We start from the raw sequence: 115,343 nt of genomic DNA, 5'->3' as shown, positions 1-115,343 counted from the left end.
GTCTTTATCTACATAGGTGCCGCAGACAGGGTCCTTGACCATCTCTCCTGCCGCGACCTTCTGCTTGATGGATTCCTTGTTTTCCATCTCCTGCTTCTTCTTGTCGCCAGTGAAGAGCTTGTAGATAAGAAACAGGGCAACGCCTATAATGATAAATTTCCACATGCTGACGCTCCGCGGCTTACTCAGGGGTCTGCCATATTTTGAACCCTTCCTGCCGATAGCTGATGGCGGAAAGGGCTTCATCCACGGTGGTCCCGTCCGGGAAGACGTAGTCTGGCGCAATTTCTTTGAGGGGGACGAGTACAAATGCCCTCTTCCGGGCCTTTGGATGCGGCAGGGTCAGAAAATCCGTGCTCATGACCGTATCGCCCCAGGCGATGATGTCCATGTCAAGGGACCTCGGGCCGCCGGGAATCTGCCGGGTTCGGCCAAGCTGCGCTTCGATGGCCGTACAGGTGGACAGGAAGCCTGCCGCAGCCCATATTTCCGCGTCGATCTCAAGTTTGATCACCTGGTTGGCAAACCAAGGTTGATCCTTGACCGGGCCTTGCGGCTCGGTCAGGTAGACGCCAGACATGGCCTTGAGCGAAATCTCGTCGCCATAAGTCTCAAGCCGCGCCAGAGCCTCGTTAAGATTTTCCTCGGGGTTGCCCTCGTTGGAACCAAGGCTGACGTAGCAGATTACAGTTTCGATATTCTGGATACCGCCTCCTCGAGTTTTTCGTTGGTTACGGTCAATGAGATGCGGAAATATCCTTCGCCCGGGGTGCCGAAACCATTGCCCGGAGTCAGGACCACGCCAGTCTGCATGAGAACATTGGTTACGAATTCCGAAGACTTGAAGCCGTCAGGAGTGTTGCACCACATGTAGAAGGAGGCATCGGGAAGACGGTGTTTGATGCCTGCCTTGGTCAATGCAGCGCTGACCACGTCACGCCGTTCCTTGTAGATGGCTCGAAACTGCTCGGCAAAAGGCTCCCCGTCCCTGAGGGCGGCGATACCAGCCTCTTGAACGGCCTGGAAGATACCGGAATCGCAGTTCTCCTTGATCTTGCCAAGGCCCGCCACGAGGCTGGGGTTGCCCACGGCCATGCCGATGCGCCACCCGGTCATGTTATACGTTTTAGAGAGGGAGTGGAACTCGATGCACACGTCCTTGGCATCCTTGCACTCAAGGATGGACAGGGGCTTGTCTTCAGGATTGTAATAAATTTCGGTGTATGCCGCATCGGAGACGACAATCACGTCGAACTCTTTGGCCTTCTGTATGAGCCGCTCGTAGAATGTCCGGGTGGCAGTGGCCGCGGTCGGGTTGTTGGGGTAGCAAACGAATATCATCTTGGCCTTGGCCCAGGTCGCATCGCTCACGGCGTCGAGATCGACGAGGAAGTCGTTTTCCTCAAGCAGGGGCAGATACTCCACCTCTCCGCCGGCAAAGTTGGTGGCGATGCCGTAGACCGGATAGTTGGGCGTGGCCACCAGGGCCAGATCCCCGGGATTGATGAAGGCCAGCGGGAAGTGGGCTATGCCCTCTTTGGAGCCGATGAGGCTGACCACCTCGGTGTCCGGGTCCAGATCCACGTCAAAGCGCTGTTTGTACCAGTCGGCAACGGCCTGGCGGTAGGTATTCATGCCCACATAGGATGGATATTGGTGATTTCTGGGATTTCTGGCGCTCCGACATAGCGCCTCAATGATGAAATCAGGGGTTGGCAGGTCGGGGTCGCCGATGCCCAGGCTGATGATATCCATGCCCTTGGCGGCCACCTGGGCCTTGGCCTTGTCGATGGCAGCGAAAAGATACGGGGGCAGGGTCGAAAGCCGATCGGCGAGGGGGAAATCTGACATGTGGTGCATTCTCCTTGCGGTCTGAACTAAGAAGTGTCTTTCATAATTGGGTGGTGACACCCTGTCAATGTGAACCATTGCTCTTTGTGCCGCCCCTTGATAGCTATCGGGTGTAGGCATGGCTCCCGCAATTGCCCCGAGGTGATCTTCCGGGATGTTCGGTGTTGATTAGATTCTGTATTGCAGCAACTTGCAATGATTGTGTCGTGATCATGGTCAGCGAAACGAAATCCGGGGGCAACGCCCTCACCGTACATCCGTGGGTGGACAGGTATCTCGAACATGTCCTCATAGAAAAGGGCTTGTCCGAAAACAGCCTGTCCGGCTATTCGGCCGACCTCGCTTCCCTGCTCGGCTTCCTGAAAGACAAGTCGTTCCGCCTCGAAGACCTGACCGAACGCACCTTGTTTCTTTACCTGACTCATCTTCGCGCTCGGGGATTGCAGAGCCGGTCTCTGGCCCGGCATCTGTCGTCGTTGCGCGGCTTTTTTGCTTTCGCCTTGGATCAACGATGGTACAGAGAGGACCCCGGGCACCTGCTTGAGAATCCTAAGCTTCCGAAAAAGCTTCCTGAATTTCTAAGTCGTGAGGAAGTGTCGCGTATCATCGCCCTGCCTGACACCCTCACGCCGCTTGGCATGCGTGACCGGGCCATGCTGGAATTGCTCTATGCCGCTGGCTTGCGTGTCTCTGAGCTGATCGGCATGCGGGTTCTCGATTACGACGCCCAGACAGGTTTGCTCCGTGTCTTCGGCAAAGGGGCAAAGGAGCGGCTGGTTCCTATCCATTACACGGCCCAGGAGGTGCTAGGGCGGTATCTGTCCGCCACACGCCCCTCCTTTCGCCCGACATCGGATTTCATGTTTCTCAATCGCTCGGGCAAAGGGCTGACGCGCCAGGGGGTGTGGAAGCTGATCAAGGCTTACTCGGCCAAGGCGGGTATCCGGCGAAGCATCTCGCCCCACACCTTCCGTCATTCCTTTGCTACCCATCTGCTTGAAGGCGGGGCCGATCTGCGCACCGTGCAACTGCTCCTCGGCCACTCGGACATTACTGCCACGGAAATCTATACCCATATCCAAGCTGGTCGGCTCAAATCCATCCATCAGCAGTTCCATCCGCGATCTTCCATGTGATCGAAAAAACGAGCAAGGCCATGAATGCAAAAGACAAAATACGCGCCAAGACCGTGATCACGGCCCATGCCAACGCGGACTTCGACGCTCTGGCCGCCATGGTCGCGGCCAGCAAGCTCTACCCTGGCGCGGTGCTCATCTTTCCCGGCAGCCAGGAGAAAAGCCTGCGTAACTTCTTTATCCAAAGCACCACCTATCTTTTTAATTTCAAGGCGTTCAAGGACATCGACCCTGATGCCGTGGAGCTTCTGGTGGTGGTGGACACGCGCCAACGCTCGCGCATCCCCCAGGTGCGCCCCCTCCTTGACAGGCCGGGGTTGCGCATCCACCTCTACGACCATCACCCGGACACTGACGACGACCTTGCGGCCGAACTGAGCGTGGTTCGGGACTGGGGTTCGACCACGGCCATCATCGTGGACGAGATGCGCAGACGCAGCGTCGTCCTGACCGGAGAGGAGGCCACCCTCCTCGGCCTTGGTATCTACGAGGACACCGGCTCCTTCGGTTTCAACACCACCACCCCGCACGATTTCGAGGCCGCTGGCTGGCTCAAGGGTCAGGGCATGGACATCGAGGTCATCACTGACCTGCTTTCGAGCGAACTGTCAGCCGAGCAGGTGACGCATCTTGGCGAGCTGCTCCAGAACGCGACCACCCACGACATCCACGGTGTGGACGTGGTCATCACCGAATTGTCCACAGACAGGTTCGTGCCCGATTTCGCCTTGTTGGTTCACAAGCTCATTGACATGGAAAATCTCAAAGTGGTCTTTGCCCTCGGCCGCATGGGCGATCGCATCCATGTCGTGGCTCGCTCAAAGCACCCGGATGTCAGCGTCGGTCAGATATGCACCTCCTTTGGCGGCGGGGGGCATGCCGCCGCCGCCTCGGCCACGGTTAAGGATAAGACTCTCGCCGAGGTGCGCGACGACCTCTTCGCCCTCCTCTACTCCCAGATCAATCCTCAGATCGTGGTGGAAAGTCTCATGTCGCGCCCTCCCGTGGTTATCGAGGACGACAAGGCCATCGCCGACGCCGTGGAACTGATGACCCGTTACGGCCTCAAGGATGTGCCTGTGGTGGACGCCGCCATGCGATGTGTCGGCATCGTATCTCACCATACGGTGGATAAAGCCCTCTCCCATGGTTTGGGTCGGCTCGGCCTAAGCGAATACATGAGCCGCAAGTTCGAAACCGTGCCTGCGGGCGCCGACCTGTACCGTGTCATGGAGATCATCCTCGGCAGACGCCAGCGAATGCTGCCTGTGCTCGAGGGCGAGACATTGATCGGGGTGATCACCAGGACAGACCTCATGAACATGCTCATCGACGAACCGGCCCGGATTCCGGATTCACTGCTGCCCGAGCGTCGCAGAGAGCGCAATATCGGTCCTATGGTCGGCAATCGGTTGCCCAAGAAGATGTTGGCCCTGCTCAAGACGGCGGGCGAACTGGGACGGGATATGGGGTGGGAGATATATGCCGTGGGCGGATTCGTGCGCGATATTCTCCTGGGGCGTCCCAACTCTGATCTCGACCTCGTGGTGGAGGGCGATGCCATCGCCTATGCCCGGCGGATGGCCGATCTGTTAGGCGGCAGGATCAAGGCCCACGTCAAGTTCAAGACCGCGGTCGTCATCCTGGCCGACGGCCAGCGTGTGGATGTGGCAACTGCCCGGCTCGAATACTATGAATACCCGGCGGCCATGCCCACGGTGGAGCTCTCGTCCATAAAAATGGACCTGTACAGGCGCGATTTCACCATCAATGCCCTGGCCCTGCGCATCAATCCGGGCCGTTTCGGACAGCTGGTGGACTTTTTCGGCGCGGAACAGGACATGAAGAACAAGGTCATCCGTGTCCTCCATTCCCTGAGCTTTGTGGAAGACCCGACCCGCATCCTGCGTGCCATCCGCTTTGAGCGACGGTTCGATTTCCAGATCGGTGGCCAGACCCTGCGCCTGATCAAGAATGCCTTAAGCCTTGATCTCTTCAGCAAGCTCTCGGGCACACGCATCCTGCACGAATTGCAGCTGATCATGGTCGAGGAGAATCCCCTGGCCTGCTTGAACCGCATGCAGGAGCTGGGCATTCTTGAGGCCATCCACCCTTTGCTCAAGCTTTCTGGCGAGCGTATGCAGGTGCTCATGGAACTGGTCAAGGTCAACAATTGGTACAAGCTCCTCTACCAGAAGCCCGAGGCCGAGCCCTGGAAGCTCCATCTGTTGGGTCTGACCATGGGCATCAAGCGCGATCAGATAGGCCAGATCACCTCAAGGTTGCGCCTCACCGCCAGAGAGGAACGCGATTTCATTCTTCTGCGCGACCAGATAGGAGAAGCCCTCATGAAACTCATGAGTTGGCGCGAGGACCGCTCCAGGTTGAGCCGGTTGTGCGCCATTCTCAGGCCAATTCCGCTGGAGGGAGTGCTCTTCCTCATGGCCCGCAGTAAAAAGGAACACATTCGTCGTAATATCTCTCAATACCTGAATAGGTTGCGCGACATAACCAGTGATGTCACCGGGGATGATCTCAAAACGCTGGGTATCCGGCCCGGCCCTGCCTACACCACGATTCTCGCCCGTGTGCTGGACGCCAAAATCGATGGCCGGGCCACCTCGCGGGAAGACCAGCTGCGTCTGGTCGAAAGGCTGTGGCGGACCATGCAGCGTCGTGGCGGAGCCCAGTGCGAGGGGACGTGACCGGAATGTCCGGGTCTGCTATGAAGAGGGAATGGAGCCTCCATGGCGACTCCGGTTTCCTGCTTGCCCAAAAGGCGCGAGGCGTGTAGAAAAATCAAGCCATTGGTGACGGTTCGGAGGTACTCCGGCATGAGCATGAGGCAAGTATCCGTAGTTGGCTCGGGCCGATGCGGACAGGACCGTGAATGCCGCGAGTTGTATGCGGCCGCCGTGGAACTGGGCGGGCTGCTGGCAGGAGCCGGCTATGTCGTGGTCTGCGGCGGGCTGGCCGGAGTGATGGAGGGTGTGTGCCGGGGCGCTCGCGAGGCGGGTGGCCGGACCATCGGCATCCTCCCCTCGGACGACCGTTCCACGGCCAACCCCTGGGTCGAGATTCCCATTGTCACGGGTATCGGCCAGATGCGCAACATGCTCGTGATTGCCAACGGCGATGTTGTCGTAGCGCTTGGCGGCGGGTTCGGTACTCTTTCGGAAGTGGCTCTGGCCCGCAAAGCGGGCAAACCCGTCGTGGCCATCGGTGCCATGGCCGAAGTGGAAGGTGTGCTGAGGGCTGGCGACCCTGCACACGCCGTGGCTGTCGTCAGATCATTATTTGAAGGAAAGTAGAAAGAATATGGAAGTGTTGTGGGCGCCGTGGAGGCTTGACTACATACTCGGTCCCAAGCCTGAGGAATGCGTTTTCTGCATTCCTGAGGACACCGGCCAAGACGAGGAGCGGTGCATCCTGGCCCGTGGCGAGCACTGTTTTGTGATCATGAACAAGTTCCCATACAATAACGGGCACCTCATGGTCACCCCCTACCGTCATGTCAGCAACCTGCTCGACCTGAGCAGTGAAGAGTCCAACGACTGCATGCTCTGGCTGCGCCACTGCACCTCGGTGCTTCAGCAGGCCTTTCGCCCCCAGGGGATCAATATAGGGCTTAATCTGGGCGAGGCGGCCGGTGCGGGCATCGCCCAACACCTGCATTTCCAAATCGTTCCGCGCTGGAACGGCGATGCTTCGTTCATGGCCGTGTTCGGGGAAACGACGGTCATCCCCGAACACCTCTCTTCAACCTATGCCCGGCTTCGGCCTTTGTTTGACGCAATCTTATTGTAAGGAGTTGTCGCATGCGCTTTGTCAAGGTTTTGTTTTTGCTTGCTCTTTTCGTTTTTTCCATCCTTTTCTTCAGCCAGAACAACGATGTGCTCCTTCAGGCCCTGACCCTGAAGCTGGATATTCCCTACGCCATGACCCTGCATTCCATTCCTCTCCCCTTTGGTGTGCTCATCCTGGCCGCCTTCGTGGCCGGGGCCTTGTTGACCATGGTCTATTTCGCCATCGACAAGTTCCGGTCAGGGGCCAAGCTGCGTGAGTGCAAGACGCGTATGGCCAGCCTGGAGCAGGAGCTCAACTCCCTGCGCAACATGCCCATCAACGAGGTGCGCCCCTATTCCGCCGAGGAAAAGGTCGAAGGGGTCAACTAACTGGACGGTTATTCACATGGCCTGGCACTGGTTTAATCGCAAGAAGTCTTCGGATTTCCACAAGAAAATCGCGGCGGCGCGAGATGTTTCCGGCGGCGAGGCTTTCCTCGTTCAGGACACCCGCGCAGCCATTGAAGAGTTGAGTCAGGTCGTCAAGAACGACCCCGAAGCCGTGGAGATCTATCTCGCACTGGGCAGCCTTTATCGCTCTCAAGGAGAAATCGAACGCGCCATTCAGATCAGGAACAGCCTTATCGTCAGGCCGGGGCTGGCTCGCGAATTCAAAGCCCGTGCCCTGTTTGAACTGGGCCGTGATTTTCGACGCGGCGGTTTTTTGGATCGCGCTGAGAGGGCCTTTGAGGAGGCCCGCTCCCTGGGCCACGATGCGGTCTCGATTCAGCACGAGATGGCCCGGCTGGCGGCCGAACGCGGCACCTTTGAACTGGCTGCCGACAGCTTTGGGCAATTGGGACTGCCGCTGCCCCAGGCCCACTATTTGGTGCGATTGGCCTCGGATCACTTCAAGGAAGGCAGGGAGTCCCAGGCGCAAAGGTCTCTCCGTCATGCCATCCGCGCCTATCCCGGCGCGGTGGAGGCGTGGCTTGAGCAGATGGTGCATGCCTATAGGGCTGGCAGTGAGCGTCGCGTGGCAGACACCTTGCGCGACGGACTGGACAACGTGGCCCCGGACCTGCGTTTCGTCCTGCTTGAGGGGCTGCTCCAGGCCCTGGACAAGGCGGCCAGGGCAAAGGAAAAGCCCCTTGTCGAGGATTCGCAGTGGGCCGGGGTTTGCCCGGACAGAGCACTGGTCACGGCCGTGATCCCGGTGATCGAGTCTCAGGAGCCGGATGTGCTGCTGCTCTATTATGGAGGCGTGTTTTTGCTGCGCGTCGGCGAGACCGAGAGCGCCAGAAGCTGGTTCGAAAAAACCCTGGTTATGCAACCCGATTTCTGGTTGGCCCGACTTGAACTCTTTGAACTGTCCCGGCCTGATCAGACCTTGACGCCCTTTTTCAGGGAACAGTTGAATTTTTTTATTGACCGGGCCCATCAGGTGCGTCGATTCTTTTGCCGCCGTTGCGGGCTGAAGCGCGACCATCTCTTTTTCAACTGCCCCCGCTGCCGCAGCTGGCACTCCATCGGCTTTCGTAAAGACTTTTCGCAATAAAACCAAACAGATCATCTCGTGGATACACAGAAGCTGACCCCCATGCTGGAACAGTATCTCCGCTTCAAGGAGGAGAATCCTGGTTGCCTGCTGTTTTTCCGCATGGGAGATTTTTACGAGCTTTTTTTCGAGGATGCAGAGACCGTGGCCCGGGCTGTGCAGATCACCCTCACCAGCCGTAATCCCAAGGACACCAATCCCATCCCCATGTGCGGCGTGCCGCATCATTCGGTGGAGCCTTATCTGACCCAGTTGCTGGACAAAGGGTTTCGTATCGCCATCTGCGATCAGATCGAAGACCCCAGAGAGGCCAAGGGATTGGTCAAACGCGCCGTCACCCGTGTGCTTACGCCCGGCACCGTGGTTGATGACTCCAACCTCAGGGCCAAGGGCAACAATTTCCTCGGCGCCTTGTTCTGGGACTCGGCCAGGAACGCGGGCGGCTTCGCCTGGATTGATTTCTCCACCGGCCAGTGGTCGGGGCTGCACGGCCGTCGCGAACCCGAACTGTGGCAATGGGTGGTCAAGATCAATCCACGCGAATTGCTCCTGCCCCAAGGACGCAAGGTGCCTCCCCAGTTCAGCGAGTTGGCGTCGCAGGTCACGGGCGTGGCCCCGACTACCTATTTTGATCCGGGGGTATCGGCACGGCGTCTCTTGGAAATCCAGGGTGTTGCCGGGCTCGACAGCCTCGACCTGGGCGACAAGCCGGAGCTGGTCTGCGCCTGCGGGGCGTTGCTCGCCTATCTTGAACATACCCAGAAATGCCCGTTGACCCATCTTGGCGAATTCAGGCCGGTGAACCTTGGCAGACATTTGCTTCTGGACGAAGTAACCGAGCGCAATCTGGAAATATTCCGGCGCCTTGATGGCCGTCCGGGCAAAGGAACCCTCTGGCGCGTCCTGGACAGGACAATGACACCCATGGGCGGCCGCCTGCTTGAAAGCCGCTTGCGCCAGCCTTGGCGCGAGCTTGGGCCAATCGGGAAGTCTCTGGACTGCGTGGACTTTCTATTTTCCCGAGACCAGATGCGCGGCGAATTGCGCCATGCCCTTGATTCAGTGTACGATCTGGAACGCCTCTCGACCAGGGCCGTTCTCGGTCGGGCCATGCCCAAGGACTTCGTGGCCCTGCGCCGCAGTCTGCCCATGCTGCCGAAAATCCGTGTCCTGCTGGAGCAAGGCGGGCCGGAGACCCCGCCCGATCTGAAGCGGCTCCTGGGCAAGTGGGACGATCTGACGGATTTGGCCGAACTGCTCGAGAGCTCCTTTGTGGACTCCCCGCCCCCGGTCATCACCGATGGCGGCCTCTTCCGCAAGGGGTTCGATCTGGTGCTGGACGAACTCATCGAACTGCACGAGCACGGAGAAGACAGGCTTGCGGCCTTGCATCGCCGCGAGCTTGAGGCCAGCGCCATTCCCAAACTCAAGCTCGGTTTCAACAAGGTCTTCGGCTACTACTTCGAGATATCCAAGGCCTTCAAGGGGCAGGTGCCGGACCATTTTGTCCGCCGCCAGACCCTGGTCAACAGCGAGCGCTACATCACCCCGGATCTCAAGGAGCTGGAGGAGCGCATCATCTCTGCTTCGGAAGAGCGCAAGGCGTTGGAATACAGGCTCTTCCAGGAGCTGCGAGAGCGTGTTGCCCGTTCCAGAAGCCGTTTTTTGTTCATGGCCGACATCGTGGCCAACCTGGATTACTGGCAGGGATTGGCCGAGGCCGCCCGGGTCAACGACTGGAGCCGCCCTGAACTCCATGACGACCTGGACATCGAGATTGAGGCCGGGCGGCATCCTGTGGTGGAGGACGCCATGGGTCACTCCAGCTACATCCCAAACGATCTGCGCATGGACCGCGACAAGCGCATCCTGCTGATCACCGGCCCCAACATGGCGGGCAAATCCACTGTCCTCCGGCAGGTGGCCATTTTGATGATCATGGCCCAGATCGGTTCCTTCGTGCCCGCACGGCGGGCGCGGCTGGGGTTGGCGGACCGCGTGTTCTCCAGGGTGGGCGCATCGGACAATCTGGCCCAGGGGCACTCCACCTTCATGGTCGAGATGACCGAGACGGCCCGCATTTTGCGCCAGGCAACCCAGCGCAGTCTTGTCATCCTTGATGAGATCGGTCGGGGCACAAGTACGTATGACGGCCTCTCCCTGGCCTGGGCCGTGGTCGAGGAGCTGTCCACCCGCGCCCGGGGCGGTATCCGCACCCTGTTTGCCACCCACTATCACGAACTGACGGCTCTGGAGGGGCGGGTCGAGGGCTTGCGCAATCTCAATATTGCGGTCAAGGAGTGGAAAGGCGACATCGTTTTCCTGCGTCGGCTCGTGCCCGGCCCGGCCGATCGCAGCTACGGCATCGAGGTCGCCCGACTGGCCGGTGTCCCGAGGCCCGTGGTGGACCGGGCAAGGGAAATCCTTGCGAATCTCGAGGAAAAGTCGCAGGATGATCACTTGAAGGGAGCCGTCGAGCGCGTTTCGCAGACCGTGTTGCCCGGGCTTGTCCCCGGCGGCGACTCTGTTTGCGACCATGCCCGTAGCGAGGCCCCTGCGGCGGAGCATCCGGTGGTCAGCCAGCTGACGGCCCTGGATCTGGACGGCATGACACCCATCCAGGCCCTGATGCTTCTCAACCGCTGGAAGGAGATGGTCAAGGAATGATCCGTACAGGAGCCATAGCGTACCGCCTTGCCGCCCTGTTTTTCCTGGCCCTGCCTGTTTTGACCGGGTGCGTGCTGGGCATCAAGGAATGGCCGCAGCCGGTCAAGGCCGAGGACGTGTTCACCCTTGAGGTCATGGCCGCCAAACGGACGGACACCTGTTTGTTGCTGACCCTGTCCGTGGGCGGCTCCGTTGAGCGCCTGTACCGGGCCAGCATCCAGTACGAGGCCGTGGGCGACTCGGACGGCCAGGGTTGCGAGGGGTGTCCCTTCGTGCCCCGCAAGGCCGAACACTTCACCCGCGACCAGAACGCCTTCGAGCTCCATGGGGCCACCCTGAAATTGAGTCTGTGCGGTCTTAACCCCCAGACGCGCTACCGTTTTCGAGTGGCTGGCAAGAACGATCTTTCCGTCCTGCCCATGGTCTATACCGAAGTATTTGTCACGACAGAATAATTTTCAGATTTTTCAAGGAGAAATACCGAATGCACCATTTCGAGTACCGCGACGGCGTCCTTCATGCCGAGAATGTCTCGGTCCCGGACCTTGTTCGCCAGCACGGTACGCCGCTCTATATTTATTCGGCGGCCACCCTGACCCGGCATTTCAACGCCTTTGACTCCGCCTTTGACGGACTGGACCATCTGACCTGCTACTCGGTCAAGGCCAACTCCAATATCGCCGTGCTCAAGCTCCTGGCCGGTTTGGGCGCGGGCATGGACATCGTTTCCGGCGGTGAACTGTATCGCGCCCTCAAGGCGGGAGTGCCGCCGGAGAGGATCGTTTACTCCGGTGTGGGCAAGCGTGCCTCGGAGATCGGCGAAGCCCTTGAGGCCGGGATTCTCATGTTCAATGTCGAGTCCGTGGCCGAACTGATCAAGATCGACGAAGTGGCCGGCAGCATGGGCAAGGTGGCTCGGGTCAGCTTCCGCATCAATCCCGATGTGGACCCCAAGACGCATCCGTACATATCCACCGGCATGAAGAAGAACAAATTCGGCCTGGACATCGAAAATTCCCTCGCCGCCTACGCCATGTGCGCGGATCTGGCCAACGTCGAGCCCGTGGGCATGGATTGCCACATCGGCTCCCAGTTGACCAGCATCGCGCCCTTTATGGAGGCGCTGGACAAACTGCTCGACTTCCATGACAGGCTCAAGGGCATGGGGATCGACATTCAGTATCTCGATCTGGGAGGCGGGCTCGGCATCACCTATGACGAGGAGGAGCCGCCCCACCCCACCGAGTTTGGCCAAGCCCTCAAGGACCGGCTGGCCGGGGTGCCCCTCAAGGTCATCCTCGAACCCGGCAGGGTCATTGCGGGTAATGCGGGCATTCTGGTAACCGAAGTGGTCTACACCAAGTCAAGCCCGGCCAGGAATTTCCTGATCGTGGATGCGGCCATGAACGATCTGGTGCGCCCCAGTCTCTATGGCTCCTTCCACCGCATTGAAGAGGTCGTGCCCATGGGTCGCGATTCCCTGACCTTTGACGTGGTTGGCCCCATCTGCGAGTCTGGCGACTTCCTGGCCCGAGAGCGGGTGTTGCCCGCCGTGGAGCAAGGAGAACTGCTGGCCGTCTTTTCCGCCGGGGCCTACGGTTTTACCATGGCCTCCAACTACAACTCCCGGCCCAGGGCCTGCGAGCTGCTGGTGGAGGGCGACAAAGTCACCGTAGCCCGCAAACGCGAAACCTACCAAGACCTCGTGGACAAGGAACTCTAGCCTGACGGCCGGGGGTTGCCCCGGCCTTTTCATTTGGGAAGCAGGGCATGGCGCGTCTCAACACGTTTCACCTTTCGCCGGACGATTGGCCCCTGGACATCGGCAGCATGGTCAGGCTGACCGGGGCCGAGGCGCGGCATATGCTGACCGTGCTGCGCACCGTGGCGCATCAGACGGTCAGGCTCTTCGACGGCCTTGGCCGGGTCGGCCTGTTCACGGTGCTGGATACAGACCGCAATTCCGCCCTGCTTCGGGCTGAAACCCTTGAGCGGCACCCGACACCGGACACGGGCCTGACTCTGGCCATCGGCTGGGGCAAGTCCAAACGACGCGAATATCTCTTTGAGAAACTGGTGGAGCTTGGCGGTCTTGGCGTCGCCTTTTGGGCTGCGGCCCGCAGTCAGGGGCAGATGCCGGAGGCGGTGAAAGAGAGCTGGACCGACAAATGCCTCCAGGCCGCCAAGCAGTGCGGTTGTCCGTTGCTTCCGACACTTTCGGTTCTGCCCGGCGGGGTGGCGGGCCTGATCGACTTTGCTCGCGGCTTCGACGCATGCTATGTCGCCTGGGAGTCTGAGATCGCGGACACGCCGTTGACTCCGAATCATTTGGGCCGGGGCCGCAACCTCGTCATCATCGGCCCCGAGGGCGGGTTTGACGAGGCCGAGGCGCGGGCGCTTCTGGCTGCCGGGTTGATGCCGGTCACGCTGGGCAGAAACATCCTGCGCTGGGAGACCGCCGCAACCTACTGCCTCAGCCTCGGCTGGTGTGCACGACAAGGTATGTTATGAAGCTCGAAATCGAAGAGACCCAACCTCTTGCCGACCGCATCAGGCCTACCACCCTCGACGAGTTCGTGGGCCAAAGCCATATCCGCAACCGCATTGAAGCCTTCACCAAGTCCAAGCGGTTGCCGAGTCTGCTGCTTTTCGGCCCTCCCGGCTGCGGCAAGTCCACCCTCGCCTTGCTCCTGGCCCGGTTGACCGGCAGACAGAGCCTGCGAGTCAGTGCGCCCGAGGCCGGGCTGACCTCCTTGCGCAAGCAACTGCCGGGAAACGATATTCTCATTCTCGACGAGTTGCATCGGTTCTCCAAGGCGCAGCAGGATTTTTTCCTGCCTATCCTGGAGTCCGGCGAGATCACCCTGCTGGCCACCACTACCGAGAATCCGTCCTTTAGCGTCACCCGGCAGCTTTTGTCCCGGCTCCATGTGCTCCGTCTGCGCCCCTTGAGCCGTGACGAATTGCTCGACGTGGCCCGTCGCGGTGCCCGGGCGCTCGATCTTGACCTTGAGGAAGAGAATATCTCCCTGCTTGCGGCCATGGCCGGAGGGGATGCCCGCACCCTGCTCAACCTTGTGGAGTACACGGCCCAGCTTCCGGCGGCCAAACGCAATCCAGATGTCCTGCGCGAGTCCCTGCCCGAGGTCGTGGTCCGTGGGGATCGGGACGGCGATTCGCACTACGAGCTGGCTTCGGCCCTAATCAAGTCCATTCGCGGCAGCGACCCGGATGCCGCTCTCTATTATCTGGCCTGCCTGCTCGAAAGCGGAGAGGACCCCCGCTTTGTCACCCGCCGCCTGATCATTTCGGCATCTGAGGATGTCGGGCTTGGCGATCCCAGAGCGTTGCCTCTGGCCGTGTCCTGCCATCAGGCCGTTGAGGCCATCGGTATGCCCGAGGGATTTATCCCCATGGCGCAAACAGTCGTCTATCTGGCCCTGGCTCCCAAGAGCAACGCCACCTACGCCGCCTATCGCACCGCCCAGAAGGAGGTGCGCGACAACGGCCCCAAACCCGTGCCCCTGCATTTACGCAACGCCACCAGTTCCTTGCAGCGCGAATGGGGCTATGGTCGAGGCTACCTTTATCCCCATAATTTTCCCAAGGCTTGGGCTGATCAGGACTATCTCCCCAATGAGTTGCGCGGTCGTCGCTTCTATCATCCCAAGGATCAGGGCGAGGAACCCAGGTTGCTTGCCTGGCTCAAGCAGTTTAAAAAGAGCTGATAAATATTTGAAATTAAACAATATAAAAGCTTTTCGCAGAACCTGCGGAAAGCTTTTTTTCATGTGTTGCTTGAGGTTTATTAGCCGCGTTTGGCGTAAAGCTTGCGCCATTCGTCGAGAAAGAGAATGGCGGTATCCAATTCGGACAAGGTGCCCTGCTGCTGACGCAGACTCCAGACCAGATCATTGAAGGACACGTCTTCAGGCAGACCGAGACGCGCCAGCAACTGGCGGAGTTCCTCGTGCAGCTCGGGGGGAAAATCAAGATCGGCCGCAGCAGTTTCCCGACTGCGGGGCCAGCCGTCGATGCGGCTTGCCGTGAAGTCGAGCAGAGCCTGCATCCGCGAGTGGTAGGTGTGATCCTTGAGCGCCCGCGCCCTGCCCCGCTCGGCAAAGGCACGGCACTGGTCGGGGTGGGCCAGGAAGTGGTCGAGTTTAGCAAGAAGATCGTCCATCGATGTGAAGGTCGCCAATTCGTCGTCGGCAAAGGCCTCGTCCAGCAGGGTGCGGGCGTCCACAAGCTGGAACGCGCCACAGGCTGCCAACTCATATGTCCGAGGGTTGACAAAGTCGCCCTTGGTTACGAGTTCCTCGGCCTGGATGCTGGAATGGAGGTTGAGGTTGACGCGTGTTGCGTTGAATATTTTCACGCAATCTTCGGGCGAGACCCGGGCGCCGCGCATCTGGACCAGCGGTTCGAGAACGTGGTCGCCCTCCCAGTCGGTGCCCCACAGTTTGAAGTTCAGGTGGACCAACTGGCGAAAGGCCGTCCTGCGGTTGGGATAGCCGGCACCCATGAAGGAAACGTCAGAGCCGAATTTCCGCAGCTCAACTGGGTCGAGGTCAATGGGACGGTGGAAATCCGGCAGTGCGGCCAGAGGGAGGTAGAGTACGTTTGGTTGGCCTATGGCTTCAAGATCGCTCAAGAACGGTTCCTTCTGAATGACTGCGAAAATGTCATAGAACGGGGCAAAGGATTTCCAGTAGGTAAAGAGGCGGTGGTCCTCCACGAACCACATGGCCGTGGTGACGCCGTCGCGACGCAGCCGCTTGAGTGCCTGATGATTGAGCGGGGCCTGGGCCATGGCCAGCACCAGATCGGGCTCAAAGGTTTCGACCTTGGCCAGCACCGACTGGCTGACCACATTGAGAAATGAATTTTGGAGATAGTCGAGACGGTCGGCGGTTACGCGAAGCTTGCGCAACGAATCGTAGGCTGAGTTGAAATCCGGGGCTTCGAAGGTTTCCACGAGGTGGCCCAGGTCTTTCAGGGCCTTGGACACATACCGGCCGATGGGCAGGGACCCCCCGTACAGAGGGAGTATGACGAGGATGCGCAGGGTTTTCATGCTCTCATTCCGTGATTGTTCGCATTGGGACGGTGGTGATCCAGTCCCGTTCGCGGTGGAGGCGCTGGGCCAGAAGCGTGTCCAGGTCCGAAAGTTCCGGCCGGATGGAGTCGCGATCGCCAGTCAGATGGCCGAAAATGAACTGGCGCAATCCAGCCCGTTGTTCGGCATCCTGATCGAGCCCGATGATGGGGGCATAGGTCTGGCCCAGGGCATCGAATTGCGACCGACAAACCATCAGACCGTCAGGCGCATGGGCCGGGTTGCCTGTGGCCAGGAACCGGGGGTAGCCGGGATCGGCAAAAGGGCCGAGGCATTGCAGGCCGTGGTTGCAGGGACGTGTTTCCAGGCACGGCAGGCAGTGAGCCGTGGTCTGATGGACCACATGCCCTTCGCCGTACGGTCCGGTCTCGAAACACCATGCCGAGGAAAGAAAGAAGGCGAGTACCGGGGTGCCCAGGTGGGCGGCCAGATGCATGGTTCCGGTGTCCGGGGTGAGCAACAGATCCAGGGAATCGACAATATCCACCAGCTCGTTCCAGCCGGTCTGCCCGGCCGCATTGCGTGTCATGGCCTGCACGGCGGGCGGAAGCTCCTTGAGAAGAGCCTGTCCGGCCGCCTGCTCGCACGGACCGCCGAGCAGGACGACCCGCCCTGCCCCACGCACCCTGGCCACCGTGCCGACGACACGGGACAATACGTCCACCGGAAGCGAGCGGCGTGATTCGCGTCCGGCCAGGACCACTCCCAATCCGCCGCCACAGGCTGCGGCCGATGGATTGACCAGTTGTGGCGCCATGGCGTCCGGGCAGTAGGCGGCCCAGAAATCGACAAGATTGATCGAGAGCCGGCGTTGATCCGACCAGCGCATGGCCATTGCCGCCCATGGCGAGATCAACTCCTGACCGTCTCTCCAGAGGTAGCCCTCCACTTTGTCAGGGTCGAAAAGTGCCGCCAGTCGAAAGTTGAGACCCGAAAAATTGAGGTTGTAGATCCGTTCGAAATCAAAGGACCCTAGTGTGGCAAAGGAACGGCGGTTGTCCACCAGCATGGCGCGGACGGCCGCGGAGCCGTCAAGGCCGGTGCCGTGAGCGATAACGGGATGCAGCGTCGCGTTGGGATACACCAGCCGGGCCAGCGGCTCAAGGGAGCGGTCAAGGCAGAGGTGGACCCGGCTGTCCGGCCGGGCGGCCAGGGTGACCACCAGCCGTTTGGTCTGGATGAGATCCCCGAATCGGGCCAGTTGTATGACGAGATAATGCTTCATTGCTCCCCGGGCGGTGTCAATCTTCTAGCGCACCCCGTGCGGATATTGCAAGAACCGGGCAATTGGCATTTTACATGTGGCCCGGCACTTGGTATCAAGTGCCCATGCGATACTACCCCATTTTCGTGAATCTTGAAAACAAGGGCTGCCTTGTGGTGGGCGCTGGCGAGGTCGGCAAGCGCAAGATCCAGTCGCTCATTGAGTCCGGCGCCGGTAGCGTGGACATTATTGATACCCGCCCGGCAGACCCGGAGATGGCGTCGATCCTTGCGTTGGACCACGTCACTTTTGAGTGTCGGGAGTTTCGGGATGCGGATTTGGACCACAGGTTCCTGGTCATCGCCTGCACGTCGAGCGAAGAGGTCAACTGGCGCATCAGCAACCTTTGCGCCGAGCGCGGAATCCTGTGCAACATTGTGGATCAGCCCGAAAAATGCAGTTTCATAGTTCCGGCCACGGTCAAGCGCGGCGACCTGACGGTGGCCATCTCCACAGCAGGGCGCAGCCCGGCCATGGCCAAGCGCATCCGCAAGGAATTACAAGAAAGTTTTGGCGAAGAATACGCCAGCCTTTTGGTGCTCATGGGCCGGGTTCGGCCACTGCTTCTCGGCCTTGGCATGGCCACTTCCGAGAACACCGCGGTGCTGCGTTCTCTGGTCAACTCCGATCTTTTGGCCCGGATTCGGGCCGCAGAGCTTGACGCTGTTGCGGAAATCCTTAAAGAATCATTGCCCCGACAGTTGCACGTCAACATACCGGAGCTGCTTGATGGGCTTGTTTGAACTGCTTCGCATCCTCATAATCGGCCTGTACGCGATCGGAACACTGCTGTTTCTCACGGGCGTGTGTTCGGGAAACGACAGGCTCAAGAAGCTGGCCGTGTGGCTGGCCGTGGCCGGGTTTGTCCTCAACACGGTCGATCTGGTTCTGACTCTGACCGGCGACGCTTCGGCCCTCAGTTCCGGTGCCTTCTATTTCGCCATCCTGGCGTGGTGCGTACTGGCCATGTACTTCTTTTTCTGGTGGCGTCTGCGGCTTGAGTTTCTGGCCATCACCGCCCTGCCGCTGGCCCTGCTGCTCTATGTTTCCTCACTGGCTCTGGGCGGCATCACCGTGGTCATGCCCCCCGAGCTGACCGTGCTTTTCTTCGGCCTGCACATCGGCACCCTGATTTTGACGCTGGGAGTGATGATCATGGCCTTTGGCGCTGCCGCGGCTTTTCTCCACTACAATCGTAAGCTCAAGACCAAGGCCGGACTGGCCAGCATGGGGCAGGATGTTCCCTCCCTGGATAAGTTTGACGCGGTCAACAGGCTGGCCGTGACCATCGGTTTCCCGCTTTTCACCCTTGGGTTGTTTTCCACTTATTTCTGGTATCTCATCGAGGCCAAGCGTCCATTTGCCTGGGACGTGATGAAGATCGGATCGTTTGCTGTCTGGTTTTTGTTCGCCTTCCTTTTCCACCAACGTGTGGTGCTCGGCTGGCGCGGGCGCAAGCCTGCGGTCCTTGCCATCTGGGTCTTTGTGGGCATGTGCGTCTCGCTCATCCATCACACCATCACTTTCAGAGCCGTGCCATGAACGGAAAGATCATACTTGTTGGCCTCAACCACAACACCGCCGACATCGGGGTGCGTGAACGCTTCGCCCTGACCGATGTGGACAATTTCGAGGCGGGCCTCATGGCCCACTGTCCCTTGGCCGAATGTATGGCCCTCTCCACCTGTAACCGGGTGGAGATCGTGGCCGTGGTCAAGCGGGCCAACGAACGCCAGGCCATTGAATCTGTCATCGAATACTGGGCAGGCGTTTGTGGCGGACCAGCCGAACTGTTGGTGGAGAATACCTATCAATACACTGATCTGGAAGCTGTTGGGCATCTCTTCACCGTGGCCAGCAGCCTTGATTCCATGGTTATGGGCGAGCCGCAGATATTGGGCCAGCTCAAGGATGCTTACCGCAAGGCAGTGGAAAAAGGCACGGCCAGAACCATCATTAACCGTCTGTTGCACAAATCTTTTTCCGTGGCCAAGCGGGTTCGCACCGAAACAGCCATTGCCTCAAGTGCGGTGTCCATCAGTTACGCGGCCGTCGAGCTTGCCAAGAAAATTTTCGGCGCCTTGAACGGCACCCGGGCCATGCTGGTGGGCGCGGGCGAGATGGCCGAACTTGCAGCCACCCACCTGCTTCAGAACGGTGTGCGCGACATCGTCATCGCCAACCGTACCCTCTCCAGGGCCAAAGAGCTGGCCTTGACCATGGGCGGCACCCCCATCCAGATCGAACAGCTCCCGGACCATCTTCACGAAGTGGACATCGTCATCAGTTCCACAGGGTCTCCCGTGGCTGTGATCAGGGCCAGGGATGTCAAGGAAATACTTAAAAAACGCAAGAACAAGCCGATGTTTTTCATCGACATCGCCGTGCCGCGGGACATTGACCCGGACGTGAACAATCTGGACAATGTTTACCTCTACGACATCGACGACCTCAAGGAAGTCGTCGAGGAAAACATGGCCCAGCGTCAGGGAGAAGCGGTCAAGGCTCGGGCTGTTGTCGAGGCGGAAACCCAGGTCTTCGGCAATTGGCTGCGCTCGCTTGCCCTCCAGCCGACCATTGTTGATCTGGTGGACCGGAGCGAGGATATCGCCCTGCGCGAACTGGCCAAGACGCTCAAGAGAATCGGGCCTGTGGACGAAGCCACAAGGCGATCCCTGGAAACCCTGGTACTCTCTGTTGGTCGCAAGGCGCTGCACGAGCCAATCTGTTTTCTCAAGCGCCGCACCCAGGAAGAGGGGGCGGCCGACCAGTTCATTGATCTGGCCCGGCGCATGTTCAACCTTGATGATGAAGCGGTGCCGCCCGACGCCCACATGAACCGAAAAGGCTCGGCCTGTGCGCCGGAAGACATCGACAGATTCATCGATGCTTCCAAGAGCAAGGAGCAATGATGCGGACTTATGTCATAGAAGACCTGTACGATGCCGACTACGAGAGGATTCTCAAGACGCTCGACGAGCTGAACTTAAGGAGTCAGATCGAGGGCATGTATTACCTTCCCCTGCCCGTTGACCTGCTCCAACCCGAGCAACGTGATCATCTGAATCAGTGCGGTCCGTACTTCATGGCCCTGGAGACCGTGTGTCACCCTGCGGGGAACCAGCTTCGGCTCGAACTGCTTGTGCGGGCCCGGAGCAAGCTCCGCTGCTCTTGCGTCTGCTACGCCACCGCGTCCCAGCGGAAGCATATGATCGAATACCTCGACCAATTCATCGAGGAGCTTGAGATCGCTGTCTGACATGCCTGATGTGCCCTCTTCTCTGCCGCGATCCCTCCAGGATCTGCCACCGCGATGGGCACATTTTTGTCTGGGTATCGAACGCTTTGTTGCTGAAGAACTGGGCGTGGAGCTGGCTGGGAAGAGACTGGCCGTCGGGTTTTCCGGGGGCATAGACTCCACCGCCCTGCTCCTGAGCCTGCGCTGTCTGACAGCCCGCGGCGGCGGAAGGATCGTGGCAGCGCATCTCAATCACCGTCTTCGGCCCGAGGCCGACGAAGATGCCCGGTGGGTCGCCGCCCTGTGCGCGACCCTGGGTGTGCCTTGCGTGATCCGCGAGGCGGATGTGGCGACCCTGGCCGAGGACTCCGGGGCAGGCATCGAAGAGACGGGACGCCAAGCCCGTTATGCCCTGTATGCTGACGTTTTGACCGATCATGGCGCTGATTTCGTGGCCCTGGGACATCATCTGGACGATCTGGCCGAGGACGTTCTCATGCGTTTGGCCCGAGGCACTGCGTGGCCCGGTCTGGCCGGTATGTCTGGCCGCGACGACACCCGCCGTCTGCTGCGTCCCCTGCTTCTGACCCCCAAGGCCGAGTTGGCCGCTTTTCTGGCTGAACTCGGCGTCCCCTGGCGCGAGGATGCCTCCAATGAGGATCAGCGCTGGTCGAGAAACCGTGTCCGGGCCTCCCTTGTACCGCTTTTTCTGAGAGAGAATCCCAGTTTTCTCGACTCGGTGGCCAGACTATGGCGTGTGGGCGAAATGGATCGCGATTACTGGGGAGTGCAGACCGCATCGGTTGGCGAGCGCATCCCCAACGCGGTTCTGTCCAAGGCCCATCGTGCCCTGCGGCTGCGGCTGTACAAGGCTGCCCTTGACCGCCTTGGCTCAGCCCAGGTTCTGTCCGATACCCTTTGGGGGCTGGACAGGGCCTGGCAGGCGCACCGTGTTGGCGCGGTCTTTCAGTTTCCAGGGGAAAAGACAGCTGTTGTCACCAGTCATGGCGTGGTTTTCTCCGCCAAGCATTGACTTCCACTGATGCGCGGTATAAGAGCATGTGATCTTTTGCACAATGTATTGCCGCCTGTGCGGCATTGCGATTCATCATCAGGAGGAGTTTCCATGAACATTCTGATTTTCGGCCCCAACGGTTCCGGTAAAGGCACCCAGGGCACCCTGGCCAGGGACAAGTACGGTCTGGATCACATCGAGTCCGGTGCCATTTTCCGCAAGCACATCGGCGGCGGTACTGAGCTGGGCATGAAGGCCAAGGAATACATCAACAAGGGCGAACTGGTTCCTGATGACATCACCATTCCCATGGTTCTTGATGTCCTGGCAAGTTCCGACAAGAACGGCTGGCTCCTCGATGGCTTTCCCCGCTCCCTTGTCCAGGGCGAAAAGTTGTGGGAATCCCTGCAGAAAAGCGGCGAGAAGCTGGATTACGTCATTGAGATCAAGCTGCCTCGCGACATCGCCAAGGCCCGCATCATGGGTCGGCGTTTGTGTGAAAACAATCCCAATCACCCCAACAATGTCGGCATCCCGGCCATCGCACCTGATGGCGACAAATGCCGTGTCTGCGGCGGCGCCCTCTCTTCCCGTCAGGACGACCAGGATGCGGCCGCCATCGACCAGCGCCACGACATCTATTACGATGACAAGACCGGCACCATGGCCGCCTGCAACTTCTTCAAGAACATGAAGGACGGCGGCTTCAAGTACATTGAGCTTGACGGCGAGGATTCCATCACCGCCATCAAGGAATATCTGATGACCCAGCTCGTCTAGTCTCAACGGACAGGCTAAGTTCCGGCCCCTTCGGCGATAGTCGCCGGAGGGGCTTTTCGCTGTGGCGTCAGGTTGCCCTCTGCGTTTGAAAAAGAAGGGGGAAGGGCCAACTGGCCCTTCCCCCTCGGGTGTTCTATCGGATGCCTGCTTACGCTTGGCCTTCGCCCTCTGCAACAATGGAGGGACCAAAGCCCAGTAGGATGGGGCTGGCCACGAAGATGGAGGAGTAGGTGCCGACTCCGATGCCTATGAGCAGGGCCAGGGCGAAGTCGTGTATAACACTGCCTCCCAGCACGAACAGGCAGGCCACCACCATGAGCGTGGTCAGCGAGGTCATGAGGGTGCGCGAGAGGGTCTGGTTGATGCTTTCGTTGATGATCGAACGGAACCGTCTTGGGTCCTGCTGTGCCCGCGTGTTCTCGCGGATGCGGTCAAAGACGATGATGGTGTCGTTGAGGGAGTAGCCGATGATGGTCAGGAGTGCGGCGATGATGGTCAGGTCGAATTCCTTGCCCAAAATGGAGAACACGCCCACGGTAATGGTCACATCGTGGATGAGGGCCACCACCGCTCCCAAGGCATAGTTGAGCTTGAGATACCAGCATAAAGCCACGGTGATGAGCATGGCCATGACGATGAGCCAGCCCATATCCACACCGAACAGCCCGATGCCGTAAATGCTTCCGCCCAGGGCCGCGGCCATGATGGCGGCTGCGGTCCAGCGCTGCTCAAACCGGCCGGAGATGTACACCGCGATGATCAGCACGGCGTAGAACAGCGCTTCGAGCGCATGAGCGCGTAAATCCGCACCCACCTTGGGGCCGACCATCTCCAGGCGCTGGATTTGGTATCCTCCCTCGCCCAGCGGGCCGGCCAATGCGTCGGCCAGCATCGTACGCACCTGCTGCGAGGGGATGTCGGAGCTTGAAGTCCGAATGAGGTATTCATGGTCGTCGGCCATGCCCAAAGTCTGGACCACCAGTCCGGGCAGTTCGGTTTGTTCCAGGGCTCCCTTGAGCTGGGAGAGCTCAATGTCTTCCTGGACTTTGATTTGCACGATCATGCCGCCCGCAAAGTCGATGCCGTATTGCGGCCCGCCCTTGGCAAGCAGGGAGCCCAAGCCGGCCAGCACGAGCACGGCTGACAGGATAAAGGCGATCTTCCTGAAGCCGATGAAGTCGATGCGCGTATCGGGTTTGATTATCTGAAGTCCCATATCGTCCCCTTAAATGCTCAGCTTGGCGCTTTCGGAGCGGCTTTTGGTGTACAGGTCGAAGAAGATGCGCGACACGAAGATGGCCGTGAACATCGACGAGAGGATGCCCAGCGTCAAGGTGACGGCAAAGCCGCGAACCGGGCCGGTTCCGAACTGGTAGAGGATGATGGCCGCGATGACCGTGGTCACGTTGGCGTCGAGGATGGTCAGGGTGGCGCGTTCGTATCCTTCGGCAATGGCGGCTCGAACCGTGAGTCCGCGCCGCATCTCCTCGCGGATGCGTTCGAAGATGATGACGTTGGCGTCCACGGCCATGCCGATGGTCAGGATGATACCCGCGATGCCGGGCAGCGTCAGGGTTGCGCCGAACAGGGCCAGGCCGCTCATGATCAGCATGATGTTCAGGCATAGCACTATGTCGGCCACCAGTCCGGCAAAGCCGTAGTAGATGATCATGAAGGCGAGGACAAGGGCCATGCCCACCAGCGCTGCGGTGATGCCCTTGTCGATGGACTCCTGGCCCAGGGACGGACCGACCGTGCGCTGCTCCATGATAACTACCGGCGCGGGCAAAGAGCCCGCCCGCAGAACCACGGCCAGATCCCGAGCCTCTTCGTTGGTGAAGTTGCCGGTGATGGATGCCTTGCCGCCGCTGATCCGCTCCTGAATGACCGGGGCCGAATGGACCTTGCCGTCCAGGACTATGGCCATGCGCTTGTTGACATTCTCGCCTGTCAGATTGGCGAAGATGGTGCCGCCTCTGGTATTGAAGGAGATGGCGACATAGGGTTTGTTCCACTGGTCGAGTTGCACACGGGCATCGGTGATGTATTCACCTGTGAGCACGGCATCACGCCTGAGAACTATGGGGGATTCACTCTGGCCGCCGCCCGGATGGGTGGTGATCAGGGTCGAAAGTTCACGGCCTGGCGCCAGTACGCCCACAAGCGCTTTCTCGATGTCCGCCGAATCGTCCACCATCTTGAATTCGAGGTGGGCAGTCTGGCCGACGATATTGATGGCGCGTTCGGGGTCCTGGAGTCCGGGCAGCTGCACCTGGATACGGTTGTCCTGCTGACGACGAATGTCCGGTTCGGCCACACCGAACTGATCGATGCGGTTGCGGATGGTCTTGATGGCCTGATCCATGGTCAGCCGGGTCAATTCGTCCCGATACTGTGGAGAGACGGAAAGCAGATATCTGACTTTGCCGTCACCCATGTTCCGCGCCTCTTCAATGGTGAAGGGGCTGTATTTCTCTATCACCGAATCAAAATCGCTCTTCTGCTCGCTTTTGATCAGGACCACCTCGAGTCTTGAGGACGAGAGCACGTTGGGACGCAGGACGAAGATATCCTCGTCTCTGGCCGTGGCCCTGAGGTCGTCGCCCAGGCGCGAGAGATTGTTGTGCATGGCGGTGTCCATGTCGACGCCCAGCGTCAGGTGGATGCCGCCCTTGAGATCGAGACCGAGGCTGACGGTATCTTCCGGCAGCAACGTACCCAGCGGCGACTGCTTGACGCTGGGGATGGACGGCAGCATGTAGGCCAGTCCGAGAACCAGAACGGCCAGGGTTACGAAGATTCTTAGGCGCAGACTCTGCATGAAAACTCCCTATGATGCGAACATGTTGCAGCCGGACAAGGGGTGTGGACAAACACAAGCGCGGACCGGGCCACGCTGGTCGTGGTCCGGTCCGCACGGAAGTCCGGTTTGCTGGCTGTCAAGCCTACTTCTTGTTGTCTGCTGCGGAAACGCCGTCCTTGTCGGCGACGAAACCGCGCTTGATCACGACATTGACACCGGCGGCGATCTCGATGGTCAGGTTGTCGCCGTCGATATCGACGATGGTACCCAGGATGCCGCCGTTGGTCCACACCTTGTCGCCCTTCTTGAGTGAGTCGAGCATGGCCCTGTGCATCTTTTGCTTTTTCTGCTGCGGCCGGATGAGCAGGAAGTAGAAAATGGCGAACATGAGCACCAGCATCGGCAGCGGTCCGCCGAGGATGCCGCCGAGGCCGCCAGCCTCTCCGCCGCCTTGGGGCGGTGCCATTGCGTAGGCTATGGAATCGAAGAACATGGGTCCTCCCGGGAAGGGATAAGGGTTTTCACTGTCTCGAAGCGACTAGCAGGGAACGTAGAGGTTCCCGTAAGGCCGATGCGAGAACGGTCGAATTTTGACGAAGTTCTCGCTCATAATTTCCTTGCTGTCCAGCTTCAATTCCTTGGCGTAGTCCTCGACCAGGGCACCGATGACCTTCAGGTCTTCAGAGTCCACAGGTTGCGCTTGCAGGCCGGGTCCGAGCTGATGATCGGGCACCTCGCCTCGGACGTAGATCACGCCGCCGTGCATGCCAGTGCCCAGGCTTCGTCCGGCAACAGGCGCATCAGGCTTATCAGAAAACATCCCCAAGAGCAAAATAATTCCGCCAGCCATATATTCTCCGAGGAAGTCCCCTGCCTTGCCGCCGACCACGATCTTGGGCTGATGGTCGAGGTATGCCTTCATGTGGATGCCAACACGGTAGCCGACATCGCCTCTGATGAAGATTTCGCCCCCGCGCATGGCGTAGCCGATAACGTCTCCGGCGATACCTTCTATGACGATGCGTCCTCCGTCCATGGTGTTGCCCACGCCGTCCTGGGCGTTGTTACGCACCCGGATTTTCGGTCCGCGCATGAAGGCCGCCAAATCCTGACCCGGAACGCCATGAATGTCGAAGGTCAGGTCGCCTTCGAGCGCAGTGGCCAGGTAGCGCTGGCCGTTGCATTCCGTGATGACGAAATCCGTGACACCCTCGCGGACCAGGGCGCGGATTTCCTCATTGAATTGTTTGTAATAAGTACGGCCCGCCACCAGTGTTTTCTGCTGTCTTGTGGTCATGCTAGCCCTCCAAGTCCACGATAACGGGTTCGCCCGCCTTGGGCATCCAGACTCTGTCCAACTCGGGGCAGACATCGCGCACCGCCGATTCCTCGCTGGACATGAAGACCATGTCGTCTTTTTCCGCCACCAGCAGCGGCCGCAGCTTGATGCGGTCATTGAGGCCCATGAGCCGCGTATTGTCGGCCACGAGGATGGCAAAGGGGCCGTTGAGCATGGCCGGGCCGTAGGTGGCGCGTAGCGCGGTGTACAGTTCCCTGTCAGCCTCGTCCATGCGTTCTATCTCGTCCCAGAAAGGCGGGGCAAAGCATTTTGCAGCCATTTCCCAGGAGAGGCCGTGCTTGCGGATGAGCATGTCCAATTCGTAGGCCACCACCTCGGTATCGGTCATCATGGTGCACAGGTAGTCGTGCTCGCACAGGTAGCGGCGGTTGATGCCGTAGGAAGAGATCTCGCCGTTATGAACGATGGACCAATTGAGAATGGTAAAGGGGTGCGCCCCGCCCCACCAGCCGGGAGTGTTGGTGGGAAATCGATTATGGCCGGTCCAGATGTAGGCGCTGTATTCCTCCAGGCGGAAGAAGTCGGCGATGTCCTCGGGAAAGCCCACCCCCTTGAATGCACCCATGTTCTTGCCGCTTGAGACCACAAAGGCGCCGGGTACCGAGGTGTTGATCTTCATGACCACGGCCACCACATAGTCCTCCTCGGGCAGTTCGGAGAACTCGTTGACCGGCTTTTCCGGCACGGTGACGAAATAGCGGTTGAACTTGGGCGGCCGGGGGATGGAAAGCACCCGGCGGGTGGGAATGGGTTCGAAATGGTGCAGATCGAAATAGTTTCGCAGCAGTTTTTCGGACCCCTCGATGGCTGATTCGTCATCGCACATCATATGAAAGCAGTAGCTGTCGGCGTGGTCAGGATAGATGCCATAGGCAGCAAACCCACCGCCCAAACCGTTGCCCCGGTCATGCATGCAGGTCATGGCCGCGATGGGCATCTCGCCCGATATCAGGCCGCGCTTTTTGTGGATGACGCCGAATATGCCGCATCCGGATATATCTTTTTGAAAATCATGAAACCGTTCAGGCGCTTTCATTCTATTCTCCATGCGTCCCGGCAGGGACTAGCTGTCTTGATCGTGGTTCCCGGGGTTCCATGTCTCGCGGAAAAAATCATCGGGCCACATGAGCACATCCGGCTCGCCCGCCATGAGTTGTCTGCGCGACTCTTCGGGGATGGGCATCTGGAATTTGACAAAGGCCGTGTACATGCCCGCCATATCGATGTCGCCCACCAGCACGTAGCCCACAAGGTGGTCATCCTGAAACACGAGCTTGCGATAGCTCTTTTTCTTCTCGTCCAACACGGCGGATATCCGGTAGGAACCGTCGTCCTCGGGCGGGTTGACCGTGCCCACCGAGATGGTCGGCAGTCCGTAGAAACTGATGGAGTTCATGGCCAGGCTGCCCAGGAAACGGACAGTGTCACCAGCCATGTTCTTCCCGGCGCAGAATCCCTGGTTGTAGGCATTGGTCCAGATGGGAATGACCCGGTCGTCGCCGTAGAGCAGATCCCTGGCCTGGGCCACATCGCCCGCCGCATAAACGTCCGGGGCGCTGGTTCGCATGTGGTCGTCCACCCTGATGCCCCGGTCCACCTCGATGCCGGACGCCTTTGCCAGTCCATAGTCGGGCACCACGCCGATGGCGATGACCACCACGTCGGTCTGGAGAAAGTCTCCGTCGGTCAGATGGACGCCTTTGATGTTGCCCGCGCTGTCGCGCTGAATCTCCTTGGCCGAAACGCCGCAACGCACGTCCAGGCCCACTTCCGCCAGCCTGTTTCCGGCAAGGGATGCGGCGTTTTCGTCAAAGGCGAGGCTGAGGATGCGCGGCGAGAGTTCAAGGATTGTCACCTCCACGCCGCGGTCAAAGAGCGACTCGCCCGCCTTGAGACCGATGAGCCCGCCGCCGATGACCACGGCCCGCTTGATCTCGCGGGCCTTGGAGATGAGGGTCTGGGCATGGGAAAGATTGGTGAAGTTGTAGACATCCTTTCCATCGGCCCCTGGAATGGGCGGGGTGAACGGGATGCCGCCAGTGGCAACCAGCAGGTTCTCGTAGCCGATGCTCTCGCCCGAGTCGGTGGTCACTGTCCTGGCCTTGGTGTCGATGGCCGTGACCGTGGTGCCGAGTTTGAGGGTGACGTTACTCTTTTTGTAGAATTCCGCAGGTCTCAGCGAGAGCCTGTCAGGACCGATCTTGCCCGCAAGCAGATAAGAAATGAGCGGGCGGCCATAGGCCGGTGAATCCTCGGATCCGATGACCAGTATCTCGTTTTCGGCATCGACCTTGCGGATGCCCTCGATGGCCCCGATGGAGGCGATGCCGTTGCCTATGATGACGTATTTCATTTGTTGACCTCGTGGATTGCTGTCGTCGGGCTATCGTTCCTCGTACTTGAGCGCCGCATTGGGGCAGGCCTGGACGCAGGCCGGGCCTTCGGCCCTGCCCTCGCACAGGTCGCACTTGACGATCTTGTTCTCAATGGGATGTCTGCGGATGGCTCCATAGGGGCAGGCCATGAGACAGGACCAGCAGCCCACGCACTTATCGCGGTCGTACACGGTGCGGCCTGTCTCCGGGTCCTTGTGCAGTCCCCCCGAGATGCAGGCCGCCACGCAGGAGGGCTCGTCGCAATGACGGCAGCTGATGGCCACGCAGGTGTCCCCCTTCTCGAAGACCCGCTTGCAGGGAGACAGGCCGCTCGAGGTCCGCTCGTCGCGATAGGCGATGATCAGGTCCTGGCTGGTCGAGTGGGCGGTGATGCAGGCCAGCTCGCACAGGTGGCAGCCTATACAGTATTCCTTGTCCGGGTAGACTCTTTTCATGGCGTTCTCCGTCTAGCGCCCGGCGTGTTTGATGCCGAGGATGTCGAGTTCGGTGTCGGAGAGGCCCACTCCGCGCAGCTTGTCGCGGTTGCCGCGCAGGCTTTCTATGGAGTTGAGCCCCATGCCGCCGAGCATCTCCTCAATCTCGTGACCCCAGGCGCGAATCAGGTTGGTCAGCTTCTTGGCCGCGATGTCCGGGTTCTGGCGTTTGGAGAGTTTGGGATCGTTGGTGGCGATACCCCAGGGACACTTGCCCGTATAGCAGCGGCCGCAGATGGTGCAGCCCACGGCGATGAGGGTGGCGGTGCCGATGTAGACCGCGTCCGCGCCCAGGGCGATGGCCTTGACCACATCAGCCGAGCAGCGGATGCCGCCCGCAGCCACTATGGATGCCTGATTGCGGATGCCTTCATCGCGCAGCCGCTGGTCCACCTGGGCCAGAGCCAGCTCGATGGGGATGCCGACATTGTCTCGGATCATGGCCGGGGCTGCTCCTGTCCCGCCGCGCATGCCGTCGATGGTCACGATGTCCGCTCCCGCCCTGACGATACCCGAGGCGATGGCGGCCACGTTGTGCACGGCAGCGATCTTGACCGCCACCGGCACTTTGTATTCCGAGGCCTCCTTGAGGGCGAAAATAAGCTGGAGGAGATCCTCGATGGAATAGATGTCGTGGTGCGGGGCCGGAGAAATGGCGTCTGACCCGATGGGGACCATGCGCGTCTCAGACACCTTGTCATTGATCTTTTCGCCGGGCAAATGGCCGCCGATGCCGGGCTTGGCCCCCTGCCCCACCTTGATTTCGATGCCCGCCCCTGCCTTGAGGTAGTCGAGATGGACGCCGAAGCGCCCCGATGCCACCTGGACAATGGTGTTTTTGCCGTACTTGTAGAGGGACTTGTGCAGCCCGCCCTCGCCAGTGTTGTATACCACGCCGGTTTCCGTGGCGGCGCGGGCCATGGCCTGATGCAGATTGAAATTGATGGCCCCGAAGCTCATCGCCGCGAACATGATGGGCACTTCAAGCTTGATTTGCGGCGAGAGCTTCGTCTGCAGAGACACATTGCCGTTTTTGTCGTTTTTGACAGAGAGCTGCCTGGGCTTTGCCCCGAGGAAGGTCTTGAGCTCCATGGGCTCGCGCAACGGGTCGATAGACGGGTTGGTCACCTGGCTGGCGTCCAGAAGCATGCGGTCCCAATACACAGGGATGTCCACCGGGGAGCCCATGCCCGCCAGCAGTACGCCGCCCGTATCCGCCTGTTTGTAGATATTTTGTAAAAAGACCGGCCGCCAGAGTTTATTGGTTCTAAAATCCGAAGGCTTGTTGCGGATATTCAGTGCAGAAGTGGGACAGAGCGCCTCGCATCGATGGCAGCCAATACATTTGGTGTTGTCGTGAGCGACCTTCTGCCGGGCCTCGTCAAAGAAATGTGCCTGGTAGGAACATTGACGGACGCAGACCTTGCAGTTGATGCACAGGTCCGGGTCACGGTCAATGCAAAACTCATGGTAGTTTTTGTTGAGGGGTTGAAACAGCAAGGCGGGTATCCTCTTTGCGTTTGGTTGCCGAAAAAGTCATCGTTTGGACTAAATGACGGGGCCGCCGTTTCTCTGATTTCACAATTAGGGCAAACGCCACAATTGCAGGGGAGCAACAAAAGCACATGTAAGCCAAATCTGTCAAGAAAACTTTTATCCACCTAAAATCATAGGTTTTTATTTTGTCAAACCCGGCATAGACCAACGGCCGAAGTGGTTGCTTCGTTGTTCTCGGACTCGGTGCATACCCCTGACGATCTCAGGTTAACGAGGCATTCCGCCTCGGCTTGGTTGGTTTTTGCTACAAATTTGTCGTTGAAAGGTTTGCTTCACGGCGTCCTTCGTTCTCCCTGCACTCCACATAAAGCCTCGATGAACGACGAAGGCAATGATATTGTGTAAATCATCCGGGAACGACACTTGACTCCTTTTACTGTTTTGCGTAATGAGCATCGCATGAACTCTGACCACAACCGCTTTGGCTGCTTTTTCTTTTTTGGCTTCCGCTTTTTTAGAAGCGCCAGCGGTCTTGGGGTGTGCGAGTAGTCACTGAGTAAGGATTTACAGACACAACGAGGGCCGCGGGCATACAGCCGGCGGCCCTCGTTTTTTTGATTCCGCCGACTGGCCCGGGGCGAACACAACACGAGGAGAGAGCTGACATGATGATGGGACTAGGCAGCGCCGAGATCGCCCTGGCTTTCTGGCTGAGCATCGGTTCGGCGGCATTGTGCGTCGTGTACGGAATTGTGAACTGGAACAACAAGGGAGCGGAGCCGGGACGGGCTGCGTCTGAGGAGGATGCGTAGGTGGAAGGCAAGATATTCGGCATCCTTGTCTACCTTGTGGGCATCTTCTACCTCGGCTACAAGGCTTGGAAAGTCACCAGAAAACCCACTGACTACATGCTTGCCGGGCGGCAGATGAGCCCCTTTGTGCTGGCCATGTCTTACGGCGCAACCTTTGTCTCCACCTCGGCCATCATCGGGTTTGGGGGCGTGTCGGGCATGTTTGGCATGTCCATGCTCTGGCTTACTTTTTTGACTATTTTCGTGGGTGTTTTCGTTGCCATGATCGTTTTTGGCAAGCGCACCCGGCGTATGGGTCTGGCCCTCAATTGTCAGACCTTTCCCGAACTGCTGGGCAGGCGTTATCGCTCCAAGTTCATCCAGCAGTTCTCGGGGGTGCTCATTTTTTTGTTCATGCCCATCTATGCGGCGGCGGTGCTCATCGGCATCTGCCGCATGCTGGAAGTGGCCTTCCCCATGATCAGCTATGGCGCGTGGCTCCTTGTGGTCACCGCGCTGGTGGCCGTGTACGTGGTCACTGGCGGCCTCAAGGCGGTCATGTACACTGACGCTTTTCAAGGCAGCATCATGGCCGTGATGATGCTCTTCCTCGTCGTCACAACCTATGCTTTGCTTGGCGGGGTCGGCAACGCCCACCAGGCCCTGACCGACATGGCCGCCCTGGTGCCCGAAAAGCTCACGGCAGGCGGCATGAACGGTTGGACCCAGGGGCCGGATGTCAAGTCGCCTATCGGACTGACCATCTATACCACGCTGGTCTACGGCGTGGGCCTTGGCGTACTCGCCCAGCCTCAGTTGGCAGTCCGCTACATGACCGTGCCCTCGGACCGCGAACTCAACAGGGCCGTAGCCATCGGCGGCATCTTCATTCTTTTGCTGACCGGCGTGGCCTTTGTGGTCGGCGCCCTGTCCAACGTCGTTTTCCACGACAGGTTCGGCGAGATCGCCATAAACATGGCCGGCGGCAACTTCGACCGGATCATTCCCCTGTATATCGACCGGATCATGCCTGGATGGTTTTCAGGGCTGTTCCTGGTGGCCATGTTCGCGGCGGCCATGTCCACCATGAGCTCCCAGTACCATGTGAGCGGCACCTCCTTGGCCCGCGACTTCCTTGAGCAGCATGTGACCATCGGCAACGGAGGGTCGAGCATGAAGCTCAACCAGCTTGGCGTGACCGTCGCGGTCTTCGCCACCCTGATCTGGGCCTGGGTGTTGCCGGGCAACATCATCGCCAGGGCCACGGCTTTCTTCTTCGGCCTTTGCGCCGCCTCCTTCCTGCCCATATACCTGCTGGGACTCTACTGGAAAGGCATGACCAAGATTGCGGCCAAGGTCTCCATGGTCGGCGGCTTCGCGGTATCCATGTTCTGGCTGCTTTTTGTCCATCTCCAGGAGTCGGCGGCCATCGGCCTGTGCGAGGCGCTGACCGGCAAGCCCTCCCTGGCAGTGGTCGGAGAGCCCGGCACCTGGCTGTGGCTGATGCAATGGGTGGACCCCAACGTTGTCGCCCTGCCCGTGTCCATGGTGCTGGCCGTGGGCGTCAGTCTGGCTACCCGAAGCATGGAGCGAGAGCACCTCGACCTCTGCTGGGACGGCCTGTGTTGATGCGTTGACATTCTTCAGTCAACAGGAGCGCCGGAGCATGACAGCCCGGCGCTCCTGTTCGCTTCCGCAATTGACAGCCGCACGGAATCGGCCCAATAAACACCCCAGCAAATCACAAGGATCGGTTCGACGATATGAAAAAAATTGATGTCAATGTCGAGTTTCTGCACCCCGTGTGGGAGGAACACCGCCTCGCTTACGCCACAGAGCTCTCGGCAGGGCTTGATCTGCGGGCCTGCATTGACGGGGATGAACTGGAATTCGGCCCCGGAGAAAAAAAGACCGTGCCGGCCGGGCTGGCCATCGAAATTCGCGAGCCGGGTGTGGCCGGATACGTCTTTTCGCGGAGCGGACTCGGTACGCGTGAGGGCCTGACCGTCAGTCAGGGGGTCGGCGTTATCGACCCGGATTATCGGGGCGAGATCAAGGTCTCGCTGCTCAACACCTCGGGAGAAGTCCGACGAATCAGGCGCGGACAGCGCATTGCCCAGTTGGTGTTCATGCCCGTGTTTCAGGCCGTCGTCACTGCCGTCAGGGAACTGGGCGCTACGGATCGCGGGGCTGGAGGCTTCGGGTCCACCGGAAAACTCTAAATAGCCAGAACGAGAACCACAATGAACCATAATTTCGACGCTATGGTCAAACGGGAGCAATCCCTTCTTTGCAACACCTACGGCCGGTATCCCCTGGCCGTGTCACGGGCCAAGGGATGCAGGCTATACGATCTGGACGGCCGGGAATATCTCGATTTTCTTTCAGGCATTGCCGTGTGCAGCCTTGGACACAGCCGGGAAGATCTGGCCGATGTCATGGCCGAGCAGGCCCGCAAGCTGGTCCACGTCAGTAATCTTTTTTATCAGGAGCCGCAGCTTGATCTGGCCGAAAGGCTTCTGGCCACCTGCGCGGCGGGCAAGGTCTTCTTCTGCAATTCCGGAGCGGAAGCCAACGAGGGAGCCATCAAGCTCGCCCGCCGCTACATGCACCGGGTCAGAAACGAGGACCGGCACGAGATCATCACCCTCGAAAAGTCCTTTCATGGCCGCACCCTGTCCACCCTGACCGCCACCGGGCAGACCGGCCCCATCAAGGACGGCTACGATCCGTTGCCCCAGGGGTTTGTCACCGTGCCCTTTGGCAATATCAACGCCCTACGCGGGGCCATCGGTGCCAACACTGCGGCCATCATGATCGAAATGATCCAGGGAGAGGGAGGTGTGCGTCCCCTGCCCTCGGATTACGCGGCAGACATCGCGGCGCTGTGCCGCGAAAACGGTCTCCTGCTCATCGTGGACGAGGTCCAGACCGGCATGTGCCGGACGGGCCGCTTCTGGGCGCACCAACACTATGGGCTGATCCCGGACATCTTCACCTCCGCCAAGGCATTGGCCAACGGCCTGCCCATGGGGGCAGTGCTCTGCTCTGACGAAGTGGCCAAGGGGTTCACTCCCGGCTCCCACGCCACGACCTTTGGCGGGGGCGGAGTCGTCTCGGCTGTTGCCGCCCGTGTCGTGGAGATCATGGTCGGTGAGAAAATGGCCGAACGCGCCCTTGAGATGGGCGTCTATGCACGGACCCAGGCTGAGGGGCTCATGGTCAGGCATCCCGGCAAGATCGCCGGAACACGCGGCCTTGGCCTGCTCTTTGGCATCGAATTGTCCTGTGACGGCCCGGCGGTGTGGAAAGGGTTGCTTGAGCGCGGCATGGTCTGCAATCTGGCCCAGGGCAAGGTCCTGCGGCTGGTTCCGCCTCTGACCATCGAAAAGGATGACATCAAGGCATTCATGAACGCCTTGGATGAGGTGCTGGCCACGGTGGACCCGGCGGCCTGACCCATTGCTCCCCGGTCCGCCTTGACCCTGTCGGAACGAGGGGGTAGTGAAGGATGCAGGAGTCCGGCATGAGTAGCATCGACCCCATTGATCCCATGGGCGGATACGCGCCCCTGGCTGACGAGGAGCGTCAGGTCATGCTCTCGCCCGCCCAGCTCAAGCCGGAAACCACGATGCCCGACGAGCAGGCCCTGGCCCCGCTGGCCAGAGCCAGGGAGGAGAGCCGGGACCAGCAGACCACGGTGCAGGATTTTCAATATACGGGAAAAGGCGCGTTCATCGACAAGGTGTTTTAGATGACCGCAACATCGCAACGACAATCCGGCCGGGAACGAGCGTTCCCGGCCGTGTCATGTTTCACAGCCGGAGGCGTTTTCATGTCCACCCTTCTCAAGATCGAATTTACTATTTCCGAAGAGGAGGCCGACGAGGCCGGGGTCTTCATCGCCGCCAGGGTGCCCCACGGTTGGGAGGAAACACCGGATGGGGACGGCCGCCGCATCACCCTGTATCTTGAGGACCATCCTCTGGCCATGGAAATGGTCAAGGCCTTTGAGGCACGATTTCCCGGCTCGGGCGTTCGCTGGTCCGAACAGGAGTCCGAGAACTGGGCCATGGCCTGGAAGGATTTTTTCAATCCGGTCAATTGTGGCGGCACCTTCACCATCCTCCCTCCCTGGCTTGAGAACGGCAGCGAGAATGGCACCACTCACATCGTCATTGAGCCCAAGATGGCTTTTGGCACGGGCCACCACCCCACCACCTCGCTGTGTCTGACCACCATCGGCGAGCTTGCAGGGAGGAAAGCCATCGCACCGGGTGGAGCCTTCCTTGATCTCGGCACCGGCTCCGGCATCCTGGGCATCGGACTTGCCAAGCTCGGGCTCACCGGCATCGGCCTGGACACGGATCCCCAGGCCGTCGTCTGCGCCAGGGAGAACATCGAGGCCAACGGGGTGGGCTCGGCCATGTGCACGGCCGTAGGAAGCATTGATTGCCTGGACCCCGGCCTGCCCTTCGACATTGTGGTGGCCAACATTCTCTCCGGCCCACTCATCGAGATGGCGGGCGACATTCTGGCTCATGTGCGTCCTGGGGGCTGCCTTATCCTCTCGGGCATCCTGGCTGACAGGCAAAAGGATGCCGTGGCTGAAACCTACATGCGCCTTGGCATCGGCAAGCCTGCCATCGTCGTTGAAGGAGAATGGGCCTGCCTTGTCTGGGACCGGGTCGGAGGGCACCGACGGCCATGAACCGGGCCGCGATCATAAACGGCATGTACGAGGCCATGCACGCCGCACTCGGCCCGAGCCGATGGTGGCCGGGCGACACGCCGTTCGAGATCGCGGTGGGAGCCATTCTTACCCAGAATACCAACTGGGGAAACGTCGAAAAGGCCATCGCCAACCTCAAGGCCCGTGAGCTGCTCTCGGCCCGGGCCATGCTCGCCCTTGATCCGGCGGAACTGGCCGGGTTGATCCGACCGGCGGGCTACTACAATATCAAGACGGCCCGTTTGCGCAATTTTCTCTTTTTTCTCAAGGATGAGGCGGCGTTCGAGATTGAATCGCTCAAAGTTCATGTACTGGATGAACTTCGCGACAAGCTCCTCGCCGTCAGCGGTATCGGGCCGGAAACGGCAGATTCGATCCTTCTCTATGCCCTTGAAATGCCAACTTTTGTCGTGGATGCCTACACCCACCGTTTGATGCGTCGTCACGGGCTTGTTCACGATGAGATTGATTACCATGAATTACGCGCCCTTTTCATGGACGCCCTGCCCGAGGATGTGGCACTCTACAACGAATACCACGCCCTTATTGTCCGTACGGGCAAGGAGTGGTGCCGGAAGAAGACCGGACTGTGTGCGGCCTGCCCTCTGCAACCCTTTCTTGATATATGCCCATGACCAAATCCTTCCTGTCCGCCCTGCTCTGCCTCTGCCTCGTCTGGACTCCCGTTCAGGCCGAGGAGACCGGACAATCGCTGCACGAGAGCCTGCAACAGGAGCATCGCCGGGCCGATCAGCGCGAACAGGAGGTGCGCAAGCTCACGGAACAGGCGGGAAAACTGTCTACCAGCATCTCGGGCATTGAGCGCGAGATGGCCGACCTGCTCAAGCGGATTGCGGCCCAGGAGGCGGAGCTCAATTCCCTCCGGCAAGCCGAACGTGCAGCCCGCGAGGAGCATACTGTGCTTGAGAAGGAGAAGCAGCGGATTTCCCAGGAATTGGCCGGACTGGTCCGCTCGCTGTGGCCTGTGCATTTGCAGTCGGCGCGTTCGCGTTTCGAAGGGGTGGACAGTTGGGACGAGTTCGACCGTCGGAAAAACTGGCTGGCAGACATTTATGAAGCCACTCGGGCGCGTTTCGAAGAGGCCAGGATCAATGCGGAGCGTATCGCCGCGAATCTCGAGCGTCAGAGAACCCTTGAACAGGAGGCCGAGGCGCAACTGGCCCGGGTCAACCTGACCAAGGACCGGCTCCTTGACAGGCAGCACGCCCTGCGCCGCAACCTGCGAAGCGTCACCCGGCAACGCGAGGATGCCGAGGCCGAACTCACGGCTATTCTTTCATCCATCGAGAGTCTCAAATACCAGTTGCAATCCCAGAAAACCAAACGGTTCGACCTGTACAAGCGGACGCTCCCCTGGCCTGTGCGCGGCCGCCTCGTGGCCGACTACGCCCCAGGGGCGAACCCTCCGGTGCGCGGACTCGGTCTGGGAGCCCGGGAGGCTGAAACCGTGCGTTCCGTTTTCTGGGGAAAGGTGGTGCACAACGACACTCTGCGCGGATTCGGGCATGTGGTCATCGTCTACCACGGTCACGATTATTACAGTTTGTACGCATACTTGTCCGATACCCATGTGCTCAACGGTCAGGAGGTTGAAAAGGATGAGCCCCTGGGGGTGGTGGGCTACTACCCGGCAGCCGATGGGCCTGGACTGTATTTTGAATTGCGTTTTCATCAAAAACCAATTAACCCGAAAGTTTGGTTAACGTCGCCATAATGAATCATGCCAGACACGCGCTTGCGTTGCGTGTCCAGCGGGAGGCTTCATGCGCATATCGCTTTGGATTGTCACGTTTCTTCTTCTTTTTACCCTCACAGTGGCCCCAGGCCCGACCATGGCCGGCAAGGACGACCACTTCGAGGCGCTCAAGCGTTTTTCCCAGGTTCTCGACATGGTTGAGAGTTATTATGTCAAGCCGATCACCCGCAAGGAACTCATCGACAACTCCATAAAGGGTATGATTGAGCAGCTTGATCCGCATTCCGCCTTTCTCTCTCCCGAGGACTACAAGGAAATGCAGATGGATACCTCGGGCAAGTTCAGCGGCATCGGCATCGAAATCAGCCTGGAACAGGGGCGGCTGACCGTGGTTTCCCCCATTGAGGATACCCCGGCCTACAAGGCCGGTCTGCTCGCCGGAGACCTGATTCTCGAGATCGACGGCGAATCCACCCAGGACATGACCCTGCTGGACGCCGTCAAGCGCATCCGGGGCGACAAAGGCACTACCGTGACCTTGCTCATTTTGCACCGCGATTCCAACAAGCCTCAGGAAGTGGCCATAGTGCGCGGCACCATTCCCATCACCAGCGTCAAGACCCATTCGTTGGAGGATGGATATCTGTATTTGCGCCTGACCAAATTCCATGAATCCACGACCAGGAACATGCGAGACGAAATCGCGCAATTCAGCAAGGCGCACCCTCTCAAGGGCATCGTGCTCGACCTTCGCAACAACCCCGGCGGGCTGCTCGGCCAGGCGGTTTCCGTGGCCGACACCTTCCTTGATGACGGCTCCATCGTCTACATCCAGGGCAAGGATGAGGCCAGCCGCAAGGACTTCTTCGCCTCCAAGACTGCCGACGAGATCAAGGTACCGCTGGTGGTGCTCATCAACGCTGGCTCGGCCTCGGCCTCCGAGATCGTGGCTGGCGCGCTTCAGGATCACAGACGCGCCCTCATTGTTGGCGAGCGCTCCTTTGGAAAGGGGTCGGTCCAGACCATTATTCCCATGGCCGACGGCTCGGGCATCAAGCTGACCACTGCCCTCTACTATACCCCCGGCGGCCGTTCCATCCAGGCCATGGGCATTGAGCCTGATCTGAAGATTGCCTTCCTGGCCCCCCCCAAGGATGAGGAGCGGGCCATGCGCGAGCGTTTTACCGTCAGGGAGCAGGACTTGAGCCGTCACCTCGAGAACGGCGACAAGTCCAAGGACGGCTCGGCCATGGCCGAGAAGGAAGTCAAGGAAATGCTTGAGCGAGACAACCAGCTGCGCATGGCCCTGGAGCTGGTCAAGAGTCTGCCCAAGCTCAAGGAAATTCAGTAAAGGACGACACGTTTCCCGATGGACGAGCAATCCAGGGACGACACCGGAAAGCAAGGGCCCGGTTCGGACAGCCTTCTGAGAAAGCTGTACCGGCCCGGCCCACTTGTGTTGTTCTTTGTCCTTGGCGTTGTCGGTCTGCTGGCGCTGGGCTATTACATCCTGACCGACGACACCCCGCCGGACATCATGTCCACCCGGGTCGGAGCGATCCAGCCTACACCGCAGCCCAAGGTTTTCGAGGAAGACCCCGCTGGCGGCATGGAGGACAAGGTCCGACAGGCCGATCTGGCCATCATCGAGGCCATGCGGGCAAGCGGCATGAACATGTCCGGCCTGGATCTTCTGGATGTGGAGCTTCGCAAACTCGACGGGCGCCCCTACCACTATCAGGTTCTCCAGATTCCTCCATGCAAGGAGCGCCACGCCTTTCTCGATGCCTTGGGGCAACGCCTTCAAATGCGTGTGCCCGAGGCTCTGCTGGCCGAGGCCGGAGAGACCGAGGCGACCATCTCCATCAACGGCTTGGTTTCCCACCGCCTGCTTCTGGAGATTGTCCCGATGGCCCTGCCGCGCCCCAAGGCCAGCGGACCGTGCATGGCCATCGTCATCGACGACATCGGTGAGGACATCCGCGTTCTCAAGGGACTCCTCGGCTTGGATTTCCCCGTGACTCTGGCTGTGTGGCCAAACGCCAGCCAGACCAGGGAAGCGGTCCGGCTCATCAGGAGTTCGGGACATGACCTTATTGTTCATTTTCCCATGGAACCCATGGGTTATCCGGCATACGATCCTGGGAAGGACGCTCTTTTCACCACCATGTCCGAAGAGATGATCCGGCAGCGCATGACTGAGAATCTCGACCGCATTCCAGACGCCATCGGCGTCAACAACCACATGGGGTCCAAATTCACTGCCCACGCCCCGGGGATGCAGGTGGCTCTGGCCGAATTGAAACGGCGCGGACTCTTTTTCCTCGACAGCCTGACAACCCCAAAAAGCGTTGCCCGCGCAACGGCCCGCGAGATCGGGGTTCCCTTTTACGAACGCGACATCTTCCTGGACAATGTCAGGGACGTTTCTGCCATCACCCTGCAACTGCGCAAGGCGGAAAATGTGGCCCTCAAAAAAGGGTCGGCCATTGCCATCGGCCACCCCTATCCGGAAACTCTGGCCGCCCTCAGCCAATGGTCTGCCAGAAAAAATGTCCAGATCAGGCTGCTTCCCCTTTCCGAGCTTGCCGCCGAGTAATCCAATCGTCCAGTCTTCCAATCCTTAGCGATTTGACATCTCCCGGCTTTCGTTCAACTGGCGCTTCGTTTGCAACAGCCTGTAATGCAGTGCATATTGTCGAATGTACGCCTTGTGCGGCGATGTTCTGGAGATTCTGTAGACTTTATCCAGGAAATTCGATGTTGCCCGGCAGTCGCCTCTTGCCATCCAGCGAGGCCGTGTGTAACAGGAATATACAACGTAACCGACGATCTGCAGAAATCAGGCGATGAATCAGGCCCGTTTTTTGCTTGTCGTTTCACGATGTTCAAAATTCCGGCGTGGCCGGGAGCAAGCGGGCCGCCAAGCCGGTCGATGAAAGAGGCTTTTCCCAGATGAGTAAAATCCTCGAACAAGACGAAGTGGATGCCCTGCTCCGGGGCCTTTCCGGGGGGGATGTCGAGACTGAGACGGAGATACCGGAGGACGACTCCGGGGTTGTGTCCTTTGACCTGGCCAATCAGGACAGGATCATTCGGGGCCGCATGCCCGTCCTTGAGATCGTCAACGACCGCTTTGCCCGGCTGTGCACCAACGCATTGGCCAACACCATGCGCAAGCGGGTGGACATCAACCCGATTTCCATCGACATGTCCAAGTTTGGCGATTTCATGCGCTCCCTGCCCGTGCCCACTTCCATCTCCATCTTCAAAATGGACCCCCTGCGCGGCAACGCCCTGCTTGTGGTGGATTCCCGTCTTGTCTTCGCCCTGGTGGAGAACTTTTTCGGCGGCGCAGGCAGCCAGCCCAAGGTGGAGGGACGCGACTTCACGCCCATAGAGCAGGCCATTGTCGAGCGCGTGGTCAAGATCGCCCTGGCCAACATGGAGGAATCCTGGAAGCCTGTGCACGAAGTGCATGTGGAGATGATCCGCACCGAGGTCAATCCCCAGTTTGCTGCCATCGTGCCGCCGTCGGACGTGGTCATCGTGATCACTTTCGAGGTGGAGCTTGAGAACGCCATCGGTTCCCTCGTCGTCTGTCTGCCCTACGCCACCATGGAGCCCATCCGGTCCAAGCTGCACGCCTCCTTCCAGTCCGAGAGGCTTGAGGTGGACCATGTCTGGATCAACCGCTTCAAGGAGCGGCTTATGGAAACCCCGGTGGAGATGGTGGTGCGCATGGGACGCACGACCATCAGCGGCCGCCAGTTGCTCTATCTTCAGGAAGGCGACATCATCCTGCTCGACACCGACGAGGATGAACTGCTTGAGGCCGAAATCGAGGGTGTGCGCAAATTTCAGGGGTTGCCGGGCCGGGTCAAGGGCAACAAATCCTTCCGGGTGGTCAAGGAAGAGGAAATCCGCTTCTGATCAGACCCGCCGATGGCGATCAAGGGGCCGCTCACGCGGCCTTTTGATTCAGCACAGGGTGATACACCTTGACTTGACGTGGTTCCAGGGGCCACTATCCGTCAAAATTCCCTTTTGGAGGCCCCCATGACACGTCTTCTTCTGACCGTGGCCGCACTGTGTCTGCTGGCTGCCAACGCCTTGGCGGCCGGTTCGTACACGGTTTCAGTGACCCAGATCGTCGAGCATCCCGCCCTGGACGCCATGCGCCAGGGGGTTGCCGACCGCCTCAGGGATCGAGGGGCGGAAGTCGTCTTTAATGTCCACATCGCCCAGGGCAACATGGGCACCAACATCCAGATCGTCAATCAGATCAAGGGCGAAAAGCCTGACCTGGTGTTGGCTATCGCGACTCCCGGCGCACAGGCCGCAGCCCAGAAGATTCAGGACATACCCATCCTTTTTACCGGCGTGACCGACCCCGTTTCTGCCGGACTGGTCAAGGATTTGCAGAATTCCGGCGGCGGCAACGTCACCGGCATGTCCGATTTCAGCCCCATGGACCAGCATGTGGCCCTGATCCTCGAGATAGCGCCTTCGGCCAAGACCATCGGCGTCATCTACAACGCAGGCGAGCCCAACTCAGTGGTCCTGGTGGACAAGCTGACCGAAGAGGCCGCCAAGGCGGGCCTCGTCGTTCAGGGCGCGACTATCGCCAACTCCAGCGGCGTGTTTCAGGCGGTCAGGAGTCTTGTGGGCCGGGCCGACGTGATTTACATCCCCACCGACAACACTGCTGTCTCCGCCCTGGAGTCGGCCGTCAAGGTCTGCACCCAGACCCGATTGCCGCTTATCGCCGCGGATGTGGATTCCGTGGATCGCGGAGCCATCGCGGCCGTGGCCGTGGACTACTACAAAATGGGGCTTCAAACCGGCGACATGGCTTACAGGATTCTCGTCGAGGGCGTGGCCCCAGGCGACATGCCCGTGGAGTTTCTCGAAGATCTCAACCTGCACGTCAACACCAAGGCGGCCGCTGCCATGGGAGTGACTCTGCCCGAAGCCACCATCACCCGGGCCGCCAAGGTCGTCGAGTAGTCGCATTTGCGTATTTGACGCCAACAGTATACAAGGCGCGTTGTCCGCAACGCGCCTTGTTCGTTGTTCGGTTCACTTGGTCCGCTGGGGCGGGCCGCAGACCTTGGGATACCACATGACCAGCTATGCACTCCTCGGCGCCATCGAACAGGGATTCGCCTACGGCCTTATGGTGGTCGGCGTCTACCTGACCTTCCGGGTGCTCGATTTCCCGGACCTGACCGTGGACGGCAGTCTGCCGTTGGGGGCCTCGGTTTCGGCAGTGGCCATCACTGCCGGTCATCCCCCGGTCCTGGCCGTGCTCATGGCCTCTGGGGCCGGATTCATGGCAGGAGCCGTCACAGGCGTGCTCAACACCAAGTTCAGGATACTCCATCTGCTGGCATCCATCCTGACCATGATTGCGCTCTACTCCATCAACCTGCGCATCATGGGGCGGCCAAACATGACCCTGCTCGGCCAGGATACGGTGGTGGACTGGTTCGCCGCAGCAAGCGGGCTTATGCCGCATGTTTCCACGCCCCTGCTTTTCGGCCTTGTCTGCGTGGCCGCTCTGGCCGTGCTCGTCTGGTTCCTGCATACCGAGCTGGGTCTCGCCTTCCTGGCCACGGGCGACAACAAGCAGATGATCACCAGTCAGGGCGTGAACACCGACACCATCATCATTTTCGGCGTGGGCCTGTCAAACGCCCTGGTGGCCGCCTCGGGTGCCCTGGTGGCCCAGAATCAAGGCGCGGCTGACGTGAACATGGGGGTTGGGACCATTATCGCCGGGCTGGCCTCGGTCATCATCGGCGAGACCGTGTTCGGCCACAAGACCATCACCCGCGCCCTGATCGCCGCTCTGCTCGGCTCCATTCTCTACCGTGTGGCCATCGCCCTGGCCTTGGGGATGCGGCTTGGCGATTTCGCCATCACTCCGAGCGATCTGAACCTGATCACCGCGCTGCTGGTGGTCATCGCCCTGGTCATGCCCCAGATCAAGGCCAGAACGAAACGCATCATGGCCGGGAGGGTGAAATGATCCGCATTTCCGGCATCACCAAGGCGTTTCATAAAGGCGACGTTAATGAAATCAAGGCATTGAGCAACATCAGTCTGAAGATGGCCGAGGGCGATTTCATCACCGTCATCGGCTCCAACGGCGCGGGAAAATCGACCTTTCTCAACGCCCTGGCCGGATCGTTTCCCCTGGACGGAGGGCGCATCCTGCTGGGCGGAGATGATGTGACGGCTTGGCCCGAGCATCGGAGAGCCTCGCTCATTGGCCGGGTGTTTCAGGACCCACTGCTTGGCACCTGCGCAGGTGCGTCCATCGAGCAAAATCTGGCCATGGCGCTTAAACGCGGCCAGCGTCGGGGACTGGGCCTTGGCGTCAAGGCTGCCGACCGAGCTCTGTTTCGCGAGAAACTCGCCCTATTGGGCCTGGGGCTTGAAGACAGACTCAAGACCACCACCGGCCTGCTCTCCGGCGGGCAGCGCCAAGCCCTGACCATGCTCATGGCCACCCTGGTGCGCCCCCGTCTGCTGCTGCTCGACGAGCATACTGCCGCCCTGGACCCAAAGACAGGGGCCATGGTGCTCGACCTGACCGCAGAGATTGTCGAGTCGCAGAACCTTTCGGCCCTGATGGTCACCCACAACATGGCCCAGGCCATTAGCTTGGGCAACCGGCTGGTCATGTTTCATCGCGGCGAAATCGTGCTCGATATTGCCGGGGCGGAAAAACAAAATCTCAAGGTCGAGGATCTGCTTCGCCGTTTTTCCGAGTTGCGCGGAGGCGAGGGCGTTTCCGACCGCATGCTGCTCTGCTAGGCTGTATCGACAGCCCTTCGGAGCCACTGGCAAAAAACGACCGACACATGTACATTGCAAACCCAAGGGAGGCCCACATGGCTATCGAACAGACCTTTTCCATCATCAAACCCGACGCTGTCGAGCGCAACCTCATTGGCGACATCCTCAAGATGATCACCGACTCCGGCTTGCGCATCAAGGGGATGAAGATGATCCACATGGACCGCGCCAAGGCAGAGGGCTTCTACGCCGTGCACAGGGAGCGCCCCTTCTTCGGCGAGTTGGTGGACTACATGATCTCCGGCCCGGTGGTGGTCTCCTGCCTTGAAGGCGAGAACGCCATCGAGAAGTACCGCGCCCTGATGGGGGCCACCAACCCGGCTGACGCCGCGCCCGGTACCATCCGCGCCGCCTTTGGCCAGAACATCCAAAACAATGCCTGCCACGGTTCCGACGGTCCAGACACCGCCAGGACCGAGGTGGCCTACTTTTTCGACAAGGAAGAATTGGTGGGATAATGCCCAGTAAAATCGGGTTCATCGGTGTTGGCAACATGGGTTCGGCCATCATCCGGGGGCTGGCCTCCCGCGATGTGGTCCTGCACGGCGTGGACCACGACACGGCCCGGCTCAAGGCCATGGTCGAGGAGGTCGGTCTAATCGCTCACGCCTCTCCCCACAATCTGGTGCGCGAGTGCGACATCGTCATACTGGCCGTCAAGCCCCAGCACGCGGAACCCCTGGTCAAGGAGATCGCCACCGAGCTTGACGGCTCCAAGTGCCTCGTCTCCATCTGCGCGGGCATCACTCAGACCATGTTCAAGGACTGGACCGGGGGGCTGTGCCCGGTGGTGCGCGTCATGCCCAACACCCCAGCCTTGGTGGGCGAAGGTGTTTTTGCCGTCTGCCTGGACGACAATGACCTTTCGGATGCGATGCGCTCGGCCATTCCCGGTCTGTTCGAGGGCATCGGCCAAGTCCACGTCCTGCCCGAGAAGCTCTTCGACGCCTTTACCGGCGTTATCGGCTCCGGCCCGGCCTACGTCTTCTACTTCATGGAGGCCTTGGTGGAGTCTGCCGTCGCCCTCGGACTATCACGGCCACAGGCCACTCAGATGGTCAAGGGACTCTTCTCCGGCTCGGCCCGGCTGGCCGCTGAGAGTGACCTGTCCATCACCCAGCTTCGGGAGATGGTCACCTCGCCCGGCGGAACCACCATCCGCGCCCTGACCCACTTTGATCGCCAAGGCGTGCGCGGCTCCATCATCGACGGTGCCTTCGAGTCTTATCTGCGCAGCGTCGAGCTTGGCGAATAGCGCATCCAGCAAAATACAATGAAAGAGGGCTCCGCAAGGAGCCATCTTTCATTGTATTCACATTCCGCCTGCGTTCCGTTTGCTGTCGACCGTAATCAGAACGATCTTTTTTGCCTTCCCATTTCTTTTTGATTTTGAAATGTTATACGGAAAAATTTATTCTACGTCTTCTTCTGGCTGTGCCCTCCTCCCCCCTTTCGGCCTGGCATCGGCAATGAAGCAAATTATTTAATTATAATAGACGAAGTATAAAGTTCGTGTAACCAGAATTGAAAAAGGGGGAACCCGTGCACCTCAAATCAATAAAAACGAAAATAGTGTTAATGGCAGGCATCTGTTTGCTGCTGACCGTGTCAATCCTCGTCGGCATACAAATTCTGTCGCAGAGAAATTCCAATAATCGCATCTCGGAAGAAATCAAGGCACTCGTCAATAAACAAACACATCAGATGTTGCTCGCTGTCGCACAACGTGAGGCTGGATTCATCAAGTCAAAATTCGAAGAGAACATCGCCAGCGCCCGCACCATCGCCGACGCCTTCAAGGCCGTCCGGACAACAACAGACATCAGTCAAAAATTAGATTTAAGAACAACTTTCAGCAATATCCTCCTTACGGTGCTCGAAAACAACAGGGATTTCCTTGGCGCATACAGTGCATGGGAGCCAGACGCGCTTGATGGCGATGACAGGCTCCATGCGGGAAAAAGTGAGACAGGCCACGACGAGACCGGACGTTTTGTAACCTATTGGAACCGAGACGCAAGTGGGATGATAGACCGTCAGGCCCTGGTCGGCTACGAGGACGCATCCCCACACCCCAACGGAGTTCGCAAAGGTGGCTGGTATTTGACTCCACGCGAGAGGCTGCGGGAGAATGTACTTGATCCCTTCCCTTACATCGTTCAGGGCAAGGAGGAATGGCTCACCACGATGTCGGCACCCATCGTGGTGGATGGCAAGTTTCTCGGCGTCGGCGGTACGGATTTGCGTCTTGATTTTGTCCAGATGCTTTGCCAGGAAGTTGCGAGGTCGCTTTACGACGGCAATGCAAAGGCCATGGTCATCAGTAACCTTGGCATAGTTGTCGCCAACAGCGCCGATGCAAATTCCATTGGCCGCCCGCTTAAAGATCTTGGCCTGGGCGACTGGCAGAGCCTGATAGATAATACGCAGGCAGGAAAACCGATTGTTGATATTGATGAAGGCGCCAACCTGATCAAGGTCTTGGCCCCGATCGAGCTGGGGCGAACCGGAATGCCTTGGGCTATTTTGATAGAAACGAGCTGGTCAATAGTTTTCGCTGACGCGATTCAACTGGAAAACGATATGATCCAGACAACGCGTAGTGAAAGCATCATCAACATCATTATCGGCTGCGGACTGGCCCTGCTCGGTTGCGGCGCCATCTGGTTCCTGGCAGGAGGCATCGTCCTGCCAATTCGAAAAGCGGTCGCTTTTTCCGAGAAACTTGCCCAAGGCGACTTTATCGACAACTCAATAGACATAAACAACAAAGATGAAATCGGAGTTCTTGCCCGAACGCTAAAGGATATGGCGGACAGGCTCAAGGGTGTTGTCCTTGAGGTTCAACACGCATCGGAGAGCATCGCAGCAGGCAGCGGGGAGCTTTCGGCTTCGTCACAGACCGTCTCCCAGGGGGCCACAGAACAAGCCGCGTCCATTGAAGAGGTCACGGCTTCCATGGAAGAAATGACCGCCAACATCAGCCAGAATGCTGAAAACGCTCGCGAAACAGACCAGCTAGCACGTACGGCTGCCTCGGATGCTCACGAGAGTGGAAAAGCCGTGTCCCTGACCGTGAACTCCATGAAGAGTATTGCGGACAAGATTTCAATTGTTGAAGAAATAGCCCGGCAAACAAACCTGCTGGCACTCAATGCAGCCATTGAAGCGGCAAGAGCGGGTGAGCACGGTAAAGGGTTCGCCGTAGTGGCGGCCGAAGTTCGCAAACTCGCGGAGCGTAGCGGTCATGCCGCGGCCGAGATCAGTGAATTGTCGAGCAGCAGTGTCGCGGTCGCTGAAAAGGCGGGGGATATGCTTGAAAGGCTTGTGCCAGACATTGAACGGACCGCAACCCTTATCCAAAGCATAGCCGCAGCCAGCAAAGAACAAAATGCTGGTGCGACTCAGATCAATCATGCTATAAATCAGCTTGATTCCGTCATTCAGCAGAACGCATCTGCTTCCGAGGAAATGGCCTCTACCAGCGAAGAACTCTCCGGTCACGGTCAGCACCTTATGCACCTTATGGCCTTCTTCCGCGTGGACGATGGGCATGTCCAAAATAATAGGACAGTGCGTGTCAAATCCCAATCCGCCGCCCTGTCCCGGGGAAACACACCAAAAGTCGGCAAGCGGCCTGAAATACGAAACAGTATCTCCGGGGGCATCGGGCTCGACATGGGGTCTGACGGGGATTTTGAGCGTTTCTGATTCCATATCAACAGGACCATGAGTCCGTCGATTATCGAGAAAAGGGCTCCTGCGGAGCCCTCTTCTCTGTTGTAAATCCAGCATCCATCGCGTCGAGGATAACGGTTTGACTGCGTTGCAGCGCTTTTCCCTCTATGATCGGGCACCGCTTCGCCCGGACAGAAAAGGTGCTTACCAGACCCACCGTAGCGCTCCAAGCAGAGCGATGAAGAGCCACCCTGCCAGATGGCCTGTGGATTTGCACAGTCGGATGAGGGTGCGTACCATCTGCCTGTCCCACACGGCTCCAGCCGGGCCGAGCACGGGCTTGTCCTTAACTGCTCCGAAGTAGACCGCCCTGCCACCCATCTGGCCGCCCAGGAGCCATGCGGCAGCGGCCATGGGCCAGCCTGCGTTGGGGCTCTCCATCCTGCTCGCATCACGGGAAAGGTTGGCTTTGGCAGCGCCATGGGCCAGCCCGCGCCGCCAGCCCACGAAGATCATCAGCCAGGCCGTAATCCGAGCCGGAATCCAAGCCAGTATGTCGTCGGTTTTTGCTGCTGCACGGCCGAGGTCGCGGAAGCGCTCGGTGCGGTAGCCCCACATGGAATCCATGGTGCTGATCGTCTTGTATGCCCACAGACCGCCCGGTCCCAGCAGGACAAGGTAAAACATGGGCGCCACTAGGCCGTCGTTGAGGTTTTCGCTCACTGTTTCGGCCAGGGTGCGCCGCACCTCGTCGGGGCCAAGTTCCGAGGTGTCGCGGCTGACAAGCATGGAGAGGGCGGCTCGCGCTCCGGGCAGGTCGCCGGTATCGAGCAATGCGGCCACGCGGTATGCCTCACGCGCCAGACACCCCAGGGCCAGCCCGGCATAGGCCAGATAGACGGCGACGATTAGGCCCAAATACGGGATGGCCATCATGAATTCGGCCACGCCCCAGGCGGCCACGGGCAGCAGGAGTACTGCAGCCCAGCCCGCCACGGCCAGATCAATGCCCACGCGTCGTGCCGATGCCTCGTACAGGTCGAGTATCCGGCCGATGAGCCGGACCGGGTGCGGCAGACACTTGGGATCGCCAAACAGGGTGTCAAGAATCAGGGCAGCTGCGGGAACGATGAAGATGAAAAGGATTTCCATGGTTCTGGTCCCGTTGGGCTCGGTGTTTCGCGCTGGGCGCAAGGCCGCATGGAGCGGCGTAGACAAGGGGCCGGGAGCGTTGTCCGCACCCGGCCCCGAAGAGGACTAGTTCTCGAAGTAGGAACGAAGCAGAGCGCTGCGCACCGGATGGCGCAACTTTCTGAGGGCCTTGGCCTCAATCTGGCGGATGCGCTCGCGAGTGACGTTGAAGAGTTTGCCCACCTCTTCAAGGGTGTGGTCCGACTTCTCGCCGATGCCGAACCGCTTGCGCAGCACCTGCTCCTCGCGAGGAGTGAGGTCGGAAAGGACCGAGGCGATCTGCTCGCTCAGTTTGGTGGACACCACCTCTTCGGCGGGGGCAGTGGCCTTCTTGTCTTCAATGAAATCGCCCAGGCTCGAATCCTCTTCGTCTCCGATGGGAGTTTCAAGCGAGATGGGTTCCTTGGCGATCTTGAGCACCTTCTTGACCTTCTCCAGCGGATAATCCATGCGCTCGGCAATTTCCTCAGGCGAGGGATCGCGACCGAGTTCCTGCACCAGATAGCGCGAAGTACGGATAAGCTTGTTGATGGTCTCGATCATATGCACCGGAATACGAATGGTCCGGGCCTGATCCGCAATGGCCCTGGTGATGGCCTGACGAATCCACCATGTGGCGTAGGTGGAGAACTTGTAGCCGCGCTGGTACTCGAACTTGTCCACCGCCTTCATCAGCCCGATGTTTCCCTCCTGGATGAGATCCAGGAACTGGAGCCCTCGATTGGTGTATTTCTTGGCGATGGAGACGACAAGTCGCAAGTTGGCGCGAATAAGCTCCTGCTTGGCGCGCATAGCCGAGAGGTTGCCGCGCTTGATGCGCCACAGCACCTCCTCCAGGTCATGGACCGAGTGACAGCACTTGTCCTGCAGCCGGTGCATGATCTCCAGCTTACCCGCCAGCATCTCCTTGAAGGAAAAGAACTCTTCCACGGTAAGGCCCAGAGTGTCGGCCGCCTTCACCGGGTTGATGGCACGGTCATCCACCTGCCTGAAGAGAATCTCGATCTCCGCCTTGGTCTGGCCCACGGACAGGACATAGGCCGAGAGGTCGCGCTGGCAGTTGTGCATCTGGCGGACGTAGTCGTTGACCGTCTCAATGATCCGGTCGATGAGGGTCTTTTCCAGCTTGATGTCGCGCAGTCGATTGACCACCTCGTCCTTGTAGGAGAGAATATCCTTTTGTACGCCATAGACGCGCTTGTCGGTCTGGGCGCAGTAGTCGAGCTTCTCGTAAATCTTGCGTTTTTTCTTGTAGAGCTTCTTGACCTCGTCGAGCAGGAAGATGACGCGCTGGCGCTGATTCATCTCGTCCTCGCTGGGGTCGTCCTCCTCGATGGTCTTGACCACGTCCTTGAGCTTGACGCGGCCATCCTTGAGGTCTTCGCCGACAGAAATGAGCTCCTCGACGGCCACGGGCACCTCGACCAGGGAGTACAGGACTTCCATCTCGCCATTTTCGATCTTCTTGGCGATGACCACCTCGCCCTCGCGGTCGAGCAAGGGCACTGCCCCCATCTCGCGCAGATACATGCGTACCGGGTCGGTACTGCGCGAGGCGTAGTCTCCTGATTCGTCGTCCTTGTCGGTCAGTTCGAGTTCCTTGTCATCGGTTTCGAGCTTCTTGTCGTCTTCGTCGGAATCGACGAGGGCGATGCCCATCTGGTCAAAGATGGCGTGAATTTCCTCCAGCTGTTCCGGGGTGTTGTAGTCGGAAGGCAGGGCCTTGCTCAACTCCTCGTATGTCAGGAATCCCCGCTGTTTGCCTTCGGCAATCAGGGTCTTGATCTGCTGGATTTCCTTAATATTGCTCATCGTCCCTCCTGAGAGATTCTTCCAAGGCCCGAAAACACTCGTCTATCCGCTGCCTGTCGCCGCTGAGTTGCGCCTGATGCAGGGCCTCTTTGAGCTGTCGTCTGTTTTCTTTCTGCTGTGCAAACGCGATCTTATTACAGATATGTTCCCATTCGTCCAGCAGTTCACGTCCTGTGAGCGCGGATTTGCGAACTTCCTCGCGGCACCTGATATAGAAGCTCTTCTCCTGTTCGTTCAGCAGGCTCAGTGTCTGGCCGTGCTGCGTATTGACGAGCTTCTCCCAGAGCGCCCTGGCCCACCGGGTGGCGAGGATGCGTCCGAATCCCTTTTCCTCCAGCGCCGGGACATAGTCCGGGTATTGGATGGGAAATTTCAATAAATATTTGTCATCTTTGTCTTCCTTGCCTACGGCCGGAAGACCTTGTGTCGCCTGTGCCGGGCTTTCCTGCCGACGATGGGCTCCCCCGGCCCGAGGTGGGCCGGAAACACCTGCGTCGCGCCGAAAATCGGCCTCGGACAAGCCCAGCCCGCCCGCAATGCGCGGCAGATAGAATGCCCGCAGGGACGGCTCCTGCAAATCCGTCAAAAACCCCTTGGCCCAGGCCATTATTTCGCGCGGCGCAAAATCGCTTCGCAGGGTGTGCAGACAGAAGTCAAGGCCGTCCGGTGCCTGCGCCAGGCAGGACTCCAAGCCCTCGCCCCCCTTTGTCTGAAGCAGGCTGTCCACATCCTCGCCCTCTGGCATGAGCACCACCCGGCAGGCCACACCCTGCAGCAGGATCATCCGGCTGCTTTTCAGCGCGGCCTTTCGCCCCGCCCCATCGCCGTCGAAGACCAGGTCCACACGCGAGCAGAATCCGGCCAGCCTTTTGACCTGCTCGGGTGTCAGGGCCGTGCCCAGAACACCGCAGGAATCGGTATAGCCGAACTGATGGAGCGAGATGACATCCATGTATCCTTCGGTCAGCAGGGCCCGTTTGGTGCGGGTCATGGTGGACCGGGCAAGATTCAACCCGTACAGATGGTCGCCCTTCTTGTATATCGGTGTATCCGAGCTATTGAGATACTTGGGTTCACCATCTGTAATGATTCTGCCGCCAAAGGCAATGACCCGGCCCGACAAATTTTGAATGGGAAAGATGAGTCTGCCACGGAACCTGTCGTAAATATTTCCTTTATCGTTTTTTGACAAAAGCCCGGCATCAACAGCCTGTTCCGGTGTCCGTCCTTTGCCCTTGAGATGGTTCTCCAGGCCGTGCCAGTCCTCAGGGCTGTAGCCCAGGCCGAACTTGGCGATAATGTCCGGGGTCATGCCCCGATTTTGCAAATAATGTCTGGCCGTTTCGCCCGAGGCCATGGAAAGGTTACGCTGGAACCATGCGTTGGCCTCATCGTGCATGTCGAGAAACAGGTTTACGCGGGCCTTGCGTTCGGCTGCATGGGGGTCATGGGGCACATTGCCCAGATCCACTCCGGCTTCGGCAGCCAATTGTTCCAGGGCCTCGCGGAATTCGAGACCGTTGATGCGCGCATAAAAATCAAAGACATCGCCCGAGGCCTGACAGCCAAAGCAGTAGAAAAACCCTTCCTCGTCGTTGACCGACATGGAAGGCTTGGTCTCCTGGTGGAACGGACACGCGCCCATCCATCGCCCCGAGACGGGCTTGAGGTCCACATAGCGGCGTACGATGTCCGCGATGCTGATGCGGGCCTTGACGGCCTCCACAGCACTCCTGTCCATGTGCGCCTCCGCGCCGGTCGAAACCAGCTACTTGAGAGTTACTTCGGTCATGCCGTCACCGCCCCGCTCCTCGTTGGCCAAGGCGAAATCGGCCACAGCGGGGTAGTGTCGCAAATAGTCATGCACCTCGCGGCGCAGGGCTCCGGTGCCGCGACCATGAACGATCTCCATCCGGCCAGCCCCCTTGCGCAGGGCATCGTCCATTGCCCGTTCAAGCATACTCAGGGCCATGTCCGCCCTATTCCCACGGATGTCCACCTCGACCACCAGCTCGGACGGAGGGGCCGGAGTCGAAAGTCCGCTTCTGGGCGAGGCCGTCTCGGGCGCATCGGCCCTTGTCAGGTGCTCGGCCTTGACCCACATGGCCACTCCGCCGAAGTCCACCTTGGCCTGTTTCTTTCTGGCGTTTACCTCAAGGACGGTTCCGGACTTGTTCCAGGCCGGGTACGACACGGCCATACCCTCGGCAATGTCCGCAAATGCCAGGGTTCCACCAGTCTGCCCGGTCGCAGATCCCATAGAAGAGGTGGAACCATCCGGCCCCAACTCCTCCACCCGTTCGCGCACCTCGGCCAGTTTCTTGCGCGTCTCCTTGCGGCCCAGCTTGTCCGCCTGCCACTGCCTGACAATAGCCTGGGCCTGGGCCTGGATGTCTCTAAGAGCCTTGCCGCGCTCCTTCTCGAAACGCGCCTCGAGCTTGTCGCGCTTGTCTTCGAGTCTGCGCCGTTCCGCCTGCACGGCGTCCAGCTCCTGTTCGCGCCTGACTGCCATCTCGTTGAGCCGATCGAGCACCGCGCTGGTGTCCGAGCCATCAAGGAGAAGATAGCGTTCGGCGCGTTCCAGGATCGTCCGGGGCAGCCCGTGTTCGCGAGCCACGTCCAGGGCGATGGACGCACCCACCTGATCGTAGGCCAACCGGAAGAGCGGCCGCTTGGTGCCGGGATCGAAGAGTACGCTGGCCGCCCTCACTGAATCGGCCGCCATGGCGTAAGCCTTAAGGGCCGGAAAGTGCGTGGCGATGATCGAGGTGGTCCCGCGTTCCACCAGGCTGTCCACCACCCCCTGGGCCAAGGCTGCTCCCTGGGTTGGGTCCGTGCCTGCACCGAACTCGTCGAGGATGAAGAGCGTCCTGTCGCCTACCATATCCCAAACCCGCCGCAGATACTTGATCTGCGCGGTGAAGGTGGAGACATTCTCCTCCAGGCTCTGCTCGTCGCCCATGATGACGAAAATATCCGTCCAAAGGGGCAGTACGCTCCCCTCGGCAGCGGGCACCGGCAGTCCTGCGAAGGTCATCAGGGCAACAAGGCCGAGAGTCTTGAGGCAGACCGTTTTACCGCCCGCGTTACCACCGCTGATGATCAGCGCCTTCTGGCCGTCGAGCAGTTCTATATCCACTGGCTGGACACCGCCCTCGGCGAGAGCCAGCAGCGGATGGCGGGCCCGCAGAAGTTTTGGCCTCCCTTCCGGAATGGCCTCAATGGCCCGGCCGTCAAAGGCGCGTCCCAGGGCCACCTTGGCCATGAGTACGTCAAGAGCGACCAGACCGTCATAGGCGCCGCGCACCCCCTCCTGCTCCTGGCGGACCAGCTCCGTGAGGAATTTGAGTATCTTGTACTCCTCCTCGCGCTCTTCCCGCTTGAGTTCCTGAAGGCGATTGTTGGTTTCCACCAGAAACATAGGCTCAAAGTAGCAGGTCTCTCCGGTCTGGGAATAGTCGTGGATGATGCCCTTGATCTTGTTTTTGAAATTTGCCTTAAGCGGCAGCACATAACGGTCGGACGAGATGGTCATGAACTCGTCCTGAAGCGCCTGCCCCAGGTTCTCGGCCAGGACGAAGTCCTTCACCCGTTTAGTGCAGCGCTGATGGATGGCCCGGATCTCCTGGCGCACGGCAAGCAATTCCGGCGAACTGGCGTCGCGAATATTGCCATCGGCGTCCAGACAGCGGCCGATGCCTGAAACAGTTCGTGCGGGCCAGGGATAGTCGTAAAGAGTCCGGTTCAGGTTGTGCCAGTCCCGATCAGCGAATCGTTCCAGGGATTCGCGGGCCTCACGGGCAACATCAAGCACCTGCTTGAGGGCGAAGAGCGCATCCTGGTCCAAGGCCGAGCCAGCTCCCTCAAGGTAGGCAAACAACCCGTCGAGTTCGGGGAAGGGACGCAAGGCAAAGGAGGATTCCCCGCACCAGGCCGCTGCCTGTTCCATGAGCACGAGGGCTTCCGTTATCCTGTCGATATCCTTGAATGGTTGAATACTCAGGCATGCGGAAGCCCCGGCGCCGGACACGGCAAACCGGGACAACGCCCCGAGAATTTTCGGGAACTCCAATACCTGAAACGATCTGGACTCCATGCGAGCCGTCTGTGTGGTTGGAAATTTAGGCAGAAAGCCTGGAACGGACCAGGGCGCTGGCTTTCTTGCCGTCCACCTGTCCTTTGTGGGTGCCAAGCAGTGTCTGCATGACCCGCCCCATGTCCTGAATGCCGGTGGCGCCGACCTCGACCACAGCCCTGTCAATGGCGGCTGCAAGTTCGTCGTCGCCGAGAGGGGTTGGCAGATAGGTCTCCAACTCGGCTAGCTCCTGAGCCTCGACCCCGGCGAGATCGTCCCGTCCGGCCTTGGTGAACTGATCGAAGGAATCCTTGCGCTGTTTGACCTGTCTGGCGATGAGCTCGAGAATGTCGTCGTCCGTAAGCTCCGCCCCCCTGCCCTCGGCCATGCGCGTTTTTATGGCCGTCTTGAGATGCCTCAAGACGGCCACTTTCACCGTCGCTTTGGCCTTGTAGGCCTCAATATAGTCCTGATCAAGCTTCTTGAGCAGACTCATGACTACATGCCGCGCACTTTGCGCATTTTTTTGGCGAGCCGCTTTTTGGCGGCAGCCTTTTTCTTCTTTTTCTGAACGCTGGGCTTCTCGTAGTGCTGCCGCTTCTTCAGCTCGGAAAGGATTCCGGCCTTCTCGACCTGCTTCTTGAAACGACGCAGAGAGATGTCGAAGTTGTCACTATCGTCTAAATATACGCCGGGCAATGAAAATCACCTCCTCGGTGAACCGCCCGCTTCACGGCGGGCTGGCGAAATCAAAAAAAATACATACACCCATGCGTGGAGGATTGCAACCCGAAAAAACGAGGGTCGCTAGAATCCCCAGCCGGGAAAATTGGCAGCCTGCCGGAATGGACTTCCGACAGGCTGCTTCAAAAACTATCCTGCTTAGTGCTGTGCCTTCTTGGCGTCACACCAGGATTTGACGATCGTGTAGGTCAGCCCGATGCCAATGACGCCCAGAACGATGTAAAGGACGCCAAAGAAGATGAAATGATCGGGCATCCACCAGGGAAGATCTTGTGGAAGCGGACTGTGAACGGTTTCACCGTGGATCATCATGAGGGATTTCCTCCAGGTTACTTAATGGCATCCTTGAGGAGCTTGCCGGGACGGAACTTGACCACCTTGGTGGCGGGAATCTTGATTTCCTTGCCGGTGCGGGGATTGCGACCCACGCGAGCCTTGCGCTCCTCGACCACGAAGGTGCCGAAGCCGGTCAGAGTGAGCTTGCCTTCGCTCACAAGAGTCCCCTCGACGCTCTCAAGGAAAGCGTTCAGGGCGCGTTCGGCATTCGCTTTGGTCAGATTGGCCTTCTCAGCAATTTTGACAACCAACTCAGCCTTTGTCATCAGTCCTTCCTCCTCACTAAAAATTACCAGACTATGGGTGTGAGTGCGGCGGGCCTAGCAAGCCTCCCGCACTTTGAATCCGTAGCAACTCATTAGATGGCCTTTAAATGAACTTTCCAGCCGTGTCCAGCCCGTTGGCTCCAAATTCAGAAAAAAACGAAGCCAGTTGGTGCTTCCGGGGGATTTTGACCACCCAGGGCCAGCAAGAGCTTTTTTCCCCGCCCAGTGCTTTGGTCCAAGAACCACAAGGGTTGACGCTATTTTTGCCTGACAAGGATCGAAAGTTCACGAAATTGTCCGGGAGTCAGGGTTTCCGGCCGAGCTGCAGGAGAGAGGGTTCGCTCCTTGAACCATGCGTCGATCTCCTGATTCCACAGTGGCTTGAGAATTGTCGAGAGTTGTTTGCGCCGCATCTGGAAAAGCATTTTGATGAGCCGGGCCAAGGCCTCTGGGTCCGCCGGTCGCGACTCTGTCGGCATTGGCGTGAAGCTCACCACGGCAGAGTCCACCTTGGGCCTTGGGCGAAACACCGTGGGCGGAACCTTGAAGAGATAGCGGGTATCAGCGAAATTGCGCACCCAGGCCGTCAGGCCTCCGTATGCCTTGCCGCCGGGCTCGGCGGTAAGACGCAGCGCCACCTCGTGCTGAACCATGAACACGCCGCGCTGCATGGTCCGTGTCCTGGAAACGATGTCCCAAATGAGCTTTGAGGCGACATTATACGGAAGATTGCCAACGATCTTGCACGGGCCGCCGGCGTCAAGGGATTCCCAGGGAAAGTCCAGGGCGTCGGCCCTAATCATCTCTATGCGCGGGTGCAGTGCCGCAAGCCTGTCAGCCAGGGCGTTGTCAAGCTCAATGGTCATAAGTCTGGCCGCACCGGAATCGGCCAACAAGCCGGTCAACGCCCCCTGGCCCGGACCTATTTCAATGATGGTGTCTCCTGGACCGGGGGCAATGGCCTCCACAATACGCCGACAGACGTTGCCGTCCATGAGGAAATTCTGGCCAAGGCTCTTCTTGGCCCTGTGGCGGTAGGTGTCTTCACTCATATCCCCCCCCTCCCTCAGGGTCACAGACACCTAGCCCATGCCGGGAAGCATGGCAATCACATTGACACGAAGCGCGTATCGAACGTATGAATCGGCGGTATTTACTCATGGAGGAAGCATGAATCTACGCGAATTTGTCCGAGATATTCCTGACTATCCCAAGAAAGGCATCGTTTTTTTTGACATCACCCCAATCCTGAGCGATCCCCATGCGTTCCGTCATGCCGTGGACTGTCTCGCCGAAAAGTTCAAGGACAGCGGGGCCACCAAGATCGTGGCCGCCGAGGCGCGTGGCTTCATCTTCGGGGCTCCTCTTGCCTACAAGATGGGCATTGGCTTCGTGCCGGTGCGCAAGCCGGGCAAATTGCCCCACAAGAGCCGCTGCGTCACCTATGATCTCGAATATGGCACCGACACCCTGTGCATGCACGAGGATGCCATCGCCCCGGACGAAAAGATCCTGATCATCGACGACCTGCTGGCCACGGGCGGCACGGCCGAAGGTATGCTCAGGCTGGTTCGCGAGGCGGGGGGCGACATTGTGGGCTGTGGTTTCGTCATCCAGCTCGGGTTTCTGGACGGCCCCCGCAAAATGAAGGACTCCGGGCAGGAGCACTGCTTTCTGCTGGAACTGGACTAGGTGATTGACATGATAGGAATCATAGGCGGCAGCGGCCTCGACAACCCTGACATCCTCCATCACGCCTGTGACGTGGAGGTGACGACCCGTTTTGGCAAACCCTCTGCCCCGCTGCGCCGGGGCACCATCGCCGGGCGCGATGTGGTTCTGTTGGCCCGTCATGGCCGCGAACACACCATCCCCCCCACCCACGTCAACTACCGGGCCAACATCAGCGCCCTCAAGGACGCCGGGTGCAAGGCCATCATCGCCACCACGGCCTGCGGCTCCCTACGCCAGGAGATCGGCCGGGGGCATTTGGTCATCCTTGACCAATTCATCGACTTCACCCGGCTGCGCCACGTCTCGTTTCATGAGACATTCGACCCGCACGACCCGGCGCATACAGGCATGGCAGACCCATTTGACGCCACGTTGCGTGCAAGGCTTATCGAGACCTGTCGGCGGCTTGGCATCGTCCACCACGAGGCCGGTACCGTAATCACCATTGAGGGGTCGCGGTTTTCCACCCGTGCGGAGTCGAACATGTTTCGCATGTGGGGGGCGGATGTCGTCAACATGAGTGTCGCGCCCGAGTGTATCCTGGCCAACGAGGCAGGCCTCCCCTATGCCTCGGTGGCCATGAGTACCGACTATGATTGCTGGAAGACCGACGAGCCCCCGGTCACCTGGGATAACATCATTGAAGTCTTCCGCGGCAACGTGGAAACCGTCACCTCGGTCCTGGTGGAAACCATCGCGGCCATGGACTGATCGTTTGGTCCCGTCAGGACTCGAAAACGAAAAAGAATGGCAAAAAACTTGACAACACCCACTTCGGGTGCATATCGAATGCTGCTCTTGCACCAACACAACATTTGTATGCCACCGGCATATTCCAAGCCGCATCACAAATAGGAGGAAGCCACATCATGGCCAAGAAGAACCCGATTTCCCTGGAAGGCGCCGTCATGACCGACGCCGGTTTGAACTACAAGGGCGTCATCATGGAGCCCGTCGTCGAGAAATGCGAGGGCTGTGAGCGCGTTGTTTCCTATGAAAACAGCACCTACTGCCCCACCTACGCCAAGCCCTCCGCCAAGTGGGCCAAAGGTTCCTGCAATTTTGCCACCCATACCCGCAACGAGGCGGACAAGGCAGGCAAAACCAAGGTCAACCCGCTCAAGGCATCCAAGCGCGCCGCCCGCGGCCGCTAGGCGAAAGCCGGTATTCGTCAGGGCGGGGCTTGTCCCCGCCTTTTTTGTTTGCGCGGGTTTCCAGGCAGGCGTGGCCTGGGCCTTCTCTTTTCACATGTCGACCACGGAGGATTCATGGACTCCCTCTTCGCAACCCTTGACGGGCACATTGAAACCGTGTGTGAACTCCAGCGTCGTTTGACCGCCATCCCGGCCCTGGGGCCTAGGAACGGCGGCGACGGCGAAAAGGAAAAGGCCGAATTCCTCATGGACTACATGAAGTCCATGAGCATCAGGGACATCCGCGAGTTCCGCGCCCCGGATGACGAGGTGTCCTGCGGCTACCGGCCAAGCGTGGCCGCCGTCATTCCTGGCAGGGATACCTCGCGCACCCTCTGGGTCATCTCTCACACGGACATCGTTCCCCCGGGAGATCTCGCCCTCTGGAAAACCGATCCCTACGTGCTTGAACGCGACGGCGACATTCTCATAGGTCGCGGCGTGGAGGATAACCAGCAGGGCATCGTCTCCTCCCTCATTGCAGCCCATGCGCTGCTTGATCTGGGCGTAACGCCTGAGATCAACTTCGGCATGCTCTTCGTCGCAGACGAGGAGACCGGGAGCGTCAAGGGACTCGATTATCTGGTGCGCGAGCATGCCGACCTGTTCTCCCAGAGCGATCTCTTTCTTGTGCCCGACTTCGGCGAGCCGGATTCGGGCATGATCGAAGTGGCCGAGAAGTCCATGTTCTGGCTCAAGATCATCGTCGAGGGCAGACAGTGCCACGCCTCTACCCCGGCCCAGGGCATCAATACCCTGGTGGCCGCTTCGGACTTCATCCTGCGCATCAAGGAGCTTGAACGTATCTACGACGCGGAAGACCCCATCTACGATCCGCCCCGCTCCACCTTCCAGCCAACCAAGAAAGAGGCCAACGTGGAAAACGTCAACACCATTCCGGGTCGCGATGTCTTTCATGTGGACTCGCGTGTGCTGCCGATTTACGACTTGGACGATGTGCTCGAAACCATCAAGGAGTTCGGTCGCGAGGTGGAAAACGCCCACGGTGTGACCGTTTCCTACGAACGGACCATGTACGAGCAGGCCGCCCCGTCCACCCCGGTGGACAGCGAGATTGTCCGACGGACTCTGGCCAGTGTCAAAAAGGTCTACGGCAACGTCCCGCGTCTGGTCGGCGTTGGCGGCGGCACGGTGGCCGCATTCCTGCGCCGCCGGGGGCATCACGCCGTGGTCTGGGCAACCCTGAACCACAACGCACATCAACCCAACGAATGGTCCTCCATCAAGAACACCATCGGTGATGCCAAGGTCATCGTGGACATGCTCCTTGCCAGGGAATAAGCCTGATTCCATGCAGCCAAAAGAGCGGATACCGGACATCTTCGACCTTGTGGTCGTGGGCGCGGGCCATGCCGGATGCGAGGCCGCCATGGCCGCTTCCCGCCTTGGCCTGTCCACTCTGCTTTTGACCATCAATCTCGACCGGATAGGGCACCTCTCCTGCAACCCGGCCATCGGTGGCTTGGCCAAGGGGCACATGGTCAAGGAGATCGACGCCTTGGGAGGCATGATGGGTCTGTGGGCTGATGCGGCGGGCATTCAGTTCCGCATCCTCAATACCCGCAAGGGGCCTGCGGTGCGCTCCACCCGGGCACAGATAGACCGGGCCGAGTACATGCGCGTGGTACAACGGTCCATCTTCGCTCAGGAGAGGCTCTGGGTGTTTCAGGACACTGCCGAGGCCGTGCTGGTGGATAGCGGCAGAGCGTGTGGCGTACGCACGCATCTTGGGGAATTGTTTCGCGCCCGCTCGGTGCTCTTGACCACCGGCACCTTCCTCCGCGGCCTGATCCATGTCGGACTCGAGCATTTCAGCGGGGGCCGCATGGGCGACCCTGCATCCGGTCCGCTTTCGGACAATCTGCGTTCCATCGGCCTCGAACTCGGTCGCCTCAAAACCGGCACCACCCCGAGACTGCTCAGGGCGTCAGTGGATTTCGAAAGCATGGAAATCCAGCCGGGCGACGACCCGCCAAAACCATTCAGCTTCCGAAATACCAGCGTACCGCTGCCCCAGATCGCGTGTCATCTGACATATACAAACCCCGAGGCCCATGAAGCCATACGCTCCGGTTTTGATCGGTCGCCCATGTTCACCGGGGTCATTGAAGGTACAGGTGCCCGCTACTGCCCGTCCATAGAGGACAAGGTCGCCCGATTTCCCGAGAAGGACCGCCACCAGATATTCATTGAGCCGGAAGGACTCGACCATCCCGAGGTGTACCCAAGCGGCATACCCACCAGCCTGCCCCTGGATATCCAGAAGCGGATGATCGCGGCCATCGCCGGTTTGGAGAAGGCCCAGATCGTCCGTCCGGGGTATGCCATTGAATACGACTACGCACCGCCCACGCAGCTCACACCGACCCTGGAAACAAAAATATTGCCGGGCCTTTACCTGGCCGGGCAGATCAACGGCACCTCGGGTTACGAAGAGGCTGCGGCCCAAGGATTGTGGGCCGCCCTCAATGTTGCCTGTCGGGCAAAGGGCTGCGAACCGTTCCTGCTTCGGCGCGACCAGGCATACATGGCCGTGCTGGTGGACGACCTGGTGACACGGGGCACTCTGGAACCTTACCGCATGTTCACCTCGCGCGCCGAACATCGGCTGCTGCTTCGCGAAGGCAACGCAGATGAACGCCTGACCCCGCTGGGACGGGAGCTGGGACTGGTGGACGACGACCACTGGCAGTTGTTCACGACAAAGCGGGACAAGCTGCACATCGTGCTCGACGCCTTGCGCACCATACGAGTGCGGCCCGATGCGGACAGCCGTTCGATCATGGAGCGCATCGGTGCGGCCGTGCCGGGCAAGGCCGTGGAGCTGGCTGCCCTGCTGCGCCAGCCCCAGGTGCATATCCAAAGCCTGACGCCATTTTTCCCGGCCCTGGCCGACATGGATGACGAGATCCTGACCGAGGCCGAGACGCGCATCCGCTACGAGGGGTATCTCGTCAGGCAGGAGGAATTGGTGGCCCGTTCCAGGCTGCTTGAGGATGTTGCCCTGCCTGTCGACATTGACTATTCCGCCGTGGCTGGCCTGACCCGGGAGGTGGTGGAAAAGCTGACCGCGATCCGCCCGCTCACACTGGGGCAGGCGGGCCGAATCTCCGGTGTCACTCCTGCGGCCCTGGCCTGTCTCGAAATCGCCCTTAAAAAACACGGCCTCCTGTAACGGCACATACGCCTGCAAGTATTGACACGGGCCAGATCACGGACTAATTCTTGATTTTGTAATCATTCCCGCGTTCAGGGATTCATCCCGCCACCGGGGCAACCGCAACATTTTTCAAGGAGTCTGGTCTTGGACGAAGGGTCTGACAGTCGATTATCCAACATTTTCAAAAAAATTTTCGGCTCCAACGGGCAACAGCTCGAAGAACACATCCTTGATGCCAAAGCCGAAGGCGAGCTTGAGAGCGATGAAGTCTCCATGCTCTTGAACATTCTGGATTTCGACGAGAAATCTGTCTCTGAAATCATGGTCCCGCGCACGGATATGGCCTGTGCCGACGCCACCAGCACGGTCGGCGACATCGCCGACATCATCATCAATCAGGGCGCCCATTCCCGGATACCCATCTATAAGGACACCCGGGACCACATCCTCGGCGTCGTGCATGCCAAGGATCTGCTCAAGCCGTTGCTCAAGGGACGTACCGACATGCCCGTGACCAGCCTGATGCGTCCGCCCTTCTTCATCCCCGAAGAGATGCGCCTGGATCAGGTGCTTGCCACCTTTAAGCGCGAAAAGCTGCATATGGCCATTGTTCAGGATGAATACGGCGGCACCTCGGGCATGGTCACCATGGAAGACGTTCTGGAGGAGATTGTGGGCGAGATCGCCGACGAGTATGACCAGGAACGGCCCGATGAGGTGCTGGAGGTTGAACCCGGCGTGTTTGTCGTGTCCGGGCGCACCCTGCTTGACGAGGTCAGCGAGAAATGCGCCCTGCCCCTGGAAAGCCTGGAGGTGGACTCCATCGGCGGGTTCCTCGCCGCCATGGCCGGTCGCATTCCGCATGAGGGCGAGATATTCACCATTGACGACAGGAAGTTCACCATCATCAGGGCCGACGACAGGCAAATCTGGTCCATCCGCATTGAGCCAATGGAAGGCTGACGTGCCAAGCCTCGTCCTGCTCGCCACGCTGGGGGCCTGGCTCGGATTCGCCAATCCCCTGCTGCATCTGCCCCCGGCGATCCTGGCCTTTCCGTTGGGGCTTGCCTGGATCGGCCTGCGAGCCACCTCCGGGCGCCGCGCCTTTAAAACCGGCTGGCTGGCCGGAACCCTGGCCGCCACGGGCTGCTTTTATTGGATGGTCATTCCGGTCCAGATATACGGCGGCTTGCCCTGGTACATTGCCCTGCCCTGCCCGGCGCTGTTGGCAGCGGTCATGGCAGTGTATTACGGCCTGTTCTCGCTGGCCATGCACCACGCCGGGCGGTTCGTGAACGGCATCCCCCTGTGCCTGATGGCCGGGCTCACCTGGGCATCCCTTGAAATGCTTTCAGGAGTGGTTCTCTCCGGGTTTCCCTGGATGAACCTCGCAGCGGCCTTGGCTCCATGGCCCTTTGCCATTCAGGGGGCGGCCATTGTCGGTGCCTACGGGCTCTCCGGTTTGCTGGCCGCTCTGGCCGTGGCCTGGCTTTTATGCTCCACCTATCGTTCCGCCCTGATTCTGGCAGTAGGGCTCACTCTGGGGTTGACTGGCTTCGGTCTGCACAGAGTGACCACTCATGAGGCCGGAACAGCGGAGTTCATGGTCTCCATGGTCCAGGGCAACGTGGATCAAAGCCATAAATGGGAGCCTGATCTGCAGATGGAGACCATCGAGCAGTATGCGGCCCTGACCCGTCAAACCATTGATAATGACGCCCCAGCCCTGGTGGTCTGGCCTGAAACGGCCATGCCCTTCTATCTTCAGGAGCCCGGCCCCTTGAGCGACGCGGTGCACTCCCTGGTCCGCGAGACGCGCACCCCGATTGTCACCGGCTCTCCAGCCTACCGCGTTACCGACATGGCACGCGGCAGCTATGTCCTCTACAACCGCGCTTGGCTGGTGGACGACGCCGGCCGTCTCCTCGGCTCCTACGACAAGGAGCACCTTGTGCCCTTTGGGGAATACATGCCTCTCAAGGAATGGATGCCGTTTGAAAAACTGGTCCAGGCCGTGGGGGACTTTGTTCCGGGCGCCGAAAATCGCCCCCTGAGGGTGGACACCGTTGCCCTGGGAGTACTCATCTGTTATGAAGGCATCTTCCCGGAGCTTGCCCAGAAGCAGGTGGATCGTGGAGCCACAGCACTCATTAACCTGAGCAACGACGCGTGGTTCGGTGATACTTCCGCACCCCGGCAGCATCTTAATCTGACCGTGCTCCGGGCCGTGGAGCAGGGCCGCTGGCTGATCCGTTGCACCAACACCGGAATTTCCGCCTTCATAGATCCGGTGGGACGTATCGCGGCCAGGGGCACCCAGTTCGAAGCCGAGACCCTGAGCCACTCCATCGCGCCAGAAGAGGGGACCACGCTCTTCCACAAGGCCTACCCCTGGATCGGCCCGGCCATCTATGGACTGACCTTCCTTAGCTTTGTTCTGGTTGGTCTGTGCGCAAGAAACAAAAGGAAAGGATAACGCGACCCATGCTTGACTACCATGAACTCAAGACTGTCTCCGCAGGCCTCATCGACAAGTTCGAGACGCTTTGGGGGCGGCTTTGACTATGCCCCGACCAAATCCCGTCTTGACGAGATAGAACAACAGCTCTCCAAGCCGGGAGCCTGGGATAAACCAGGAACCCTGACTCCCCTGCTGCGCGAAAAGACCCAGCTGGCTGACAAGCTCGCCCTGTATGAAAGCCTCGTCCAAGCCAGGGAGGACCTGGAGGCATGGGTTGAGCTGGCTCAGGAATCCCGCGACGAGGAATCCTTAAGCGCCCTTGATGCGCAGATAGAAGTTTTCGAAGAGCGGCTGGGCACCATTGAGCTGGCCACCATGTTTGCCTTTGAACATGACAAGAACAACGCCATTCTGGAGATCCACCCCGGCGCTGGCGGCGTCGAGTCCCAGGACTGGGCCGAGATGCTGCTGCGGATGTACAACCGCTATGCCGAGCGCAAGGGATTCAAAGTCACCCAGCTCGATTACCAGCCGGGCGAGGAAGCAGGTGTCAAAAGCGTGACCATCCAGGTGGAGGGACTATACGCCTACGGTCTGCTCAAGGGGGAAACCGGCGTCCACCGCCTCATCAGGATTTCTCCCTTCGACTCCTCGGGCAGGCGGCACACCTCGTTCGCCTCGGTTGACGTGTACCCTGACATGGATGACGACATTGAGATAGAAGTACGCGACGAGGATCTGCGTATCGACGTTTTTCGCTCAAGCGGTCCGGGTGGTCAGAGCGTCAACAAGACCAGCTCGGCCGTGCGGATCACCCACCTGCCCACTGGCATCGTGGCCCAGTGCCAGAACGAAAAATCCCAGCACCGCAACAAGGCCACTGCGCTGCGGCTGATCAAAGCCCGCCTCTACGAGCAGGAACTCAAGAAGATCGAGGAAAGCCGCAGGCAGGACTATCAGGCCAAGGGGGCCATTGCCTGGGGCAGCCAGATACGGACCTACACCCTCCAACCGTACAGGCTGGTCAAGGACCATCGCTCCAACAGCGAAACCGGCAACGTGGACGCCTTTCTTGACGGTGACCTTGATGCCATGATCAGGAATCATCTCCTCTTTGTTCATTCCCAAGGAAAGCATGACTAGCATATCCGAAGAAGCGATCATCGCCGAACTGGCCGAGCTTCAGGCCGAGCTGCGCTATGCCCTGAGCCCGGACGGCAATCCTGCGGAGGCCGTGTGGGTATTTCGCCGCATCGAGGGGTTGACCCATGAGCAGTGGCAGACCCTGGCCGACAGGCATCAGCTTCGCCAGTGGCTGACCCTGCCCCTTGACGGCGATTCCTTTCCCCACCTGAAGCGTTTTCAGGCCACATTGGAAAAACTGGCCCATCAGACCGAGCACGATCCTCTCACGGGGCTGGCCAACCGCCGCGCCTTCGACCGGGTGATGGACATCGAGATCGAGCGCACCAAGCGGGCGCACACCCCGCTTTCGCTGGCCATTTTCGATCTCGACGACTTCAAGCGCATCAATGACACCTACGGCCACCTGGCCGGGGACGAAGTGCTCGTGGCCTTTGCCGAGAGGCTCCGTGAGACCACCCGCCGCTACGATCTCGCCGCCCGCTTCGGGGGCGAGGAGTTCGCCTTGGTCATGGCCGGTTCAGGTGTGGTCAAGGCCCAGCGGCTCCTTGAGCGGCTTCTGGAGGGATTCCGGGCCGTTCCGTTTCGCGATCCTGCCGGGAACGGCACGTTCCACGTCACCTGCTCTGCGGGGTTGACCTGTTTCAAGGGCAGCGTGGACATTGATGCGGCTGAACTGGTACGGCTGGCTGACGGTGCCCTCTATGAGGCAAAGGGCGCCGGCAAGGATCAGGTCAGGGTCTCCAGGCTCCCCTTTGCCGACAATGTACCGAACGACACCCTGGTCCACGCAAAAGAAAAGCAATTCCTGTTCGGCGGGAAATAACGGAGTCAGGACATGAACCGCAACAATACGCTGAGTCTTTCCGTCATGAGCGGCAAAGGCGGTGTCGGTAAGACCAACATCATCCTCAATCTCGGCTATGCTCTCAACAGGGAACGCATGAAGGTCATGCTCATGGACTGCGACCTGGGGCTGGCCAATCTGGACGTGTTGCTGGGCATCTCGCCGGAACGCAACCTGCACGACCTGCTCCGAAGCGATGTGGATACCGAGGATGTGCTGGTCTGCATCGAGGAGGGGTTCGACATGCTGCCTGCCACCAGCGGTATTCCCGAACTGGTGGAAATGGACGAGGATCTTCAGGACATCCTCTTTCGCAAGCTGATAAATCTGGCTGGCGAATACGACTATCTCATGCTTGATCTTGGCGCGGGCATCAGCAACACGGTGCTCTCCTTCGCCACCCTGCCCCAGTTGCGTATTGTGGTCGTCACCCCGGAGCCCACGTCCCTGACCGACAGCTACGCCATGATCAAGGTCCTGGCCACTCAGCGAGGCATCAAGGACTTTCTGGTCATTGTCAACCAGGCCACTTCCCCTGCCGAGGCCGCCCAGACCTTCGAACGATTGGACGCAGCTTGCCGGAACTTTCTGAATATCGAGCTGCGCAACCTTGGATTTATCCACCAGGACCGCACCCTGGTTGAGGCGGTCCGAAGACAGACCCCACTGCTGAAATTCGCACCGAACTCACCGGCAGCAAAAGACATTTCTGCCATGGCCAGAAAGATCATGCGCTACCGCGAAGACAACCGCGAACGCATCTTGGGTCGTCCCATTCTCAAGGACTTTCCCTCGTTGTGACAAACAAAATAAAGAGTTGACGAAAAGAGCCATTTTTTGGCATAGTTAGTTGGAATTATCCTGATGAATCTTTTTTTGATTCCGCCCGAGTCGAAGGTCGGCTCGCGGCAAACCCAATGTTTCAGGGGGAAACCATGAACAAGAGCGAACTGATCAAGGCTCTTTCCGAACAGAAGAAAATGCATGTGGACGATGCCACCAAGGTGGTTGGTGCCTTTGTCGATTCGATCAAGGAAGCGCTCCTGCGCGGCGATCGGGTCGAAATCAGGGGCTTTGGCAGTTTCAAGATCAAGGATTACGAAGGCTATACCGGACGCAATCCGAAAACCGGCAGTGTCGTTCAGGTCCGCTCCAAGAAGCTGCCCTTTTTCCGCCCCGGAAAGGAGCTGAAGGAGTACATCAACAACTAGATGCGACGATTTTTTCTCTGCCTGCTGTTGTTGGCCGGGCTGTTTCAAGCCATTGCCGCGCAGGCGCAACCTGTTTTGACCATATTCTTCACGGCCAACACCTACGGCACGGTGCGGCCATGTCCATCCTGAGGGGGTCGAACCCTGGGGGGCGTGGCCCGGCGGGCTGCATATTTTTTTGACCTGCAAGCTGAGGATTCGCCCAGGCTGATTATATCGGGCGGATGGGAATTCATGAACCCTGACGGCACCATGCCTGACCCACGCATTGTCGATCGGCTCATCACAGCCTTTGAAATGATGCCTTACGACATCGGACTGATCGGCAGTTTCGAGTCGGAGATCCTTTCACGCTTGGGCCTTGAGCCTGAGCCCTTCAGGATGACAGCCGAGGCGTCGCCCTTTGTTGTGCTTGAATCATCGGCTGGAGACAGGATCGGATTCCTTCGTTTTCCTTCCCTTCCTTTGGGTGTAGACATTCCGTCGAGGCAGCTGATTCAGAAAATTTCCAGCCAGATCGAAGATCAGCGAGACTCGGTGCGTCTGCTGGTAGGCCTATCGGATTGGGGTTGGGTCGGAGAGCGTGAATATCTGGCCCAGCGGCCACCCGCTGTGCCGGATATTTTGCTTGGGAGCGGTCGCGGGTCAGGCGTCAACGGCCGCATCGAGGCAGATGGACGTTGCGTCTGGGTCCGTCCATATGACAAAGGGCAGACAGTCAGCGAGGTCCAGATTCGCGCATGGCCAGTGCGCTCCAAGGATTTTCGATGGAAGGAACCTGACACCATCCGGCCGCTGACCGTGGGTCTCGGCGACGACATTGATGACAACCCGGATGTGGACGCTGTGCTTCAGTAGCCGCGCCAGCCGGGAAAGATACCAGGAGGAGATGTTTTATGATACTCAGAGGAGCGTTCACAGCTCTCTCTACGCCCTTCAAGGACGGGGCCGTTGATGAAACCACCTATCGGGACTTCATCGAATGGCAGATTGATCAGGGTATTGACGGTTTGGTGCCCTGCGGCACTACAGGCGAAGCCGCCACCTTGAGCCACGAGGAACAGGGACGCATCATACGCATCTGCGTGGATCAGGTCCGACGCCGTGTGCCGGTTATCGCAGGGGCGGGTTCAAACAGCACCCGTGAGGCCGTCGAATTGACCCGGCTCGCCAGGGAGGCCGGTGCAGACGCCACACTGCAAATCACTCCCTACTACAACAAACCCACTCCCGAGGGACTTATCGCCCACTTCAAGGCCATTGCCGCCGAGGTGGACATCCCCATGGTCATCTACAACGTGCCGGGGCGCACCGGGTTGAATCTCCTGCCCAAGGATCTTAAGCGCATCGTGGACGCAGTGCCCCAGGCCATTGCGGTCAAGGAAGCGACAGGCAACATGTGTCAGGCCGCCGAGGTGATCGAACACTGCGGCAAGCGCTTCCAACTGCTCTCTGGCGACGATTTCACCGTGCTGCCCCTGCTTGCTGTGGGCGGTCAGGGTGTGATCTCCGTGATTTCCAATATCATGCCCAAGGCCATGAGCGACATGTGTCGCCTGTTCATGGAAAAGGACCATGAAGGCGCCCTCAACCTGAGCCTGAAGATGGCCCCGGTAAACCGCGCCATGTTCATGGAGACCAACCCCATTCCGGTCAAGACTTCCCTCAATCTCATGGGCATTTTCCCCAGGGCGGAATTCCGGTTGCCGATCGTCCCTTTGCGCGAGGAGAACGTGCCAAGGCTCGAAGGGGTGCTCAAGGAAGCCGGTCTGGTGTGATCCGTCCAGCTCATCGCCTTCTCGGGCGGAGTCGGTATGCAGCCGGCTCCGCCTTGTTTTTTTGATAATGCCTAGCATGGTTCAGCCAGCAAGAATTACCAAGCATGAAGGCGGAGGATTGTGCATAATATCACAATTATCCGCCAGCTACAGCCGGTCGACCGAGAAAGCAAAGGCCCGCCAGCACGATGCTGGCGGGCCCGACTTTGCGCTAGGATCAATCGTCTTTGGGGGTGTTAGCCCTTGAAACCCTTTTCAAAGCAGGGCACGACCTGCTTCTTGCGGCTCATGACCCCGTCAAGCCACACGGACTTGCCATCGGCCTTGACGCCAAAGGATTTCTCAACCACTGCGGGATCGTCGGAGGCGATGAGCATCTCGGTGCCTTCCTTCATGATGTCGGTCAGCAGCAGGAAGACGGAGTGGCGACCATCGGCCTTGACCTTCTCGATTTCGGCCTGGAGAGCAGCCTTGTGAGCGTCGAGCATGGACAGATCGACCACTTCGAGCTGGCCGATGCCGACCTTATTGCCGGACATGTCGAAATCCTTGTAATCACGGAAGACCAGGGATTCGGCCGAGGCGCCGTCGACAGCGGACTTGACTTTGAACATCTCCATGCCAAGGGCCATGACATCGCCGACGCCAGCGATCTTGGCCAGGGCCTCCACAGCGACCTTGTCGGCGTCGGTGGTGGTCACGGACTTGAACATGACGGTATCGCTCAAGATGGCGCAGAGCATGATACCGGCGATGTTGGCGGGAATCTCGACATTGTAAAAGTCGTACATGCTCTTGATGACAGTCGCGGTACAGCCCACGGGCCAGACCCACATCTCGAGCGGATTGGGAGTGGTGACATCGCCAAGCTTGTGGTGATCGACAACGGCGACGAGTTCACCTTTGTCCAGGTTGTCGATGGTCTGGGAAATGTCGGTGTGGTCGACGAGGATGATCTTCTGATCGGTGGCGTCGGTCACGATGGCCGGAGCGGAAAAGCCGAACTTTTTCAGCACGAACTCGCTCTCAGGAGCGATGGCGCCCTGGGTGATCGCCTTGGACTCCATGCCGCGCTTGGTGAAGAGGTCGGCGACAGCGATCGCGGAAGCGACGGTGTCGGTATCGGGGTTCTTGTGTCCTACAACCAGAATTGCCATATCAAGTCCTCCTAATCTGTTGTGTCCTGAACTCAGGATGGTACGCCCTCGAAATAGAATGTGAGGAATATCACAATCAACTCCGGCTGCCAAGCTAAAAGCGAGCCCACAGGGTGAAAAACATGAAAAGGATGATTCCGGCAACAAGCAGGATATAGGCCCGTCTGACCCTGAGCGCCATGACGCCGCCAAGAGTGGCAGCCACCCAAAGGTAGGACCAGGTCACGCCCAGCTCGGTGAAGAGTGCTGGATTGAGGGAAAAGAAGAATTCAAAAAAGTATGTGAGTACAAGCATGGCCGCGTAGAAAGCGAGGCCGGAATACACAAAGGTCCGACCTACGGAGCGCATGACGATGAGGGAGGGAAGACGCGGCGACTCAGGGTTGCGTACCCAGGCGAGCAGCTTGTTGTAGTTGACCTGATCCCGTTCCCGCAGGAGTGCCTCGAGACGGGTGCCCAACCAAGCCAGGGGCATGGAGGCAAAGAGTATGAAAAGGATGCGCCCGGGTTGATCGAGACCGAAAAAAGTCGTCAGCGACAGGGCCGCAAAGGTGGCCACAGTAAGATGCGGCGGTATGTAGGTGCCTACTGGAATGAGATCAAGCCAAAACAACTCGAAAAAAATCGAGATGCACAGACTTGTCTCCACATCGCCCGTGGCCAATCCCCAAAACAGGCCGATGACCAGAGGTCGTTCGAGCAACCCGATGGTCAGGGAGACTCGAAACAGGGAAAACAGGGCAAAAAAAAAGCGACCGCAGCGAACCAGAGAAAGGGGTTGGACAGTGCCATGGCTAGAACCTCACCTGAACAGGGTCGTTGGGCACACAGCGGAAATCAAGTGTTACTCCCTTGCGCGAGAGGTGCCTGAGGCATCCCTCGTCATCGGCGGACAGGGCCACGCTTGGCGATACCTGCCGTTTGCCGGGACTGTAGTGGACGTTGCCGATGTTCAACACGTCAAAGGAGAAACCGCAATCATAGGCGCGTCTGGCGTCGGCGCAGTTTGAAAAGAGAACCAGAATATCGATCCGGTCGCGGTCTGAACCAAGGCTTGCCATGGCTTCCATCACCGCCTCCACCTCGACGAAGGTGCTGGCGATGGTCTGGGGGATGGCCAGAGACATGATCTCCTGCTGAAGGATGTCGTCGGCCAGCTGGTCGTTGGCCACCACAACCATGCTCGCGCCCGTGTAGGGCAGCCATGTCTCGATAATCTGTCCATGGATAAGGCGGTTGTCGATGCGAACCAGATTCATGACGCCTTGCCCTTGGCTGCGGCCCGCTTGCGGAGCATGGCACCGGCAACCTTGATGCCCTGCATTCCGGCATCCATGGCCTTATCGGCCAGGGCGTCAAGGTCCATGAGCCGGGACTGCAGTGTGGCCACCAGCATGGGCAGATTGACGCCGGTAATGACCTCAAGCCGTTCCGACTTCATGAGCGACAGGCTCATGGTGGTGGGAGAACCGCCGAAAAGATCGGTCAGGGCCACGACCCCCCTGCCCTTTTCCACGGATTTGATGGCCTTGCGGATGGCCTCCATGGATTCGTCCACGCCCCGGTCCACATCCACGCCGACGGCCAGACAGTGCTGTTGGGGCCCCAGCACCATCTCGGCCGCCTCAAGCAGAGTTTCACCAAAGGAGCCGTGTGTGACCAGCACCACGCCCACCATGGAAGTGTCTTCGTTCTTCGCGGCCATGATTATCCCAGTTCCATGTGTCTGTGTTCTATGGTGACTGCATACCCTTTTTTCTTCAGTGTCGCCAGCACCGATTCGGCCACGGCCACCGAGCGATGGCGTCCTCCGGTGCAACCCAGGGCCAGGGTGATGCGATAGCGCCCCTCGTCAGCATACAGCGGCAGGATATATGTCAGAAATTCCAGAAATCTGTCATTAAACTCCACTCCCACCTGACTGCCCAGTACAAAGTCGGAGATGGTCTTGTCCAGACCCGAAAGCGGTCGAAGCGCTTCGTCGAAATAGGGGTTTGGCAGAAAACGCAGGTCAAAGACGAAATCCGCTTCGCTCGGAACTCCGTACTTGAAGCCGAAGGTGATGATGTGTACCCGCATCCCCCGGCCCAATTCCTCGATGGCCGACCACTTTGTCTGGATCACGCGGCGCAGATCGTGGACCGAGTAGTCCGAGGTGTCGAGCACCAGATCAGCGCTGGCGCGAATGGGGTCGAGCAGCGTCTTCTCCTGTTCCAGGGCCTGTTCCAATCCCAGCGACTGGCTCTCCAGGGGGTGGGGTCTGCGGGTGGTGGCGTAGCGCCGCATCAGCTCGCCCAGCCTCGCTTCGAGAAAGAGTACCTGAGGCGAGATGCCCATGGCGGCCATCTCCTCAAAGGCGATGTCCCATCCTTCCAGGAATTCCGGCTGGCGCATATCCATGCCCAGGGCCAAACCGCGATACTTCGTGTCTTGTTTGAGGATCAGGCCTGCTATCTTGGCCGACATGCCTGACGGCAAGCCGTCGATGCAAAAAAAACCGAGATCCTCGAAAACCTTAAGTGCGGTGCTCTTGCCCGAGCCCGAGATGCCGGTCACCACGACCACGGGAAAGGTATTGGCAGGTGTCACGGCATGACTCCGGGCGGTCTAAACCTCTTCGAGGAGCTTCCAAAGCGCCTCGAAGTCCTCGGCCCCAATGAATTCGCGACGGAAAGCCTCGTCCTTGAGGACGCGTGAAACCTGGGCGAGGATACGCAAATGCATGCCGGCCACTTTTTCCGGGGCGAGTACGAGAAAGAAGATGGTGCATGGTTTGTGGTCCAGCGCCGTGAACTCGACGCCGGAAACGCTCCTGCCAACCACTACAATGACCTGTTCCAAGTCTTCGAGCTTGCCGTGGGGGATGGCAATGCCGTCGCCTATGCCCGTGGTGCCCAGGTTTTCGCGATCAAGAAGGACACGGACCGCATGGTCCGTGTCCATTTCAGGATATTTCTCCCCCACCGGGGTGAGGAGTTCCGCGAGTACCTCCGGCTTGGAGCCGGAGACGAGATCGTACAGGACAAGATCCTTGTCCAGGTAATCACCGAGTTTCATGCTTAATTTCCAGGATCGATCAGACCGAAGTCGCCGTTCTTGCGCTTGTAGATGACATTGACGCCCTCGGTCTCCGCATTGCGGAAGACGAGGAACTCGTTGTCGAGGGAGTCCAACTGCAGGGCTGCCTCGTCAACGGACATGGGCTTGGGTTCGTATGTGTCGGTTCCCACAATGGTCGGGCCGGGTTTTCCCGCCTTGCCTTCATAGGAAATGAAGTTCATCTGGACCTTGTTGCCACGGGCCTGCCTGCTGCGATCCTTCATCTTCTCGCGCATGCGTCGCAGCTGTGCCTCCAGCTTGTCGAGGACCATGTCGATGGTCGAGTACATGTCTTCGGAATCTTCATAGGCCGAGATGTGGATACCGTCGGCATTGAGGATTATATCAGCCTTGTGACGAAACTTGTCCACCAGCAGGTTGACCTGGAGGTCGGCCTCCGCGTCGGAAACATACTTGCCCACCTTTTCAAAGCGCTTCTGCGCATATCCCTTGAGATGATCAGACGGCTCAAAGTTCTTGAAAGTGAAGCTTATGTTCATACATTCCTCCTGGTTGAATGTGTGGAAAGCCTGCCTTAGAAATACTGCTTTCTCTTGGAGGACGAGGCAATGCCCATGGCGGAACGGTATTTTGCAACCGTGCGCCTGGCGATGTTCACCTCCAGTTTTTCCTGGAGAATCTCGCCGATACGCTCATCGCTCAGGGGCTTTTTCTGGTCCTCCGCGGCGATCATCTGCTTGATGAGCGCCTTGACACTTTCCGAGCCCACCTGGGAGCCGTCGTTGAGGTCCAGCGCACTGTTGAAGAAGAACTTCAACTCGAAGATGCCGTGTGGGGTGGACACATACTTGCTGGTGGTGATGCGGCTGACAGTGGACTCGTGCATCTCGATATCTTCTGCCACCTCCTTGAGGATCAGAGGTTTGAGTTTTGTCACACCTTCCTCAAAGAATTCACGCTGAAAGCGGACAATGCTCTCCACTACCTTGTACAATGTTCTCTGCCGCTGGTACAGGCTTTTCATCAGCCAGGCGGCCGAGCGCATTTTCTCCTGAAAGTAGTCCTTCTCCTTGTTTCTGGCACCCTGCATGGTTTCCATGTAATAGGAGTTCATCTGCAGCCTGGGCAGTCCGTCCTCGTTGAGAATGATGACGAAGTCGTCCCCGTATTTGTAAACGAAGACATCGGGGCTGACATAATGCGGCTCGGTGCTGGAGAAATGCGACCCGGGCATCGGGTCGAGGGTTTGCAAAAGCTCAATGTACGACTTGAGATCGTCCATGGAAATCTTGAACTTGCGGGCCAGAGGCTTGAAACGGTTCTTTTCAAGGTCTTCCAGATGATCGCGGACCAGGGAAACCAGGATGGGGTCGTCGAAGCCGAGCACTTCCATCTGGACCAGCAGACATTCCTGCGGGGTTCTCGCAGCGATGCCCACCGGGTCGAGCCGCTGAACCCGAAGGACGACGGACTCCACTTCCTCGGGCGCGACCTCGGCCATGGCCGCCATCTCTTCTGCTGACGCCTGGAGATACCCATTGTGGTCAAGGTTGCCGACAATCACCTCGCCGATGGACAACTCACGTTCGGTGAAGTCGGAAAGCCGCATCTGCCAGCCGATGTGACCTTCCAGCGATGGTTTTGAGGCCAGCCGGGCCTCGAAGGACAGCCCTTCTTCGGGAACCTCCAGATCGCGGGCCGTGGATTGCTTGGAAGTGCTCGAAAACTCACCGAGGTAGTTTTCCCAATCCGCAGTACGGACAAGCTCCTCCTCGGCCTGGGATTCGGTCAGTTTCTCGGGCTCGCGAATCTCGGTTTCCACCTCGGCTTCATCGAGAAAGGGATTCTCCATGAGCTCCTGCTGAACGGTTTCGAGCAGTTCCAGGCGGGAGAGCTGCAGGAGCTTGATGGCCTGCTGCAGCTGCGGTGTCATGACCAGCTGCTGGGAAAGCTTGAGTTGCTGCCTGAGTTCCAATCCCATATTCTAGACCTCTCGGCGCGGGCTCCACATGGCTCCGCGCCGGGGGTTCGCGACAGTTTTTTTCACCGATCCATTCAACTCCTGCTTTCAACCCTGCCACACATCAAAGCAGGAAGCAATATCTGCCTGATAACCATCTGACAAGCTTGCATTATTCAGATAGGATTATCGGCATGAAAAAAGTGTACCAACGATTCACCCCGCTGTAAATCGCCAAGAACGGATGCAAGGGGAAAAAAGACGTTTAGAGGCGGAAGTCCTCACCCAGATATATCTGACGGGCGCGACTGTCTTGCACGATCTCTTCGGGGCTGCCCTCAAGGATGACCGTGCCCTCGTAGACGAGATAGGCTCTGTCACATATGTTAAGTGTTTCCCGAACATTATGATCTGATATGAGGATGCCGATGTCCATGCTCTTCAGCACGGAGATGATCTCCTGAATGTCGATAACCGCAATGGGGTCGATGCCAGCGAAGGGCTCGTCGAGCAGGATGAACTTGGGATCCATGATCAGGGCTCGGGCTATTTCGAGCCTGCGGCGCTCACCGCCCGAGAGGAACATGGCCGCCTGGTCCGCCAGCTTGGTAATGGTGAACATTTCCAGCAACTCGTTGGCCCTCTTGTGTTGGGCGGCGGGGGGCAGATCCGTTTGCTCGAGGATTATCTGGAGATTCTCGCGTACCGAGAGTTTCTTGAAAATGGAACTCTCCTGGGGCAGATAGCTCACGCCCATGCGGGCCCGCTCGTGCAGGGGCCTGTCGGTCAGTGGTTCGCCATCAAGGGAAACATGGCCTGTATTGGGCTTCACGATGCCCACCAGCATGTAGAACGTGGTGGTCTTGCCTGCCCCATTGGGACCGAGCAGGCCGACCACCTCGCGACGGTGCACCTCAAGGTTGATACCGTGCACCACCTCCTTTTGGCCATAGCGTTTGGAGAGGTTGGCTGCGACAAGTCCGTCCGGCATCTACTGCACCTTGATCTTTTCGGGGGTCAGGAAGATGGCCTTAACGCGCTTGCCCTTGCCGCCCACCACTTCGCTGCGATTCTCGCGGACATGGAAGTTGATCACCTCGCCGGTCAGGCTGTTGGGGCCGTCCTGGAGCATGGGATCATCCTCCATGCGAAGCAGTTGATCCTCCACGAAATATGTCAGCTTGCCGCAGGTGCCCTCGGTGCTGCCTTTTTTGGCCCGCACGGTCCCTTCGGCCACGATGCGCTCAATGCCGTCCACGGAAAACTGTTTGCCGGTACTTGAGGAAAGAAAGGCCGAAAGCCGGTTGGCCCAAAGGGTCAGCTCTCCGTGCACGGCCACCACATTGCCGATAAAGGTGACAGTCCTGCTGTTTTCGTCATAGGTCATGCGATCCGAGGTGATCTTGACAGGAACCCGGCTGGGATCGACGCCCACCTGGATGGGGGCAGGCGGGGTCGGGGCGGCCGGGGCCTTGACCGAGCCCTCGCCCCGGGCCGGGCCGGAGTCTGTTGTCTGGGCGGTGTCCGTAGCGCCGGGCAGAGGCGCACCGGCCGACGGGGACGCGATCACCTCCAAGGCTTTGCCCTCCACAGGGCTCAAAAACCTAGCATTGGCATAGCCCAGGGCGCGGCTTTCGTCGCGCTCGGCCTCGGTGAGGTCAAAGACCGCATACCAGCCGTCCTTGGGAAAATCGACCCTGACGCGCTGCCCCTTGGTCAGGGTGAGCACATGCTCGCTCCGCGGAGAGCGGGCCTCGCGCACGTTGAGATTGCTTGCAGCCTCGCGCACCTCGCCCCAATCGGCCCCGAAGGCCGGGGAAATAAAGGCGAGCAGACAGGCCGCAGCAATGAGCCATCGTGTCATATTTATCAAATGCTTACTCCCTGCCCTGGTCCTGAAACGGACTCGTGTCAAATCCCTTGGGCGCGAACAGCGCCTCGACGCCGCCGGCCGCCTTGAGGTCGAGGCTGACCATGTCTATCTCCACGGCTGCTGCCGTGAGCGTCATGTCCGGGCGGCGTACGGTCACGCCCCCCTTGAGATACACCTTGTCTATGGCCCCTACATAATCAAGATGCGCCGCGTCGAGGGCCATGACCCCGAACCGCCCGGTGACGTTGTCGAACAGGGTCAGGTTGTCGTTGGGCTGATCCACCTCTCCCCTGTCGGCCTTGACGTACACCTCTTGACGCTCCTCGCCGAAATAGGCGGAGAGCTGTGGCCGGGTCACGCCCACCAGCTTGCGTTCCTGGTTGTATTTGGCCTCGGTGGCCAGCAGCTTCCAGGTCATTGCCCCTTTTTTGCCTTGCACCAGCTCAATGTCCTCGGCTGTAATATCGGCCTCGTCAAGCAGTTGGGTCCGGGATTTTTCCGTCACAGGCTGGACGGTCGTTGGCTCAACGATCTGCTCGGTGAAGAAGGCGGCCTTGATGACAATGCCCGCCAGCAGACCGACCAGAAAAATCGTGATGAGCAATAATCCGGGACGCCCTTTCATCTACCCTGCCCACTGCTTCAGTGTGCTGTCCTCGAGTCCTCTGGCGCGCAGGATCAAGGCGACGGCCTCGCGGACAGCCCCATGTCCGCCGGGACGGACCGACACCCAGTGGGCTGCCTCAAGCACCTCGGGCATGGCATTGGGCACACTCAAGGCCAGCCCGGCTTCGCGCATGACCGCGAGATCAATCCAGTCGTCGCCCATGAAGGCGGCTTCGGACGTTTCAACACCGGCCTTCTCGCATATCTCGAGGAAATGTGGCAGTTTGTCATGGTTTCCTGGGTAGTAGTGGGTGATGCCCAGTTCCCTGATCCGGCTGGCCACCGGGGGCTGGTCCAGGCCGGTGATGACCCCCACCTCAACACCCACGGACTGGGCCAGCTTGATGCCGAATCCGTCCTGGACGTTGAACCGTTTCATGACCATTCCTTCGGCGCCATAGTAGAGCCCGCCGTCGGTCAGCACGCCGTCCACGTCAAGCACCAGCAGGCGGATGCGGCTGGCACGCTCCATGACGCCATCACGCATCGGCCAGCTCCCATATGGCCTTGAGCCGACGCAGCAGAAGTTCCACGCGATCCAGAGGCAGACTGTTGGGGCCGTCACACAGGGCGGTGTCCGGGTCTGGATGGGTTTCGAGAAAGATACCGTCCGCTCCCGCGGCCACGGCCGCAGAAGCCAGCACGGGCACATATTCGCGCTGTCCCCCCGAGGCCGCGCCCAAGCCGCCCGGCAATTGCACAGAATGGGTGGCGTCGAAGATCACGGGCACATCGAATTTGCGCATTTCGGGGATAGCGCGCATGTCCACCACCAGATTGTTGTAGCCGTAGGTGGAGCCCCGCTCGGTCAGCCAGATATGTTCGTTGCCCGAGGCGCGGACCTTGTCCACGGCGTTTTTCATGTCCCAGGGAGCGAGAAACTGGCCTTTCTTGATGTTGACGATGCACCCTGTCTTGGCCGCAGCCACCAGAAGGTCGGTCTGTCGACAGAGGAAAGCGGGGATCTGGAGCACGTCCGCCACCTCGGCCACCCTTGCCGCCTGTTCGGGGCTGTGGATGTCGGTGACAATGGGCAGACCTGTCTCGTCTTTGACTTCAGCCAGAATGGCCAGCCCTTCTTCCATGCCTGGTCCGCGAAAGCTTGTCACAGCCGTACGGTTAGCCTTGTCAAAGGAACTCTTGAAGACCAGGGGCAGTGCAAGACGCGAGGCCACGGCGGCAAGGGCGGTCGCCGTCCTCAGGGTGATCTCCCTGCTTTCGATGACGCACGGCCCGGCCAGGACAAAGGGGCCGGACCGGCTGGCCCCATAAAGATCTCTGATAGTCAACTATTTGTCCTTGCTTATTTTTTCATTCTTGGACGCCTTGATGAACTCCCGGAACAAGGGGTGAGGGTTCATGGGGTTGGATTTGAACTCCGGGTGGAACTGGCAACCCAAAAACCAAGGATGGTCAGGCAACTCCACAATTTCCACCAGGGATTCATCCGGCGCGGTGCCCGAAAGAACCATGCCGTGCTCAACGAACTGGTCAATGAACTGATTGTTGAACTCGAAGCGATGGCGGTGGCGTTCGTCGATGTTGACGGCCTGATAGGCAGAATAGGCCACAGTGTCCTTCTTGATCTTGCAAGGATAGGAGCCAAGGCGCATGGTGCCGCCCTTGTTCGATTCCTCGCACCGGGTCTCGGTCTTCTTGGTACGGAAGTCGTACCATTCCTTCATGAGATAGATAATGTTGTGCGGGGTCTGCGGGTCGAACTCCTCGGAGTTGGCCCCATCGAGGCCGATGACGTTGCGGGCGAACTCAATGCACGCGCACTGCATGCCAAGACAGATGCCGAAGAACGGCACCTTGTTCTCGCGGGCGTAGCGGATGGCCAGGATCTTGCCCTCCACCCCGCGTGAACCGAAGCCACCGGGCACCAGGATACCGTCCAGGCCCTTGAGCTTCTTTTCCACGTTCTTGGTCGTCACCTTCTCGGAGTTGACATATTCGAGTTCCACCTTGACATCATTGGCCACGCCGCCGTGGATCAGGGCCTCGTGCAGACTCTTGTAGGCTTCGGTCAGATCCACGTATTTGCCGATGATGCCGATGCGCACCGAGCCGCCGGGATTCTTGAGCTTGTCCACCAGCCGCTCCCAGGGGCCAAGCTCGGCGTTCTTGGCGGGCAGCTTGAGCAGGATGGCGATTTTCTGGTCCACCCCCTCGTCGTAAAACCGGAGCGGCACCTCGTAGATGTTGGATACGTCCACGCCAGTGAAGACCGCATCGCGATCCACGTCGCAAAACAAGGCGATCTTGCGCTTGAGGTCATCATCAAGTTCCACCTCGGAACGGCAGATGATGATGTCGGGCTGGATGCCCACGCTGCGCAATTCCTTGACAGAATGCTGGGTGGGCTTGGTCTTCAGTTCGCCAGCGGCCTTGATGTAGGGCACCAGGGTCAGGTGGATGTAGAGGACGTTCTCCTTGCCCAGGTCGTTCTTGAGCTGGCGGATGGCCTCCAGAAAGGGTTGGCCCTCAATGTCGCCCACAGTGCCGCCGATCTCGATGAGGGCCACGTCCTCGTCGGTGGGCAGACCGATCACCGCCTCCTTAATGGCGTCGGTGATGTGCGGAATGACCTGAACCGTTCCCCCCAGGTAGTCGCCGCGACGCTCCTTCTGGATGACGGAGTAGTAGATGGACCCGGAGGTGTAGTTGTTCTGCTGGCTGAGTGCCTTGCCAAGGTAGCGCTCGTAGTGGCCAAGGTCGAGGTCGGTCTCGGCGCCGTCGTCGGTGACGTAGACCTCGCCGTGCTGAAAGGGGTTCATGGTCCCGGGGTCCACGTTGATGTAGGGGTCGAGCTTCTGGATGGTGGCCTTGAGTCCTCTGGCCTGGAGCAGCGCCCCGATGGAAGCGGCGGCCAACCCCTTGCCCAAGGAGGACAAAACACCACCAGTAATAAATATGAACTTGGTTTTCATATGCCAAAAAGCCCCTTGGTTATGCTTGAATTGTAAGGAAATTGAACGGGTAATCCCATATGCCGTCCATGTTGACTGCGAAGTCCGGGACACGTATGTTCCAGCCCAGCAAAAACTGCTTCGCAAATTTTGCAGGGTACAGCAACAAAGTCAACAGCAAGAGGAGAATTTCATGGCTCGCGTCAACGCCCTCGTTATCACGGGATACGGCACAAACTGCGAAAACGAGTCCGCTTACGCATTGAAAGCCGCCGGCGCAGACAACGCCGACATCGTCTATTTCTCTGATCTCGTGGCCGGGCATGTACGCATGGACAGCTACAACTACCTCCTCTGCCCCGGCGGTTTTCTCGACGGCGACGACCTGGGCGCGGCCCAGGCAGCAGCCCTGCGCTGGCGCTGGGCCAACGCCGCCGACGGCTCGCCGGTTCTTGACCAGCTCAAGACCTTTTTCAATTCCGGCGGTATCCTCCTCGGCATCTGCAACGGCTTTCAGCTTTTGTGCAAGCTCGGTCTGCTCCCGGCTGTGGGCGGCCGCTATTTCGAGCGTCAGGTATCCCTCTCCCACAATGATTCCGGGAGATTTGAGGATCGCTGGGTGCGTCTGCGGACCAATCCGGCTTCGCCTTGCGTCTTCACTAAAGGTATTGATCTCATCGACATGCCCGTGCGTCACGGCGAGGGCAAGATCATCCCCATGGACGACGCCACCTTCCAGGCTATTCTCGACAGCAACCTCGTGGCCGTCCAGTACGTGAGCCCTTCCACGGGCGAGCCGACCCAGGAATATCCCGCCAACCCCAACGGTTCCCCCCTGGGCGTGGCCGGTTTGACCGATCCGTCGGGCCGTATCCTTGGCCTGATGCCCCATCCCGAGGCCTACAACCACCCGACCAACCACCCCTCCTGGACTCGCGGCACTGATCCCGCCATCCCGCTGGGGCTAGCGCTTTTGGAAGCGGGCGTTCGCCATCTTCACGACAGGTAGTCAATGTCCTTTGCAGTGCCCGATCCGCCCGCCGGGACAACGTGGCGCTCACTCATGGAAGCGGCCTTTGCCGAGGCATGTGCTGCGGCCCGCGAAGGCGAATCGCCCGTGGGGGCCGCCCTGTTCGCCCCGGACGGCACCCTGCTTGCCAAGGCGCACAACCGACCCATTGTCCTGAATGATCCCACAGCCCACGCGGAAATCCTTTGCCTGCGTCAGGCTGCGGCTCTCCTTGGCAACTACCGCTTGCCCGGCACCATTCTGGCCGTGACCCTGGAGCCGTGCCTGATGTGTACCGGCGCCCTGCTCCACGCCCGGGTTTCCGGTGTGATCATGGGCGCCCTTGACCCCCGTGCAGGTGCCGTGCTCTCCAACCTCGACGGTCGCGCCCTGCCTTTTGCCAATCATCGCATGTGGACTGTCCAAGGGGTAATGGCCGAAGAATGCTCCGCCCTGCTCAAGCGATTTTTCCTTGAAAGAAGAAAGAGTTGATCCGTGCCCTCCCTTGCCCGCGTTGTCAATTCCCCACCACGACGATCTGAAATAACTGATTTTCTTTACAATAATTTCATTCGTGCTATGAAAGGGGTGTTGAACCCCAGTGTGTCCGCTTCACCCCTGATACGGGCGGACCTCGACCCTGTCGCCTGCACCTCGATTCCGGCGGCAGCATTCCCAAGCGGTTCGGCGCGATTGGCAAAACCTCTTGCCAGTCGCGCCGAGTCTGTTTATAACCCGTTTCCACGTCGGCGCACTCGCGCCGTCACAAACGGAGAGGTAGCGAAGTCCGGCCGTAACGCGCTCGACTCGAAATCGAGTTACGGGTTAACAGCCCGTACGTGGGTTCGAATCCCACCCTCTCCGCCACTGAATGAAAAAGGACTTCCGGCAGCAGCCCGAAGTCCTTTTTTTATTATTGTGTAAACCCGGCCCAATCGATCAATTTTCAATATCCTTTTTTGGGTTGACTTTTCTGTCATTGAGCGGTCTAACTCGCTGTTCCGCGCGAGCCTCCAGCCTCTGGTTTCTTTCCAAAACCACCGACTGTGCCCCACGGAGAGATCACCGTAATGGAGTTTTCTCAATGGTATCGTACATCAAGAAATGTGGTTATGGTCTCCCGACCCTTTTTTCATCCCTGAAAGACGGCTACCCTATGGCCGGAGTGCGCAGGGACGTTGCCGCGGGCGTAACCGTGGGCATCGTCGCCCTGCCGCTGGCCATGGCCTTTGCCATCGCCTCTGGGGCCACGCCCCAGGCCGGGCTGGCAACAGCCATTATCGCCGGATTCATCATTTCTGCCATTGGCGGCACCCGCTTCCAGATCGGCGGGCCCACCGGAGCCTTTGTTGTCATCATCTCCGGCGTCATTGCCCGCCACGGCTATGAAGGGCTCGTGGTCGCCACCATCCTGGCCGGGCTTATCCTGGTTGTCATGGGCCTGTTCGGCCTGGGCCGCCTGCTCCAGTATATCCCCTATCCGGTCACGGCTGGGTTCACCACAGGCATCGGCACCATCATTTTCATCACCCAAATCAAGGATTTCTTCGGCTTCACTTTCCCCGCCTCGCCCTCGGGGGTCGTGGAAATCGCCAGGGCCTGCTTCGACAACGTCGCCACGCTGCATCTGCCGACCTTGGGTATCGGCGTACTGACAATGGGCTGCATGTTGGCCGTGCGACGCTATTCGCCTCGCATCCCGGCCCCCATCGTGGGCATTGTCTTGGCCTCCCTGGCCTGCTTCGCGTTCAACATCGACACCGAGACCATCGGCAGCCGCTTTGGCGGCATCCCCTCATCCCTGCCGTCAATGACGCCGTTTTGGAATTTCGACTTCAGCTTGGCCGACATTCTGCCCGACGCCCTGACCATCGCCCTGCTGGCCGGCATCGAATCCCTGCTCAGCGCAACGGTGGCCGACGGCATGAGCGGCGACAAACACAACCCCTCCACTGAACTGGTGGCCCAGGGCGTGGCCAACATCGGCTGCGCCCTCTTCGGTGGACTCCCGGCCACCGGAGCCATTGCCCGCACCGCCACCAACATCCGCTCCGGTGCCTACTCTCCAGTTTCCGGCATCATCCACGCGCTGACCGTGCTCCTTTTCATCCTGGTCTGTACGCCGCTGGCCTCGCGGATTCCGCTGGCCAGCCTCTCGGCCGTGCTGATGATCGTGGCCTGGGACATGTCCGAACTGCACAAGGTCCGCCGTCTGCTCCGGGCTCCAAAGTCCGATTCAAGCGTTATGATCATCGCCTTCGGGCTGACGGTTTTCGTGGACATCACGGTGGCTGTGCAGGTGGGAGTGGTCCTGGCCGCGCTGCTTTTCATGAAGCGCATGAGCGAACTTTCGGACATCACGGACATCGACTCCGGCCTACCCGAAGAAGAAACCCACGACGAACTGAGCGGCAACGAGCAGGTGGTGGTCTACGAGGTCAACGGCCCGCTTTTCTTCGGCTTTGCCCAGCGTTTCGTGGACGTTCTCAATTTCACTCGCAAAAGGCCAAAAATTCTCGTTTTGTGCATGCGCAATGTACCCGTGATGGACGCAAGCGGCCTGGAAGCCCTGGAAACGGTCATTCGGCGGGCCAGATCCCTCGGCATTCTCGTCATGCTTTCGGGCGTGAACGATCGAACCCGTCTTGTGATGCGGCGCATGGGCACCGAAGCCTTCGTCGGCGAGGATAATATCTTTCCCGACTTTTCTGCCGCTGTTTCCAAGATCGTGGCAGACAGAGGGATCACCGCCTGACTCGCACCCTGACCATCAATCAAAACCGCCGCCCCACATGATCTGCGAGGCGGCGGTTTCGGTTCAAGGATGTCCTTGCCGCATCATTTCTTGGATCCCTGCTTCAAAAAAAAGAAAACACCGAAAGCCACCACTGCCACCAACAACCCACAAGGCAGAATGTAATCCACGGGAATCCTCCTATCGATTTGATACTCATACTGATTCAACAAACAACAGACCTTGGCCACCTTCGCCGACCCGCCCCACAGCCCTCCTTGACGGTTGAAGTTTTCACAACGAATCGACAATTGTTCATATGACCACTGTGTCCTATCCTACAAAAACCGTATGCCCCTTTTTTCACAAAGACAAGTGTAATAACCATATTATTCCATGGCAATCGCGAGCTCCCATATCAAAACCACCAATCGTAACGCCACGCGCATTACATACCTGTGACGTATGAAATAATTTCATCCATAACCATTGATCATTTAACATTATAAAACAAAGTCCGATACACGACAATTCAGCTCTTCATCATTCTTTAGCATTAACCAACGAGCCGAATAAAAGCACTAAAACTGTACACGATGACCACGCATTATCCAGCGAGGAGGCGCGATGTTTATCGTGGAGCAGGAAAAGCAAGCCGTCCACAAGCATTCCCCCTTGCCATCTATTCGGGGATTCCCTATCACTCGGCCATCATGTTGCAGCCACGCTCTCTTGGATTTCTTCACGCCCTGCTCGCAGTCATCATCTGGTCCGGCAATTTCGTCATTGCCAGCGGCTTTGTGGACGATCTGCCGCCCATCACCCTGGCTGCCCTGCGCTGGAGTACGGCTACGGTGTTTTTTCTGCCCTTTGTCGTTAGGCGGATGCTGCGGGAATGGTCAGCCATACGCGAGAACATGCTGCCGCTGTGTGCATCGGCTCTGACCGGGGTAACGATCTTCAACACCCTCATCTACATGAGCGCCAGGACCACCGACACGATCAACCTGGCACTGCTGGCGGGAACTACCCCGGTCTTCGTCGTGTTGCTCTCCCGCTTGTTTTTGGGTGAAAGAATAAGCGCGTTCAGGTGGTTGGGCCTATTGGTGGCCATCTGCGGCATGGTCGCCATCGCCACCAGGGGCGATCTTAACGTGCTGCGCGAACTGAATTTCCGATCAGGGGACCTGACCATGCTGCTGGCCGGGTTGCTCTGGGCCGTCTACAGCATCCTTATCAAGCGGCGTTCCCAGCAGGTCAGTCAACTCACGTATCTTGGCGTGACATTTCTCATCGGTGTGATCCCGCTGATCCCGGCGGCCATCATTGAGCAGGGATTCCAGCCTGCCTGGGAATTGACCCCGGGCATCGTTGGCGCTGCCATCTATACCGGGCTGGGAGCATCCCTTGCCGCATTTTTTCTTTGGAGTTCAGCGGTTTCGCTTATCGGGCCGGGGACGGCGTCTTTGTTTCAATACCTGACGCCGGTTTTCAGCGGTCTTGCCGCCTATCTCTTGCTGGGCCAGCCCATCTCACTCTGGCATGGCCTTGGGTTCGTACTGATTTTCTCTGGCGTGGTACTGGCAACCCGTAGAGGATGATGTCGCCAGGCCAGGCCATGGCTTGCACGGCATGAGAGGTTGTCCCGGTCCTTCGGAAACCTTTACGGTGATTTTCAGGTGGACTGGTTTACGGACTACGTGGCCTTATTCGGGATGTCGCACACCGCCCTCGGGAGATACCACTCCCGAGGGCGATGCCTGTCGGCTCAATTTATCTGCCCCCCGGATATGGGGGATTGTCCTTCCACCGGCCTTCTCCGCCAGAGAAAAGGCTTGCGCAATGCTTTGTCACTGCATCAGATCAAAATCGTTCGAAGTCCGAACTATCGCCCATATCAAGGGCTACGCCAGTCTTTGATATGGGTTGGGGGGGGGTCGGAGTCGGGAGCTTGGGCAGCGTCCGCTGTTTTACGGGCGGCTGCGCGGCAGGTTGATGACCGCGCTGGGCGCTCCCGAGACTGAAGAACGAAACCGTCTGCTGCAACTGCTCGGCCTGACTGGAAAGCTGATCAGATGTGGACGACATCTCCTCCGAAGCTGAAGCATTTTGTTGAACAACGCTGTCAAGCTGTTGAATGGCACTGTTGATTTGGGATGCGCCGATATTCTGTTCGTTGCTCGCCGCAGTGATTTCGGCAACCAGATCGGCTGTCCTCTTGATGTCCGGTACGAGCTTGGCAAGCAGTTCGCCTGCCCGGTCAGCCACATCGACACTACTCGTGGCCAATTGGCTGATCTCACCTGCCGCCATGCCGGAACGCTCCGCCAGTTTACGGACCTCCGCAGCAACAACCGCGAAGCCCTTGCCGTGTTCGCCTGCCCGTGCGGCTTCAATGGCCGCGTTTAAGGCGAGCAAATTGGTCTGTCTGGCGATCTCTTCAATGATGCTGATTTTTTCGGCGATCTCGCGCATCGCCTCCACGGCTTCGGCAACAGCTTTGCCACCATCCTCGGCCTGTTTTGCCGCCCCGCTGGCGAGACTGTGAGTCTGGCTGGCATTGTCGGCGTTCTGGCTGATGTTGGAGGCCATCTCCTCCATACTTGAAGATACTTCTTCAATGGAGGCGGCCTGTTCTGTTGCTCCTTGCGAGAGGATTTGTGAAGTGGCGGCGACTTCTCCGGCTCCCGTGGCCACACTGTTGGTCATCTCGCGAACCTCACCAATTATTTGCCTGAGATTGCTCCCCATTTCAGACAATGTTGAGGCCATGATGCCAACCTCGTCCTTTTGGTCAATGTCAAGCTTGGCCGCGAGATTGCCAGAGGCAATTTCGCGGGCAAATGGAATTATCTTGGACAACGGGGCTGTAATGGTCTTTACAATGAAGAAAATCACTGCTGTCAGGATCAGTAGGGCGATGATTGTCAAGACAATACTGAGATACATGTACTCTCGAGCGTTTTCGAGCACAGTTGCCTTAGGGATGACAATGCCGATGGACCATGGGGTATCGGTTCCGCTGATGAGGATCGGCTCGAAAACGAACAAGGACTCCTCCCCTGTCAAGGGGAAGGTTAGCATGCCGACAAACGACCGGCCATTTTCAATGTCTGCGACGATCTGACGTGCATACTCAGGGTTAAGGGAGTCAGCGAGAGGTTTATTCATCAGGTTAGAATCAGGATGCGCAACCATCATGCCCTTGTTTGACACGATAAAGGCGCGGCCGGTCCCCATTGGCTTGATATCTTCGACCATTCTCTGAAAATCTCCAAGGGTGAAGTCTATGCCGACGACGCCGATGAACTTTCCATTATCCCGGACCGGAACAGCAATGGTGGCCATGTTTACCTTGGCTACCTCGGTGTAATATGGTTCGGTCAGGTTGGGACCGTTCTTGTCGCGGGGGTCCTTGTACCATGCGCGTGTGTTAGGATAGTCGTACTTGGTCAAATTGACCACTTCCAAGCCGCTGGTTCCGCGCCACCAGTAATTTCCGTAAGCCCCCCCCATGTGCTCCCACATGGGATCGCCTGTGGCGTGAAATTCAGCATCGCGGCCATCAAGCCCATTAGGCTCAAAGCAAGATTGAATCCCGTAAAAGGTTTCATCTGAGAGGAGAACTGCTCTTTGGATTTCGTCAACGATATTACGGTCGATAATATCTCTGTTCTTGATCATTCCTTCAAAGACCGCTGCTGTCGAGACACTGGCATCGAGTGCTTTTTCTATGTTGATCCTAACTTGGTTTCCATATCTATTTGCCATTTGGACGGCAATGGTTTGTGCGTCACTGGTCGCGATAGTTTGTGTTTTGGAAATTACTATCGCCGAATTAGTGATAAGAATCACAGCGACAACGAGACATACGCTTCCACCTATTTTAAATTTAAGCGAGATATCCTTAAACGACATAACAATCTCCTTTAAGAATTATGAAAGAAAAAACATTGAAAGGACCACCATTGGGACATACGCTCCGCCAAATTTATTTTTTCAACATTTGAATGACATTTTTGCAACCATCACCATTGACCTGCCACTCTTTCTTGTAGGGAGATTTTTTTCAAGCGAGCCGACTCTGTCCTCAGACGGTTTACCAGCAACTATCTTTCGTACCATCCATCAGAAGTTGTTCCGATTCACTCCTGCTTCAGGTGCGCCGCCAATCCGGGAAACGGAGCCAATTATTCAAAGATTGATTAAAAAATCAGACTATTGTAGTTGTTAAGTTAGAAAAATGTTCACTTTCGGTCTATTATAATTGCTGAAAAGAAGGCAGACACACGGACTGCAAGCAGAGTTCACAGACCATTCCAAATGAGTAGCTGAACTGGAATGATCAGAACAAGGGGGCACAGTCTTCTGCCTGTCGGCAACCGACTTTGCCAGAATGAACCGAGGAGCCTCGGGAGATTCAATCGTGGCCGGAGGAGATGACAAAAACAGGAACGGCCACTGGGGCCGTTCCTGTTTTTGTCGGGGCAGGCTAATCCTTGGAGATCGCCTCATTGGGGCAGGTTTCGATGGCTTCGTCAACACAATCTGCAGTGGAATCGGGATTGGTCACAATGGCCTTTTCTCCATCGTCGTCCATCTCGAAGACCTCGGGACAGATTTCCACACAGGACTCGCAGCCGATGCATTCATCCGGATCAATGACAATACCCATGATTGGAACCTCCTGAATCAAATTGGGTGATTTTCTGACACGCTTGTGACTACCACACCTATACCCCCTGACGCATTTTTGATGCAACCTTTTTTCTCTGTGTTGCGAAAATACACCGAGGATCCTGGTAGCGTGAGTCACCGAAGTCACTCCGCCCCGCGGGTAATGACGCTGCACCGAACGTAACCGCCCGACTGGAGACTAGCGCTCGCGCATACCGTGGTAGAGGGTGTCGAAGTAAGGATAGACAAGGTATTCCATCACCGTGCGTTCGCCGGTTTTGATGCCCACAAGTACGCGCATGCCGGGATAAAGCTGATAGCGTCGGCCGTCCTTCTCGAACCGATCGTTCTCAGTCTCCACAAGCACCTTGTAGAAAGTGCCCACGTCCTCCTTGGTGATTGCGTCCGGGCTGATGCCTGTGACCATGCCCTCAAGGCTGCCGTACATGCGGGCATCACCTGTCGGCAGCCGGACCGTGGCCGCCTGGCCCAGCTGAACATAGCCGATATCTCCCAAGGGAAGATGGGCCTCGATGACCAGCTTGTCTCCGGCGGGGACGATATCCAAAACGGTCATGCCGGGCTGGACCACCTCACCTTCGCCCATGATATATACGGACTTGACGATGCCGTGGGCCGGTGAACGAATGACCGTGCGCTCCAGGCTGTCGGACATCTTGCGCAGCCGTTGAGAAAATTCCAGCAGTTCCCGGCGCGACTTTCGCAACGTATCCTGCACCTCCTCATTAAAGGCATTGAACAGTTGCTCCAGGCTGTCACAGGCAGCAGAGAGGGCGGATCTGGCCCGGATCAGGGCCGCCTCGTCCTCCTGGATTCGGCTGACGAGATTGGACTCCTCCTTGAGAAAGCCCAAATGCTTGTAACGCGATGTCAGTTTGTCCTTGAGCAGTTCCTCACTAATGGCGACCTGTTCGCGCACGTAGGCCAAGCTCTGCCTCTGGTTGCGGATTCTGACAACGATTTCCTGCACATCCTGCTCGCGCTGGGTGATCCTTTCGCGCTGAGCGTTGAGGTCGTTGATGAATCTGTCGCGGCGCGCCTCGTAGAATTCTCGCGCCTGCTCGGCCACCCCAGGGGCCTCGGCCAGGAGTCGGGCTGAAAAGTCAATGTTCACGGCATAGGGATCGACACGCAGCTCGGGCTGAAGCGGGTCGATGGATTGTGAGGCGGGCTGCCGGATGAATGCCTTCCCCTCGCCCTCCTCCTCTTCTCCATCAGCTGATGGAGAAACGACCTGTGAAGCGGGCGAGGTAAACCAGCGCGATTCCGCTTCAAGACGAGCTACCTCGGCCTCAAGTGAATTGATGCGGATACTGAGCTCCCCCACGGTGGAATCACTGGCCGTGGACTCCAGCTCCACCAAAGGCTGACCCGTTTCCACCAGATCGCCCTCGCGCACCAGGATGCTGCGCACGATGCCGCCTTCCAGATGCTGGATGCGTTTAACACGGGAACTGGGGATGACCTCGCCCACGGCATCGCTGACAATGTCCAGCGGACTGAAGGAAGCCCAGACAAAAAAACTGACGCAAAACCCCACGCACAAGTGAAAAAAGGTCCGTGTGACGCGGTCAATCTCGTGTTTGCCGTCAGCCTTTGCCATGTGTTTGCCTATGATTTTGCCGCAGCCTGTTCAGGCGCCACGGGCTTTTTCTGGACCACGCCTATCTTGGGCACAGGCTTGGAGTTGAGGTCGATGACCATGCCGTATCCCTTGACGATATTTGGGTCCCTGGAGACGATGAACAAGGTGACTCCCTCGCGGGCCAGGGAGTTGAGAATCTGAAAGACTGCCTCGCAGCCCTCGGCGTCCAGCCCCTCGGTTGGCTCGTCGAAGATGGCAAGCCTGCCCTGAGCCACCAAAGCCCTGGCAATGGCCAGACGCTTGCGTATGCCAAGGGGAAGGCTGCGGCCGCCTTCGGTGACGGGCGTGTCCAGTCCGGTGGCCGTGGTGTCCAGAAAACGGCGCAGATCGGCTCTGCGCACAACCTCGTTAAGCCGGGCTTCGTCCACTTCGGGGTCGAGCAGGATCAGATTTTCCCGATAGGTGCCGTTGAGCAGGGCCGGTTCTTGAGGCATATACATGACCTGCTTGCGCCACCACTCGGACGCAAGTTGGCGCAGATCGACCCCGTCGGCCAGGATCTGGCCCCGGCCCGGTTCGATCAATCCGGCCACGAGTCTTGCCAGGGTAGTCTTCCCGGCCCCGTTTGCCCCGAAAACGCCCACGACTGTCCCTGGCTCCACCACCAGATTCAAAGATTCGAAAAGCGGCCCTGTGGAACCGGGAAAGGCAATGGCCACGTCCTTGAACTCCAGTCGGCCCGAAAATCGCTTCATGGCCGTTCCTCCGGGCGACTCCCTGGGCAGATTCATGAACTCGCGGATCATGCGCATGGCATCATCAGCCTGGGCCATGAGTTGAACCGACTGCATGAAACTGGTGGAAATCTGCAATGCCTTGGCCGAGAGGATGCTGATGCCGATAAGCGCCCCCACCGTCAGATCACCTGAAACCACCAGCTTGGCCCCCACGGCGTAGATCATCACCCGCAGCAGGGCGCCTAAGCCTTGCACTATGCCCAGTCCCCAGCTTTTTTCGCTGACGAGGCGAGACTTGAGGTCCATAAGCCGCCCCACCTGCTCGGTCCATATTCTGCTCAGGAACGAGGCGGCATGGAAGGCGCGGACGGTTTCCGCCCCCTGAATGGCCGAGTGGACAGTTCCGCGATGGCGTATCAGCTCCTCTCGCAGGAGGTTGTCCATGGCTCTTGTACGGGTCATGCTCATGCGTCCGGCCACCACCGTGGCAATGGCCGCCAGCAGCGTGATCAGCCCCAGCCAGGGACTCAGGGCCGTAATGGCCAGCAGGAAGAGCAGAAAAAACGGCATGTCGATCACAGCCGCGATGTGATTGGCCTCATACGCACTCTGGACCACGTGGGGACCGGCCATGATCTCCTGAACTCTGGCCTGGGGCACACGCTCCAGGGCCGATGCCTTGATCCGGGCCAGGGAATCGAGCACAGCGGATTGCAGCTTTTGGTCCGGTTCCTCGCTGACCACGGCGCACATGCGGGTGCGTATCGCGGTGAAGGCCATGCCTAAAACCAGGGCGATGAGCATGCCCCCGGTCAGTGTGTACAGGGTTCCGTCGAACCCGTAGCCGATGTAGCGGCTGAGGATCTGAATGACGAAGATGGGAGAGGCGAGAAACAGGAGATTGACGAAGAACGAAGCAACGAAAATCTGCGCTGCCAGAGGCTTGGATCGGAAAAGGCGTCTAAACAGCTCGTGCATGCCCCCTCCCCGTGCCTGCCGGTATGCCGCACAAAACGACGAAACGCGCCTGAGCGCGTTTCCACAGCATTACATTCTCGTGGTGTCCTCGGTAATGACGCCCATTTCGTAGAGCAACGTATAGGCGGCAATGATGATGTCGATGTCAGTGGCCACCTTGGCGCTGATGGAGGAGATGTAGTCGCGCTCGCCCACCAGAATGTCGAGCAATCTGACGTCTTCCCCCATGGCCTTTTTCTTTTTGACCAGACCGAGGAACTCCCAGGTAATGTTGGCCTGATTCTCGTAAAGATCGGAGTTCTGTCGCAGGGTGGTCAGTTCTAGCCATGCGTTGCGCACACTTTCTTCCACGGTCCTGCGACGGTCCAGCAGGGTCCGGTTGGCGCCGGTCATCTCGGATTTGATGGAGCGTATTGCCTCGGCATCCTGGAACCCGGAGAAGAGATTGTAGGTCATCATCAGCGAGGCGCGCTGCTCGGAACGGATTCCGGCGCTGCCCTGGTCGTTCTCCTTGCGTTCGCCCTCGAGCACTGCGTCGAACCGGGGGAAATAGGTGGCTTCCTGGGCTTTGAGGTCGCCCTGGAGCCTGTCCATGGTATAGGCGGTTTCCAGCAGCACCGGGTTGGTGTCAAAGGCCACCTGCACGGCTTCATCCAGCGAGGCGGGAATGAACCTCCGTGGCAGGGGGATGGCGCTCATCCTGTCCACTTCTTCCTGTGTTGGGGTGAAGCCGAAAACGGATTTGAAATTGTTAAGAGAAATCTGAACCTCGCGCTCCTGAGTGACCCGATAGGACTGGGCGCCGGCCAACTGGCCTTTGACCTGCAACTCCTCGTAGGAATACCCTGCCCCGCGCTGCACCAGCACTTCCTGCATGCCGGAAAGCTCGATCATGCTCTGTTCTGAGCGCCTGGCGTACTTGAGCAGCTCGCGAGAGCGAACGACCCGGAGATAGGCGGTGATACCCGAGGCAATGACCACCTGTTTGGTCCGGTCGAGCAAGGCCTCGTATTCCATCACCCGGCCGGCCGCTGAATCGATGGAGCCGGAGGTCGCGCCGAAGTCATACAGCCGTTGCGTGGCCGTGAGCTTCTGCATGTTCCGGTTCATCTGGGTTTCGTTTTCCTGGGGTTTGCTCAGGTTTTCACGCCCGCCCTCGGCCTTGGCGTCCACCTTGGGATACCAGCCTCCCTGCGCCCTCTTGTATTGGTGCCTGACCGATTCGAGCTGCGATTCGGCAGCCTTGACGCGGTCGTGAGTCTCCACCAGCTCGCGCAATAGGGCGTTAATGTCGAGGTTCCTCTCCTGCTGGGCCGATGCGGACCCCATGAAGAGAAGAAGACAAACAAATGTCATGAAACCAAGACAAAGGCTCGTGTGGCGACTTTTCAAAACCCAACTCCGCGTGTATGTTTCGGGCAGCCAGAGGGGCTTATCCGGTGAATTAAATTCAAAAAGGTTCTCAAACGGCCCCGAGAAACTGCCTAAGTATATACGTTTGCATAGATCATTGCAACAAAAATTAACATTTCTCCCGGTATATGGCATCATTATGTATTTGAGTCCGCTCCGGGAGCCTAGGGTGGTCCATGTTCGCATTCCTGAAAGTCAAACTGGGCAAAGATCAGGGCATTCTGTTCGTGTCCGGCTTTGCCGCCTCTGTCCTCATGGCTGCCCTGTATATTGTTCAGCCGACGTTTCTCCGACTGCTTGACCACAAGGTCTATGATCAATATTTGCGCAGTCATCACGAGACCAACGCCACCAATGTGCCGGTTGTCATTGATATCGACGAGAAAAGTCTCAACGAATTCGGACAGTTTCCCTGGCCAAGATACCGGATGGCCATGCTGCTCAAGTATCTCCAGGCATACGGCGCTGCCTCGGTGGCTACCGATATTCTGTTTGCCGAGGAGGATCGGACCTCTCCACGAGTGCTGATCAGGCAACTCAAGGAGGAGATGAAAATCGACATTGCCGTCCAAGGGCTTCCGCCCGCCCTGGAAGACAATGACGAACTTCTGGCCCACAATCTCGCCACAGGCCCCTTTGTGCTCGGCTTCGACTTCATGACCAGAGCGCTTGAGCGCGAGGAAGGGGCGCATCCGAGCCTTGAATGCGCCATCGCCCCGGCCAAGGTGGCCGTACTCGCCCCGCCAGGTGCCCCATCGCCGCACGATGTGCTCTTCAGGGCCGAGGAAGCCATTTGCCCTCTGCCAATCTTGGCCAAAGCGGCCCGACGCAGCGGTTTCATCACCATCGCCCCAGACGAGGACAGCGTCTATCGCCGGGTCCCTCTGCTTTTCAGTTGGAACGGGCAATTCTATCCGAGCCTTGCTCTTGCGGCATTGATGGAGGCCACTGGCATGGAGTCCATTGTCCTCAAGATGTCGAGCATCGGCGTGGAGTCGGTGCGTCTGGGCGCCACGGTCATTCCCACTGACGAGCGCGGCCGCATGCTCATCAACTATCGGGGAGGAATGAAGACATTCCAGTATTTCAGCGCATCCGACGTTCTGGCCAAACGTCTTCCACCCGGAGCGCTGGCCGGCAAGATCGCCATCATCGGCACCTCGGCAGCGGGACTCAAGGACATCCGCGCCACCCCTCTAGATCCGGGCTACCCGGGCGTGGAAGCCCACGCCACCATTGTGGACAACATTCTCTCAAAACAGTTTCTGGTGGTCCCGGACTGGGCCAAGGGCGTTGAACTGGTCATGATTCTCGGAGCGGGACTGCTGACCACCCTGCTGCTCATGTGGGCCAGGGCCGCATGGCTTGCGCTCCCCCTGCTGGGGCTGGGCTGGGCCATGTGGTACGCCACGGTCCGGCTTTATACCGAACACTCCCTCTTCATCTCGCCCCTGTACCCGTTCATGACCCTCGGCCTGACATTCCTGCTCCTCACTGCCGTCAAATACTGGCGGGAGGAGCGGGCCAAAAAGTTCATCCACGGCGCCTTTGCCCATTATCTGGCACCTTCGGTCATCTCGCAGATCATGAACGACCCGGACTCCCTCTCCCTGGACGGTCAGGAAAAGGAGATCACCATCCAGTTCTCGGATGTACGCAGCTTCACATCCCTCTCTGAAAAACTGACCCCGACCCAAGTGACCAATCTCCTGCACGACTATCTCACCCCCATGACCCGCATCATCACCAGCCACCAGGGGACTTTGGACAAGTTCATCGGTGACGCGGTCATGGCCTTCTGGAATGCGCCGCTGGACATCGAAAACCACCAGCTCAAGGCGCTACAAGCCGCCCTTGAGCAGCTTGATCGCCTTGACGACCTGAACAAAGTTTTTGTCGAAAAATACGGATTCCCCATCGCTGTAGGCATCGGCGTTCACTGCGGCCGGGTCCGCGTGGGCAACATGGGCTCTGCCGACCTTTTCGACTACACTCTTATCGGCGACAACGTGAACCTCGCCTCGCGCCTTGAGGGGCTGACCAAATATTACGGCCAGAAACTGGTGGTCAGCCAAGCCATTATGGACGCCTGCGGCGATGCCTACCGCTTCCGAATTCTCGATAGCGTCCGCGTCAAGGGCAAGGAGAAGCCCGTCACCATCTACACGGCCTACACCGCAGACGAGGCCAGCCAACGCCAAGAGGAACTGACAGCCTACGAACGGGCACACGAACTGTATCTGGCCCAGCGCTTCGACGAGGCGAGCACCGTTTTTGCGGACCTTCTGGCCAAGGGATTGGAGCCGGTTCTTTACGAGATGTATATCGATCGCTGCCGCCATCTGGCCGAGGAGCCTCCGGGCGGAGACTGGGACGGCGTCTTCACCCACAAGACCAAATAGGACAAGGGCCGCACATAACGATGTGCGGCCCTTGCCTTGATGCACAGGCGATCCCGGCTAAGGGGTGTTGTGCATGGCCTCGATGAACTCGTCGGGCCAGAGGGCTGGCGAGGGATCGCCTTCAATCAGGCGCTTGCGGGCCTCGGCGTCGAGGACGAAGCGATTCTTGATGAAACTGGTGTAGAACCCGGCTCCATCTATGTCGCCGATAAGGATGCAGCCAACCAGGGTGTCGCCCTTAAAGACAAGCTTGCGGTAGACGCTCCTGTCGCGGTCGAGATAGGTCTCGGTTTCCCCTCCCTCGATATTCGTCTGCCCCACGGATATTGTCGCCAGCCCGTAATAGGTGATGGAGTTCATGGACAGACCGCCAGTGTATGGCTTGTCCGCACCGGCCATATTCAAACCGGCATAGCGTCCCTGCGAGTAGGCATTTGGCCAGATGGGACGCACCATGAACTCGCCGGTAAGCAAATCCCTGGCCTCGGCCACATCGCCCGCCGCGAACACGTCTTTATCGCTCGTGACCATCTGATCGTCCACCCTGATCCCCTTGCCGGTGACGAGGCCCGCCTCGACCGCCAGCGCCATGTTTGGCCGAACTCCGGCGGCAACGATGACCACATCCGCGTCCACCACGCCTTGGTCGGTTTCCACGCCCATGATGGTGTTGTCGCCGCGGCGGACAATGGCCCTGGTGTCGGTGCCCTGCATGAAGCGGATGCCGTTTTTCTCCAGGTGTTCGACAATGATGTCGCTGGCTGTCTCGTCGAAGTAGGTACGCATTATCCTCGAACGGACAACAATGGTCACATCCACGCCTTTTTCGGCAAACCCCTCGGCAGCTTTCAGTGCGATGAGCCCCGCGCCGATGACCACGACCTTTTCAACCTTGTCCACCAGTCCGCGCAACGCCTCGGCGTGGGCCACGGTGGTGAAGTTGTACACGCCGGGCCCGTCGATGCCGGGCAGATCGGGATTTGCCGGGGCGCCACCCGTGGCAAGCAGCAGCTTGCCGTAGGGCACCTCCTCGCCGCTTTCAAGGATCACCTTCCTGGACGCCGTATCCACTTTGGTCACCCGCGAGGCGAGCTTCATTTCGACATGGTTCTTTTCGTAAAACTCCTGAGGTCTGTACGGGAGTGTCTCGAATTTGATCTTGTCGGACAAATAATAAGAAATAAGCGGTCGACCATAGGTGGGAACGGCCTCGTCGCTGACAACAAGGATTTTCCCTGTGAGGTCGTGTTGTCGAATTCCCTCAATTGCACCGATGGCAGAAACGCCATTTCCAACAATTACGTAATCCATTGCACCCCTCTTCTCGTCAATTATTTTTGAATTACTCATTTTGTCAAAACAGGCTACAAAATCGTCTCTAAGTCCTGATTACTCATTTTCTCCCCAAAAATCCATAACAATTAATTCAAACACCTGTTTCTACACAAGCATCTTATATTTAAAGTTTTTTTCGAGAATCAAAGAATTTGCCAGAAGCCTTGAGAAGCGCTATTTACAACACCTTCCATTCACCATGAGGAGACGAAGGACCCACAGTGAGCATACACGGCAACACGGTACTTATTGCAAACAGGGGCGAGATCGCCGTGAGGATCATGCAGGCATGCACTGATCTCGGGCTTGATTTCGTGGCCGTACATACAGAGGAAGACAGGCACTCCGGCCATGTGGACGCCGCCCGCAAACTCGGTGGAGACAAGGCCGTCTATCGCATCAACAACTATCTTGACGCTGGCGACATACTCTCGGTGGCCGATCAGGCCGGGGCAACGGCCATCCACCCGGGCTACGGATTCTTCTCGGAGAACTACCGCTTTGCGCGGCGTGTCAGCGAACGCGACAGGCCCATGACCTTCATCGGTCCCTCGTGGCGGGTCATCCGCGACCTGGGGGACAAGATCAACACCAAGCGACTGGCCCGAAGTCTGGGCGTTCCCACAGTGCCTGGGTCTGACCGTGCCATCTATGATGAAATGGAGGCGGAATCCATAGCCGAAAGCCTCTTCGAATTCCAGACCAACATGGGCATCAAGCGGCCAGTGGTGCTGGTCAAGGCCTCAGCTGGCGGCGGCGGCATGGGCATCGACGAGGTCGAGGACATGGCCCGCTTTCGCCAGACCTATCGCCGCATCCGCAACTACTCGCTGCGCACCTTCAATGACGAGGGCGTTCTCATCGAGCAACGCGTCTTCAACTTCAATCACCTGGAAGTGCAGATAGTATCCGACCGCAGCGGCAAAAACCCGGTTCACTTCGGTACCCGCAACTGCTCGGTGCAAAGTCCCGGACTGCAAAAGCGCATAGAGGTGGCTCCTGGTTTTTGGCCCCAGACCCTGCGCTACGAGTTTGCTGCTGCCAAGGTGCTTGACGACATCACCGGCTACTCCCTGTCCATCGCCCGCGAAATCGGCTACGACAACGTGGGCACCTGGGAATGGATCGTCACCCCGGACGGCAAGCCCTTTCTCATGGAGGTCAACACCCGCATCCAGGTGGAGAACGGCGTCTCGGCCGACATCGCTTCCGTCAGGGGTGATAGCAACGTCAACCTCATCCGCGAGCAGATTCGGATCGGCCTGGGCCAACCCCTGGGCTACTCCCAGGAGGACATCTCCTTCGACGGGGTCAGCATCGAGTACCGTATCATCGCCGAAGACACCGAGAACGGTTTTGCCCCCTGGGTGGGACGCATCGACCAATTGAAGTGGACGCCGTGCGACTGGCTTTCCGTCTACACCCATGTGCCCCTTGAACGCCCGTATCAGATTCCCACCGAGTACGACCCCAACCTGGCCCTGGCCATCATCAAGGGGGCGGATCTAGAGGAGGCCAAACGGCGCGGGCTCGAATTCCTGGCTGACCTCCGGCTGACCGGCGTTGACTCGGGCGGCCAGGCCATGAAGTCGAACATCCCTTTCCTGCAGGATCGTACAGAAAACCTGCTTGAATTCTAGCCAACACACCATGAGCATAGAAAAAAAACTCACCGAACTCATGCAGCGGGTCAACTACGCCCGCGAGATTCTCGGCAACAAGGACCGGCCGGAACTGGACGCTTTTGCCAAGGAAATCGTCGAGTTCCCCGACAAAAACAATGTCGTGGCCGACGATCGGGCCATGCGTGCCCTTGACTCCCTCGAAACACGCATCGCCACTATGGAAACGGCCATCGACGCACAGTTGACGGCCATGGACAAGGTACGCATCGTACGTCATCCACAGCGCGTCTGCCTCAAGGACATCCTTGAGAATGTCTACGACAACTACAGCGAGATAGGCGGCAAGGACGAACACTCCATCGACCCGGGGATGCTCATTGCCAGAGCCTACATCACACGTCGCAAAGGAAAGAAAATCATCAACCAGCCGGTCATGGTGGTGGGCCAGGAAAAGGGACACGGACAGGAGTTCCGCAACGGCGGCTCCATCAAACCCTGGGGCAACAGCAAGGCGCTCAAATACATGAAGGTCGCGGCCAGGGAACAGATCCCCATCCACGCCTACGTGAACACTCCGGGCTCCTATCCGGTGGAGGACTTTCCGGGAGCTGCCCAACAAATTGCTGAAAACATTTATGAAATGGCTGGGCTTCCGGTCCCGGTCATCGCCATATTCTCCGAGGGCGGTTCGGGCGGGGCCGAGGCCATCGGCATGGCCGACAAACGTCTCATGCTCTCCCACGGCTACTACTCGGTCATTTCCCCTGAAGGCGCGGCCGCCATTGAGGGGCGCATCAAGAGTTCCGAACGTGCTCCCGCGGAATTGATCGAATCCTGCGCCATCGCCCAGCAGATCACGGCCCAGGACAACCTGAAAAACGGGTACATCGACGCCATCATCCAGGAGCCGCCCCTTGGTGCGCGGCCCGATCATTTCGAGTTCTACAAACAGCTGCGCGAGCAAGTGGTACGCGCCACGGACGAGGTCACGCTGTCGGTGCGCGGCCTGCGGCTGGTCCGGGCCTTTGCCATGCGCCACTTCCACAAAAACGCGGACATCATCGTCCGCTGGAATCTCACGGAAAATGCCCGTGAGCGGCTCGTGGCCCGCCGGTTCAAGAAATACCGCAAGCTGGCTACCCACGCCTACATTGACGAGCGCTCACTGCTCGACAAGCTCAGCGCCACCAGCAGCGACATCGTCTCCTCCACCACCTCGGCGGTCAATTATGGCCTGGTCAAGCCGTTCAGGCAAAAAGTCAACCGCATAGCTGAAGAGGTCACGGACGAGATCCATGTTGTCACCGGCAAGCTCGACGCCCTATATCGTTCCGGCCTCAAGAAATTGGGGGTCAAGTCCATCGGCGACAGGCAAAAGGAGATGGAACTGACCGGATTGTCCCGGAATGACTCCGGCGAGACATGCACGGACAACGGCTGCGACTACATAAGCCCCCAGGCGCGTGTGGACCGGGAGATAGCCTGCCCCCACGCCGAAAAGCGCGGCTGCCTCGATATCTGGGCGCGGGACCTGTTCACCGATTTCGCCGGAGTCTGCCCCCACTGCGGCTACAACTTCCCCATGGAATACCAGTGGTATCTCCACAATGTGTTTGACAAGGGGTCCATCCGCGAGTTCAACCGCGACATAGTGGCGGGCAATCCCACCAGTTTCCCGGGATTTGAAAAGCGCATTGAAGCGGCAAGGGAGAAAACCGGACTCAAGAGCAGCTGCATGACCTTCAACGCCAGCCTGGAAGGCATCCGCCTCACCTGCGCCACCCTGATCGCCAACTTCCGCGGCGGCTCGGTGGGCGCAGCCGAGGGGGAGAAGTTTATCCGCGCTCTGGAGTTGGCACAGTCCAAGCACCAGCCCTTCCTGGCCTATGTCCACGGCACGGCGGGCATCCGTATTCAGGAAGGCGTCAACGGCCTCATCCAAATGCCCCGCTGCACCATGGCCGTGCGCCGGTATATAGAGGAAGGCGGCCTGTACATCGTGCTTTACGACACCAATTCTTATGCCGGTCCTGTGGCCTCGTTCCTCGGATGCTCCCCCTACCAGTACGCGGTGCGCTCATCACGACTGGGATTTGCCGGCCCCGGCGTGATTAAGGAAACCACAGGCGTGGAGATTCCCCCCGACTACCATAACTGCTTCAAGGCCCTTTCCCGGGGCCACATCCAGGGCGTGTGGAGCAGAAAGGACATCCGCAAGAACCTCCAGCAGGCCTTCCAGACCATCGGCGGCCGAAACCTCTACTACCGCTGACGCACCACGACATTGATCCCATGGGGCGGCCGCCATGCACGGCCGCCCTTTTTTCGTCCGCAATCTCCCCACAATCGTCACCCGCAAGTAACAACATCCCGCCCACTCCATGTAGAACTCACCTGTCGTTGACGTGGTCATACGTCGGCGCGGTCGATCATGCCTCGAGAAAAAGGGAGGATCATCATGGCCGGCTCCTTGCTCGAACGACTCATGCGAAATATGACACTTAACGCCCAAGGGTCAGGAATGCATTACAAAATAACAGAGCATTCTCCGCTCAACAGGACTGTTGACCGCGAAACCCCCTTCACCCTCGTGCTCATTGCCATCAGAGATTACTCCATCCTGACCGAGATGTACGGCCAGGGCTTCATCAATCAGCTCGAACACGAACTTCGGGACGTTCTGGCCGCCACCGCCCAGGATAACGAGGATTGCCGGGATATGACCGTTCTCACAGTCGGCCCTGGCGAAGTCGCGTTCATGGTTCCGCGCAGGAACGCTGCGGCGGACATGGCCTACGAATACAAGCTCAAGGCCCAGAACGGACTGAAACGGACCATGTTCAACCACACCGGCATCGGCATTGATCTGGGCATGGGGTTTGCCGCCCTTGAGGTTGGAACCGACAACTCACCCTGCTTCGACGCAGCCTTGCACGAGGCCAGACGCATCCTGCGCACTCCGCTGGACATGCAGGGTCTCTCCATCGCAAACACCTACAACGACATACTGACCCGCAAACGAATCACCACCCACTACCAGCCAATCCTGGATTTCAAGTCAAGCTCAGTGCTTGGCTGGGAGGCGCTCTCCCGAGGGCCGGAGGGAACCTCCTTCCGCTCGCCGGTCATTCTCTTCGAGACCGCCGAGCAGCTCGGGCGGCTCTTCGCCCTGGAGCGCGTATGCCGCGAATCAGCCATCACCAATGTCGGACATCTGCGCGACGGACAGAAACTGTTCATCAACATCCACCCCAAGACAATGGCCGACCCCGAATTCACCCCGGGCAAGACCCTCGAACTGTTGACCTCAGCCGGTCTGACCCCGAACGATATTGTCTTTGAGATCACCGAGCGCCACAGCGTTCAGGAGTTCGCCCTCTTCTACCGCACCTTGGACCACTACCGCAGCCAGGGGTTTCGCGTGGCTGTGGATGATGCCGGAGCCGGGTATGCCGGACTGACCCTCATCGCCCAGCTCCAGCCCGAGTTCATCAAGCTCGACAAGTCCCTCATAGACGGGATTCATAAGGACCCGGTCAAGCGGGCCCTGGTGGAAACAACCGTCACATTTGCCGACAAGATCGGCTCACGCATCATCGCGGAAGGCATTGAGACAAAGGCCCAGACCCTCTGTCTCAAGGACATTGGCGTGCACTGCGGTCAGGGATACTTTCTTGCCAGACCGGCCACACCCAAGCCTGAATTGAGCCCTGAATGTCTGGGTATCCAGTCCATCGGCGAGGTCAATGCGCGCAACCTCACCTGCTCCCTGCCCATCGGCGATCTGGCCCAGGCCCCCCACGCCGTCCCCTTGGACTACCTTGTTTCGGACGCCCAAGACTTCTTCAAGAACAACAACAGGTTTTCAAGCATAGTGGTCACGGATGACGACATTCCCCAGGGGTTGGTCATGGAATACCATCTCAACCGTCAGCTTTCCTCTCAATACGGCATCGCCCTCTACCACCGCCGCCCCATCGAAACGGTCATGGACGCCACCCCCTTCATGGTCGAAATGGACATCCCGGTGGAACAAGCGGCTCGTCAGGCCATGAAACGCGAGCACATCAAGACCTACGACGACATCATCGTCACCAGAAAGGGCCGACTCTTCGGCATCGTTTCCGTGCAGACCCTGCTCAACGCCATGGCCAAGATTCAAGTGGAGATGGCCAAGGGCACCAACCCCCTCACCGGACTGCCCGGTAACGTGGCCATAGAGCGGGAGGTGGAAAGCCGTATCGCCCAGAATCGTCGCTTCAGCATCATCTACGCCGATCTCGACCACTTCAAGGTCTACAATGACACCTATGGGTTCAAGAACGGCGACGGCGTCATCAAGCTGGCAGCGGACATCATGAGCTGGGCCGTACGCAAACATGCGGGCCAGGAAGCCCGGGTCTGCCACATCGGCGGAGACGACTTCGTAATCATAACCGCGCCCGAATCGGTGGAACGCATTTGCCGCTCCATTCACCGCTGCTTTGGCAGGCTGGTCAAGAGATGTTACTGCCCCGAGGACCGCGCCAGGGGATGGATCAAGGCCAGGGGACGGGACGGTATGGAGCGCGACTTTCCATTGGTGAGCATCTCCCTTGGCGTCATCGAGATATGCGGCAGTTGCTCGCTCATGGAGATCGGCGAACGCGCTGCCCACGTCAAGAAGTTCGCCAAGTCCCAATCAGGCAACTCCGTGGTCATGGATCGCCGTCCGCCCCTGGGCTCGCCCGAGGCGATTCGATAAAAATGCCCCCCGTCGCAGACGACGGGGGGCTCGGTCATTCCAGAGTTGCGGCAGGCATCAGCGGGTCAGTCTGCGGAACTTGATCCGGTGGGGCTGGTCAGCGTCCACGCCCAGCCGTTTCTTGCGGTCCTGTACATAGTCGCTGTAGTTGCCTTCCACAAAGACGGCGCGGGAATCGCCCTCAAAGGCGATGATGTGTGTGGCCACACGGTCCAGGAACCAACGGTCATGGCTGATGACCAGCACGCAGCCCGCAAAGTTGTCCAACCCGTCTTCCAGGGCGCGCATGGTGTTCACGTCCAGGTCGTTGGTGGGCTCGTCGAGCAGCAGCACGTTGGCACCGGACTTGAGCATTTGGGCCAGGTGGACACGGTTGCGCTCGCCGCCGGAGAGGACATCCACGTGTTTTTGCTGGTCCTGCCCGGCAAAATTGAAACGCGAGCAATAGGCCCGGGCGTTGATCTCGCGATCGCCCAGTTTGATGAACTCCGCTCCTTCGCTGATGATCTCGTACACGGTCTTGCCAGGGACGAGCGAGGCGCGATTCTGGTCGGCGTAGGCCAGTTTGACCGTGGAACCAAGGATCATCTCGCCTGAATCGGGCTTCTCCTCGCCCACGATCATCTTGAAGAGCGTGGATTTGCCCGCGCCGTTGGGGCCGACAATGCCGACGATGGCATTGGGCGGCAGAATGAAGTTCATGTCCTCCACCAGAAGCTTGTCGCCCATGGACTTGGTCACATGCTCGGCCACCACCACCTGCTTGCCGAGGTGCGGTCCCGGCGGGATGTAGATTTGCAGATCGTCGGCCAACCGCTGGCTCTCGTGGCTGAGCATGGATTCGTAGGCATTGATGCGCGCCTTGCCTTTGGCCCTGCGGCCCTTGGGAGACATGCGTATCCACTCCAGCTCACGCTCCAGGGTCTTCTGACGCTCGGACTCGGCCTTGCTCTCCTGATTGAGACGGTTCTGCTTTTGCTCGAGCCAGGAGGAGTAATTGCCCTTCCAAGGTATGCCCCGGCCACGATCCAGTTCCAAAATCCAGCCCGCCACGTTGTCGAGAAAGTAGCGGTCATGGGTCACGGCGATAACCGTGCCCGGAAACTGAGAGAGGAATTTCTCCAGCCAGGCCACGGAATCGGCGTCGAGGTGGTTGGTGGGCTCGTCGAGGAGCAGGATGTCCGGGGCCTGGAGCAACAGACGACACAGGGCCACACGACGACGCTCGCCGCCGGAGATGACCGAGACCGGCGTGTCGGGCGGCGGGCAGCGCAGGGAGTCCATGGCCATGTCGAGCTTGGAATCGATATCCCAAGCACCCTTGGCATCCATCATCTCCTGGACCCGACCCTGGCGCTCGATGAGAGCGTCCATCTCATCCGCCTCCATGGGTTCGGCGAACTTCTCGTTGATCTCATTGTATTCGCGGACGATGGCCATGATCTCGCCCACGCCCTCCTCGACCACCTCGCGCACGGTGCGGGTCTCGTCCACCAACGGCTCCTGCTCCAGGTAGCCCACGGTGTACCCTTCCTTGACGTGGGTTTCGCCTTCGAACTCCGTGTCAACACCCGCCAGGATCTTGAGCAGCGAGCTTTTGCCCGAACCGTTGAGACCAAGTACGCCGATCTTGGCACCATAGAAGTAGGACAGGGATATGTTCTTCAGTACCTCACGCTGTCCGTGACGCTTGGTCACCTTGTACATGGAGTAGATGATTTTTTCCGAATCGTTGCTCATTGTTACCTCATCAAAAGGGGTTGTCTCGTGGGCAAGAGCTTTTGCAAAGAAGCCGCCCTTTGTAAAGGGATATCCTCGACCGTTCGTGCCGATCAGGCATAGGACTCCAGCACGGCCACCAGGGCGTCGGCCCCATAGCGATGCCTTGCCAGCGGCATGGACGTGGCCAGCACCGGCCGTTCGCCACGATAAAGTACGCCAAGGGGGATGCGCTCGCCGAACTCGTCGGCTAGGGCCATGGCAGAGGCCCAATCCGTCGGATCGTGATCCTCAATGATACGGCAATGCTCCTTATACCAACCGAAAGTGTTGACTTTGTTGAAGGAAACGCAAGGCTGAAAAATGTCCACCAGGGAAAAGCCGGGATGGCTAACAGCCTGGACGATCATCTCCGTCAGGTGCTCGGGCTCGCCGGTAAAGGCGCGGGCCACGAACCCGGCCTTCATGGCCACGGCCACGGCCACTGGGTTGAAAGCCTCGGAGGGCGCCCCGCCGGGCTGGGTCTTGGTCACATGCCCGCGCTGGGTGGTGGGGCTGGCCTGCCCCTTGGTCAGCCCGTATATCTGGTTGTCGTGGACCAGCAGGGTGATGTCCATGTTGCGCCGGATGGCGGCCAGGAAGTGATTGCCGCCTTCGCCATAGACGCAGCCGTCACCGGACTGGCAGATGACTGTCATCTCCGGGTTGGCCATCTTCATGCCCTGGGCCACGGGCAGGGACCGGCCGTGCAAACCGTTGAACATGTGGCAGTGCATGTAGTGCGGGGCCTTGGCCGCCTGGCCTATTCCCGAGGAGACCATCACCCGATGCGGGGGCAGGTCAAGGCGCATAAGCGCCTTCTTGAGGGACTCCAGCAGCGGGAAATTGCCGCAGCCGGGACACCAGGAGGTCTCGAATTGACCGTATTGTTCGATAGATGTCATGGACTCGCTCCCTTGGCTAGACGATGCTTTCAAGGCCCTTGAGAATATACCGTGGACTGAGCGGCCTGCCGTCGAAGCGCAGGACTGAGCCGGTGACCACAAATCCTGTCTCGCGGGCCACCAGCCGGGCGAACTGGGCCGTGGCGTTGCCCTCCACGGCCACCACCTGTCCGGCGGATTCAAGGAAATCCATGAACTGCTCCTCGCGCAGGGGATAGACCTGGCTGAAATGGAGCACGGTCGTACGCACAAGGCCCTTGGCGTTCAGGGTTTGCGCCGCCTCAAGACATGCGCCAAGGGATGATCCCCAGCACAGGAGCACAAGGTCCGCACCCTCATCACTTTCGTCGGGGCCATAATACTCTGGACCGATAACGTCCTGCATCAGGCCGTTGCCCTTGTCCAGCCGCTTGACGTTCTGGCGCACCCGGTTGGCCGCGTCCTCGGTGATGCGGCCATGTTCGTCGTGCTCGTGGGAATCGGCCCGCACCAGCACCTCGGAAAAGCCGGGCACCATCCGTGGCGAGACGCCATCGTCTGTCAGGGCGTAGCGCGCATAGGGAGATGGAGCCTCCAGAAGCGGCTGCGCGATCTCGGGCAGCCCGCCGAGGTCAAAGGGGGCAACAGTCCTGTACGAGTCGGCCAGGAACTGGTCCGTGAGCACGAACATGGGCGTCTGGTACTGCTCGGCCAGATCAAAGGCGCGATGGGTGAGATAAAAGCATTGCTCCACCGTTCCGGGAGCAAATACGGCCCTGGGGAACTCGCCGTGACCGGAATAGAGAACCAGATTCAGGTCCGCCTGCTCGGTGCGGGTGGCCATGCCCGTGGCCGGGCCGGGCCGCTGGGCCACCACGACCACCAGCGGCGTCTCCGAGACCCCGGCCAAGCTCACGCCTTCGGTCATCAGGGCGAACCCGCCCCCGGAGGTGGCCACCAAGGCCCTGGCTCCGGCATAGGAAGCGCCGATGGCCATGTTGATGGCCGCGATCTCGTCCTCGGCCTGATCATGGACCAATCCCAGCGGCGCTCCCTTGGCGATAAGGGTGATGGGCACGGTGGTTGCCGGGGTCATGGGATAGAAGGACACGAAGTTGCATCCGGCGGCCAGAGCGCCCAGGGCGATAGCCTCGTTGCCGTCGAGCATCAGCCGCTTGCCCGGATGCTCCGGCGGCGGTGCGATGCAGGAAAAGTCGAACGCCTGCTCCCCGACCCAGTCATGAGCCTTGCGCACCACTTCGATATTGGCCTGGACCACTGCCTCCCCCTTCTTGGCGAAGGTCTGGCGCAGCAGGTCTTCAAGAATGGACACCTCGCCACACACGGCCGCGCCAAGGACACCCAGGGCCGCCACGTTGTGGAACAGCGGTTTGGGGGCCAGCTCCTTGAAGGGCACACGCAGGGCGTTCAGTCCTGCGGTGTCGATGGTGTCCCCGGCGATGACGATGGCCCCGGCATTGAGCTGGGCACTTTGCTCGTCGATAGTCCTGCCATCAAGGGCCACCAGTACGTCGATTCCCTCCGCGATGGCCATCACCGGCTCCGCCCCCATGCGGATGGAAAAGAAATTGTGTCCGCCCCGAATGCGCGACATGTAGTCCTGATTGACCAGCAGATGATACCCGGCCCTCGTGGCGGCTCGTGCCATGAGCTGGCCCACTGTGGCCAGTCCCTGCCCGGCTCCGCCGCCGATGACGATGTTGATGCTTGTGTCCGGCATGTCTCTCTCCTGTACGCGCCTTCATGAAAAGGGCCGAACGGATGCACCGTCCGGCCCTGTGATTTCGACCATCTAGGCGTTGGTCGGGGGCGTAAAAATCCGGGTGCCCAGGTCGCGATCGAGCATGAACAGCCCGCCGCCGTCACCCACCATCTTGAGCTTGCCCACGATATCGCCCACGGAATCCTCTTCCTCCACCTGTTCAGAGATGAACCATTGCAGGAAGATGCCCACAGCATGGTTGCGCTCGTCCATGGCCAGATCGGCCAGGGCGTTGATGCGTGCGGTCACGCCCTGTTCATGCTCCAAAGCATGCTCGAAGGCGGCCAGGGGCGACTCCCATGCGTAGGGCGGGGCCTCGATGGCTCCAAGCCTGGCATGCCCCCCTGCCTCATTGATATAGTTGAAGAAACGCATGGCGTGGAACATTTCCTCCTGATACTGGGCGTACATCCAGGAGGAGAATCCAGCCAGACCGGCCCCGGCGAAGTGGGAGGCCATGGAAAGATAGATGTGGGCAGAATAAATCTCCCAGTTCATCTGGTCGTTGAGCGCGTCCTGCATTTTTTCACTGAGCATGAAGACTCCGTGCCTTGCGGCGGATTGGTTGGTTGATCCACCCCCCTCGACTCCGGGCGGGGTATGGCTGAGTGACGTGAAACATCAACTGACAATACACCACCTTTCCAGGCGGTTTGCAAGGGAATGGGAAGAAGACGAATCGTCAGGCGAGGCTGGCCTGGACGAATCTGCCACGCAGCCGATGGGCGAGATGAGTGTTGCGTTGTCCGGCCGTGGCGTTGTTCAGACCGATCTGGAATGCCCGTTCGCTGCCGATGAGCACGGCCAGCTCGCGGGCGCGGGTCAGTCCGGTGTAGAGCAGATTGCGTTGCAGGAGCATGAAATGCTGAGTGACGATGGGCATGACCACAGCCCGGTATTCGCTGCCCTGGGACTTGTGAACACTCACGGCATAGGCGAGTCCAAGCTCGTCCATCTCCGATGCCTCATACTGAACATGGTTGCCGTCGAACTCCACAACCAGTTCATGGGCCTCCATGTCCACGTCCACGATCCAGCCGAGGTCGCCGTTGAACACTTCCTTGTCGTAATTGTTCTTGAGTTGAATGACCCGGTCGCCTGCCCGGTAGGTGACAAATTTGCGCTTTAGTTCGCGGGCGTTCGGACCTGACGGATTGAGCCGTTCCTGCAGGGCCGCATTGAGGGCCTGGGTGCCCACCTCCCCCTTGTGCATGGGAGTGAGCACCTGTATGTCGCGCAGGGGATCAAGCCCGTAGCGCTCGGGGATACGTTCGCAGACGCTGTCGAGGATGAGCCGCTGCACCTTGGCCGGGTCCTCCTGGGGAATCCAGAAAAAATCGGCCTGCGGAGCCTGACAGGGGTGCTGGCGGGGAAACTGTCCGCTGTTGATGCGGTGGGCATTGACCACGATAAAGCTCTCCTGGGCCTGACGGAAGATATGGGTCAGGACCGCGCAGGGAACCTTGGCTGAGTTGATCAGGTCTGCCAGGACGTTGCCCGGACCGACGCTGGGCAACTGATTGACATCGCCCACCAGGATCAGGCGGCAGGTGTGCGGCAGAGAGCGCAGGATGGACACGAACAGGTGCGCATCCACCATGCTCGCCTCATCCACCACCAGTACGTCCGCCTTGAGCTTCTGGTCCTCGCAGTAATGGAACCCGCCGTCCGGCTGGTACTGGAGCAGACGGTGGACCGTCAGGGCCGCGTGGCCCGTCGCCTCGGCCATGCGCTTGGCCGCCCGGCCCGTGGGCGCGGCCTGCTTGATCTTGAGGCCCAGCTCCTTGAGGGTGAGCATGATGGCCCTGGTGATGGTGGTCTTTCCTGTGCCCGGCCCGCCTGTGATGATGAAGACCTTGTTGCTGCACGCCTCGAAAACGGCCCCGCGCTGTTCGTCGGAAAGCTTGAAACCAAGCCTGTCCTCCACCTTGGGCAGAGTCTTCTCGATTTTCTTGCGGCTTACAGGCGTGGGATGGCTGACCAGTTGGTGGAGCCGCTGGGCTATCTCGTTCTCGTAGTGATAAAAATGTATCAGGTAGACGGCGTCAGACACGCCCTGGTCCGCCAGGGTCTCGATACGCACCCGTTTTTTCTCCTCCAGCGAATACAGCGCAAGCTCGAGTCTGTCGAAATCCGTGGTGTCGAGCATCCGGGCCACATCGGAAAGAAGCGTGTCTCTGGGAATGAACAGGTGCCCGCCACGGTCGCAGGAGGTGAACAGCGTGTAGGCGATGGCCGCCTCCAGCCTCTGGGCGCAATCCGGGGCAAAGCCGAGTTTCATGGCCATCTGGTCTGCGGTGCGAAAGCCCACACCGCGGATCTCGTAGGCCAGGTCATAGGGATTGTCGCGCAGCTTGCGCTCTGCCTGGGCGCCGTGCAGATGGAAAATCTTCCCGGCAAAGGTGGTGGGCACGCCATGGGTTTGGAGAAAGACGAGCAGATTCTTGATCTCGCGCTGACGGCTCCAGGAGTCGACGATGTCCGTGAGCTTGTTTTTGGAGATGCCCTTGATGGTCAGGAGCTGCTCCGGATCGTCGTCAAGGAGGTCCAGCACAGATACGCCAAAGACCTCCACCAGCCTTGTGGCGGTCTTTTCGCCCACGCCCTTGATGGAAGATTGCAGAAAACGGATGACCCCGTTCTCGGTGGCGGGTCGGGCCTGTTCGAAGGTACGCACCTCGAACTGGCGGCCAAACTTGGGGTGCGTGGTCCAGACGCCGTGCAGGTCCAAGGTGGACCCGGCCGTCAACTCGCCCATGGTGCCCACGATGGAGAACTGGCCCGGCTCGTCGCGCAGACGGCAGCGGGCGATGGCATAGCCGTTCTCCCTGTTGTGGTAGACCACGGACTGCACCTCTGCCCCGGAGAGAAAGGTCAGCTGCTCCTCACTCATGGTCGTTGCCCGCCGCTCACACTTTCTGCCTGTGGACCAGGGATTGCCGAAGCGTCTCCCTGTCCATGAATTTGACCTCTCCGCCCATGGGAATGCCCTGGGCCAGACGGCTGACATTGATGTCGGAGAACTCCGCCTCGACCAGATTCTTGATGAACGAGGCCGTGGCCTCGGCATCCAGCGTGGCGCCCAGGGCCAGGATCAGTTCCCGCACATGCCCGGCCCGGAGATGGCGGCGCAGCCGCTCGGTTTCCAGGTTGGCCGGAGACACCCCATCAAGGGGCGAGAGTAGGCCTCCCAGGACCAGATAGCGGCCCCGGTACACGCCCATGTCCTCCATGGCCAGCAGCGCGTCCCACTCGGGCACGACACAGAGCTGGTCCACCTCGCGGGCCGGGTCGGCGCAGATGGCGCAGGGACTGGCCTCGGCCAGACAGGCGCACTCCTCGCACAGACACAGGTTCTCACGCAGATCGAGAATGGACTTTGCCACACCGTTGGCCCGCTCGCGTGGCATCTTGAGCAGGGTCAGCGCAATGCGCAGGGCCGATTTTGGCCCCACTCCGGGAAGGCTGGAGAGCTGCTCCACCACCTCCCTGAGGGGACCTGGAATATTCTGCAAAGCCGTCTCCTAGAACATTCCGGGGATGTTCAACCCGCCGGTCACGGCCGAGAGTTCCTTCTCCATGAGTTCCTTGGATTTCTTGAGGGCCTCGTTGGCCGCGGTCAGGACCAGATCCTGGAGCATCTCCACGTCTCCGGCTTCGACCACGCTCGGTTCGATGGACACCCCGACCAGTTCCTGGCCGCCAGTGACCGTGACCTTGACCATGCCGCCGCCGCTCGCCGCCTCAACAGTCATGGACTTGAGCTGTTCCTGCTTCTCGCTCATCTTGCGCTGCATGATCTGCGCCTGACGAATCATCTCGTTCATGTTTCTCATGATAATCTCCGTAGTGTCTGAATGGGCCATGCCCGATGAATGTCGATTACTGCCTGCGGTGGCTCACCGAAAGCATCTGCGCACTGAAGGCTTCCATCACCTTGAGAACGCCCGGATGCCGCTCGGCCTCTTCCTGAAGCTGTCTGTCCGTCTTGGGGACGGCAATATCACCTGTTTCCACCCGAAGTTCAACCTCGGGGCCGAAATACTCCCCGGCCAGGGCTGCAAGGGATGAAAATGTTGCATTGTCAGTCAGTTGCGAGCAGTGCATCCGGGACTTGCAGCGTATGACCAGCTCGGACTTTCCCAGATGGCCTTCGGTCAGGCGGAGCATGGCCACCCGAACCCCGGCCTGGCCGTTGCGCTCGGCGACGAAATCAAGAAAGCCGCTCCAGTCGCGCCGACCTGCCTGTCGGGACGGAGCTGGGGGCTGAAGCGGCGCCTCCCATTGGGCATGGTCAGTTGCCTGATCCGTCATCTCGGGCGGGCAGTCCCGGTCTTCTGGCGGTCCCTGGTCATAGGACGGCGGTATCTGCTCCTGTGGCGCGGCGGGCGCTGGAACCCGTGTTTCAACCTGGGGCATGGCAGCGCCTGATCGATATTCCTGCGAGTCCGCTGGGGGTTCCCCTGCCGGGGTTTCCGGGTCGCTCGCCGTCCCGGCCCCGCCGGGAGCCCGGCCCTGGGGAGCGGACGGTGCCGGACGCTGGGCCGCTTGCTGCGAAGGGGCTGAAGAAACCGGCCGGGGCGGCTCGAACCGCTGTCCCTGGCCGGATGGTCCGGCATGGCCCGGCCCGGATCCCGGAACGCGGCGCGGCGGTGTTCCCTGTCCAGAACCGCCATCCTTGGGCCCCGGACCGGCCATGGCCTGAAGATCAATCAGGTCGGGCAGACAGGTCTGGTTCAAAAGCAGCAGTTCCAGCGCCAAAGCGGGCTCAAGGCTGGTCATGACCTTGCGCTGGCCGTCGAGGGTCATCTGCCAACAGGCATGGATGTGGGCAGGCGCGAACTTCACGGCCCAGTCCATCCAGGCCCGGCTCTCGTCATCCGAGAGGCCGAGCAGTGGCAGGGCTTCGGGCCCGGCCTGCCGCAGCAGAAACATGTTGCGCCAGCAGGTGGTCAGCTCGCGCAGGAAGAACCCAAGATCAAGCCCCTGATCCAAAACCTGCCGCAGAACCAGCCCCACGGCCACGAGATCGCGTGAATACATGGCCTCCATGAGCCGCAAAAACACATCCTGCCCGGCCAGCCCGAGAAAACCGCGCACACTCTCCTCGCGCAGCACCTCCTCGCCCATGGCCAGGGCCTGACCAAGCAGCGACATGGAATCGCGCACACTGCCCGCACCGCGCTTGGCAATAATCTGGAGGGCACCCGGTTCGTATTGCAGCGCCTCGGCGTTCATGAGCTTTTCCAGATGATCCACAAGTCCCTGCTGGGAGAGCATCTTGAAGGTATAGTGCTGGCAGCGGCTGACGATGGTGGCTGGAAACTTGTG

At 59.2% G+C, this 115,343-nt stretch carries 105 protein-coding genes and 1 tRNA gene (2 of these 106 running past the window's edge); 56 read left to right on the top strand and 50 right to left on the bottom strand.

What is annotated here, in order from left to right:
- The 3 genes in view from GKC30_RS11515 to GKC30_RS11505 are tightly spaced (at most 16 nt apart) and all read right to left on the bottom strand, a layout consistent with a single transcriptional unit that may run on beyond the window.
- Positions 1-165 carry the 5' portion of a transcriptional regulator gene (locus GKC30_RS11515; protein WP_155934882.1) on the bottom strand. Its footprint begins 126 nt before the window's first position, so the window shows 165 of its 291 coding nt (coding positions 1-165); its start codon is at positions 163-165; its stop codon lies beyond the left edge, outside the window.
- A gap of 16 nt (positions 166-181) precedes the next feature.
- Positions 182-685 carry a 2-amino-4-hydroxy-6-hydroxymethyldihydropteridine diphosphokinase gene (gene folK / locus GKC30_RS11510; protein WP_367614109.1) on the bottom strand — a complete coding sequence of 168 codons (504 nt, stop codon included), beginning with the start codon at positions 683-685 and terminating at the stop codon, positions 182-184.
- Positions 685-1,851 carry an LL-diaminopimelate aminotransferase gene (locus GKC30_RS11505; protein WP_155934881.1) on the bottom strand — a complete coding sequence of 389 codons (1,167 nt, stop codon included), beginning with the start codon at positions 1,849-1,851 and terminating at the stop codon, positions 685-687. The genes folK and GKC30_RS11505 overlap by 1 nt, the downstream gene beginning before the upstream one ends.
- Positions 1,852-2,063: 212 nt before the next feature.
- Here GKC30_RS11505 and xerD point away from each other — a divergent pair, with 212 nt between their 5' ends.
- From xerD to GKC30_RS11450, 11 genes are all read left to right on the top strand, one after another.
- On the top strand, positions 2,064-2,987 hold the full coding sequence (gene xerD / locus GKC30_RS11500) for a site-specific tyrosine recombinase XerD (RefSeq protein WP_155934880.1): 924 nt from the start codon (positions 2,064-2,066) through the stop codon (positions 2,985-2,987).
- A 20-nt stretch (positions 2,988-3,007) separates the two neighbouring features.
- Positions 3,008-5,692, top strand: coding sequence for a CBS domain-containing protein (locus GKC30_RS11495; RefSeq protein WP_155934879.1), 2,685 nt, complete (start codon positions 3,008-3,010; stop codon positions 5,690-5,692).
- A 129-nt stretch (positions 5,693-5,821) separates the two neighbouring features.
- Positions 5,822-6,298, top strand: a complete 477-nt coding sequence (locus tag GKC30_RS11490) for a TIGR00725 family protein (protein ID WP_155934878.1) — start codon at positions 5,822-5,824, stop codon at positions 6,296-6,298.
- 7 nt (positions 6,299-6,305) lie between these two features.
- Positions 6,306-6,794: an HIT family protein gene (locus GKC30_RS11485; RefSeq protein ID WP_155934877.1), complete on the top strand. Its 489-nt coding sequence runs from the start codon at positions 6,306-6,308 to the stop codon at positions 6,792-6,794.
- 11 nt (positions 6,795-6,805) lie between these two features.
- Positions 6,806-7,162, top strand: a complete 357-nt coding sequence (locus tag GKC30_RS11480; protein ID WP_155934876.1) for a lipopolysaccharide assembly protein LapA domain-containing protein — start codon at positions 6,806-6,808, stop codon at positions 7,160-7,162.
- 16 nt (positions 7,163-7,178) lie between these two features.
- A complete protein-coding gene (locus tag GKC30_RS11475) occupies positions 7,179-8,330 on the top strand; it encodes a tetratricopeptide repeat protein (RefSeq protein ID WP_155934875.1) in 1,152 nt (383 codons plus the stop codon).
- A gap of 42 nt (positions 8,331-8,372) precedes the next feature.
- Positions 8,373-10,997, top strand: coding sequence for a DNA mismatch repair protein MutS (mutS, locus tag GKC30_RS11470; RefSeq protein WP_155934918.1), 2,625 nt, complete (start codon positions 8,373-8,375; stop codon positions 10,995-10,997).
- Positions 10,994-11,452 (top strand): hypothetical protein, encoded by a 459-nt coding sequence (locus tag GKC30_RS11465; protein WP_155934874.1) that lies wholly within the window; start codon positions 10,994-10,996, stop codon positions 11,450-11,452. The genes mutS and GKC30_RS11465 overlap by 4 nt, the downstream gene beginning before the upstream one ends.
- 29 nt (positions 11,453-11,481) lie before the next feature.
- Positions 11,482-12,720, top strand: coding sequence for a diaminopimelate decarboxylase (gene lysA, locus GKC30_RS11460; RefSeq protein WP_155934873.1), 1,239 nt, complete (start codon positions 11,482-11,484; stop codon positions 12,718-12,720).
- 47 nt (positions 12,721-12,767) lie between these two features.
- Positions 12,768-13,508 carry an RsmE family RNA methyltransferase gene (locus GKC30_RS11455; RefSeq protein WP_155934872.1) on the top strand — a complete coding sequence of 247 codons (741 nt, stop codon included), beginning with the start codon at positions 12,768-12,770 and terminating at the stop codon, positions 13,506-13,508.
- Entirely contained in the window at positions 13,505-14,725 is a 1,221-nt protein-coding gene (locus GKC30_RS11450; RefSeq protein ID WP_155934871.1) for a replication-associated recombination protein A, read from the top strand. Before GKC30_RS11455 ends, GKC30_RS11450 begins: the two co-directional genes overlap by 4 nt.
- An 80-nt stretch (positions 14,726-14,805) precedes the next feature.
- Here GKC30_RS11450 and GKC30_RS11445 read toward each other — a convergent pair whose 3' ends face one another.
- Together GKC30_RS11445 and GKC30_RS11440 are read right to left on the bottom strand one after the other, a co-directional pair.
- On the bottom strand, positions 14,806-16,074 hold the full coding sequence (locus GKC30_RS11445) for a CgeB family protein (RefSeq protein WP_155934870.1): 1,269 nt from the start codon (positions 16,072-16,074) through the stop codon (positions 14,806-14,808).
- 4 nt (positions 16,075-16,078) lie between these two features.
- Complete coding sequence (locus tag GKC30_RS11440) at positions 16,079-17,341, bottom strand: glycosyltransferase family 9 protein (RefSeq protein ID WP_155934869.1); 1,263 nt, start codon at positions 17,339-17,341, stop codon at positions 16,079-16,081.
- Between the two features lie 104 nt (positions 17,342-17,445).
- On the opposite strand from GKC30_RS11440, the gene GKC30_RS11435 reads away from it, so the two are divergent.
- The 6 genes from GKC30_RS11435 (at position 17,446) to GKC30_RS11410 (ending at position 22,413) form a co-directional block, all read left to right on the top strand.
- Positions 17,446-18,123 carry a precorrin-2 dehydrogenase/sirohydrochlorin ferrochelatase family protein gene (locus GKC30_RS11435; RefSeq protein WP_155934868.1) on the top strand — a complete coding sequence of 226 codons (678 nt, stop codon included), beginning with the start codon at positions 17,446-17,448 and terminating at the stop codon, positions 18,121-18,123.
- Positions 18,110-18,922, top strand: coding sequence for a cytochrome c biogenesis protein CcsA (gene ccsA / locus GKC30_RS11430; RefSeq protein ID WP_155934867.1), 813 nt, complete (start codon positions 18,110-18,112; stop codon positions 18,920-18,922). The genes GKC30_RS11435 and ccsA overlap by 14 nt, the downstream gene beginning before the upstream one ends.
- Positions 18,919-20,292, top strand: a complete 1,374-nt coding sequence (gene hemA, locus GKC30_RS11425) for a glutamyl-tRNA reductase (RefSeq protein ID WP_155934866.1) — start codon at positions 18,919-18,921, stop codon at positions 20,290-20,292. The genes ccsA and hemA overlap by 4 nt, the downstream gene beginning before the upstream one ends.
- On the top strand, positions 20,292-20,639 hold the full coding sequence (locus GKC30_RS11420; RefSeq protein ID WP_155934865.1) for a hypothetical protein: 348 nt from the start codon (positions 20,292-20,294) through the stop codon (positions 20,637-20,639). The genes hemA and GKC30_RS11420 overlap by 1 nt, the downstream gene beginning before the upstream one ends.
- A gap of 106 nt (positions 20,640-20,745) precedes the next feature.
- Entirely contained in the window at positions 20,746-21,651 is a 906-nt protein-coding gene (tilS, locus tag GKC30_RS11415; RefSeq protein ID WP_367614104.1) for a tRNA lysidine(34) synthetase TilS, read from the top strand.
- A gap of 93 nt (positions 21,652-21,744) precedes the next feature.
- Positions 21,745-22,413, top strand: a complete 669-nt coding sequence (locus GKC30_RS11410) for an adenylate kinase (RefSeq protein WP_155934863.1) — start codon at positions 21,745-21,747, stop codon at positions 22,411-22,413.
- Positions 22,414-22,561: 148 nt separating this feature from the next.
- Here the strand turns inward: GKC30_RS11410 and secF are convergent, their stop codons facing one another.
- The 8 genes from secF to GKC30_RS11370 form a co-directional block, all read right to left on the bottom strand.
- Positions 22,562-23,629 (bottom strand): protein translocase subunit SecF, encoded by a 1,068-nt coding sequence (secF, locus tag GKC30_RS11405; RefSeq protein WP_155934862.1) that lies wholly within the window; start codon positions 23,627-23,629, stop codon positions 22,562-22,564.
- A 9-nt stretch (positions 23,630-23,638) separates the two neighbouring features.
- Positions 23,639-25,234 carry a protein translocase subunit SecD gene (gene secD, locus GKC30_RS11400; RefSeq protein WP_155934861.1) on the bottom strand — a complete coding sequence of 532 codons (1,596 nt, stop codon included), beginning with the start codon at positions 25,232-25,234 and terminating at the stop codon, positions 23,639-23,641.
- Between the two features lie 124 nt (positions 25,235-25,358).
- Positions 25,359-25,709, bottom strand: a complete 351-nt coding sequence (gene yajC, locus GKC30_RS11395) for a preprotein translocase subunit YajC (protein ID WP_155934860.1) — start codon at positions 25,707-25,709, stop codon at positions 25,359-25,361.
- Between the two features lie 45 nt (positions 25,710-25,754).
- Positions 25,755-26,513: a GltB/FmdC/FwdC-like GXGXG domain-containing protein gene (locus GKC30_RS11390; RefSeq protein WP_155934859.1), complete on the bottom strand. Its 759-nt coding sequence runs from the start codon at positions 26,511-26,513 to the stop codon at positions 25,755-25,757.
- A 1-nt stretch (position 26,514) separates the two neighbouring features.
- On the bottom strand, positions 26,515-27,612 hold the full coding sequence (locus tag GKC30_RS11385; RefSeq protein ID WP_155934858.1) for a class II glutamine amidotransferase: 1,098 nt from the start codon (positions 27,610-27,612) through the stop codon (positions 26,515-26,517).
- Between the two features lie 27 nt (positions 27,613-27,639).
- The gene (locus GKC30_RS11380) at positions 27,640-28,929 is read right to left on the bottom strand and encodes an NAD(P)/FAD-dependent oxidoreductase (RefSeq protein WP_155934857.1); all 1,290 of its coding nucleotides are present in this window, start codon (positions 28,927-28,929) and stop codon (positions 27,640-27,642) included.
- Between the two features lie 30 nt (positions 28,930-28,959).
- The gene (locus GKC30_RS11375) at positions 28,960-29,406 is read right to left on the bottom strand and encodes a 4Fe-4S dicluster domain-containing protein (RefSeq protein WP_155934856.1); all 447 of its coding nucleotides are present in this window, start codon (positions 29,404-29,406) and stop codon (positions 28,960-28,962) included.
- Between the two features lie 12 nt (positions 29,407-29,418).
- Positions 29,419-30,945, bottom strand: a complete 1,527-nt coding sequence (locus GKC30_RS11370; protein ID WP_155934855.1) for a glutamate synthase-related protein — start codon at positions 30,943-30,945, stop codon at positions 29,419-29,421.
- A 662-nt stretch (positions 30,946-31,607) separates the two neighbouring features.
- Between GKC30_RS11370 and GKC30_RS11365 the strand changes: the two genes are divergently transcribed.
- From GKC30_RS11365 to GKC30_RS14910, 17 genes are all read left to right on the top strand, one after another.
- The gene (locus tag GKC30_RS11365; RefSeq protein WP_155934854.1) at positions 31,608-31,754 is read left to right on the top strand and encodes a symporter small accessory protein; all 147 of its coding nucleotides are present in this window, start codon (positions 31,608-31,610) and stop codon (positions 31,752-31,754) included.
- Entirely contained in the window at positions 31,755-33,362 is a 1,608-nt protein-coding gene (locus GKC30_RS11360) for a sodium:solute symporter family protein (RefSeq protein WP_367614102.1), read from the top strand. It abuts the gene before it with no gap.
- 134 nt (positions 33,363-33,496) lie between these two features.
- Positions 33,497-33,955 (top strand): dUTP diphosphatase, encoded by a 459-nt coding sequence (dut, locus tag GKC30_RS11355; RefSeq protein WP_155934853.1) that lies wholly within the window; start codon positions 33,497-33,499, stop codon positions 33,953-33,955.
- A gap of 21 nt (positions 33,956-33,976) precedes the next feature.
- Positions 33,977-35,191 carry an aspartate aminotransferase family protein gene (locus GKC30_RS11350; RefSeq protein ID WP_155934852.1) on the top strand — a complete coding sequence of 405 codons (1,215 nt, stop codon included), beginning with the start codon at positions 33,977-33,979 and terminating at the stop codon, positions 35,189-35,191.
- A 68-nt stretch (positions 35,192-35,259) separates the two neighbouring features.
- Positions 35,260-35,487, top strand: a complete 228-nt coding sequence (locus tag GKC30_RS11345) for a hypothetical protein (RefSeq protein WP_155934851.1) — start codon at positions 35,260-35,262, stop codon at positions 35,485-35,487.
- Positions 35,488-35,568: 81 nt separating this feature from the next.
- On the top strand, positions 35,569-36,444 hold the full coding sequence (locus GKC30_RS11340) for a 50S ribosomal protein L11 methyltransferase (RefSeq protein WP_155934850.1): 876 nt from the start codon (positions 35,569-35,571) through the stop codon (positions 36,442-36,444).
- Positions 36,441-37,100, top strand: coding sequence for an endonuclease III domain-containing protein (locus GKC30_RS11335; RefSeq protein ID WP_155934849.1), 660 nt, complete (start codon positions 36,441-36,443; stop codon positions 37,098-37,100). The genes GKC30_RS11340 and GKC30_RS11335 overlap by 4 nt, the downstream gene beginning before the upstream one ends.
- The gene (locus tag GKC30_RS11330; RefSeq protein WP_155934848.1) at positions 37,097-38,200 is read left to right on the top strand and encodes a murein hydrolase activator EnvC family protein; all 1,104 of its coding nucleotides are present in this window, start codon (positions 37,097-37,099) and stop codon (positions 38,198-38,200) included. The genes GKC30_RS11335 and GKC30_RS11330 overlap by 4 nt, the downstream gene beginning before the upstream one ends.
- Positions 38,201-38,249: 49 nt before the next feature.
- Positions 38,250-39,533: a S41 family peptidase gene (locus tag GKC30_RS11325; protein WP_155934847.1), complete on the top strand. Its 1,284-nt coding sequence runs from the start codon at positions 38,250-38,252 to the stop codon at positions 39,531-39,533.
- 105 nt (positions 39,534-39,638) lie between these two features.
- Positions 39,639-40,781: a divergent polysaccharide deacetylase family protein gene (locus tag GKC30_RS11320; protein ID WP_367614100.1), complete on the top strand. Its 1,143-nt coding sequence runs from the start codon at positions 39,639-39,641 to the stop codon at positions 40,779-40,781.
- 356 nt (positions 40,782-41,137) lie between these two features.
- Entirely contained in the window at positions 41,138-42,115 is a 978-nt protein-coding gene (gene fliM, locus GKC30_RS11315; protein WP_155934845.1) for a flagellar motor switch protein FliM, read from the top strand.
- A 126-nt stretch (positions 42,116-42,241) separates the two neighbouring features.
- Positions 42,242-43,192 carry an ABC transporter substrate-binding protein gene (locus GKC30_RS11310; RefSeq protein ID WP_155934844.1) on the top strand — a complete coding sequence of 317 codons (951 nt, stop codon included), beginning with the start codon at positions 42,242-42,244 and terminating at the stop codon, positions 43,190-43,192.
- A gap of 115 nt (positions 43,193-43,307) precedes the next feature.
- On the top strand, positions 43,308-44,216 hold the full coding sequence (locus GKC30_RS11305; protein ID WP_155934843.1) for an ABC transporter permease: 909 nt from the start codon (positions 43,308-43,310) through the stop codon (positions 44,214-44,216).
- Positions 44,213-45,007, top strand: a complete 795-nt coding sequence (locus tag GKC30_RS11300; protein WP_155934842.1) for an ABC transporter ATP-binding protein — start codon at positions 44,213-44,215, stop codon at positions 45,005-45,007. Before GKC30_RS11305 ends, GKC30_RS11300 begins: the two co-directional genes overlap by 4 nt.
- A 77-nt stretch (positions 45,008-45,084) precedes the next feature.
- Positions 45,085-45,507: a nucleoside-diphosphate kinase gene (gene ndk, locus GKC30_RS11295; RefSeq protein ID WP_155934841.1), complete on the top strand. Its 423-nt coding sequence runs from the start codon at positions 45,085-45,087 to the stop codon at positions 45,505-45,507.
- On the top strand, positions 45,507-46,304 hold the full coding sequence (gene proC / locus GKC30_RS11290) for a pyrroline-5-carboxylate reductase (protein ID WP_155934840.1): 798 nt from the start codon (positions 45,507-45,509) through the stop codon (positions 46,302-46,304). The genes ndk and proC overlap by 1 nt, the downstream gene beginning before the upstream one ends.
- Positions 46,305-46,591: 287 nt before the next feature.
- The gene (locus tag GKC30_RS14910; RefSeq protein ID WP_196772862.1) at positions 46,592-48,760 is read left to right on the top strand and encodes a methyl-accepting chemotaxis protein; all 2,169 of its coding nucleotides are present in this window, start codon (positions 46,592-46,594) and stop codon (positions 48,758-48,760) included.
- 171 nt (positions 48,761-48,931) lie between these two features.
- On the opposite strand, the gene cbiB is transcribed toward GKC30_RS14910, so the two are convergent.
- The 9 genes from cbiB to rsmA all read right to left on the bottom strand — a co-directional run bounded on the left by cbiB (position 48,932) and on the right by rsmA (position 58,203).
- A complete protein-coding gene (gene cbiB / locus GKC30_RS11280; protein ID WP_155934839.1) occupies positions 48,932-49,879 on the bottom strand; it encodes an adenosylcobinamide-phosphate synthase CbiB in 948 nt (315 codons plus the stop codon).
- Positions 49,880-49,984: 105 nt separating this feature from the next.
- Positions 49,985-51,730, bottom strand: a complete 1,746-nt coding sequence (rpoD, locus tag GKC30_RS11275) for an RNA polymerase sigma factor RpoD (RefSeq protein ID WP_155934838.1) — start codon at positions 51,728-51,730, stop codon at positions 49,985-49,987.
- Positions 51,717-53,471 carry a DNA primase gene (gene dnaG, locus GKC30_RS11270; protein WP_155934837.1) on the bottom strand — a complete coding sequence of 585 codons (1,755 nt, stop codon included), beginning with the start codon at positions 53,469-53,471 and terminating at the stop codon, positions 51,717-51,719. Before dnaG ends, rpoD begins: the two co-directional genes overlap by 14 nt.
- Positions 53,472-53,498: 27 nt before the next feature.
- Positions 53,499-55,826, bottom strand: coding sequence for an endonuclease MutS2 (locus tag GKC30_RS11265; protein ID WP_155934836.1), 2,328 nt, complete (start codon positions 55,824-55,826; stop codon positions 53,499-53,501).
- A 25-nt stretch (positions 55,827-55,851) separates the two neighbouring features.
- On the bottom strand, positions 55,852-56,301 hold the full coding sequence (locus GKC30_RS11260; protein ID WP_155934835.1) for a GatB/YqeY domain-containing protein: 450 nt from the start codon (positions 56,299-56,301) through the stop codon (positions 55,852-55,854).
- Between the two features lie 2 nt (positions 56,302-56,303).
- Positions 56,304-56,504 carry a 30S ribosomal protein S21 gene (gene rpsU, locus GKC30_RS11255; protein ID WP_013514441.1) on the bottom strand — a complete coding sequence of 67 codons (201 nt, stop codon included), beginning with the start codon at positions 56,502-56,504 and terminating at the stop codon, positions 56,304-56,306.
- Positions 56,505-56,687: 183 nt separating this feature from the next.
- Positions 56,688-56,861 (bottom strand): hypothetical protein, encoded by a 174-nt coding sequence (locus tag GKC30_RS11250; RefSeq protein ID WP_155934834.1) that lies wholly within the window; start codon positions 56,859-56,861, stop codon positions 56,688-56,690.
- A gap of 17 nt (positions 56,862-56,878) precedes the next feature.
- The gene (locus tag GKC30_RS11245; protein ID WP_155934833.1) at positions 56,879-57,151 is read right to left on the bottom strand and encodes an HU family DNA-binding protein; all 273 of its coding nucleotides are present in this window, start codon (positions 57,149-57,151) and stop codon (positions 56,879-56,881) included.
- A gap of 257 nt (positions 57,152-57,408) precedes the next feature.
- Positions 57,409-58,203, bottom strand: coding sequence for a 16S rRNA (adenine(1518)-N(6)/adenine(1519)-N(6))-dimethyltransferase RsmA (gene rsmA, locus GKC30_RS11240; protein ID WP_155934832.1), 795 nt, complete (start codon positions 58,201-58,203; stop codon positions 57,409-57,411).
- Positions 58,204-58,321: 118 nt separating this feature from the next.
- On the opposite strand from rsmA, the gene GKC30_RS11235 reads away from it, so the two are divergent.
- The 13 genes from GKC30_RS11235 to dapA all read left to right on the top strand — a co-directional run bounded on the left by GKC30_RS11235 (position 58,322) and on the right by dapA (position 70,699).
- The gene (locus GKC30_RS11235) at positions 58,322-58,843 is read left to right on the top strand and encodes an adenine phosphoribosyltransferase (protein WP_155934831.1); all 522 of its coding nucleotides are present in this window, start codon (positions 58,322-58,324) and stop codon (positions 58,841-58,843) included.
- A 3-nt stretch (positions 58,844-58,846) separates the two neighbouring features.
- Complete coding sequence (gene mtnP / locus GKC30_RS11230) at positions 58,847-59,596, top strand: S-methyl-5'-thioadenosine phosphorylase (protein ID WP_367614108.1); 750 nt, start codon at positions 58,847-58,849, stop codon at positions 59,594-59,596.
- 158 nt (positions 59,597-59,754) lie between these two features.
- The gene (locus GKC30_RS11225; protein WP_155934829.1) at positions 59,755-60,039 is read left to right on the top strand and encodes a PxxKW family cysteine-rich protein; all 285 of its coding nucleotides are present in this window, start codon (positions 59,755-59,757) and stop codon (positions 60,037-60,039) included.
- Between the two features lie 114 nt (positions 60,040-60,153).
- Positions 60,154-61,380: a M20 family metallo-hydrolase gene (locus tag GKC30_RS11220; RefSeq protein ID WP_155934828.1), complete on the top strand. Its 1,227-nt coding sequence runs from the start codon at positions 60,154-60,156 to the stop codon at positions 61,378-61,380.
- Positions 61,381-61,390: 10 nt separating this feature from the next.
- Positions 61,391-63,274 (top strand): tRNA uridine-5-carboxymethylaminomethyl(34) synthesis enzyme MnmG, encoded by a 1,884-nt coding sequence (mnmG, locus tag GKC30_RS11215; RefSeq protein ID WP_155934827.1) that lies wholly within the window; start codon positions 61,391-61,393, stop codon positions 63,272-63,274.
- A 129-nt stretch (positions 63,275-63,403) separates the two neighbouring features.
- On the top strand, positions 63,404-64,222 hold the full coding sequence (locus GKC30_RS11210) for a hemolysin family protein (RefSeq protein WP_155934826.1): 819 nt from the start codon (positions 63,404-63,406) through the stop codon (positions 64,220-64,222).
- Between the two features lies 1 nt (position 64,223).
- Complete coding sequence (gene lnt, locus GKC30_RS11205; protein WP_367614097.1) at positions 64,224-65,735, top strand: apolipoprotein N-acyltransferase; 1,512 nt, start codon at positions 64,224-64,226, stop codon at positions 65,733-65,735.
- Between the two features lie 8 nt (positions 65,736-65,743).
- Positions 65,744-66,863, top strand: a protein-coding gene (gene prfB, locus GKC30_RS11200; RefSeq protein WP_231117140.1) for a peptide chain release factor 2 whose coding sequence is annotated in 2 segments (ribosomal slippage) — positions 65,744-65,818 and positions 65,820-66,863 — 1,119 coding nt in all. Because the reading frame shifts where the segments join, the coding sequence is not laid out codon by codon here.
- Positions 66,856-67,689 (top strand): GGDEF domain-containing protein, encoded by an 834-nt coding sequence (locus GKC30_RS11195; RefSeq protein ID WP_155934823.1) that lies wholly within the window; start codon positions 66,856-66,858, stop codon positions 67,687-67,689. The genes prfB and GKC30_RS11195 overlap by 8 nt, the downstream gene beginning before the upstream one ends.
- Positions 67,690-67,701: 12 nt before the next feature.
- Entirely contained in the window at positions 67,702-68,511 is an 810-nt protein-coding gene (locus GKC30_RS11190; protein ID WP_155934822.1) for a MinD/ParA family protein, read from the top strand.
- Positions 68,512-68,627: 116 nt separating this feature from the next.
- Positions 68,628-68,921 (top strand): HU family DNA-binding protein, encoded by a 294-nt coding sequence (locus GKC30_RS11185; protein ID WP_269203836.1) that lies wholly within the window; start codon positions 68,628-68,630, stop codon positions 68,919-68,921.
- Complete coding sequence (locus GKC30_RS11180; protein WP_420705207.1) at positions 68,922-69,779, top strand: UshA-like (seleno)protein family 2; 858 nt, start codon at positions 68,922-68,924, stop codon at positions 69,777-69,779.
- Between the two features lie 38 nt (positions 69,780-69,817).
- Positions 69,818-70,699 carry a 4-hydroxy-tetrahydrodipicolinate synthase gene (dapA, locus tag GKC30_RS11175; protein ID WP_155934819.1) on the top strand — a complete coding sequence of 294 codons (882 nt, stop codon included), beginning with the start codon at positions 69,818-69,820 and terminating at the stop codon, positions 70,697-70,699.
- Between the two features lie 236 nt (positions 70,700-70,935).
- Here dapA and GKC30_RS11170 read toward each other — a convergent pair whose 3' ends face one another.
- The 14 genes from GKC30_RS11170 to pyrG form a co-directional block, all read right to left on the bottom strand.
- The gene (locus tag GKC30_RS11170; RefSeq protein ID WP_155934818.1) at positions 70,936-71,856 is read right to left on the bottom strand and encodes a manganese-dependent inorganic pyrophosphatase; all 921 of its coding nucleotides are present in this window, start codon (positions 71,854-71,856) and stop codon (positions 70,936-70,938) included.
- A gap of 94 nt (positions 71,857-71,950) precedes the next feature.
- A complete protein-coding gene (locus GKC30_RS11165; RefSeq protein WP_437179108.1) occupies positions 71,951-72,595 on the bottom strand; it encodes a PTS sugar transporter subunit IIC in 645 nt (214 codons plus the stop codon).
- A 55-nt stretch (positions 72,596-72,650) separates the two neighbouring features.
- Positions 72,651-73,115, bottom strand: coding sequence for a PTS sugar transporter subunit IIB (locus GKC30_RS11160; protein WP_155934816.1), 465 nt, complete (start codon positions 73,113-73,115; stop codon positions 72,651-72,653).
- Positions 73,112-73,561: a PTS sugar transporter subunit IIA gene (locus tag GKC30_RS11155; RefSeq protein ID WP_155934815.1), complete on the bottom strand. Its 450-nt coding sequence runs from the start codon at positions 73,559-73,561 to the stop codon at positions 73,112-73,114. Before GKC30_RS11155 ends, GKC30_RS11160 begins: the two co-directional genes overlap by 4 nt.
- Before the next feature lie 2 nt (positions 73,562-73,563).
- A complete protein-coding gene (rapZ, locus tag GKC30_RS11150; RefSeq protein WP_367614096.1) occupies positions 73,564-74,445 on the bottom strand; it encodes an RNase adapter RapZ in 882 nt (293 codons plus the stop codon).
- Between the two features lie 18 nt (positions 74,446-74,463).
- Positions 74,464-74,913: a PTS sugar transporter subunit IIA gene (locus GKC30_RS11145; protein WP_155934814.1), complete on the bottom strand. Its 450-nt coding sequence runs from the start codon at positions 74,911-74,913 to the stop codon at positions 74,464-74,466.
- A gap of 2 nt (positions 74,914-74,915) precedes the next feature.
- A complete protein-coding gene (gene hpf, locus GKC30_RS11140; RefSeq protein ID WP_155934813.1) occupies positions 74,916-75,455 on the bottom strand; it encodes a ribosome hibernation-promoting factor, HPF/YfiA family in 540 nt (179 codons plus the stop codon).
- A 35-nt stretch (positions 75,456-75,490) separates the two neighbouring features.
- Positions 75,491-76,897 carry an RNA polymerase factor sigma-54 gene (rpoN, locus tag GKC30_RS11135; protein WP_155934812.1) on the bottom strand — a complete coding sequence of 469 codons (1,407 nt, stop codon included), beginning with the start codon at positions 76,895-76,897 and terminating at the stop codon, positions 75,491-75,493.
- 244 nt (positions 76,898-77,141) lie between these two features.
- A complete protein-coding gene (gene lptB, locus GKC30_RS11130; protein WP_155934811.1) occupies positions 77,142-77,867 on the bottom strand; it encodes an LPS export ABC transporter ATP-binding protein in 726 nt (241 codons plus the stop codon).
- A complete protein-coding gene (gene lptA / locus GKC30_RS11125; RefSeq protein WP_155934810.1) occupies positions 77,868-78,740 on the bottom strand; it encodes a lipopolysaccharide transport periplasmic protein LptA in 873 nt (290 codons plus the stop codon).
- Positions 78,741-78,753: 13 nt separating this feature from the next.
- Positions 78,754-79,374 carry an LPS export ABC transporter periplasmic protein LptC gene (lptC, locus tag GKC30_RS11120; protein ID WP_155934809.1) on the bottom strand — a complete coding sequence of 207 codons (621 nt, stop codon included), beginning with the start codon at positions 79,372-79,374 and terminating at the stop codon, positions 78,754-78,756.
- Entirely contained in the window at positions 79,375-79,902 is a 528-nt protein-coding gene (locus GKC30_RS11115; protein ID WP_155934808.1) for a KdsC family phosphatase, read from the bottom strand.
- Positions 79,895-80,704 carry a 3-deoxy-8-phosphooctulonate synthase gene (kdsA, locus tag GKC30_RS11110; RefSeq protein ID WP_155934807.1) on the bottom strand — a complete coding sequence of 270 codons (810 nt, stop codon included), beginning with the start codon at positions 80,702-80,704 and terminating at the stop codon, positions 79,895-79,897. The genes GKC30_RS11115 and kdsA overlap by 8 nt, the downstream gene beginning before the upstream one ends.
- Entirely contained in the window at positions 80,705-82,348 is a 1,644-nt protein-coding gene (gene pyrG, locus GKC30_RS11105; RefSeq protein WP_155934806.1) for a CTP synthase, read from the bottom strand.
- Between the two features lie 172 nt (positions 82,349-82,520).
- Here pyrG and GKC30_RS11100 point away from each other — a divergent pair, with 172 nt between their 5' ends.
- The 5 genes from GKC30_RS11100 (at position 82,521) to GKC30_RS11080 (ending at position 87,671) form a co-directional block, all read left to right on the top strand.
- Positions 82,521-83,336 carry a phosphoribosylformylglycinamidine synthase subunit PurQ gene (locus tag GKC30_RS11100; RefSeq protein WP_155934805.1) on the top strand — a complete coding sequence of 272 codons (816 nt, stop codon included), beginning with the start codon at positions 82,521-82,523 and terminating at the stop codon, positions 83,334-83,336.
- A 3-nt stretch (positions 83,337-83,339) separates the two neighbouring features.
- Complete coding sequence (locus tag GKC30_RS11095; protein WP_231117138.1) at positions 83,340-83,828, top strand: nucleoside deaminase; 489 nt, start codon at positions 83,340-83,342, stop codon at positions 83,826-83,828.
- Positions 83,829-84,107: 279 nt separating this feature from the next.
- Positions 84,108-84,203 (top strand) — tRNA-Ser (locus GKC30_RS11090).
- Between the two features lie 217 nt (positions 84,204-84,420).
- Positions 84,421-86,091, top strand: a complete 1,671-nt coding sequence (locus tag GKC30_RS11085; RefSeq protein WP_155934804.1) for a SulP family inorganic anion transporter — start codon at positions 84,421-84,423, stop codon at positions 86,089-86,091.
- Positions 86,092-86,783: 692 nt separating this feature from the next.
- On the top strand, positions 86,784-87,671 hold the full coding sequence (locus GKC30_RS11080; protein ID WP_155934803.1) for a DMT family transporter: 888 nt from the start codon (positions 86,784-86,786) through the stop codon (positions 87,669-87,671).
- Between the two features lie 262 nt (positions 87,672-87,933).
- Here the strand turns inward: GKC30_RS11080 and GKC30_RS15030 are convergent, their stop codons facing one another.
- The 5 genes from GKC30_RS15030 to GKC30_RS11055 all read right to left on the bottom strand — a co-directional run bounded on the left by GKC30_RS15030 (position 87,934) and on the right by GKC30_RS11055 (position 95,424).
- Positions 87,934-89,988, bottom strand: a complete 2,055-nt coding sequence (locus tag GKC30_RS15030; RefSeq protein ID WP_155934802.1) for a methyl-accepting chemotaxis protein — start codon at positions 89,986-89,988, stop codon at positions 87,934-87,936.
- A gap of 574 nt (positions 89,989-90,562) precedes the next feature.
- Entirely contained in the window at positions 90,563-90,745 is a 183-nt protein-coding gene (locus GKC30_RS11070) for a ferredoxin (protein ID WP_155934801.1), read from the bottom strand.
- A gap of 201 nt (positions 90,746-90,946) precedes the next feature.
- Entirely contained in the window at positions 90,947-92,371 is a 1,425-nt protein-coding gene (locus GKC30_RS11065) for an HlyD family type I secretion periplasmic adaptor subunit (RefSeq protein WP_155934800.1), read from the bottom strand.
- Positions 92,372-92,379: 8 nt separating this feature from the next.
- A complete protein-coding gene (locus tag GKC30_RS11060) occupies positions 92,380-94,068 on the bottom strand; it encodes a peptidase domain-containing ABC transporter (protein WP_155934799.1) in 1,689 nt (562 codons plus the stop codon).
- Positions 94,069-94,137: 69 nt separating this feature from the next.
- A complete protein-coding gene (locus GKC30_RS11055) occupies positions 94,138-95,424 on the bottom strand; it encodes a TolC family protein (RefSeq protein WP_155934798.1) in 1,287 nt (428 codons plus the stop codon).
- Positions 95,425-95,657: 233 nt separating this feature from the next.
- On the opposite strand from GKC30_RS11055, the gene GKC30_RS11050 reads away from it, so the two are divergent.
- On the top strand, positions 95,658-97,883 hold the full coding sequence (locus tag GKC30_RS11050) for a CHASE2 domain-containing protein (RefSeq protein ID WP_155934797.1): 2,226 nt from the start codon (positions 95,658-95,660) through the stop codon (positions 97,881-97,883).
- A gap of 57 nt (positions 97,884-97,940) precedes the next feature.
- Here the strand turns inward: GKC30_RS11050 and GKC30_RS11045 are convergent, their stop codons facing one another.
- The gene (locus GKC30_RS11045; protein WP_155934796.1) at positions 97,941-99,194 is read right to left on the bottom strand and encodes an NAD(P)/FAD-dependent oxidoreductase; all 1,254 of its coding nucleotides are present in this window, start codon (positions 99,192-99,194) and stop codon (positions 97,941-97,943) included.
- Between the two features lie 245 nt (positions 99,195-99,439).
- Here GKC30_RS11045 and GKC30_RS11040 point away from each other — a divergent pair, with 245 nt between their 5' ends.
- From GKC30_RS11040 to GKC30_RS11030, 3 genes are all read left to right on the top strand, one after another.
- Positions 99,440-100,858: a biotin carboxylase N-terminal domain-containing protein gene (locus tag GKC30_RS11040; protein ID WP_367614095.1), complete on the top strand. Its 1,419-nt coding sequence runs from the start codon at positions 99,440-99,442 to the stop codon at positions 100,856-100,858.
- Between the two features lie 10 nt (positions 100,859-100,868).
- Positions 100,869-103,115, top strand: a complete 2,247-nt coding sequence (locus GKC30_RS11035; protein ID WP_155934795.1) for a carboxyl transferase domain-containing protein — start codon at positions 100,869-100,871, stop codon at positions 103,113-103,115.
- Between the two features lie 249 nt (positions 103,116-103,364).
- Entirely contained in the window at positions 103,365-105,587 is a 2,223-nt protein-coding gene (locus GKC30_RS11030) for a GGDEF domain-containing protein (protein ID WP_231117137.1), read from the top strand.
- A 57-nt stretch (positions 105,588-105,644) separates the two neighbouring features.
- On the opposite strand, the gene ettA is transcribed toward GKC30_RS11030, so the two are convergent.
- The 8 genes from ettA to dnaX all read right to left on the bottom strand — a co-directional run.
- On the bottom strand, positions 105,645-107,327 hold the full coding sequence (gene ettA / locus GKC30_RS11025; RefSeq protein ID WP_155934793.1) for an energy-dependent translational throttle protein EttA: 1,683 nt from the start codon (positions 107,325-107,327) through the stop codon (positions 105,645-105,647).
- A gap of 92 nt (positions 107,328-107,419) precedes the next feature.
- Positions 107,420-108,250 carry a 2-oxoacid:ferredoxin oxidoreductase subunit beta gene (locus GKC30_RS11020; protein ID WP_155934792.1) on the bottom strand — a complete coding sequence of 277 codons (831 nt, stop codon included), beginning with the start codon at positions 108,248-108,250 and terminating at the stop codon, positions 107,420-107,422.
- Between the two features lie 16 nt (positions 108,251-108,266).
- Positions 108,267-109,970: a 2-oxoacid:acceptor oxidoreductase subunit alpha gene (locus GKC30_RS11015; RefSeq protein WP_155934791.1), complete on the bottom strand. Its 1,704-nt coding sequence runs from the start codon at positions 109,968-109,970 to the stop codon at positions 108,267-108,269.
- A 72-nt stretch (positions 109,971-110,042) separates the two neighbouring features.
- Positions 110,043-110,549, bottom strand: coding sequence for a ferritin (locus GKC30_RS11010; RefSeq protein WP_155934790.1), 507 nt, complete (start codon positions 110,547-110,549; stop codon positions 110,043-110,045).
- A 145-nt stretch (positions 110,550-110,694) separates the two neighbouring features.
- On the bottom strand, positions 110,695-112,905 hold the full coding sequence (gene recD2 / locus GKC30_RS11005; protein WP_155934789.1) for an SF1B family DNA helicase RecD2: 2,211 nt from the start codon (positions 112,903-112,905) through the stop codon (positions 110,695-110,697).
- Between the two features lie 16 nt (positions 112,906-112,921).
- Complete coding sequence (gene recR / locus GKC30_RS11000; protein WP_155934788.1) at positions 112,922-113,527, bottom strand: recombination mediator RecR; 606 nt, start codon at positions 113,525-113,527, stop codon at positions 112,922-112,924.
- A gap of 9 nt (positions 113,528-113,536) precedes the next feature.
- Positions 113,537-113,848 (bottom strand): YbaB/EbfC family nucleoid-associated protein, encoded by a 312-nt coding sequence (locus GKC30_RS10995; protein ID WP_155934787.1) that lies wholly within the window; start codon positions 113,846-113,848, stop codon positions 113,537-113,539.
- Between the two features lie 46 nt (positions 113,849-113,894).
- Positions 113,895-115,343: the 3' portion of a DNA polymerase III subunit gamma/tau gene (gene dnaX, locus GKC30_RS10990; RefSeq protein WP_155934786.1), read on the bottom strand. Its footprint extends 477 nt past the window's final position; only the last 1,449 of its 1,926 coding nucleotides appear in the window; its start codon lies beyond the right edge, outside the window; the stop codon is at positions 113,895-113,897.

Origin of the sequence: Pseudodesulfovibrio alkaliphilus (assembly GCF_009729555.1) — a bacterium.
Lineage (GTDB): Bacteria > Desulfobacterota > Desulfovibrionia > Desulfovibrionales > Desulfovibrionaceae > Pseudodesulfovibrio > Pseudodesulfovibrio alkaliphilus.
This window is presented reverse-complemented; position numbering and strand designations above follow the sequence as displayed.

What these genes read in the sequence shown, in the direction of transcription:
- GKC30_RS11505 (WP_155934881.1), bottom strand. Translation starts at nt 1,851, where the DNA reads ATGTCAGATTTCCCCCTCGCCGATCGGCTTTCGACCCTGCCCCCGTAT.
- xerD (WP_155934880.1), top strand. Translation starts at nt 2,064, where the DNA reads ATGGTCAGCGAAACGAAATCCGGGGGCAACGCCCTCACCGTACATCCG.
- GKC30_RS11495 (WP_155934879.1), top strand. Translation starts at nt 3,008, where the DNA reads ATGAATGCAAAAGACAAAATACGCGCCAAGACCGTGATCACGGCCCAT.
- GKC30_RS11490 (WP_155934878.1), top strand. Translation starts at nt 5,822, where the DNA reads ATGAGCATGAGGCAAGTATCCGTAGTTGGCTCGGGCCGATGCGGACAG.
- GKC30_RS11485 (WP_155934877.1), top strand. Translation starts at nt 6,306, where the DNA reads ATGGAAGTGTTGTGGGCGCCGTGGAGGCTTGACTACATACTCGGTCCC.
- GKC30_RS11480 (WP_155934876.1), top strand. Translation starts at nt 6,806, where the DNA reads ATGCGCTTTGTCAAGGTTTTGTTTTTGCTTGCTCTTTTCGTTTTTTCC.
- GKC30_RS11475 (WP_155934875.1), top strand. Translation starts at nt 7,179, where the DNA reads ATGGCCTGGCACTGGTTTAATCGCAAGAAGTCTTCGGATTTCCACAAG.
- mutS (WP_155934918.1), top strand. Translation starts at nt 8,373, where the DNA reads ATGCTGGAACAGTATCTCCGCTTCAAGGAGGAGAATCCTGGTTGCCTG.
- GKC30_RS11465 (WP_155934874.1), top strand. Translation starts at nt 10,994, where the DNA reads ATGATCCGTACAGGAGCCATAGCGTACCGCCTTGCCGCCCTGTTTTTC.
- lysA (WP_155934873.1), top strand. Translation starts at nt 11,482, where the DNA reads ATGCACCATTTCGAGTACCGCGACGGCGTCCTTCATGCCGAGAATGTC.
- GKC30_RS11455 (WP_155934872.1), top strand. Translation starts at nt 12,768, where the DNA reads ATGGCGCGTCTCAACACGTTTCACCTTTCGCCGGACGATTGGCCCCTG.
- GKC30_RS11450 (WP_155934871.1), top strand. Translation starts at nt 13,505, where the DNA reads ATGAAGCTCGAAATCGAAGAGACCCAACCTCTTGCCGACCGCATCAGG.
- GKC30_RS11445 (WP_155934870.1), bottom strand. Translation starts at nt 16,074, where the DNA reads ATGAAAACCCTGCGCATCCTCGTCATACTCCCTCTGTACGGGGGGTCC.
- GKC30_RS11440 (WP_155934869.1), bottom strand. Translation starts at nt 17,341, where the DNA reads ATGAAGCATTATCTCGTCATACAACTGGCCCGATTCGGGGATCTCATC.
- GKC30_RS11435 (WP_155934868.1), top strand. Translation starts at nt 17,446, where the DNA reads ATGCGATACTACCCCATTTTCGTGAATCTTGAAAACAAGGGCTGCCTT.
- ccsA (WP_155934867.1), top strand. Translation starts at nt 18,110, where the DNA reads ATGGGCTTGTTTGAACTGCTTCGCATCCTCATAATCGGCCTGTACGCG.
- hemA (WP_155934866.1), top strand. Translation starts at nt 18,919, where the DNA reads ATGAACGGAAAGATCATACTTGTTGGCCTCAACCACAACACCGCCGAC.
- GKC30_RS11420 (WP_155934865.1), top strand. Translation starts at nt 20,292, where the DNA reads ATGCGGACTTATGTCATAGAAGACCTGTACGATGCCGACTACGAGAGG.
- GKC30_RS11410 (WP_155934863.1), top strand. Translation starts at nt 21,745, where the DNA reads ATGAACATTCTGATTTTCGGCCCCAACGGTTCCGGTAAAGGCACCCAG.
- secF (WP_155934862.1), bottom strand. Translation starts at nt 23,629, where the DNA reads ATGGGACTTCAGATAATCAAACCCGATACGCGCATCGACTTCATCGGC.
- secD (WP_155934861.1), bottom strand. Translation starts at nt 25,234, where the DNA reads ATGCAGAGTCTGCGCCTAAGAATCTTCGTAACCCTGGCCGTTCTGGTT.
- yajC (WP_155934860.1), bottom strand. Translation starts at nt 25,709, where the DNA reads ATGTTCTTCGATTCCATAGCCTACGCAATGGCACCGCCCCAAGGCGGC.
- GKC30_RS11390 (WP_155934859.1), bottom strand. Translation starts at nt 26,513, where the DNA reads ATGACCACAAGACAGCAGAAAACACTGGTGGCGGGCCGTACTTATTAC.
- GKC30_RS11385 (WP_155934858.1), bottom strand. Translation starts at nt 27,612, where the DNA reads ATGAAAGCGCCTGAACGGTTTCATGATTTTCAAAAAGATATATCCGGA.
- GKC30_RS11380 (WP_155934857.1), bottom strand. Translation starts at nt 28,929, where the DNA reads ATGAAATACGTCATCATAGGCAACGGCATCGCCTCCATCGGGGCCATC.
- GKC30_RS11375 (WP_155934856.1), bottom strand. Translation starts at nt 29,406, where the DNA reads ATGAAAAGAGTCTACCCGGACAAGGAATACTGTATAGGCTGCCACCTG.
- GKC30_RS11365 (WP_155934854.1), top strand. Translation starts at nt 31,608, where the DNA reads ATGATGATGGGACTAGGCAGCGCCGAGATCGCCCTGGCTTTCTGGCTG.
- dut (WP_155934853.1), top strand. Translation starts at nt 33,497, where the DNA reads ATGAAAAAAATTGATGTCAATGTCGAGTTTCTGCACCCCGTGTGGGAG.
- GKC30_RS11350 (WP_155934852.1), top strand. Translation starts at nt 33,977, where the DNA reads ATGAACCATAATTTCGACGCTATGGTCAAACGGGAGCAATCCCTTCTT.
- GKC30_RS11345 (WP_155934851.1), top strand. Translation starts at nt 35,260, where the DNA reads ATGAGTAGCATCGACCCCATTGATCCCATGGGCGGATACGCGCCCCTG.
- GKC30_RS11340 (WP_155934850.1), top strand. Translation starts at nt 35,569, where the DNA reads ATGTCCACCCTTCTCAAGATCGAATTTACTATTTCCGAAGAGGAGGCC.
- GKC30_RS11335 (WP_155934849.1), top strand. Translation starts at nt 36,441, where the DNA reads ATGAACCGGGCCGCGATCATAAACGGCATGTACGAGGCCATGCACGCC.
- GKC30_RS11330 (WP_155934848.1), top strand. Translation starts at nt 37,097, where the DNA reads ATGACCAAATCCTTCCTGTCCGCCCTGCTCTGCCTCTGCCTCGTCTGG.
- GKC30_RS11325 (WP_155934847.1), top strand. Translation starts at nt 38,250, where the DNA reads ATGCGCATATCGCTTTGGATTGTCACGTTTCTTCTTCTTTTTACCCTC.
- fliM (WP_155934845.1), top strand. Translation starts at nt 41,138, where the DNA reads ATGAGTAAAATCCTCGAACAAGACGAAGTGGATGCCCTGCTCCGGGGC.
- GKC30_RS11310 (WP_155934844.1), top strand. Translation starts at nt 42,242, where the DNA reads ATGACACGTCTTCTTCTGACCGTGGCCGCACTGTGTCTGCTGGCTGCC.
- GKC30_RS11305 (WP_155934843.1), top strand. Translation starts at nt 43,308, where the DNA reads ATGACCAGCTATGCACTCCTCGGCGCCATCGAACAGGGATTCGCCTAC.
- GKC30_RS11300 (WP_155934842.1), top strand. Translation starts at nt 44,213, where the DNA reads ATGATCCGCATTTCCGGCATCACCAAGGCGTTTCATAAAGGCGACGTT.
- ndk (WP_155934841.1), top strand. Translation starts at nt 45,085, where the DNA reads ATGGCTATCGAACAGACCTTTTCCATCATCAAACCCGACGCTGTCGAG.
- proC (WP_155934840.1), top strand. Translation starts at nt 45,507, where the DNA reads ATGCCCAGTAAAATCGGGTTCATCGGTGTTGGCAACATGGGTTCGGCC.
- cbiB (WP_155934839.1), bottom strand. Translation starts at nt 49,879, where the DNA reads ATGGAAATCCTTTTCATCTTCATCGTTCCCGCAGCTGCCCTGATTCTT.
- rpoD (WP_155934838.1), bottom strand. Translation starts at nt 51,730, where the DNA reads ATGAGCAATATTAAGGAAATCCAGCAGATCAAGACCCTGATTGCCGAA.
- dnaG (WP_155934837.1), bottom strand. Translation starts at nt 53,471, where the DNA reads ATGGACAGGAGTGCTGTGGAGGCCGTCAAGGCCCGCATCAGCATCGCG.
- GKC30_RS11265 (WP_155934836.1), bottom strand. Translation starts at nt 55,826, where the DNA reads ATGGAGTCCAGATCGTTTCAGGTATTGGAGTTCCCGAAAATTCTCGGG.
- GKC30_RS11260 (WP_155934835.1), bottom strand. Translation starts at nt 56,301, where the DNA reads ATGAGTCTGCTCAAGAAGCTTGATCAGGACTATATTGAGGCCTACAAG.
- GKC30_RS11250 (WP_155934834.1), bottom strand. Translation starts at nt 56,861, where the DNA reads ATGATGATCCACGGTGAAACCGTTCACAGTCCGCTTCCACAAGATCTT.
- GKC30_RS11245 (WP_155934833.1), bottom strand. Translation starts at nt 57,151, where the DNA reads ATGACAAAGGCTGAGTTGGTTGTCAAAATTGCTGAGAAGGCCAATCTG.
- rsmA (WP_155934832.1), bottom strand. Translation starts at nt 58,203, where the DNA reads ATGAGTGAAGACACCTACCGCCACAGGGCCAAGAAGAGCCTTGGCCAG.
- GKC30_RS11235 (WP_155934831.1), top strand. Translation starts at nt 58,322, where the DNA reads ATGAATCTACGCGAATTTGTCCGAGATATTCCTGACTATCCCAAGAAA.
- GKC30_RS11225 (WP_155934829.1), top strand. Translation starts at nt 59,755, where the DNA reads ATGGCCAAGAAGAACCCGATTTCCCTGGAAGGCGCCGTCATGACCGAC.
- GKC30_RS11220 (WP_155934828.1), top strand. Translation starts at nt 60,154, where the DNA reads ATGGACTCCCTCTTCGCAACCCTTGACGGGCACATTGAAACCGTGTGT.
- mnmG (WP_155934827.1), top strand. Translation starts at nt 61,391, where the DNA reads ATGCAGCCAAAAGAGCGGATACCGGACATCTTCGACCTTGTGGTCGTG.
- GKC30_RS11195 (WP_155934823.1), top strand. Translation starts at nt 66,856, where the DNA reads ATGACTAGCATATCCGAAGAAGCGATCATCGCCGAACTGGCCGAGCTT.
- GKC30_RS11190 (WP_155934822.1), top strand. Translation starts at nt 67,702, where the DNA reads ATGAACCGCAACAATACGCTGAGTCTTTCCGTCATGAGCGGCAAAGGC.
- GKC30_RS11185 (WP_269203836.1), top strand. Translation starts at nt 68,628, where the DNA reads ATGTTTCAGGGGGAAACCATGAACAAGAGCGAACTGATCAAGGCTCTT.
- dapA (WP_155934819.1), top strand. Translation starts at nt 69,818, where the DNA reads ATGATACTCAGAGGAGCGTTCACAGCTCTCTCTACGCCCTTCAAGGAC.
- GKC30_RS11170 (WP_155934818.1), bottom strand. Translation starts at nt 71,856, where the DNA reads ATGGCAATTCTGGTTGTAGGACACAAGAACCCCGATACCGACACCGTC.
- GKC30_RS11160 (WP_155934816.1), bottom strand. Translation starts at nt 73,115, where the DNA reads ATGAATCTGGTTCGCATCGACAACCGCCTTATCCATGGACAGATTATC.
- GKC30_RS11155 (WP_155934815.1), bottom strand. Translation starts at nt 73,561, where the DNA reads ATGGCCGCGAAGAACGAAGACACTTCCATGGTGGGCGTGGTGCTGGTC.
- GKC30_RS11145 (WP_155934814.1), bottom strand. Translation starts at nt 74,913, where the DNA reads ATGAAACTCGGTGATTACCTGGACAAGGATCTTGTCCTGTACGATCTC.
- hpf (WP_155934813.1), bottom strand. Translation starts at nt 75,455, where the DNA reads ATGAACATAAGCTTCACTTTCAAGAACTTTGAGCCGTCTGATCATCTC.
- rpoN (WP_155934812.1), bottom strand. Translation starts at nt 76,897, where the DNA reads ATGGGATTGGAACTCAGGCAGCAACTCAAGCTTTCCCAGCAGCTGGTC.
- lptB (WP_155934811.1), bottom strand. Translation starts at nt 77,867, where the DNA reads ATGCCGGACGGACTTGTCGCAGCCAACCTCTCCAAACGCTATGGCCAA.
- lptA (WP_155934810.1), bottom strand. Translation starts at nt 78,740, where the DNA reads ATGACACGATGGCTCATTGCTGCGGCCTGTCTGCTCGCCTTTATTTCC.
- lptC (WP_155934809.1), bottom strand. Translation starts at nt 79,374, where the DNA reads ATGAAAGGGCGTCCCGGATTATTGCTCATCACGATTTTTCTGGTCGGT.
- GKC30_RS11115 (WP_155934808.1), bottom strand. Translation starts at nt 79,902, where the DNA reads ATGCGTGATGGCGTCATGGAGCGTGCCAGCCGCATCCGCCTGCTGGTG.
- pyrG (WP_155934806.1), bottom strand. Translation starts at nt 82,348, where the DNA reads ATGAAAACCAAGTTCATATTTATTACTGGTGGTGTTTTGTCCTCCTTG.
- GKC30_RS11100 (WP_155934805.1), top strand. Translation starts at nt 82,521, where the DNA reads ATGGCTCGCGTCAACGCCCTCGTTATCACGGGATACGGCACAAACTGC.
- GKC30_RS11095 (WP_231117138.1), top strand. Translation starts at nt 83,340, where the DNA reads ATGTCCTTTGCAGTGCCCGATCCGCCCGCCGGGACAACGTGGCGCTCA.
- GKC30_RS11085 (WP_155934804.1), top strand. Translation starts at nt 84,421, where the DNA reads ATGGTATCGTACATCAAGAAATGTGGTTATGGTCTCCCGACCCTTTTT.
- GKC30_RS11080 (WP_155934803.1), top strand. Translation starts at nt 86,784, where the DNA reads ATGTTGCAGCCACGCTCTCTTGGATTTCTTCACGCCCTGCTCGCAGTC.
- GKC30_RS15030 (WP_155934802.1), bottom strand. Translation starts at nt 89,988, where the DNA reads ATGTCGTTTAAGGATATCTCGCTTAAATTTAAAATAGGTGGAAGCGTA.
- GKC30_RS11070 (WP_155934801.1), bottom strand. Translation starts at nt 90,745, where the DNA reads ATGGGTATTGTCATTGATCCGGATGAATGCATCGGCTGCGAGTCCTGT.
- GKC30_RS11065 (WP_155934800.1), bottom strand. Translation starts at nt 92,371, where the DNA reads ATGGCAAAGGCTGACGGCAAACACGAGATTGACCGCGTCACACGGACC.
- GKC30_RS11060 (WP_155934799.1), bottom strand. Translation starts at nt 94,068, where the DNA reads ATGCACGAGCTGTTTAGACGCCTTTTCCGATCCAAGCCTCTGGCAGCG.
- GKC30_RS11055 (WP_155934798.1), bottom strand. Translation starts at nt 95,424, where the DNA reads ATGACATTTGTTTGTCTTCTTCTCTTCATGGGGTCCGCATCGGCCCAG.
- GKC30_RS11050 (WP_155934797.1), top strand. Translation starts at nt 95,658, where the DNA reads ATGTTCGCATTCCTGAAAGTCAAACTGGGCAAAGATCAGGGCATTCTG.
- GKC30_RS11045 (WP_155934796.1), bottom strand. Translation starts at nt 99,194, where the DNA reads ATGGATTACGTAATTGTTGGAAATGGCGTTTCTGCCATCGGTGCAATT.
- GKC30_RS11035 (WP_155934795.1), top strand. Translation starts at nt 100,869, where the DNA reads ATGAGCATAGAAAAAAAACTCACCGAACTCATGCAGCGGGTCAACTAC.
- GKC30_RS11030 (WP_231117137.1), top strand. Translation starts at nt 103,365, where the DNA reads ATGCATTACAAAATAACAGAGCATTCTCCGCTCAACAGGACTGTTGAC.
- ettA (WP_155934793.1), bottom strand. Translation starts at nt 107,327, where the DNA reads ATGAGCAACGATTCGGAAAAAATCATCTACTCCATGTACAAGGTGACC.
- GKC30_RS11020 (WP_155934792.1), bottom strand. Translation starts at nt 108,250, where the DNA reads ATGACATCTATCGAACAATACGGTCAATTCGAGACCTCCTGGTGTCCC.
- GKC30_RS11015 (WP_155934791.1), bottom strand. Translation starts at nt 109,970, where the DNA reads ATGCCGGACACAAGCATCAACATCGTCATCGGCGGCGGAGCCGGGCAG.
- GKC30_RS11010 (WP_155934790.1), bottom strand. Translation starts at nt 110,549, where the DNA reads ATGCTCAGTGAAAAAATGCAGGACGCGCTCAACGACCAGATGAACTGG.
- recD2 (WP_155934789.1), bottom strand. Translation starts at nt 112,905, where the DNA reads ATGAGTGAGGAGCAGCTGACCTTTCTCTCCGGGGCAGAGGTGCAGTCC.
- GKC30_RS10995 (WP_155934787.1), bottom strand. Translation starts at nt 113,848, where the DNA reads ATGAGAAACATGAACGAGATGATTCGTCAGGCGCAGATCATGCAGCGC.